We start from the raw sequence: 113,874 nt of genomic DNA, 5'->3' as shown, positions 1-113,874 counted from the left end.
TGTCCAGCTTGGGGTTGTCGAACTTGGGGATCGGCGACGGATCCATCACGTAGCGCTCGTCCACCGTCACCGGGTAGGCGTAGGCGGTAGCGATATGGCCGAAGGTGGCGATGTCCTCGTACAGCTTCACGTGCATCACGCCGTAGTCTTCCAGCGCGTGCATGGTGCGCGTCTCGCTCTCGGACGGTTCGATGAAACGCAGCGGCTCAGGGATAGGTACCTGATAGACCATGATCTGCCCGGCCGAAAGCGGCGTTTCCGGAATGCGGTGGCGGGTCTGGATCACGCTGGCCTCCACCGTGCGCTCGGTGGTGGCGACACCAGCGGTGCGGGCGAAGAAGCGGCGGATCGACACCGCATTGGTGGTGTCATCGGCGCCCTGGTCGATCACCTTGAGCACGTCATCCGCACCAAGAATGGCGGCTGTCAGCTGCATACCGCCGGTGCCCCAGCCATAGGGCAGCGGCATTTCGCGACCGCCGAAAGGCACCTGGTAGCCGGGGATCGCCACGGCCTTGAGCAGGCCACGGCGGATCATGCGTTTGGTCTGTTCGTCGAGGTAGGCGAAGTTGTAGGCCGACGCCACGCGGGCGCCACTTGCGGTGGAAGCGTTCATCAGCGGTTCTCCTCTGCCGACGCCTGGCGGCGCAGCTTGCGGATCAGTTCCAGTTCGGCCTGGAAGTCGACGTAATGCGGCAACTTGAGGTGCGAGACGAAGCCGGCAGCCTCGACGTTGTCGCAGTGCATCAGCACGAATTCCTCCTCCTGCGCCGGCCCCTGTACCTCTTCGCCGTACTCGCCGGCACGCAGCGCGCGGTCGACCAGGGCCATGCCCATGGCCTTGCGCTCGGCGTAACCGAAGGCCAGGCCATAGCCACGGGTGAACTGCGCCTGCTCGGCGCTTTCCCCGACGAACTGGTTGACCATCTCGCATTCGGTGATTTCGATATCGCCCAGCGGCACGGCGAAACCCAGTTCGGCAGGCGTCATCCATACCTCGACGGTGCCGATACGGATCTCCCCGGCGAACGGGTGGTTGCGACCGTAGCCGCGCTGGGTGGAATAGCCGAGCGCCAGGAGAAAGCCTTCGTCCCCCCGGGCCAATGCCTGCAGGCGCTCGGCGCGGCTGGCGGGAAAGGCCAGCGGCTCGCGGGTGATGTCAGGCACCGGTGCACCGTCGTCCTGCTCGCGGGCCATCAGGCCCTCGTCGGCAAGAAAGTCCAGCACCCGCGGACAGGGCTTGGGCTCGTCGGTAACGGCCACTTCCGGCGCCGGGTACTCGCCCTCGGCCAGCAAGGTGAAATCCAGCAGACGGTGGGTGTAGTCGAAGGTCGGGCCGAGCAGTTGGCCACCGGGCAAATCCTTGAAGGTGGCTGAAATGCGCCGCTCCAGTTGCATCTGCGTGCTGTCCAGCGGCTCGCTGACGCCGAAACGCGGCAACGTGGTGCGGTAGGCGCGCAGCAGGAAGATGGCCTCCATCAGGTCGCCAGCCGCCTGCTTGATCGCCAGCGCAGCCAGTTCCTCGTCGTACAGCGAACCCTCGCTCATGACGCGGGCCACGGCCAGCGGCAGTTGCTGACGCACCTGCTGTACGCCCAGCTCGTCGATGGCGGTATCGCCACGGCGACGGCTGGCCAGCAGTTGATGGGCATTGTCGATGGCGCGTTCGCCACCCTTGACGGCGACGTACATCAGGCAGCCTCCTCGGTTTCGATCAGCACGCGGGTGCTGCGTGGCAGGCCGATCACCTCGCCGCCTGCGGCGAAGAAACAATCCAGGCCACGGGGAAAGGCACTACGCGCCAGGCGCTGCTGCCAGAACGACGCCGGCAACGGCAGGTTGACGCTGCGCACGTCCTTGATGCCCGGCCCACGCCAACGCAGCGGGGCGCCGGCGTGCAGATCGGCGAGCTGAATCAGCAGCGTGCAGGACTGATCCGGGTAGCGTTCGCTGCCGTTGTCGAAGTCCGACAGATCGCTCAACTCGCGCTCATCCAGCAGGGCGAACAGGGCGATCTCGCGCTCGGCGACGATCGGACAACCACAGTGGAACGCCAGGTTGGCGCGAATCAGCGGCGTATCGAAGCGCGGCGCCAGCCACAGCGGCGTATCACTGTCGAGGAAGGCCAGGCACAGGCCATAGGTGGCCGGTGCCAGCTCACCCAATGCATGGGCGCGATCCATGGCGCGCGGCAATCCCGGTTCGGCCAGCGCACCGAGGGCCGCTCGGAAGCTGACCTGGGCATCCAGCACCGGATCGTCGAAGGCCGGTTGCAGCCAGTGCGAGCTGTGCGACGTAGTCATCAATCCTCTCCTCTGACCAGGGTGAAGAACTCCACCTGAGTGGTGGCGGTACGGGCGGCCCGGGCCAGGCGCTGCTCGCGCTGCTGACGGGCCAGGGGGTCGATCAGATCGCTGAGCCAGCGCGCCTGGTCGCTGCCCTGCAGGTGGGCATCGGCCAGCGCCGCCAGTTCGGCGCGGCGCTTGTCACGTCCGGCCAGGTAGCTGTAGCCGGTGCGGCCGTCAGCCAGGCGTACCACGCAGCGGGTGACGGTCATTTCGCCGAGGTTGAAGGCGCTGCCGTTGCCGCCCATGCGCCCACGCACCAGGGTCATGCCCACCTCGGGGGCACGGATCAGTTGATAGGCGCTGTCTTTCAACGCCGCCTCGTGGGCATCGAGCGCCTGGCCGGCACGGGCCAGCACGCCCATCCAGCGCTGACGCGCGGTGGTATTCGGGTCTTGGTGGTTCATGCGGGTCTCCATCAGGTCGCGACCTGGTACTGGAAGCGGTCGGCTCGGCTGCTGGATTGCGCCAGTTCCACGGCACGACCGGCGGGATCACGGGACAGCGTGAGCACGCTGAGCAGCGGCGCATGACGCGGCATCAGCAGGTGCGCAGCCTCCTCGCGGCTAGGCAGGCGTGCACCGATCAGGCTGAAGGTGCGCGCCAGCGGCAGGTCGCGCTCGCCCAGGTACTGGCGCAGCGAACCGCCCCGGTAGTCGGCCAGCAGCGGTGCCAGGCTGGCGCAGAAACGGTGACGGATCAGGCTCAGCGGCTGGCCGTCGAGCAGGCGCAGGGTGGCCAGTTCGACCAGTTCGCTGCCATCGGGCAGTTGCAGATGTCGGCACTCCTCGCTGCTGCCGCTGCGGCGCAGGCGCTCGAGCAGCTGCGCCTCGACGCGGTGGCCAAGCGCCGACAGCGACTGACTGAAGGCACTGCCCGCCTCCACCGGATACACCAGCGGCTTGGCCAGCACCTGGGTGCCCTTGCCCTGGCGGCGCAGCAGACGGCCTTCGAGCACCAGCTCGTCGACGGCGCGACGCAGGGTGTGGCGGTTGACGGAAAAGCGCGCGGCCAGTTGCATCTCGCCTGGCAGGTAGTCGCCTGGGCTCATGTGCTGCACGTCTTCACGCAACACGGCGGCCAGTTCGCGGTACAGCGGTTCGCTTTGTCTAGACAAGTTCATCGTTTGAAAAGGGCGCACGCAGGCGCCCTCCCTCTCCTTCAGATAAAGAGCTTGCGCAAGCGCTGGGACAGGATGTCGATGGCACTCACCACCAGGATGATCACGATCAGCAGCGCGCAGGTCTGGGCGAACTGGAAGCCACGAATCGCTTCCCAGAGGATCACGCCGATACCGCCGGCGCCGACCATGCCGACCACCGTGGCCGAACGCACGTTGGACTCGAAGCGGTACAGCGAGTAGGAAATCCACAGCGGCAGAACCTGCGGGATGACGCCGAAGATCACTTCCTGCAGAGCACTGGCACCGGTAGCGCGTACGCCTTCGACCGGGCCTGGGTCAATGGCCTCGACCGCCTCGGCGAAGAGCTTGGCCAGCACCCCGGTGGTGCTGATGAACAGCGCCAGCACGCCGGCGAAGGGGCCAAGTCCGACAGCGACGACGAAGAGCATGGCGAAGACCATTTCGTTGATCGAACGGCAGGCATCCATCACCCGGCGTACCGGCTGGTACACCCACCAGGGCACGATGTTCTCGGAACAGAGGATGCCCAGCGGAATGGCGCAAACGATGGCCAGCACCGTGCCCCAGAGGGCGATCTGTACGGTGGTCACCATCTCCTTGAGGTAGTGCTGCCAGTTGCTGAAATCCGGCGGGAAGAAGTCGGCAGCGAAGGTGGCCATGTTGCCGGCATCGCGCACCAGCGCCAGCGGGTTCATTTCCGCGCCCTGCCAGGACCAGGCGAGCACGGCGAGGAACAGGCCCCAGCCGATCAGTTGCAGCCAGCTGCGCTTGCCCTCGGCGACCGGGGTGGCGGTGGTCAGTGTGGTCATGGGTAACTCTCGCTCCTGTGGGAGGCGCTTCAGCGGCGAGCTTCTCGAGAACCGCCCCACTTTCGCGGGGCGGCTCCGAGGCTCAACCAGCGCTGGCGCCGTTTTGCTTCTCACGCTCGGCCATGCGCTGTTCCAGCTTGGCCAGCTCGGCGTCCAGCGACTTGAGTTGCGCCTGCTTGTCGGCGTCCTTGAGCGTGGCGTTGTTGGCCACTTCAGTGCGTTTCTTGAACAGTTCGAGCTGACGGATCGGCAGCAACTGATCGTTGTCGGACTGCTTGAACTGACCCCATTGCAGGCCTTCGAGCACCTTCTTCTCTTCTGGCTTGGCGCCGTAGCTCATGAAGAAGTCGCGCAGCTTGTCGCGGGTTTCCTGCGGCAGGTTCTTGCGCCAGACGATGGGGTCGGACGGAATCAGCGGCGAAGTCCAGATCACCTTGAGCTGTGCGGCCTTGTCCGGCGCGGTGACTTCCAGGCGCTCCATGCCCTCGCTGTTGAAGGTACCGACGTCGACCTGCTTGTTGGCCACCGACAGCGCGTTGACTTCATGGCTGCCGTTGAGCGAACGCTTGAAGATCTTGCCGGCATCGACGTTGTTCTGGGCGAACACGTAGTAGCCGGGCACCAGGTAACCGGAAGTGGAGTTCGGGTCACCGTTGGCGAAGGTCAGCGACTTGGCGTTCTTGAGCATGTCCTCGACCGAGTCGATCGGGCTGTCCTTGTGCGCTACCAGCAGGCTGTAGTAACCCTGCGCACCATTGGCCGCCACGGTCTGGGCGAAGATCTCACCACCAGCGCGATCCACTGCTTCCATTGCCGACTTGTTGCCGTACCAGGCCACATCGACCTTGTCGAAACGCATGCCCTGGATGATTCCGGCATAGTCCGGGGCGAAGAAGGCGTTGATCTTCACGCCGGTCTGCTTGCTCATGTCAGCGAGGAAGGGATCCCACATGGCCTTGAGGTTCTGCGAGGACTCGGTGGAAATGATGCCGAAGTTGAGTTCCTCGGTCGCATGAACCGAGCCCAGCAGGGAACCGGTGACGAGCGCAGAGGCAGCCAGCACCTGGCCGATGCGTTTGAACATGGAGCACACTCCTGTTGCGGGTTGGCGTTAGGGTTCGAATCTGAGGGACGTCAGGCCTTGGCCAGCGTCAGCGGACGCTCTACAGCCCGTGGGCGCTGCCCTTGCGGCAGCAGCAGGCTGATATCGAGATCGCCGCCGTAGAGGTCATTGAGGAAATCGGGGTTGAAGCCTTCGGTCGGGCCGTCGAAGTGAATGCGCCCGTTCTTGAGCGCCACAGCGCGCTGGCAATAGCGCACCGCGTAATCGACTTGATGCAGGGTCACCACCACCGTCTTGCCGTCGCGGCGGTTGATGTCGGCGAGAATCTCCATCACCTTGCGCGCCGACTCCGGGTCGAGCGAGGCGATCGGTTCGTCAGCGAGAATCACCTCGGCCTGCTGGCACAGCGCACGGGCGATGGCGACGCGCTGTTGCTGTCCGCCGGAAAGAGTCGAGGCACGTTGCGCAGCGAACTCGGCTAGTCCGACCCGCTCCAGCGCCTGCATGGCACGCTGTTTCTCTTCGACGCTGAACAGGCTGAAACTGCCGCGCCAGCGCGGCATGCGGCCCAGGCCACCGAGCAGCACGTTCTGCAGCACGCTTAGGCGGCCAACCAGGTTGAACTGCTGGAAGATGTAACCAATGTCGGCACGCTGCCGACGCACATCGCCATTCAAGCGGCCATCAGCCTGCACCTGACGCCCCAGTACCTCGATGCTGCCCGCGTCACCGCGTGCCAGACCTGCCAGATGCCGCAGCAACGTCGACTTGCCCGAGCCCGAAGCACCGATCAGCGCGACCATCTCGCCCGATTGCACCGACAGCGCCAGGTCGAACAGCGCCTGTTTACGGCCGAAGCTCTTGTTCAGTCGGTCGACTCGAATCGCTGCGCTCATATGCTGGCCCTCTACTATCATCAATGAACAGAGGGCAGCTCGACCGCCTTCTGGTGTAGACCAAGGTAGGCAGATCCTGTGTCAGAGCTGTGAAATGGTCGTTACGTTTGAGTGACTATCACTTGAATCTTTTGTGTGTAGTGGCGTCGAAACGGAGGGCTTAATGCTGAGTACTGCGCATTTCTGACAGCCGGTGCTGGCATAAAGCCTTTACCTGAAGCACAATGTGCCACGTATTTGGCGTCAAGGAACTGTTCAGATGACCCCAGGGTCATAACGACGCAGAACGCGATACCGGTTGAACGGCTAGTGCGAAAGACGGTCAAACCGGTGACAATCTTGAAACTGACTACCAGTATCGCTCCCTGAACTAACCGGTAATGTAAGCGCCCTATGAAACAGGCTATCTATTCCAGCCGCACGGCTGACAAATTCGTTGTTCGCTTGCCCGATGGCATGCGTGAGCGTATCGCTGATGTAGCACGCAACCATCACCGCAGCATGAATTCGGAAATCATCGCCCGCCTGGAGCAAAGCATGCTTCAGGAAGGCGCTCTGGATGACGATCTCAACATTCGCCTCGACAGCCCCGAGCTGAGTCTGCACGAACGCGAATTGCTGCAACGCTTTCGTCAGCTTTCACGCCGCCAGCAAAACGCGCTGGTTGCACTGATCGCTCACGACGTGGAAATGGCCGCCGAAGAGGCCTGAGGCGAGCCCTAAAGACAAGACCGGCCCCTGGCCGGTCTTTTCGTTGGCTGCATCAGGAGGCGACGTCCACCGCCGGCGCCATGGACAGCAGTGCCTTCAGGTGCCGCGTTTCATGTACGGGTGAGCGCCCGAACAGGCGCTTGAACTCGCGACTGAACTGCGACGGGCTCTCGTAACCCACCCACTGGGAAGCACTGAGCGCACTGGCGCCCTCCCGAATCATCAGCAGCCGTGCTTGGTGCAATCGCACGGCCTTGAGGTACTGCAACGGCGATGACGAGGTCACCGCCTTGAAGTGCACATGAAAGGCCGGCACGCTCATGCTGGCCATATCGGCCAGGGTCGGCACATCCAGATCTGCCTGGTAATCGCCGTGAATGCGCTGCAGCACACGGGCGATTCGCCCGAAGTGTCCGCCCTGAGCCAGACTTGCACGTAGCCCTGCCCCCTGCTCTCCCACCAGAACCCGAAAGACGATCTCGCGCATGATCGACGGCCCAAGCAAGCGCGCCTCCTCCGGCGAACTCAACGCCTCCAGCAGACGCCAGGTCGCATCCGCCAGCTTGGCGTCCACCGCTGTCGAGCAGAGCGGCTCCAACTCCGAGGGCAGCGAGCCAACCGACTCGTCCAACCCCATCGCCAACTCGGCCACCACGGGCTGGTCGATACGCAAGGCCAAGCCCAGCATGGGCTCCTGCTCGCTCGCCTCGGTCTCGATGGTGAACGGCAATGGCACCGATAGCACCAGATAATGCTGGGCGTCATACACGTACAGCTTGCCGCCATGCAGCCCCGTCTTTCGCCCCTGAATGACGATCACGATACTCGGCTCGTACAAAGCCGGGGTGCTGGGTAGCGCCCGATTGCTGCGCATGAAAGTCACGCCATCGAGACCGGATCGGGTATAGCCCTCCTCTGGCGCCAGGCGCTTCAACAATTCAACCATGCGCCGATGCGACGCTTCGGGAATCACACTCATCGTCGTCAATCATCCAGAACCCGATAGAGCCCACATTCTAGGACTCATTCAATAGAAACAGGCAATATCGAAAGAGTAACCAGACTTAGCGAACACCCCTGCTCCGCCTAGCATGGACTCGTCCCCAAGACATCCAAGCAGGAGTTCATATGAGCAAAGTCATACTCATCACCGGAGCCAGCAGCGGCATCGGGGAAGCCATTGCCATTCACCTGGCGAAACAGGGCCACAAGGTCGTGCTCGGCGCACGCCGCACCGAGCGCCTACAAAAGCTGACCGAAGAACTTCAGGCCGAAGGCCTCAGTGCAGCCTTCCGTGAACTGGACGTGACTCGTCTGGACGACATGCAGGCCTTCGTCGCCTTCGCCGAGGATCGCTACGGCCCGGCCGACGTGATCATCAACAACGCAGGTGTGATGCCCCTGTCACCGCTCAACGCGCTGAAAGTGGATGAGTGGAACCGCATGATCGACGTCAACATACGCGGCGTGCTGCATGGCATCGCGGCCGTTCTGCCAGGCATGGAAAGCCGTGGACGCGGCCAGGTGATCAATATTGCCTCCATCGGCGCTCATGCGGTGTCGCCCACCGCAGCGGTGTACTGCGCGACCAAATACGCCGTGTGGGCGATTTCCGAGGGACTGCGCCAGGAAAACGAGCGCATCCGCGTCACCACTGTCTGCCCGGGCGTGGTCGAGTCGGAACTTGCCGACAGCATCTCCGACACCAGTGCTCGCGAGGCGATGAAAGCCTTCCGCCGCGTTGCCATCACGCCTGATGCCATCGCCAGGGCCGTCGCCTATGCCATTGAGCAGCCTGATGACGTCGACGTCAGCGAGCTGATCGTGCGCCCAACCGCCAGCCCGTATTGATGGAGACCACCATGTCAGCGAAGACCACTGTTGCAGCGCTGCTGATCAGCGGCCTGCTGTCGCCAGAGATGGCCATGGCAAAAACGAAGAACCCACATCCCTACGTTGGGATGTGGATAACGGACGATGGTCACGTCCGCCATGAGCTACTTGCCAATGGGCGCTACGACGAGGCCCGTGGGAATAGGGAAAGTGCCTACCAAGGCAGCTACCGCCTCACCGGCAACCATATCGACTATGTCGATGACACGGGCTTCACCGCCGACGGTGAATTCATCGACGACGTGCTCTACCACGGCGGCATGGTGCTGCGCCGACAAAACCGCACCACTGACGAACAATGACGCCCCATCAGCCGAGGAAAAAGCCTATGAACATGCACAGAGTCGCCGCTGCGCTGCTGCTCAGCGCCTCGATCTGCCTACCAAGCTGGGCGAGTGACGGCACCGAAGCCAATTCAGCCCTGATCCAGAAGGCCTTCGATGACTGGCGCGCCGGCCAGGGCGGTATCTTTCAGTTGCTCGCCGACGATGCCGTCTGGGTCGTAGCCGGCAACAGCCCGGTCTCGGGAACCTACCGCACGCGCGAAGCCTTCATGGAGGATGCGGTCAAGCCCATTACCGACAAACTGGCGACCCCCATCGTGCCCACCGTTCGCCAGATCGTGGCACAGGGGCCCCATGTCGCCGTGTTTTGGGATGGCCAGGCGACTGCCAAGGACGGCAGCCGCTACGAGAACAGTTATTCCTGGCACATGCAGCTGGAGAACGGCCGGATCACACGCGTCACGGCCTTTCTCGATACCTGGCGCCTGGTCGAACTGATGAACTGACCCGACTTACAGCAGGAAGATCGACGCCAAGCCCAGGAAGATGAAGAAGCCACCGCTGTCGGTCATCGCGGTGATCATCACGCTGGCCCCCATGGCCGGGTCACGCCCCAGGCGCGCCAGGGTCATGGGGATCAACACCCCCATCAGTGCTGCCAGCAACAGGTTGAGCGTCATTGCCGCGGTCATCACCACGCCCAGCGACCAGCTGTCGTACAGGTAATAGGCCACCCCACCAATCACGCCACCCCAGAGGATGCCGTTGATCAGGGAAACACCCAGCTCCTTGCGCACCAGCCGCGCGGTGTTACCGGTACTGACCTGATCCAGCGCCATGGCGCGCACAATCATGGTGATGGTCTGGTTACCCGAGTTGCCACCGATGCCCGCAACGATGGGCATCAGCGCCGCCAGCGCCACCAGCTTCTCGATCGAGCCCTCGAACAGGCCGATCACACGCGACGCCAGGAAAGCAGTCACCAGGTTGATCGCCAACCAGGCCCAACGGTTGCGAACCGACTTCCACACCGAGGCGAAGATATCTTCCTCCTCGCGCAGACCCGCCATGTTCAGCACTTCGCTTTCGCTTTCTTCACGGATCAGGTCGACCATCTCGTCGATGGTCAGACGGCCGATCAGCTTGCCGTTCTTGTCCACCACCGGAGCGGAAATCAGGTCGTAACGCTCGAAAGCCTGGGCAGCATCGTAGCCGTCCTCATCCGGGTGGAAGCTCACCGGATCATCAGCCATGACCTCGCCGACTTGCTTCTCGGGGTCGTTGACCAGCAGGCGCTTGATCGGCAGCACGCCCTTGAGCACGCCGTCGTAGTCGACCACGAACAGCTTGTCGGTATGGCCTGGCAGCTCTTTCAGCCGACGCAGATACCGCAGCACTACTTCCAGGCTGACGTCTTCACGGATGGTGACCATCTCGAAGTCCATCAGCGCACCGACCTGATCCTCTTCGTACGACAGCACCGAACGCACACGCTCGCGCTGCTGCGCATCGAGCGATTCCATCAGCTCGTGGACGACGTCACGTGGCAACTCAGGGGCTAGGTCAGCAAGTTCGTCGGCATCCAGATCCTTGGCAGCCGCAAGAATCTCGTGATCGTCCATGTCGGCGATCAGCGTTTCACGCACCGAGTCGGAAACTTCCAGCAGGATGTCGCCGTCACGCTCGGCCTTGACCAACTGCCAAACGGTCAGACGCTCATCGAGCGGCAAGGCTTCGAGGATGTGGGCGATATCAGCGGGGTGCAGGTCTTCGAGCTTGCGCTGCAGCTCGGCGAGGTTCTGCCGGTGAACCAGGTTCTCGACCCGGTCATGATGCTGGCCTTCCTGACGATGGGTCAGGTCTTCGACCAGCTTGTGCCGATGCAGCAGTTCGACCACCTGGGCCAGGCGATCCTGCAGGCTCTCTTGCGGCTTTTTGGTTTCTACTTCAGTCATAGCGCGCTCCACCCCCAGTTGGCGGGCACGCCAAAGGGGATCAATCAGGTCTTACACGATTGTGCGATGGGAGTATTGAGTAACTACTGGGTAAGTCCATGGTGGTATTCCACAAGCCCCGGCGGGGCTGACGCGGCGAATGATAACACCGCAAAACAGCTTTGTACGTGACAAAAGCGTGGCAAGAACAATTGCTTGCGTCGCAAACTTCAATCTCGCATTAAACCTTGGCTATGCGACGCCAGCTATCGACGCCAGGACACCCTGGCGAGCGCGAAAAAACGGTCTAACCTGAACCCTGCAACGTCATGGAGGACGATTCATGCAAGGACGGCACTTCGCAGCGCTATTCGCCGCTGCGCTTCTCTACCCTATTCAAGACAGCTCGGCCGCCAGCGTGTTCCGCTGCGTGGACGCAGACGGCCATATCACCTTCACCCGCCATGGTTGCAACAGCGAGCAGGAACAACACCTGCAGGATGCACGCAATCACAGCCCCAGTAGCGGGAAAGCCATTCCCCTGGCCGACACCAGCCGCCGCACGAGTGGCACAACGACTAATCCTGGCGAACTGGTGATCGTCGGCCAGCAGGAAGACGGCTGCGGTAACCTGCTGACCAGCAGCGAGAGACGCCAGGCAATCATCCGCAAGGAAATCCGCCGCGGCATGAGCCGTGCCGATGTGGAAAGCAGCCTGGGCAAGCCGGACAGAGTCACGGCAAGCAACGGTCAGCAGCGCTATCACTACCGCGAAAAGCGCAAAGGCGGCAGCAGTCGCCAAGTCAGCTTCGACGAAGCCGGCTGCGTGAAAGGCAAATGACGGGCAAATAAAAAGGGCCTGCATCGCTGCAGGCCCTTTCGGTATGGCGGACTCAGGAGGATTCGAACCTCCGACCGCTCGGTTCGTAGCCGAGTACTCTATCCAGCTGAGCTATGAGTCCGTTTGGCGTTTTTAGACCAGATCACCGCTGGTTGCAACATCATGACCTTGCATTGCTGCAGTGCCACTCGATATGGCGGACTCAGGAGGATTCGAACCTCCGACCGCTCGGTTCGTAGCCGAGTACTCTATCCAGCTGAGCTATGAGTCCGTTTGGCGCTTTTAGACCAGATCACCACTGGTTGAAACAAAATGGCTTGCAGCGATGCAAGCCATTCAATATGGCGGACTCAGGAGGATTCGAACCTCCGACCGCTCGGTTCGTAGCCGAGTACTCTATCCAGCTGAGCTATGAGTCCGGTCGGTGCTTTTATACCAGATCACCTCTGGTTGATTCGCCAGCTCGGCTTTCGCCCAACTCGCTGAATAATGGCGGAGAAGGGGGGATTCGAACCCCCGACACCCTTTTGAGGTGTACTCCCTTAGCAGGGGAGCGCCTTCGGCCACTCGGCCACCTCTCCGCAACACGGGGCGCATGATAAACATGTTTTCCCCGTTTGCAAACCAAAATTTCGAGAAAAATTAGTGGCTTGGTTCGTCACCCTTCTCTTTCTGGATGCGCTGGTAGATTTCCTCACGGTGCACGGCAACCTCCTTGGGCGCGTTAACGCCAATGCGCACCTGATTACCTTTAACGCCCAACACGGTGACAGTCACATCATCACCGACCATCAGGGTCTCTCCGACCCGGCGAGTCAGAATCAGCATTCCTTTCTCCTCACGGATTACATTTCAGGACAACAGTCTGCAAAAAAGAAAATGGCGATGACCTACAGCGAAATCAAGCAGCGCTGAAAGCCTCACCCAAGTATTGACCAGCCAGCGTAGAAAGAAAGTCCCCGCGTGCCGATCAAAAAGACGAAAGGCGCGGAACCAGCCGCGCCTTTCGGGATAAGGGTATCACTCGCCCTGTCGGGACGGAGCATCGAGCTCGAAAGCAGTATGCAGAGCGCGAACCGCCAACTCCAGATACTTCTCTTCGATGACCACCGACACCTTGATTTCCGAAGTGGAGATCATCTGGATATTGATGCCCTCTTTGGCCAGCGCTTCGAACATGCGACTGGCAACGCCAGCATGCGAACGCATGCCGACGCCGACGATGGAGACCTTGGCGATGTTGGTGTCACCCACCACCTCACGCGCGCCCAGCTCGTCTGCGGTTTTCTGCAGCACGCCCAGGGCGTTGTTGTAGTCGTTGCGGTGCACGGTGAAGGTGAAGTCGGTGGTGTTATCGTGCGCCACGTTCTGCACGATCATGTCGACTTCGATATTGGCGGCACTGATCGGGCCGAGAATCTTGAAGGCGATGCCTGGGATATCCGGCACCCCACGGATGGTCAGCTTGGCTTCGTCGCGGTTGAAAGCGATGCCGGAAATGATCGGCTGTTCCATGGATTCCTCTTCATCAAGGGTAATGAGGGTGCCCGGCCCCTCCTGGAAGCTGTGCAGAACGCGCAGCGGGACGTTGTACTTGCCGGCGAACTCCACCGAGCGAATCTGCAGCACCTTGGAACCGAGGCTGGCCATTTCCAGCATCTCTTCGAAGGTGATCTTTTCCAGGCGCTGAGCCTTGGGCACAACGCGCGGATCGGTGGTGTAGACGCCATCGACATCGGTATAGATCTGGCACTCGTCGGCTTTCAGCGCCGCCGCCAGGGCTACGCCCGTGGTATCGGAGCCGCCACGACCGAGGGTGGTGATGCTGCCGTGCTCATCGACGCCCTGGAAACCGGCGACGACAACGACACGACCGGCCTTGAGCTCAGCGCGAATCTTCTGGTCATCGATCTGCAGAATGCGCGCCTTGTTATGCGCGCTATCGGTGAGGATGCGCACCTGGTTGCCGGTGTAAGACACCGCCGGCACGCCACGCTTGATCAGCGCCATGGCCAGCAGGGCAATGGTCACCTGCTCGCCGGTGGACACCATGACATCCAGCTCACGCGCAACCGGCTCGCCATCGGTGATCTGTTTGGCCAGATCGATCAGGCGGTTGGTCTCGCCGCTCATGGCGGAAACCACGACGACGATGTCGTCACCATTATCGCGGAACTTCTTCACCTTATCGGCCACCTGCGCAATGCGCTCGATGGTGCCGACGGAGGTGCCCCCAAACTTCTGTACGATCAAAGCCATTTCAAAAAGCCGCCTGATTCCTCGAAGGGCGCCCATTAAACCCGCATCGGGTCATACTGCCAAGGCCCGCCGGACGCACTGCGGACCCCGCTTTCTCGCTCGTTACGAAGCCTGCTCGACCAGGGTTGCGGCCAGCGCCAGCGCTTCATCCAGTTTGCTCGCGTCGACACCGCCACCCTGGGCCATGTCCGGGCGACCACCGCCCTTGCCACCCACGGCTGCCGCGGCCTGACGCATCAGGTCACCGGCCTTGACCTTGGCGGTCAGATCCTGGGTGACCCCGGCGACCAGCACCACCTTCTCGTCGAACACGCCGCCAAGCAGGATCACGGCGCTGCCCAGCTTGTTCTTCAGTTGGTCGACCAGCGCCAACAGCGCCTTGCCGTCCAGACCATCGAGACGCGTGGCCAGCACCTTGGTGCCCTTAACATCGATTGCGGAGCCAGCCAGATCGTTGCCTGCAGCGCTGGCGGCCTTGGCCTTGAGCTGCTCCAGCTCTTTTTCCAGCTGGCGGTTACGCTCGATCAGTGCCGAAAGCTTGTCCAGCACGTTGTCGCGGCTGCCCTTGACCAGCGAAGCGGCTTCCTTGAGCTGCTCCTCGGCACCGTTGAGCCAGGCCAACGCAGCGGCGCCGGTGACCGCTTCGATACGACGCACGCCAGCGGCAACGCCGCCCTCGCTGGTGATCTTGAACAGGCCGATGTCGCCGGTACGCGATACGTGGGTACCGCCGCACAGCTCGACGGAAAAGTCACCGCCCATGCTCAGCACACGCACATGATCGCCGTACTTCTCACCGAACAGCGCCATGGCACCCTTGGCCTTGGCGGTTTCGATGTCGGTTTCCTCGGTCTCGACCTCGGAGTTCTTGCGAATCTCGGCGTTGACGATGTCTTCCAGCTGCTTCAGTTGCTCGGGCTTGATCGCCTCGAAGTGGCTGAAGTCGAAGCGCAGGCGCTGACTGTCGACCAACGAGCCCTTCTGCTGCACGTGATCGCCCAGCACCTGGCGCAGCGCGGCATGCAGCAGGTGGGTCGCAGAGTGGTTCAGGGCAGTGGCCTGACGCACGCTGGCATCAGCCTCGGCCTTGACGCTGGCACCGACGTTCAGGCCGCCCTTGGCGACGACGCCATGGTGCAGGAAGGCGCCGCCAGCCTTGGTGGTGTCGCGCACATCGAAGCGCACGCCGGCCGCTTCCAGATAGCCGCAGTCGCCGATCTGGCCACCAGACTCGGCGTAGAACGGGGTCTGATCCAGCACCACCACGCCCTCCTCGCCTTCGGCGAGGCTGTCGACGGCGCTGCCAGCCTTGAACAGGGCAATCACCTTGCCTTCGCCACTGGTGCCTTGGTAGCCGAGGAAGCGGGTATCGCTGTCGACCTTGACCAGGGCGTTGTAATCCATGCCGAAGGCGCTGGCGGAACGGGCGCGTTCACGCTGCGCTTCCATTTCACGCTCGAAGCCGGCCTCGTCCACCGACAGCTCGCGCTCACGGGCGATGTCAGCGGTCAGATCGACCGGGAAACCATAGGTGTCATACAGCTTGAACACGACATCGCCAGGAATGACATCGCCTTTGAGCCCCAGCAGATCCTGCTCGAGAATCTTCAGGCCCTGCTCCAGGGTCTTGGCGAACTGCTCTTCCTCGGTCTTCAGCACGCGCTCGATGTGCGCTTGCTGCTGCTTGAGCTCAGGGAAGGCTTCGCCCATCTCGGCCACCAGGGCGGCGACGATCTGGTAGAAGAAGCTACCCTTGGCGCCCAGCTTGTTGCCGTGACGGCAGGCACGACGAATGATGCGGCGCAGCACATAGCCACGGCCTTCGTTGGACGGGGTGACGCCATCGGCAATCAGGAAGCTGCAAGAACGGATGTGGTCAGCCACCACTTTCAGCGAGGCTTCGCCAGCGTTGGCGCAGCCGATGGCCTTGGCGGAAGCGGCCAGCAGGTTCTGGAACAGATCGATCTCGTAGTTCGAGTTGACGTGCTGCAGAACGGCGCTGATGCGCTCCAGGCCCATGCCGGTGTCCACGCTCGGTGCCGGCAGCGGGTGCAGCACGCCGTCCGCAGTGCGGTTGAACTGCATGAACACGTTGTTCCAGATCTCGATGTAGCGGTCGCCATCCTCTTCAGGGCTGCCGGGTGGGCCGCCCCAGATGTGCTCGCCATGGTCGAAGAAGATCTCGGTGCATGGGCCGCACGGACCGGTATCGCCCATCGCCCAGAAGTTGTCCGACGCGTATGGCGCGCCCTTGTTGTCGCCGATGCGGATCATGCGCTCGGTGGGGATGCCGACTTCCTTCGTCCAGATGTCGTAGGCCTCGTCATCGGTGGCGTAGACGGTGACCCAGAGTTTTTCCTTGGGCAGGTTCAGCCACTTGTCGGAGGTCAAAAATTCCCAGGCGTAATGGATGGCATCACGCTTGAAATAGTCGCCGAAGCTGAAGTTGCCCAGCATTTCGAAGAAGGTGTGGTGACGCGCGGTGTAACCGACGTTTTCCAGGTCATTGTGCTTGCCGCCGGCACGTACGCACTTCTGGCTGGTGGTGGCGCGGGTATAGGCGCGCTTTTCCAGGCCCAGGAAGCAGTCCTTGAACTGGTTCATGCCTGCGTTGGTGAACAGCAGGGTTGGGTCGTTCGCCGGAATCAGCGAGCTGGAAGCGACACGGGTGTGCCCTTTTTCTTCGAAGAAGCTCAGGAAGGCTTCACGGATTTCTGCGCTTTTCATAGGGATATCCACGGAATCAGGCGGCCACGGCAAAAGCCGGCAAAGGGCCGCATTATATCGGGCCCACCGCGCGCGGCTAGTGCCTTGTTGATAGCAAGCGCCTATCGGGTGCTGCGGTTACGACTCAGAGCGGGCGAAAAACGGCAAAGGCCTCGATCACCCGCTCGATTTGCTCGGCGCTGACATCCAGATGAGTGACTAGACGCAAGCGTGGCGCGGCACTGACGGCGATGCCGTGTTCGGCCATGAAGGCCTTGATTTGCCCGGCACGCTCGCCGAGTTGCACATAGACCATATTGGTCTGCACCGGCTCGACGCTGTAGCCCAGCTCGCTCAGAGCTGCGCCTAGGCGTGCAGCATTGGCATGATCCTCGGCCAGGCGCTGAACCTGATGCTGCAGGGCATACAGCCCTGCCGCCGCCAGCACACCAGCCTGGCGCATGCCACCGCCGACCATCTTGCGCTGGCGGCGCGCCTTGCCGATCAGCGCAGCGCTGCCGCAGAGCACCGAGCCGACCGGTGCACCGAGGCCTTTGGACAGGCACACCGATACCGAATCGAAGTGCTGGGTGATCTCGCGCGCCCTCACACCAAGCTTGACCGCCGCGTTGTACAGGCGAGCGCCATCCAGGTGCAAGCTCAGGCCACGGCGAAGAGTGAGTTCGCGAGCAGCAGCCAGATACTCGAGCGGCAACACCTTGCCCTGCATGGTGTTTTCCAGGGCCAGCAGGCGGGTACGAGCGAAGTGGAAGTCGTCCTGCTTGATCGCCGCCTCGACCTTGGTCAGATCGAGCGAGCCGTCAACCTCACCGTCAATCGGCTGCGGCTGGATGGAACCGAGCACAGCCGCACCGCCGCCCTCGTACTTATAGGTATGCGCCTGCTGGCCGACGATGTACTCGTCACCCCGCTCGCAGTGCGCCATCAGCCCCAGCAGGTTGCTCATGGTGCCAGTAGGGACGAACAAGGCTGCCTCGAACCCCAGCTCCTTGGCCAGCCAGGTTTCCAAGCGATTGACGGTGGGGTCTTCGCCGTAGACATCGTCGCCCAGCTCGGCTGCCATCATGGCCTCGCGCATGGCAGCGGTGGGTTGGGTGACGGTGTCGCTACGCAGGTCGATCAGGGGCATGGCAGGCTTTCCCGGTTATTGGCGAAAAGCCCATGCTAAAGAGGTCGCTCGGGGGCTCACAAGATACAGTTGGGGCAAAATAGAGCGGAACGCCCAGCCGCTCCTACGCCGCACCTAGAAACGCCATGTCAACGGCGTAGCCCGGATGAAATCCGGGGAATAACCCAAGCAGATCATTTCCCGAATTACACGCAGGCTACGCCAGTCCGGAGCCATCGTCCGGGACGATCAAGATGCCGGCACGCAGACCGTTCCTGACCTTGGGGTTGGGGAAGATGATGCGCGCGCCCTGCTCTTCCACCACCCAACGGGTGTCGGCGATGTCTTCGGCGAGTAGGTAACCGGGCGCCAGCTCGGTGAAGTTCTCGATATCCGCAGGCAGGTGCAACTGGAAGCTGTCGCTGTGCTTGATGATCTCCCGCGAGACCGCGAACAGTTGCAAACCATCCAGAGTCGGCTCGCCAGCGATCACCTCGCGCCCCTCGATCAAGGCATGCAACGCGTTTTCCAGCAGATCGAGATTGACCAGTTCGTTCTGCCCGAAGGCGCGCGCCTTGCCCAGTTCCAGGGTGAAGGCCTCGGCACCGAGCTGCGCATAGGTGTAGGCGCTGAAGGTGATCGAGGACTTGCTCTGCAACAACACAGCCTCGATACCGGCGGCGCGCAAACGCTCCAGCTCGCGGCGGGAATGAGCACGCCCCTCCTGCCAGGGATAGAGGGCAAACTGCTCGATCTTCGAACCACGAATGGCAGTGTGCAGGTCGTAATGCAGGCGGGTGCGGCCTGTCTCCTTGCCAAAGAAGGTGGCGGTCAGATGCTCCAGATCGCAGGCGCGAATGGCCTCGAAACCACTGGTTTGCTCATGCCGACCACTGAACAGGCGATTGAGATCCTGCTCGATATAACGCTCACCGCGACGCATCGCCTCGGGGTTGCCGAACAGAAAGAGCATGCGCGCCGCCGGATGCAGCTCGTTGCGTGCAATGCCACGCAGCAGGCGGTCGAGCAGTTCGATCGGCGCAGTTTCGTTACCGTGGATACCGGCCGACAGCAGCAGGTCGAGACCGTTGTCACGCGCTGCCGGCGGAGTCACCTCCAGCGCGCCTTCGTCGAGCCAGCGCAGACGCGTGCCATCGGGCGTCAGTTGAATCTTCGCCGACGGCTCATGGCCGGCCAGGGTCAGTTCAAGCAGTTTGCCGAGGGCAAGCATCGAATACTCCTTGGTTCGCAGCACTTTCGTAGGGAGCGCCGCCCGGCCCACCCTACAAGGTTCAATCAGTGATTGCAGCCTGGGCCATGCACGTGATCGTCCTCATCTTCATCCTGCTCCACCGGCTCCATCTCCAGCTGCAGGCTGACCAGGTTGGTGGCCTGCGGGCGCAGCAGCAGGTTGGCGTACTCGGTATCGCCCTCTTCCACGTCGACGCCGATCAGCAACTGATCGCCAACGGCCTGTACCCACAGTTCCTTGCCCTGCCAAACCACGGCAAAACGGCTGCAGGACGTTTCCAGTTGGGTGCCGTCGTTATCTTCGAGAATCAGTTGCAGAGCGTCGCTCATAAAATCTCCGGAATGTGGATTAGGTCAGTTGGAAAGGATAGACCGAGCCCAGTTTAAGGATCTGCGTCAGTTCATCCAATGCCGTACGGCATTCGGTCAGCAAGTGCGGGTCAGCCAGATCGGCTTCGCTGAGGCGGTCGCGGTAATGTTTGTCGACCCAGGCCACCAGCGTGTCGTGTAGCGCGTCACTCATCACCACGCCCGGATTGACCGCCGCCAGCTCATATTCATTGAGCGCGACGCGCAAACGCAGGCAGGCAGGGCCACCGCCATTCTGCATGCTCTGCTTGAGGTCGAAGACGTGCACTTCGCGGATCGGCCCAGCACTGCTGGTCAGTTGCTCAAGGTAGCGCCAGACGCTCGGGTTGTTCCGGCACTCTTCCGGCACCACCAGCAGCATGCTGCCATCGTCGCGGGTCAGCAGTTGACTGTTGAACAGGTAGGAGCGCACCGCGTCCTGCACGCTCACGGCAGAACCCGGCACGCAGACAGCCTGGAAATTACCACCGCGACGGGCCAGCTTGTCGCCCAGTTCGGCCAACACCTTGTCGGTCTCGAGGAACGCGTCCTGGTGATAGAACAGCACCTCGCCATTGCCCACGGCGATCACGTCGTTATGGAACACGCCCTGATCGATCACCGCCGGATTCTGCTGGGCGTAGACCACGCCCGCCTCGCTCAGGCCATGCAGACGTGCAACCGCCTGGCTCGCCTCTAGAGTCTGCCGCGCCGGATAGCGCGCTGGGGCTGGGTAACGGGTGTCGAAGGCACTGCGGCCGTAAACGAAGAATTCCACTCCCGCGTCGCCATAGCCCTTGCAAAAACGCGTGTGGTTGGCCGCGCCCTCATCACCGAACTGCGCCACGGCCGGTAGTGCCGGATGATGGGCGAAGTGCCTGTGGTCGGCGAACATGGCCTGCAGCACGCGACTGGTGGTCGGGTGCTCGATGCTGCGATGGAACTTGCAGTTGAGGTTGGCCGCAGTGAAGTGCACACGACCATCGGCCGTATCGGCACTGGGGCTGACGGTGCAGGCATTGGCCGTCCACATGCTCGATGCCGAGCAACTCGCCACCAGCAGCGGCATGGCCTCGCGCGCGGCACGCTCGATCACTTCGGCATCGTTGCCAGTAAACCCCAGGCGACGCAGTGCGGCGACATCCGGACGCTCCTGCGGGGCCAGTACGCCCTGCTTGAAGCCCATGGAAATCAGCGCCTTCATCTTCGCCAGGCCTTGCTTGGCGGCCTCCTTGGGATTGGAGGCCGCCTGGCTGTTGCTCTGCGACGCCACGTTGCCGTAGGACAGCCCACCGTAGTTATGAGTCGGCCCGACCAGGCCATCGAAGTTCATCTCATAGGCGGCCATCACAGGGTCACTCCCGGGGTCAGGGTCGCGGGCAAGGTCAGGCTCTCGCTCTCCAGCGAGGCGACCGGGTAGGCGCAATAATCAGCAGCGTAATAGGCACTGGCGCGGTGGTTGCCAGAAGCGCCGATACCACCGAACGGCGCACTGCTGGCGGCGCCGGTAAGCTGCTTGTTCCAGTTGACGATGCCGGCGCGGCTGTGCAGCCAAAACTGCTCGTAACGCGCCCGCGAGTCGGACAACAGCCCGGCCGCCAGGCCATAGACCGTGGCATTGGCCTCATCGATGGCGGCCTCGAAGCTGGTGTAGCGAATCACCTGCAGCAGCGGCCCGAAGAACTCTTCGTCAACACGCTCGGCAACCGCCGTGACATCGAGGATGCCCGGCGTCAGCAGGGCGGCGTTCGCCTGCGGCTGGGCCATCGCCAGCAGCGCCGTCGCGCCCTTGGCCAGCAGATCCTGCTGTGCCTGCAGCAACTGCGCGGCGGCTTGCAGGGAAATCACCGAGCCCATGAATGGTGCGGGCTGCTCGTCGAAACGACCGACCTTGATCTGCCCGGCGACCTGCACCAGGCGCGCCAGCAGCGCATCCCCCCACTCCCCTTGCGGCACCAGCAGGCGGCGCGCACAGGTGCAACGCTGACCGGCACTGATGAAGGCGGATTGCACGATCGTATAGACGGCGGCATCGACATCGGCCACCTGGTCGACGATCAACGGATTATTGCCGCCCATCTCCAGCGCCAGGATCTTCTCCGGGCGACCGGCGAACTGCGCATGCAGCAGGTTGCCGGTGCGGCTAGAACCGGTGAAGAACAACCCGTCGATGCCAGGATGCCCGGCCAGCGCAACACCCGTCTCGCGACCGCCCTGCAGCAGATTGAGCACACCAGCTGGCAGGCCGGCATCGATCCAGCACTGCACGGCCAGCTCGGCCACCTTGGGCGTCAGCTCGCTGGGCTTGAAGACCACAGCATTACCCGCCAGGAGCGCTGGCACGATATGCCCGTTGGGCAGATGACCGGGAAAGTTGTAAGGGCCGAACACCGCGACCACGCCATGCGGCTTGTGCCGCAGCACAGCGGTGGCGTCGGCCAGCGGGCCGCTCTTCTCGCCGGTGCGTTCACGGTAGCTCTGGATGGAAATCGCCACCTTGCCAACCATGCTGTTCACTTCCGTGGCGGCTTCCCACAGCGGCTTGCCGGTCTCCTCACCAATGGCACGGGCGATGGTTTCAGCCTGATCCTTGAGGCGCACGGCAAAACGTTCGAGCACCGCGATACGGCTGTCCAGCGACTGCGCGGCCCAGGTGGCGAACGCAGTACGCGCTGCGGCCACGGCAGCATCGACCTGCACGGCATTGGCGCCACGGCCATGCCACACCACCGCCTGAGTAACCGGATCGAGAGACTCCAGGGGCTCGCCCTGGCCGGCCAGCCAGTGGCCCGCAATGTAATGAGTGCTCATTGTATTTTTCACTCCACGCATTCACAGCCGGCAGGCAACCGGCTCGCTACAGAAGACTTCAGGATTTCGCCGACAGCGCCACCGCGCGCACCTGATCACCCGCTGACAGGCGCAGGCGCTTGGCCGTCATCGGGTCGACCACCAGCGTGCCGGCTGCCAGTCGCGCCGGCGCGGCGGTGATGCGGCAATCCTGGCGCTTGCGGTTGTGCACCAGGAAAGGCTCGGCATCGTCGCCTGGGGTACCGATGGCCAACACCAGGTTTTGGCTGTGTTGCACGGCGCGGATCTTCGCGGTTTGTGCCTCGATGGCCGGGCCCGCATCGAAGATGTCGACATACCCCTGGTAGCTGAAACCCTCGGCCTTGAGCATCGCCAACGCCGGCTCGGTGTCCGGGTGCACGCGACCGATCACCGCTCGCGCATCTTCGGAGAGGAAGCAGGTGTAGAGCGGAAACTTGGGCATCAGTTCGGCGATGAAGGCCTTGTTGCCCACACCGGTCAGGTAGTCCGCCTGGGAGAACTCCATCTTGAAGAAGTGCCGGCCGAGGCTTTCCCAAAATGGTGAACGCCCGCGCTCGTCGGACATGCCGCGCATCTCGGCGATTACCTTGTCGCCAAACAGATCGCGGAACTCGGCGATGAACAGAAAGCGCGCCTTCGACAGCAGGCGGCCATTGAGGCCGGTGCGGTGATCGGCATGCAGGAACAGCGAGCACAGCTCGGAATTGCCGGTCAGGTCATTGGCCATGAACAGCGTCGGCACCTGGCGGTGGATGTTCAGCTCCTGCGAGGCGCTGACGGTCAGGCCGACCCGGTAGTTGTACCAGGGCTCACGCAGGCCGACAGCACCGGCCACGGCGGAAATACCGACGACCTTGCCGGCATCGTCCTCGAGCACGAACAGGTAATCGGCATCGGCGCGCTCGGCCTCGCCACGGAAAGTCTTCTCCGCCCAACCGACCCGGTGCGCCAGTCGCTCCTCATTGGCTGGCAGCGTGGTCAGGCCAGCGCCGGTGCTGCGAGCCAGGTCGATCAGGGCCGGCAAGTCGGCACTGCGCACGGGACGAACGATCATTGGATCCTCCGGATCAGCTATTGGCTTCAAGCGGCAAGCTAAAGGTTAAAAGACAAGCCGGCCTGCCGCTCTGGCTTGCTGCTTCGATTCAAATCGCGACCAGCCTGACGCTGGCACCCTCACCCACGCCCAATGCCTCGGCAGCTTCCTGGCTGAGGATCACGGGTTTGCCGGGCACCCAGTCAAGGTCGGCGACGATGGCGCGAAAATCCTGCAACTGACCGTTACTCACCAGATACTGACGTCCGCCTGTCTCGGCCTCACCGCTGGCGGCGATACGCACCGGTACCAGGCGGCTCTGCGCGATGCTGCGAATGCCCGACGTACGCGCATGCAGGGTCGGGCCACCATCGAAGATGTCGATGTAGTGGTCGGTCTCGAAGCCTTCACGCATGAGGATGTCGAAGGTGATCTGCGCGCGCGGATGCACCTGGCCCATGGCCTCCTGCGCTTCATCCGAAAGCAGCGGTACGTAGATCGGGTAATGCGGCATCAGCTCGGCGAGGAAGGTACGGCTCTTCAGCCCGCACAGACGCTCGGCCTCGGCGTAGGTCATGTCGAAGAAGTTGCGCCCCACGGCGTCCCAGAACGGCGAGTCGCCGTTCTCGTCGCTATGGCCGACTATCTCCACCACTACCGCGTCGGCGAAGCGCTCCGGGTGCCCGGCCATGAACAGCAGACGCCCGCGCGAATTGAGCTCGGCGAAGGCACTGCCAACCAGCGGACGCTCGACGTAAAAGCTGGTGAGCAGGCTGTTGCCGGTCAGGTCGTGACACAGCGACAACACGTGAATCTTGTTGTGGATCTTCAGCTCGCGCGAGTTGTGCACGAAGGTTTCATTGCGAAAACTGTAGAACGGCTCGGAATAACCGGCCGAAGCGACGATACCGGAGCAACCGACCAGGCGGCCGCTGGCGGTGTCTTCAAGGACGAAGAAGTAACTCTCCTCGCCATTGAAGCTGACCTCGGCAGAGAAAGACGCTTCCGACGCGGCGATCTTGTCGCCCAACCGGCCAGCATCGTCCGGCAACGACGTGACACCCACCGGGCTGTCCGCGGCCAGGCGCTGCACGTCGGCCAGGTCTGCCATTTGCGCGGGGCGCATCACCAGCATGGGGTCACTCCTCTAAACACGGAATCTGTAGGACTCGCAGCCAGGGTCGGGCGGACAACCGTGGGAGGCGCTTTAGCGGCGATTGTCGCGGCTAAAGCCCCTCCCACAGTAAGTCAGCAAGGACTCAGGCCGCCGTCAGCTTGCTCAGCGCGCGCTCGAAACGAGCCAGGCCTTCATCGATATCGGACTCTTCGACCACCAGGCTCGGGGCGAAACGCACCACGTCCGGGCCAGCCTGCAGAATCATCAGGCCTTCAGCCGTAGCGGCGTCGAGCACCTGCTTGGCCTTGCCCTTCCAGGCGTCATTGAGCACGCAACCGAGCAGCAGGCCCATACCGCGCACCTGCTCGAACAGGCCGTACTGCTTGCCGAGTGCTTCCAGACGAGCCTTGAACTGCTCGCTCTTGGCCTTCACACCCTCCAGGGTCTGACTGGTGTTGACGATATCCAGCACCGCCTCGCCAACTGCGCAGGCCAGCGGGTTGCCGCCGTAAGTGGTGCCGTGGGTACCCGGCGAGAAGTGCTTGGCCAGGTCAGTGGTGGTTAGCATCGCGGCGATGGGGAAACCACCGCCCAGGCTCTTGGCGCTGGAGAGAATGTCCGGCACCACGCCGTAGTTCATGTAGGCGAACAGTTCACCGGTACGGCCCATGCCACTTTGCACTTCATCGAATACCAGCAGCGCGTTGTGCGCATTGCACAACTCGCGAGCGCCTTGCAGATAAGCCTGATCGGCCGGCAGCACGCCGCCCTCGCCCTGGATCGGCTCCAGCACCACGGCACAGGTCTTGTCGGAAATCGCAGCTTTCAGCGCGTCCAGATCGTTGTACGGCACATGGGTGATGCCCTGGATCTTCGGCCCGAAGCCGTCGGAGTATTTCGGCTGGCCGCCCACGCTGACGGTGAACAGGGTACGGCCGTGGAAGCTGTTGGTCGCGGCGATGATCTCGTGCTTTTCCGGGCCGAAACGGTCATGGGCGACGCGACGGGCCAGCTTGAACGCGGCCTCGTTGGCCTCGGCGCCGGAGTTGCAGAAGAACACGCGCTCGGCGAAGGTCGCCTCGACCAGCTTCTTGCCCAAACGCAGGGTCGGCTCGTTGGTGAAGACGTTGGAGATGTGCCACAGGGTATTGGCCTGCTCGGTCAGCGCCGCGACCAACGCCGGATGGCAGTGGCCGAGCACGTTGACGGCGATGCCGCCGGCGAAGTCGATCAGCTCTCGACCGCTCTGATCCCAGACTCGCGAACCCAGACCGCGCACGGGGACGAAGGCAGCAGGGGCGTAGTTGGGAACCATGAACTGGTCGAAATCGGCGCGTTGCACCGCATCGTGCTGAACGGACATCAAAGCTCTCCTGATGAGAAATACCAGCCGCGGACAGGCGACAAAGCGCCCGAAACGACAGGGAATGCAAGGATTGTAGGGACTGAATCAGGGCCGGCATTGTCGCCATGCGACAACTTCTTACAGCGCCACCCCAGGTTTTCCGCGGGTTTTCGTCCAAGCGACAGAAAGCGTCGGAAAGGCGCAGTTTAATCGCAGATCACGGCTCGGAGCACGCCGCAGGAAAAAATCTCCGCAGGCTGACCGTACAGTATCGAAAGTCCTGCTCGCGTAGCCCGGATGAAATCCGGGGCTGGCACCAATTTCCCCGGATTTCATCCGGGCTACGACTAGCTTTTCTCCCCTCTCCCGCTTGCGGGGCGGAAGCGGAAAAAGCGAAGCACTGCTTCGCCCGCTGGAGCGCCCTGAGCTCTGCGAAGGGCTGGGGCGCGGTGCGGGGGCCGGGGAGAGGGCCTATCAATACCGCCGAGTCGACTGCACCACTCTCTCCCCAGCCCTCTCCCATTAATGGGAGAGGGAGCAGATTGTGCACCCACGATGCACAACGAAAACCGTCTCAGCCGCGCTCAATCGGCGTGGAGGTCAGCTCGAAGGGGCTATTGCTGCGCCGCTGGTTGCGGTCATCACGCGGCGTGGCGCCGAAGAAATTGCGGTAGGCACTGGAGAAGTGCGGCCCCGAGGAGAAACCGCAGGACAGACCGATCTGGATGATCGACTTGCTGGTCTGCATCAACAACTGGCGCGCCTTGTTCAGGCGCAGTTCCAGGTAGTACTGGCTGGGCACGCGATTGAGGTACTGCTTGAAGATGCGCTCCAACTGGCGACGCGACACGCACACGTGCTGAGCGATCTCGTCGGTGGTCAGCGGCTCCTCGATATTGGCCTCCATCAGCAGCACCGCCTGGGTCAGCTTCGGATGGCTGGAACCGAGGCGGTTCTGCAACGGAATGCGCTGACGCTCCCCGCCCTCACGAATGCGCTCGACCACCAGCTCTTCGCTCACCGCACCGGCCAGCTCGGCGCCGTGGTCGCGTGCCAGCACCGCCAGCAACAGGTCGAGCACTGCCAGGCCGCCACAAGCGGTCAGTCGATCACGATCCCAGTCGAACAGATGACTGGTGGCGATGACCTTGGGGAAGCGTTCGGAAAAATCGTCCTGCCAGCGCCAGTGCACCGCTGCGCGATAACCATCGAGCAAACCGAGCTGAGCCAGCGGATAAACCCCGGCAGACAGGCCGCCAATCACGCAACCGCTGCGCACCTGCTGCTTGAGCGCAGCGGCCAGGCCGGCGGAAACCTGCGCTGGCGGTGCATCGGCAAGCAGAAACAGCTTGTCCAGCCCATCCATGTGCCCTGCCCAGGGCTCGCCCGGCAGGCGCCAATCACCGGCGGCCAGCGGCTCGGCCTGAAGGAAGACCAGTTCGTACAGCACTTCCGGATGCACGCGCTGGGCAACACGCAACGCTTCCTCAGCCAGGGACAAGGTCAGAGGCTTGGTGCCGGGCCAGTAGAGAAAGCCGATTCGATGGGGGGTCATGAGTGCCTGTCAAACGTCCGCTGCGCACCAGTTCAGTGCGAAGTCTAGCTTCTTATTATTTGAGACTGCCGGAAAGGAACTGCTGCAGTCGCTCGGATTGCGGATTGGCCAACACTTCTTTGGGACAACCGCGCTCTTCCACCAGCCCCTTGTGCAGGAATACCAACTGGTTCGACACCTCGCGGGCGAACCCCATCTCGTGGGTCACCACCACCATGGTGCGGCCTTCGGTGGCCAGATCCTGCATGACCTTGAGCACTTCGCCGACCAGCTCCGGGTCAAGCGCCGAGGTCGGCTCGTCGAACAGCATCACCTCCGGCTCCATCGCCAGGGCGCGCGCGATGGCAACGCGCTGCTGCTCGCCACCGGACATGTGCGCCGGGTAGGCGTCCTTGCGATGTGCCACACCGACCTTGGCCAGGTAATGCTCGGCCTTGTCACGAGCCTCGGCCTTGCTCATGCCGAGCACGTGTACCGGCGCTTCCATGACGTTTTCCAGGGCGCTCATGTGCGACCACAGATTGAAGTGCTGGAACACCATCGCCAGACGCGAGCGCATGCGCTGCAGCTGCTTGGCATCGGCGGCACGCAGCGAACCGTCCTTGGCCGGCACCAGCTTCAGCTCTTCGTTGTTGAGCAGGATCTTGCCGGCATGCGGCTGCTCCAGCAGGTTCAGACAGCGCAGGAAGGTGCTCTTGCCCGAGCCGCTGGAGCCGATGATGCTGATCACGTCGCCAGCCTTGGCCGCCATCGACACGCCCTTGATCACCTCATGGCTGCCGTAACGTTTGTGCAGATCCTGAACTTCGAGTTTGTACATGTTCGGCTTCTCTTGAATCGTCATGGCATCAGGCCTTGCGCGGTGCCAGATAGGCCAGCCAGCGGCGCTCGGCCAGCTTGAACAGGCGCACCAGGATGAACGTCAGCGCCAGATAGAACAGACCGGCGGTGACGTAGGCTTCGAACGGCAGGTAATACTGCGAGCTGACGGTCTTGGCCGCGCCAGTGATGTCGATAAGGGTCACTACCGAAGCCAGGCTCGTCGTGTGCAGCATCATGATCACCTCATTGCTGTACTGCGGCAGCGCGCGGCGCAACGCCGAAGGCAACAGGATGCGCCGATACAGCTTGCCACGCGACATGCCCATGGCCTTGGCCGCCTCGATCTCGCCCGGCGGCGTGGCCTTGAGGCTGCCCGCCAGGATTTCAGCGGTGTAGGCACTGGTATTGATGGCGAAGGCCAGGCAGGCGCAGAAGGTGGCACTGGACAGGTAAGGCCACATGAAACTCTCGCGCACGGCCTCGAACTGAGCCAGGCCGTAGTACAGCAGGTACAACTGCACCAGCATCGGCGTGCCGCGGATCACATAGGTGTAGAGCCAGGCGGGGAAATTGATCAACGCTTGCCTGGATACCCGCATGATCGCCAGCGGCACCGCCAGCAGCAGGCCCACGGCCAGGGCGACGAGCAACAGCTTGAGGGTCACCAGCACACCACCGAAGTACAGCGGCAGGCTGTCGAGTACCACGTTGTAATCGAAAAGCATGGTGACTCCCTCAGAGCTCGGCGGCTTTCACGCCGACCGAATAGCGGCGCTCGAGATAGCGCAACACCAGCAGCGAAACGCTGGTGATCGCCAGGTACACGGCCGCCGCCAGGAGGATGTAGGTGAACGGCTCGCGCGTCGCATCACCGGCACTCTTGGCACGGGCCATCATATCCTGCAGGCCGACCAGGGAGATCAGCGCAGTGGCCTTGACCAGCACCAGCCAGTTGTTGGTGAGGCCGGGAATCGCCAGACGGATCATCTGCGGCACGAGGATGCGAAAGAACACCCGCAGCGGGCTCATGCCATAGGCCATGCCGGCCTCGCCCTGCCCCTTGGGGATGGCCATGAAGGCGCCGCGGAAGGTCTCCGACAGATAGGCACCGTAAATGAAGCCCAGCGTACCGACACCGGCCACGAATGGATTGATGTCGATGTAATCCTCATAGCCCAGCAGCGGAGCGATGCGGTTCACCAGATCCTGGCCGCCAAAGAAAATCAGCAGAATCAGCACCAGTTCGGGAATACCGCGAATCACCGTGGCGTAGGTCTCGCCCATCAGGGCCAGCCATTTCACCGGCGACAGACGAAACGCTGCGCCGAGCAGGCCAAGTGCGACAGCAACCGCCATCGACAGCAGCGCCAACTGCACGGTGAGCCAGACACCGTCGAGAATGGTCGAGCCGTAGCCTTGAAGCATGCGCCAATACCTCTCAGGCACCACGACGGCGCCGTATAGCACAAAGGAAATTGATGTCGCCCGAGCGACGCACAACGCCTGAACGCCAGCACAGGCGAACGGGCAGCCGATTTCTACAGGATTAGCCAAGAAAAAAGTGGCACAACCTCGGTAAAGGTTAGTGCCACTTCATCTGCCTCGGAGCGCTTACTCGCCGTAAACGTCGAAGTCGAAGTACTTGTCCTGTACTTCCTTGTACTTGCCGTTGGCGCGGATGGCCAGGATGGCAGCACTGATCTTGTCAGCCAGCGCCTTGTCGCCCTTGCGCACGGCGATGCCCTGGCCTTCGCCGAAGTACTTCACGTCGGTGAAATCCGGGCCTACGAAGGCGAAACCCTTGCCGCCGTCGGTTTTGAGGAAACCGTCATCGATGTTCACCGAGTCGGCCAGGGTGGCGTCCAGGCGGCCGGACTGCATGTCGAGGAAGATTTCGTTCTGCGAGCTGTAACGCACGATTTCAGCGCCAGCCGGGGCGAAGATGTCGGTGGCGTAACGGTCATAGACGGACGAGCGCTGCACGCCAACCTTCTTGCCTTTGAGGTCGACCAGCGGATCTTTCAGCTCGGTGCCGGCTTTCATCGCCAGCTTGGCCGGGGTGGCGTAGTACTTGCCGGTGAAGTCCACGGACTTCTTGCGATCTTCGGTGATCGACATCGACGACAGCACGGCGTCGAACTTGCGCACTTTCAGCGCCGGGATCAGGCCGTCGAACTCCTGCTCGATCCACTTGCACTCGACCTTCATCTCTTCGCACAGGGCGTTGCCGATGTCGTAGTCGAAGCCGGCGATCTGGCCATCGGGAGTCTTGAATGCGAAGGGCGGGTAAGCCGCCTCGATGCCAATGCGCAGCGGCTTCTCGGCCAGCGCCAGGGGCGACATCAGGGACAGCGCCAGGGCGCCGAGCAGTGCGATCTTCTTCATTCTTTGCTCCTTCGAATTGGGTATGGCATCGATGGCAGGGAGGGGCCCGGGCCTTTTATGGATTGTAGAAGGCGGTGCTGCGCTGTCGTGGTGGACGAGCGACAAAGGGGCCTTGGCTGGGTGAGCGGCATTCTAGCGGCAGGCAATGAGGCGATATTTCCTCAATGCGACAACTAATTACAGAAGCACTGGATGCGTCGGGCGCAGATATTGACAGCCCACAAAAGGAGTGATCAAGCAGAAAAGGGTAAACGGATATCTACAGCAATACTCAGGCCACAAATCACATAACACGCGAAACGCGGGCGTTAGAGCTACTTCGTAGTTTTCCATGGAGCCACTGACGGCACCTTATCAGGGCACAGACGTTCCCTAACCGCCCAATCGGGTGCGCGCTGTTACCGTGGCGCCATGCAAACCGTAGGGTGCGCCGCGCGCACAGCTACACCACTCCATGCAACAGCTGTCATTCCCGCGAAGGCGGGAACCCAGAAGTCACATGGTGTCTGGACTCCCGCCTTCGCGGGAGTGACGGTCAATAAATCCATGGATCAATCGCCCACACGCAAACTGAGACGCGCGGTCACGCGGTTTTCCTCCGCGCGATCCAGCCCAGCCTCCTCGACGCGCACGCCCTGCGCTTCCAGCGCTTCGATCCAACGCAGCAACTGAGCAAACGCCACCGGCTGCAGGTTGACCTGCACCGCGCCGTAGCCCTCAGTATCCAGGCGCTCGATCACCAGTCCCTGCTGCGCTGCGCTTGCCGTGACCACACCCTGCAAACGCGCCGGATCGAGGCTGGCACGCGGCTGCAGATCACGCCCCTGTACCTGCGGCGCACGGCTTTGCATGTAAGCATAAAGAGCCCGCTGCTCCTCGAACGCGGCGCGCGCTGCCTGCGCATGGCGTTGCGCTGGCTGCCACAACACCAGATAGAACAGCACCAGCAGCAGGAAGACGCTCAGCGCCATCAGTGCCAGGCGATCACGCGCTGGCAACGTCTGCCAGCGTTGCGCCAGCGGCGAGCGCTGCCAGTGCAGTTGCAGGCTTTCGGTCAACCCTGTTCTCGCCATGCCACTCATCCTCCTATCACCACGCGTGCGCTGACGCCTTCGGCTTCACGGCTGGCCGAGCCCATCTGTACCGACAGGCCAGACGCTTCCAGGCGCTCACGCAAGCGCTCCAGTTCGGCGAAGCCTGGCGCCTGCAATTGCAGCGACATATCGGCCCGGGTCGCGCTGTAGTCGAGCTGATTGACCTGCACCTGTGGTGCGCCCTCGGCATGCAGCGCTGCCGCTACCTCGGCCAGCAGACCCAGAACCGGACTGTCGCGACCAGCAGACTGCGCGAGATGTTGATCGAACTGCGCACGCAGGTTGATCAACTTGTTGTCCTGCGGAAACAGCTCGCGGTACAGGGCCTCGCTGGAAGCTGCATAGGCATCGGCCTCACGCTGCAGATACCAGCCCTGAGCCAGACTGAACCCCCACTGCAGAAAGAGACACAGCGCCAACACGCCGGCCAGCGGACGCCAGCGCCGCCAGCCATCACCACTCTGGCGCAAGGCGAACTCCCCCTGAGCCAGATCGGCACCACCGCCCTGACGCACCAGCCATTGATGCGCATCCTCCAGCAGATGCACCTCGTCAACCTGCTCCGGCAGTGCCTGACCAGCCGGCGCACTGACGATGCACGGCGATGGACAACGCCCCGCCAGCGCCGGCCAGTCCTCCGCCTGCAAGGCCAGACGCCAGGGCGCCTCGCCGCCAAGCAACCAACGCGAGTGCAGCCAGAGCAACTGACTGCCCTGGCGCGGCAACAGGTCGGCATCGACACGGATCGCCTTCGGCGGCTGCACCGCGAACAGCGCCAGGCACTCGCGCAACCAGTTGGCGCGCAGCGCATAGACGCGATGACGACCATCGGCCAGCTGTTCACCCAGCGCCAGGTGCATCAGCTCGACATCCTCAGCCAGCAGTTCCTCCACCGCGAACGGTAGCGCCTGGCGCATCCAGCGTGCCTTCTGCGTCGGCAGCAGCACGGCGCAGGCGGTGACCACCTCCACCGGCAATACCAGCTCCCAGTGCACAGGCAACTCAGCTAGAGCCTCGGCCAAACTCATGGCGCGACACTCATCAGGCGTGACCCGCTGCACGGGTAAATCCGCTGACAAGTCGTGACACGCCTCGGGCGGCAGGAATATCCATGTCGGGTTCATTCTTGTTCTTCCTCGATAGGACGTGGCGGCATGCCGCCCTGCCCCAGATCACGCGCCAGGACACTGACCTGGCCATCATTGCTGCGCTGCAACAGGCTGCGCAAGACCACCCGGCGTTCGCCCAGGCTCACTTCACTGAACACTTCGAAATACTGGCTGCCGACCGCCAGCCCTTGCACCACCTGCTCGCCCAGCCCCGCGAGTGCAGGCTGAGCAGCGAATGCGGCAGCACTGGGATAGCCTTCGGCACCGCGCCCGGCGATCAACGACACAGCCGCATCCGGACTCAATCCGTCGGACAGGCTGGAGAGCACCATCGCGCTGGCCGTGTTGACGTTGAGCAGCGCCTCGCCCGGCAAGGCGCTGACGAAGGGCTGCAGGCGGCGATAGTCGGCTTCCTCCATCTCCAGCAGCAGGCGCAGTTCGGACACGTCTGTGATCTCGCGATTGGCCGTGCGGTAAGGCGGCGTCGCCAACAGGTATTGGCCATCCTCGGCGCCATTGCCACCTTGTTGCTCGCTGTCGGTATCCAGCCAGTCCAGCAGGCGCTCGGCATAAGGCTTGTCTATCCCCAAGCGCAGCAACAGACGGCGCAAACGCAGCACCGCCAGCTCGTTGGGCCGGCCCTGACGCACCAGGCTGTTGAGGTTGAAACGACCGCTGGGGTCGACGATACGCACACGCAGCTCGCCGCCCTCATCCAGCGGGAACGGCGCCAGCGGCCGAGCCCAGGGCTCCAGCGGATGATCCACCGGCTGGCGCGGATCGCCCTGGCGCAGGTCGCGCTCGAGGATCGCCTTGGCCAGCGTCTCGCCCCCCAGCGCGTAATGCCAGGCCTGAGTCACGTGCAACTGGTTGGCGCTGCTGCGGATCGACAGTTGCTGGCGAGCGATCAAGCCGGCGCAGACCACCGTCACCACGGCGACCACCAGCAATACGGTAATCAGGGCCACCCCATTCTGCCGCCTCATGACTGCGGCACCTCATTCGAATCATCCGGCGGGGCACCATCACGGTTTTCCGCCGGCAGATCCGGCAAGCGCAGCAGGCGGCGCAATTCGCCATAACGCCGATGCTGCAGACGCAGCTCGATCGCGCGCGGCAAATCGGTGAGCAGCCCATCACCCGAGGCATTGGCCGGCGGCCAGTCGGGCTGCCACTGCCCCTCCTTGTCCAGAAAGCGCAGGCTCAATGACTCGACACCATCGAGCGCCTGCTGGATCTGCGGCGCGCTGTCCTGCGCGCGATCCAGCACACGCCAGTAACGCCGCTGCCACTGCTCGCCACTGAGCTGCCAGCGCACTCGCTGCACCTCGGCACGCGGCTGGCCGAGCGGGTTGCGCCAGCCGGCGCGGGTCAGCTCCAGCGTCGTGGCATCGGCCAGATCACCATGCAGCGCCGGTTGTGGATCGCCGAAACCATCGCGAATCGGCCGTACCGTCACCTGGCGCAGGTCACGCTCGAAAGCTGACAAGGCGCGCGTCAGTTCACGCAGCTGGCGTTCGTGTTCACGGGTGACGGCATCGGCGCTGAGCACGCTGTCGAGCATGCGGTAGGTGGCCAAGCCCAGCAGGGCGAAGATGACGATGGCGATCAGCAGCTCCAGCAGGGTGAAGCCGCGCTGAGCGCTCCCACACATCATGGCCCCCCCAGAAAACCGCTGAGGGTCACCAGTTGGCAGGGTGGGCTTTAGCCCACCAAGGCTGGCCGCTGTTGGTGGGCTGAAGCGGAGCACCGCCCGGCCCATCCTACGGGCTGGAGCGAGCGTCGCGAGCGAACGGATTCGCGAGCAGAGCTCGCTCCTACGCATCATGGCGCCCCCAGGAAACCGCTGAGGGTCACCAGCGCCCGCTCACGCAGATCACCGCTGACGCCGCGTTCTTCAGCGACAACCCACAGCGTCACTCGGCGCATGGCCGGTTCGCTGGTGGCCTGGATTTCGCTCTGCCACACCCAGCGGCGCCCGGCGAACTCCACCTGGCCCTGGTCGCGGCCATCGGCCGGTGGCGTATCGGCCAGTTGCAACTCCGTCAGGCGATTGTCGGCCACCCACATGGCCAGGGTCTTGTCTTCCAGTTGGCTGGCGGTACGGACACTGCGCGCGCTGGCAGTAAGCACGCTGGCGGCGACCAGAGCGAAGATGGCCAGGGCCACCAGTACCTCGAGCAGAGTAAAGCCGCGCGCCGACCTCATCCGGCACGTCCCGCGCCCAGTTCCTCGACACGCGGCAGGCCGAAGCCATCGCTGGACAATTGCAGGCGCAAGCCATCGCGACGACGTTCGGCCAGGCGCAGGCGAAACGGTGTCAGCTCGCCACTGGAGAGAATCAGCAACTGCGGCGCGGCGGCACTGGCCGTCACAGGTAGGCTAAGGGCCTCACCTTCGACCTCGAACTCCAGCATGGCCCATTCTGGCAGGCGATGGGCCTGGCGATCGAGGGCCTGCCACTCGGCACGCAGTGGGTCATAACGCAGGACTCGATAGCCTTCGCGGGTGAAACTCAGGCCGTACTCACGGTTATCCAGCACCGCTTCGTCGAGCAGCACGCCAATCAGCCCACTGAGGCGCTCGGCTTCGCTGCGCAGTTCGCGCCCGGGCCCGGCGATGCCGGTGCTGAACACCGCCAGACCGATCAGGCTGCCGAGAATCACCAGCACCACCAATAGCTCGATGAGGGTGAAGCCGCGCGTTTTTGCCGGCACGCCGATCATGCTCGGGTCAGAGATCCCAGTTACCGATATCGGCGTTCAGGTCGCTGCCGCCCTGCTTGCCGTCGGCGCCGAGCGAGTAGAGATCGAAGGCGCCCTTGGTGCCAGGGGCGAGGTATTGATAAGGGTTACCCCAGGGATCGATGGGCAGGCGCTTGAGGTAGCCGTCCTTGTTCCAGTTCTTCGCTGGCGGGTTGCCGCTCGGCTTGCTCACCAGCGCTTCCAGGCCCTGCTGGGTGCTGGGGTAGTTGTGGTTGTCGAGCTTGTACATATCCAGCGCCGCGCCGATGGCGCGGATGTCGTTCTGGGCGGCAGTGACCTTGGCCTGATCCGGCCGGCTCATCACCTGCGGCACTACCAGCGCCGCCAGAATGCCCAGAATCACCACTACCACCATGATTTCGATAAGTGTGAAACCCGCCTGCCTTCTAGCAGACCGTCGAAACACTACCTGCGTTGCCATTGCTGCGTTAAAAACAGGCTCGGACTGCTCATTTACAGCTCGTAAAGTCGAACGCGACTCCGACCGGATCCTCGCCTGTTTTTGCCTTGCACTGGCTTCCTCGCCTACGTGTTTCAACAGTCTGCTTTTCACCTAGCTACCCCACCATTTGGTTCAAAGAAAGAATCGGCAACAGGATGGCCAGCACGATCACCAGCACCACTGCCCCCATGAATACCAGCATGAACGGCTCGAACAGCCCGACCAGCAGGGCGATCTGCGCGCTGAGGTCGTTTTCCTGGTTCTTCGCCGTACGCGCCAACATCTGATCCAGCTCGCCCGAACGTTCGCCGCTGGCGATCATGTGCAGCATCATCGGCGGAAACTGCCCAGTGGCCTCCAGCGAGCGGGTCAGGCTGCCGCCTTCGCGCACCTTCTGCGCCGCCACCACGACCTCGCCACGGATCACTCGATTGCCGATCACCTCACCAGCAATCGCCAGTGCCTCCACCAGTGGTACGCCACTGCGGGTAAGGATGGCCAGGGTCGAGGCGAAACGCGCGCAATCGGTGGCGCGACCCAGTCGCCCAATCAGCGGCATGCGCAGCAGGAATCGATGCCAGCGTAGCTTGAATGCCTCGTCACGCAGGGCTGCACGCAAGGCGAAGACCGCCAGCGCCAGCGCCACCAACGCGACCAGGCCCCAGGCCTTGACCCAATCACTGAGGGCGATCAGCCCGCGCGTCAGCGCCGGCAGGGTCTGACCGGAATCGACGAAGACCTTGACCACGTCCGGCACCACGTAGCCGAGCAGAAAGCCGACGATCAGCAACGACGCGCACATCAGGATCACCGGATAGAGCAGCGCCAACTGCACCTTCTGCCGCGACTGCTGACGCTGCTCGGTGTAGTCGGCCAGTTGCTCCAGCACCGGGCCGAGGTGCCCGGCATGCTCGCCGGCCGCCACCGTGGCGCGGTACAGCTCGGGGAAGGCGGCGGGAAACTCCTTGAGGCTGCCGGCCAGGCTGTGGCCCTCCAGCACGCGAGCGCGCACCGCCAGCAACATGCCCTGGATACGCGAGTTGGTGGATTGCGCGGCGGCCGCACGCAGCGCCTCTTCGATGGGCAGCGCTGCCTGGATCAGCGTCGCCAACTGCCGCGTGACCAGCGCCAGATCACGCGCCGACAGGCCACGAGCAAAGCTAAGACGCGCTCCGCCACTGCCCTGCTCACGGCTGCGCGTGGCCTTGACCTCCAGCGGCGCCAGCTGGCGCTCGCGCAACAACTGACGCACCTGGCGCGCGCTGTCGGCCTCCAGCACGCCCTTCTGCTGACGGCCGCGCCCGTCGAGGGCGATATATTCAAAGGCCGCCATCGGCAAATCGCTCCAGTTGTCCCCATAGGAACGGTTGGGCGGCATTGCGCTTCAGCCGCGATTCACAACGACTCGCGGCTAAAACCGCTCCTACAAGAGCCGATGCCAACATCCCAATCGCCATCATTCCTCTCGCGTCACACGTAGCACTTCCTCGACCGTGGTCACCCCTTCCAGCACCTTGCGCCGACCATCGTCGCGGATGCTCGGCCCCAGCGTGCGAGCATGACGGGTCATGTCCTGTTCGGAAGCGCGGCTATGCACCAGGGAGCGCATGCTTTCGTCGAACACCACCAGCTCATAGATGCCGGTACGTCCACGGTAGCCCTGCTGATGACAATGCGCACAACCACGGGCGCGGTACAGGGTCGGTGGCGAACTGGCCGGCACGCCAAGCAACGCGCATTCGGCCGAATCGGCGGCATAGGGCTCCTTGCATGACGGGCACAGCACGCGCACCAGGCGCTGGGCCAGCACGCCGAGCAGTGATGACGACAGCAGGAAGGGCTCCACGCCCATGTCCACCAAACGGGTAATGGCTCCGATGGCGCTGTTGGTGTGCAGCGTGGACAGCACCAGGTGGCCGGTCAGCGAGGCCTGCACGGCGATCTCGGCGGTTTCCTTGTCGCGAATCTCGCCGACCATCACCACGTCCGGATCCTGGCGCAGGATGGCGCGCAGGCCGCGAGCGAAGGTCATATCCACCTTGGTGTTGACCTGGGTCTGACCGATACCTTCGAGGTGGTATTCGATGGGATCTTCGACGGTGAGGATGTTGCGCGTGTGATCGTTGAGGCTGACCAGGCTGGCGTACAGCGTGGTGGTCTTGCCCGAGCCGGTGGGCCCGGTGACCAGCAGAATGCCGTGCGGCTTGCGCACGGTTTCTTCCATCAGCGCGCGATCCTCGGCGCGCATGCCCAGATGCTGCAGCGACAACCGCCCGGCCTGTTTGTCGAGCAGTCGCAGCACCACCCGCTCGCCATTGGCCGACGGCAGCGTCGACACGCGAATGTCCACCTCGCGCCCTCCGACCTTGAGCGAAATGCGCCCGTCCTGCGGGATGCGTTTCTCGGCGATGTCCAGGCGCGCCATCACCTTCACTCGCGATACCAGCAGCGCCGCCAGCTCGCGCTTGGGCTCGAGCACCTCGCGCAGGATGCCGTCCACCCGAAAGCGCACGACAAGGCGCTTCTCGAAGGTTTCCAGGTGGATGTCAGAGGCGTTTTCCTTGATCGCTTCGCCGAGGATAGCGTTGATCAGGCGGATGATCGGCGCATCGTCCTCCTGCTCCAGCAGATCCTCGGTTTCCGGCACCTGGTCGGCCAGCGAGGCCAGATCGAGACTGCCACCGATGTCCTCGGCCAGCTGCATGGAGGCGGAGTCATGTTGATAGGCCGCGCCCAGTGCCTGGGCGAACGCCTGGGCATCTAGCACCTGCAGCGGCAGGCTGCGCCCGGCGAAACGCTGGGCCTCGGCCAACGCGGCCAGGTCACAGTCGACGCGATGGGCCAGACTGGTGCGCCCATCATGCGTGACGAACACCAGGCCGTGACGCTTGGCAAAGCTGAAGGGCAGGCGGCGCAGCGGGGTTTCGAGCAACGAAGCGTTCATGCGTGACCTTAGAACAGAACCTTATCCCGGTATTACAGCCTAACCTGGCCGTTTTGGCCCAATGGGCCACCTCTAGGACGGTCTTCTTGTATGTTTATGCAATTATCTTTAAGAACCTGTTCAGGATCTCGCGAGCTAGAGCCATACAATACCGATGGCGGCCCCGCAAAAACAGGCGAGGAGCGGTCGGAGTCGCGCTCGACTTTACGAGCTGTAAATGAGCATTCCGACCGGGCTGGCGTTCCAGCCTGTTTTTAACGCAGTAGGGCCGACGTGCAGCAGATCGTGAGCAGGTTCTAACACATTGCCAGGAACAGCACACCCACCCTATTTGGGGGATGCCAACCGCGCGCAGACTGCTATGATCAGCGCGCGACGCCCAGCACACATAAGAAGAATTAGAACGTCGTTTCCGGAGTGATGCTTTTGCCCATCTCGGCCCTTTCCCAGCGGCTCAAGGACAATGCCCCGAGCCTGATCGGCATGCTCGTGCTGATCGCCCTGAGCGTCAGCCTGGCCTGGCAGAGCGCCGAACTGTTGCGTCTGGTGCGCGGCCCAGTGGAACAGCCCCCCAGCCAAGCAGCCCCCGGCCTCGAACAACGCGCTCAGGCGCCCATCGCCCAGTTGTTCGGTACGCCCCGCCAGGCCGACAGTGGCCCACCGCCAGCCACCAATCTGCAGCTGACCTTGCTCGGCAGTTTCGTGCACAGCGACCCGCAGCGCTCCAGCGCGATGATTCAGCGCCAGGGTCAGAGCCCCCAGCGTTATGCCATCGGTACGGACGTGGACAACGGCGTGCGCCTCGATGCCGTCTACGCCGACCGCGTCGAACTGGTGCGCAACGGCCGCCGCGAAAGCCTTACCTTCCCCCGCTCGCAAAGCGGGCAATACAGCTATACCCCGCCGGTCGAAGCCGCAACGGAAGACCCGCTGCAGCAGTTCGATCAACTCGGCCAGGACAACCTCGAACAACTGCGCCAGCGCATGCAAGCGCTGCGCGAACAGATGGAAGCCTCTGGCACCCTGCCCGTGGAAACGCCCTCCGATCAGCCCATGGAAAGCGACTGAACCGATGCCTGTTCTCCGAAGCCGACTGACCCTCGCCCTCCTCGCCGCCAGCCTGGCCGTCGCACCACTGCCTCTGCTCGCGCAGATCCAACAGGCGCCGGCCAGCGCCAACCAGCAGGAAGAAAGCTGGACCATCAACCTCAAGGGCGCGGACATACGCGAGTTCATCGACCAGATCGCCAGCATCACCGGGCAGACCTTCGTCGTCGACCCTCGGGTGAAGGGCCAGGTCAACGTGGTATCGAGCACACCGCTGGGCCTGTCCGAGGTCTACCAGTTGTTCCTTTCGGTGATGGCCACCCATGGTTTCAGCGTACTGACCCAGGGCGACCAGGCGCGCATCGTGCCCAACGCCGAGGCCAAGGCCGAAGCCGACGCCGGCCGGCCCGCACCGGATCGCCTGGAAACCCGCCTGATCCAGGTGCAGCACGCGCCGGTTGCCGAGCTGATTCCGCTGATCCGTCCACTGGTGCCGCAATACGGCCACCTGGCAGCCGTCACCTCGTCCAACGCACTGATCATCAGTGACCGCAGCGCCAACATCGAACGCATCGAAGACCTGATGCGCCAGCTCGATCAGAGCGGCGCGCAGGACTTCAGCGTAGTCACCCTGCAACACGCCTGGGTGATGGACGCCGCCGAGGTGCTCAACACCGCCATCGCTCGCGGCCAGGCCAAGGGCACCAGCGCCACCCAGGTGGTGGCCGACGCGCGCACCAACCGCCTGATCCTGCTCGGCCCGCCGGATGCCCGTGCCAAACTGGCCGACCTCGCCCGCTCGCTGGACAGCCCCACCAGCCGCTCGGCCAACACCCGGGTAATTCGCCTGCGCCACAACAACGCCAAATCCCTGGCCGAAACCCTCGGGGAAATCTCCGAAGGCCTGAAGAACCAGCAAACTGGCGAAACCACCGGCAAGCAATCGAACATCCTCATCCGCGCCGACGAGAGCCTCAATGCCCTGGTGCTGCTGGCCGAGCCGGATCTGGTCGCCACCCTCGAGGACATCGTGCGCCAACTCGACGTGCCACGCGCCCAGGTGATGGTCGAGGCGGCCATCGTGGAGATTTCCGGCGACATCACCGACGCTGTCGGCGTGCAGTGGGCAGTGGACGCCCGTGGCAGCACCGGCGGCCTGGGCGGAGTGAATTTCGGCGGCACTGGTCTGTCGGTCGGCACCGTGCTGCAGATTCTGCAAAGCGGCGAAGTGCCGGAGAACACCACACTGCCCGACGGCGCCATCATCGGCGTCGGCAGCGATCGCTTCGGCGCGCTGATCACCGCACTGTCGGCCAACAGCAAGAGCAACCTGCTGTCCACACCGAGCCTGCTCACCCTGGACAACCAGAAGGCGGAAATCCTCGTCGGGCAGAACGTGCCCTTCCAGACCGGCTCCTACACCACCGACGCCTCGGGCGCCGGCAACCCCTTCACCACCATCGAGCGCAAGGACATCGGCGTCACCCTCAAGGTCACGCCAAGCATCAACGAAGGCGCCACCCTGCGCCTGGAGATCGAGCAGGAGATCTCCTCCATAGCCCCCAGTACCGGGCTCAACGCCCAGGCGGTCGACCTGGTGACCAACAAACGCTCGATCAAGAGCACCATCCTCGCCGATGACGGCCAGGTGATCGTGCTCGGCGGGCTGATTCAGGACGACGTCACCCAGGCCACCTCCAAGGTACCGCTGCTCGGTGACATTCCTCTGATTGGCGGCCTGTTCCGCTCCACCCGCGACTCGCACATCAAGCGCAACCTGATGGTCTTCCTGCGGCCCACCGTGGTACGCGACGGCGCCGGCTTGGCCGCGCTATCGGGCAAGAAGTACAGCGATATCCGCATCCTCGGCGACGGCACAAATGGCCGCCCCAGCATCCTGCCCAGCACCCCAGGCCAGCTGTTCGACGGCCAGGGCGCACCGGCAGTGGATCTACGAGAGTAACTTAGGGCGATTCATTCGTAGGGCGGGTGCAACCCGCCATTACCATCGCGGCGGGTTGCACTCACCCTACGTACAGAGATGTAGAGAGCCATAAACCGTGGGAGGCGCTTTAACGGCGACATTTTCGAAAGCAGTCGCGGCTAAAGCCCCTCCCACGGGGACGGAGACTCACCCCAACGGCGGCGTACGCGGCGGTACCTGACGCTTGTTGCCGGTCGACTCATACGCCGCTGCCAGTTGCAGCAACGCCGAATCATCGTAGGCACGCCCCGCGAAGGTCAGGCCCACCGGCATTCCGATATCGGCCATCACCCCCATCGGCACGGTGACGGTCGGCACGCCCTGGTGACGGATCGCCAGATTGCCGTTGGCCACCCACACGCCGTTGCTCCAGGCGATATCGGCGGAAGCCGGGTTCACATCGGCATCAGCTGGGCCCACGTCGGCCACGGTGGGGAACAGCACCGCATCCAGCCCCAACCGATCCATCCAGTCTTCCAGATCGATCTTGCGAATCTGCTCCAGGCCGCGCAGGCCGTCGGGCAGCGTAGCGATCTGATCCCAGGGCTTGATGCCACGCTTGGCCATGTTGACGTATTCGTCCATGCCCGCCGCCAGATCGCCCTCACGGTTCGGCAGCGTGCCGGGGTCGTGCGGGAAGATCTGCGGGCCATCCACGTCGGCCAGGCGATTGAGCTTGGGGTCGCCGTTGGCACGCAGGAAGTCATCGAAGGCCCAACCGCTCAGTTCCCACAGTTCGTCATGCAGGAACTCGGGCGTGACGATGCCGCGATTGAACACGGTCGGAGCGCCGGGGCGATCGCCCTCGCAGTTGGACACCAGCGGGAAGTCCACCTCCACTACTTCGGCACCGGCCGCTTCCAGCGCCTGGCGCGCGGCCTCCCACAGGGCGATCACCGTCGGCCGGGTGTGAATGCGCTGGCCGGTCGGCCCGCCGATACCCGGTGCTTCGCTGGTACCGGCCTCTTCGTCCTTGTTGATGAACATGCGCGGCACGCCCAGGCGCTTGCCGGCCAGTGCATCGGCCTTGGCCGCCAGTGCCAGGTAAGACTCGGGGCGTACTTCGGAGGCCCGCGGGATCGGCACCCAGGGCTGCAAACGCCACAGGTCACCACGGGAATCGGCATCGTCGGCCACGACCACGTCGAGCACTTCCAGCAGATCGGCCATGGTGCGGGCGTAAGGCACCACCACGTCCATGGTCGGCGTCAGCGGCCAGTTACCGCGTACCGAGATCACCCCACGCGACGGGGTGTAGGCGCACAGGCCGTTGTTGGAGGCCGGGCCGCGCCCGCTAGACCAGGTTTCCTCGGCCAGGCCGAAGGCGGAGAAGCTGGCAGCGGTTGCCGTACCGGCACCATTGGACGAGCCCGAGGCGAACGGCGCGGGCAGGTAATCGGCGTTGTAGGGGCTTTCGGCGCGGCCATAAACGCCACGCTGCATGCCGCCATTGGCCATCGGTGGCATGTTGGTCTTGCCCAGGCAGATGGCACCGGCCGCGCGCAGGCGCTCGACGGTGAAGGCATCGCGCTGCGCCACCAGATCCTTGAACGCCGGGCTGCCAGAGGCGGCCGTCAGCCCCTTGACCAGATAACTGTCCTTGGCGGTATAGGGAATCCCATCCAATGGCCCGAGGGTTTCGCCACGGGCGCGGCGCGCATCGGAGGCCTCGGCTTCCTTCAACGCGTCGGGGTTACGCACCACCACCGCGTTGAGCCGGGTCGGCGTATCCGGGCCATCGTAGGCGTCGATTCGCGCCAGGTAGGCCTTGACCAGCTCGACCGCCGTGGTGCGGCCGGACTCCAGCGCGGCGCGCAGCTCGGCAATGGAAACTTCGGTTACCTCGATCATGGTGTCATCACTCGCAAAGGACGGGCCGGTGTCATGGCCCCGGATACGAAACAGTAGCGGCGTGGCCGAACCCCACATGCAGGTTCGAACGCGAAAACAGACTCCCGATGATACATGCCGCCAAGGCTTCGCAGCAGCCCACAGCCGATGGCCAGGATGCACGCCAGCCCTTACAGTCTCACCCTGTACCAGGCGGCATTCATGACACGCAATTGAGCAGAACGAGATGACCCGCGAAGAACGCATCCAGCTGTGGTCGGCGCTGTCGGAGGTATTCGTCGACAACGAAGTCGACTACGCCGGCATTGCCCGCCAGCTCGCCAATTTCGACCGTACCACGGCGGAAGCTGCCTTCTACGAAGACGTTGCCCCGGCGTGCTACACCAACCTGCTCGCGCCCATCCCACCGATCTGGACAGGCTTCGACAGCGTCTGGCTCAGCGAAACCATCGAGCGTAACCAGGCCGCCCGACAACGCTGGCCGCTGCGGCGCCTGCGCGACCGCCTCTTCATCGCCTGCCTGCGCCGCACCCTGAGATCGGAATGGGCGAAGGTCGTGCGCGAGCTGGATCGCCTGTAAAGAACCGGCTACCTTCCCACTTCCCGCAGCCAGGCCAGCAATTCGGCCTGCAGGCTCTCAGGCGCCGGCGCATCGGGTGAGAGCAGGCAGTAGCGCGAACCGTCCTCGACGAAACCAAGCGGTGCGACCAACAACCCGCTGTCGATGTCGTCGCGCACCAGGTGCCATGGCCCGATGGCCACGCCCAGGCCGGCCACCGCAGCCTGCAGGCTGAAGTAGAAATGTTCGAAGGTCTGCGCAGGGCCATCGGCAGCGCTGGCACCAGCGGCATTCGCCCACTCCGCCCAGGCGCTCGGCCGAGTGCGCGTATGCAACAGCGGCGCATCCGAGCGCAGGCCGCTGGCAGTGAACCATTGCTCGACCTTGTCCGCCCGGCAGACCGGCCCGACCCGCTCGGCAAACAGCGTTTCGGCGTGATAGCCAGCCGGCCAGGGGAAGTCATCGCGGCGGATGGCCAGGTCGATCCCCGCCTCGAAGGAGAACGGCCCACCGCCCGCCAGCAGATGAATCTCCCGCTCCGGCTGACGCGCCTGAAACGCGCTCCAGCGCGGTATCAGCCAGCGCATCAACAGCGTCGGCTCACAGGACAACGCCAGCGGTCGCATCTGCCGGACACTGGCACGAAGCTCGCGCGTGGCCTGGCGCATCAGCCCCATTCCATCGCTCACCGCGCGCGCCAGCTTGCGTCCCGCGTCGTTGAGAAACACCCGACGATTGCGCCGCTCGAACAACTCGACGCCCAGGTCGTCTTCCAGCAAACGCACCGCCCGACTGACCGCGCCATGGGTCAGGTGCAGCTCCTGAGCGGCGCGGCTGAAGTTCTCGCAGCGCGCCGCCGCTTCGAAACAGCGCAGCGCCAGCAGCGAGGGCAAACGCGCATCACCCATCTGTGCGTTTAGCTCACCATCTATGTCAGAACTCATCGTTATTCATCGCTGTTGATCATCGGAATAATTGGCTAAGCCTCAACGAACGCAAGAGTACGCCATGACCGAATGGATAGCTGTAATCACCATTACCCTGCTTGCCGTGATCAGCCCCGGAGCGGATTTCGCCCTGGTCACCCGCAACAGCCTGCTGTTGTCGCGCCGTGCCGGTGTGCTAACGGCGCTGGGCATCGGCCTGGGTGTATTGATCCACGTTGGCTACACCCTGCTCGGCGTCGGTCTGCTGCTGCAGCAATCGACCTGGCTGTTCAACGCTCTCAAACTGGCCGGAGCGGCCTACCTGATCTACCTTGGCGTGAAGCTGCTGCTGAGCAAACCCGACAGCGCAGCAACCAACAGTCAGCAACCCCCGCCGGCAGACAGTGCCGCACTACGCACCGGCCTGCTGACCAACGCACTCAACCCGAAGACAGCGGTGTTCATCGTCAGCCTGTTCATGCAGGTGGTGCAGCCTGGCACGGGCCTGGCCACGCAACTGGGCTATGGCGCTTTCATCGCCCTGGCTCATATCGGCTGGTTCACGCTGGTCGCCCTGTGCTTTTCCACCGGCGCCGTGCGCGACCGACTGCTGGCCGCCAGGCTGTGGATCGACCGCCTGTTCGGTGGCCTGCTGATCGGCTTCGGCGCCCTGCTGGCGCTTGCCAGTCAGCACCGATAGCGCGGCAAGCCTTTGCTAGGCTGGCGGGTGCCCCCATCACCAGAGGACAAGAAGATGGATCGACACAGCGGCGGTTGCCTGTGCGGCCAGGTACGTTTCGAAACCCGCGGCCAGCCTTATCGGGTCGGCGTCTGCCACTGCCTGGACTGTCGCAAGCACCACGGCGCCCTCTTCCACACCTCGGCCATCTTCCCGCAGGAGGCGGTCACGATAGAGGGCGAGACTGGCCACTATGCCGGTCGCCATTTCTGCCCCCGTTGTGGCTCGCCAGTGTTCTCGCGCTCGGCGGATGAAATCGAAGTGAACGTCGGCTCGCTGGATGCACCGGATCAGTTCACGCCCACCTATGAGCTGTGGACGATCCGCCGTGAAGCCTGGCTGCCGCCCTTCCCCTTCGACCGCCACTACCAGCGCGACCGCGAAGGCAATACACGCTACGAGTAGAGAGTTCTTCTCAAACGCCAGCTTCGCGCCGGCATAACCAACCGTGCATCAGCCCCGCCTGGAAGAACTGCACGGGCGCCTCGAAGCCCGCCGCCTGGATGATGTCGGCCACCTGCTGCGTCGGCAGCACCGCCACATCACGGGCATAGGCTGCTCGCGCCCGCTCCAGCATCTGCGCATCGACGCCAGCCGATGACATCAGCGTCATCCAGCCAGGCAGCAGCATCTCGTAGGCTGGCGAGTGAATGTCCGATGCCAGGTCGGCATTGGCCAGCAGCCCTCCCGGTTTCAGGCGCTGCGCGATCTGGCGGAAGAAGCCAGTGCGTGCCGCCGGTTCAAGCAGGAACTGCGACACCAGAAAACAGGTAGCGCCGTCATAGGCCGGCCCCGCTGCCAGCGTATCGAGGTAGCCTTCGTGAAACTCGCAACGCTGCAGGAAGCCGCCCCGCTGCGCACGCTGGCGGCACACCTCCAGCATCGCCCCGGACGGGTCGAGCGCAGTGAAGCGCCAAGCGGGAAAGCGCTCGGCCAGATGCGCGATTTCCGCTCCCGTGCCAGCGCCCACGCAAAGAATCCGCGCATCGGCCGGCAGCCCTACGAACAGCGAGTCGAGCAGCCGATACAGCGCCTCGCGAATCGGCGCCATCCCCGCCCACTGCTTGTCATAACCAGCCGCCTGCTGGTCGAACAGCGCCTTGAGTTCCTCGTCACGCATGGCAAACCTCCGCCGAATGATCGTGCTCACGCTTTTCAGTATCCCAGAGCTGTCAAACCCTGCCGCGCCTCGCTCCAATCCAACTTTGTGGGCACTTTGCCAGAGCTTCGGGGGACTAACTGGCATGCCCCTTCCCGACGAGCCCGATATGCCAAGCCCGACCTTCGAACAGAAAACCTTCATCCTGCTGCTCGTCCTGGTGACGGTTGCCTTCTTCTGGATACTGCTGCCGTTCTACGGCGCCGTGTTCTGGGCCGTGGTGCTGGCCGTGGTGTTCGCGCCGCTGCAACAGCGTCTGACACGGCGTATCGGCGACAAACGCAACCTTGCCGCCCTGCTGACATTGATCATCTGCCTGCTGGTGGCGATTCTGCCGGTGATCTTCATCACATCGGCGGTAGTGGCCGAAGGCACCAGCCTCTATCAGAAGCTGGAGTCAGGTGAGCTGGATGCCGGCGCCTACGTCACCAGCATCATCCAGATGCTGCCCCCCTCGATGCAGGAACAACTCGACCGTGTCGGTATTTCCAACCTCGAAGGCTTGCGCGAACAGATCTCCAAAGGCGCCATGGCCGGCAGCCAATACCTGGCCACCAAGGTGTTCGCCATCGGCCAGGGCACCTTCGAGTTCTTCATCGGCTTCTTCGTGATGCTGTACCTGCTGTTCTTCCTGCTGCGCGACGGCAAGGATCTGGTACACAAAATCCGCGCGACCATTCCGCTGGCCGATAGCACCAAACGTCGCCTGCAGATCAAGTTCACCCGCGTGGTGCGTGCCACGGTGAAGGGCAACGTCGTGATCGCCGCGCTACAGGGTGCACTCGGCGGCCTGATTTTCTGGGTTCTGGGTATCTACAGCCCGCTGCTGTGGGGTGTACTGATGGCCTTTCTGTCACTGCTGCCAGCGGCCGGCGCCGGCATCGTCTGGGCGCCAGTTGCGGCTTACCTATTGCTCAGCGGTAGCCTTTGGCAAGGTATAACCCTTACCGTCTTCGGCGTGCTGGTAATCGGCCTGGTGGACAACATCCTGCGCCCCATCCTGGTCGGCAAGGACACCCGCATGCCCGACTACCTGATCCTGATTTCCACCCTCGGCGGCCTGGCCCTGCTGGGCCTCAACGGCTTCGTGATCGGGCCGCTGGTCGCGGCGCTGTTCGTGGCCAGCTGGAATCTGTTTGGGGCGAAGAAGAAGGTTCGGTTGCCGGAGTGAGGACTGCGAAAGGCCAGTGGATGCTGCCTACAGCGCCATATCTGCAGGCGCTGCACCCACTTGAACGCTGTGCCGGTAAAACCTGACACTCTAGAATCGAAAAAGTCTGAACGAGGTGCTGGTAAATATGATATGACCAGACTGTTAGTGACAACTAAAAGAGTGTACATATTTATGCTGCACGGGCTGGCATTCGTACAGCATAAATGAGAGTTACTCTTCTACAAGGCTAACTTCTAGCCATAGGGTCGTGAAGATAAAAGCTAACGCAGCTCCGACAACGTCGGCAATCCAAAAGCTAACTCCTGAGAAAACAATCGAATTGAATGGAAGTATTGCAAAGAAGAACAATAGGTTTGCTGCCAGCGTTACTGTCCGGTAATTTTCTGACTTGACTTTTGAGTGGCAGCGATTACATGTCGCCATGCCGTTGCTGTCGAAGTTCATGGAGTGCATAAATTTCCCGCAGTGCGGGCACTGTGATGTCAGTTTACTGATCATTTGGACACTGTTTCGCCTCTTCATCGTTGTCACAAATAGTTGAGCACACCACTGCAGTCACTGATGCTCTGCAAGCAACCCCTTGAGGTGTAAATGGCCCCCCGGCAAGGGCGCAAGGTAGGGTCGGAATCCTACACATGATTTGACAGTTTGGAGTACCCCTTGTGTCTCGACCATCCCCGTTACGCATTACACACTCTGCAGTCATGCACTTTGCTTCAGGGTTTGGCGGGGGCGGATTTAGAACACAGCGAGTTTGAAATCCCTTATATCGATCAAAGTAAATTTCCATGCTTGAGCCAACTCCGCATAACCCGCTTGGATCTGAATAGACGAGAGGGTTTCCATATACATAACTGTAGGTGTTGGGGCCATCAAATAGCCCAATCGGATCGCTTTCCACGTACCGCCCGGTTTCGGGGTCGTAATCCCTGAAGTAGTTGTAGTGCAGACCACTTTCTTGGTCATAGTACTGCCCTGGGAAACGCAGATTGATGGTCAGGCTGCCACTTGCAGCGCCAATACCAAAGGCATCAGATGCCCACGTCCATACAGGTTGCAGATTGGCGTTGGTAGCAACCCGCGGTGTGCCCAGATGATCGAAATGCAAAAAGAACGGCTCGCTCGAGGCAATTGCACCATTGGCACCATAGATGACGGTAATGCCGCCGAGCGGGAGGTTATCCAACCAGACGTAGAATTGACTGCTCTGCTGCTGGCCTGCGGTGTTGTAGAAGGTCTCCTCCAGCAACTGACCACTGGGGTCATAGAGGAAGGTCGTGGTACCGGTCGTGGTGATCTTGTGGGTACGCTGTCCCAAGGCGTTGTAACGGTACTCGGCAACCGTTACGCCACCACTTTTTACCCGTGCCAGCCGGTTCTGTTCGTCGTACTCCATCTGTCGGGCTGGGCGATCCTGAGTCAGGTTGCCTGCAGCATCGCTAATGACAGGAAAGCCCGCGATTTCGCTGAGGCGGTTACTACTGGTCGCGTAGTTGAGCGCTACAGTCGAGCCGGCCTGCGGGCTGCCATTAACGATCGGGGTCGAAGTTCTGCTGAGCCGGTTCCCTACAGCGTCATAGCTATAGCTCTGCTGCAGGTCTTCCTTATGCTCAGACGTGAGCCGATCCAGTGCGTCGTAGCTGTAGGTGAGATCTCCGAACAAGCTGCTTTGCAGTGATTCGATATTGCTGTTGGCGTCGTAACCGTAGGTGCTGGTCCAGGTAGCGACCTCTTGGTGAGTCAGCCTGTAGTCCTGGTCGTAGCTTCGCGACAGGCTCAGACCGTTGGCCCAAGTCAGGCTTTTGAGCGGACCAAACGGCAGGTATTCGATCTGGCTTGCAAGGGCATCAGGAGGATTGTCGCCAATTTGTAGCTGTACCTGGCTGACCTGCCCGGCACTGTTGCGGGCATAGAGGATGTTGAACCCCAGGGAGTAACTGATCTTGGCCAGTTGGTTGGCGCCATCGTATTCGTAGCCAAGCCCGCTATAGCGATCTGTGCCGGCCACTTCGACTGATCGCAGTTGCCCGGTCAGATTTCCGCGCGCGTCATAGTAATAACCCAGTACACCACTGGCATCCTGGATAGCGGTCAAACGGCCTACGCCATGGTTGCCATCGGCGGTCATGTCGTAGTGGTACTGGACGTTCAGGGCTGGAGTTGCCGGATATTGGCGCCCAGTCAGACGATTGAGTGCATCGTAGGTGTAGGTAGTGACTACGCCCCGAGCATCGGTCTTGCTGAGCACATTGCCCGCAGCATCGTGGGCATAGGTAGTGGTGCCGCTGTCCGGGCTGATCAGCCTAGTCAGGTTGCCCAGGCCGTCGTACTCGTATTGCGTCGTGATGCCGCGCGGATCCTGAACCTGAGTCAGGTTGTCCTGCGCGTCATAAGCCAGTTGGGTAACGCCATTGAGTGGATCGGTGCTCGAAACCAGGCGATCCAGTGCATCGAAGCTGCGGGTGGTGTTGTGCTGTTTGGGCGTTCGACTCAACGTGGAGTTGTCATTGAGGTCGTAGCCGTATTGGGAGGTCTGTCCTGCTGCTCCCACGCTACGCAGCAGGCGGCCCAGCTCGTCGTAAGCCCAGCTCTGCTGCAGGCTCAGATTGTTGCTGGCATCACGTAGCCGCTGGGCTGTGCGGTTACCCATGGGGTCATAGTCATATTCGATTTTTTCCCCACGGTTGTTGGTGATCGCGGTAAGGCGACGCGCAGCGCTCCAACTGTATTCCAACCAGCTTCCATCGCCACGCGTAACCTTGGTGATCTGCCCAATCGCATCGTGCTCGAAACTAGTGGTGCTGCCTGCCGTACTGACCGAGGCCAGCCAACCTTGGGGGCTATAGCCCAGCGATGTGGTTACCCCATTGGCATCCACCACCGTCTGGGGATTGCCGTAATTGTCGAAGTTAGACAGCTGGGTGATATGGCTCAGTGCATTGGTAACTGTCGTCAGGCGGCCCTGGGAGTCATAGGCGTAGGTGGTGATGTCGGAGACATCGGTACGAGGTCCGTTGGCCGTTTCGATCAGACCCTGGCTGTTGTAGGTGTAACTCCAGTTCCGCTCGGCGGCCTGCACACCCGCAGCACCGAGAGCAACAGCCAAAGCCAGCGATAGAAGGCTGCCGCAATACAAGGTTTTCATTGTTCAGTTCCTTCTGTGGTCAGCGTTGAGTGATGGACTGACTGGTCTGCCGCCCCTGGCTGTCATAGGTGTATTGGGTAATGCGATCAGGCTCCGTGATCGTCACCGGCAAGAACAACTCAGGGTGCCATGCGGTGGTAACAGTACGCGCCTGGGGCGTACCACTGGCTTCAGTGCGGGATACCTCAAGGCCACGAGAGTTGTACTCGTAGGTCGTACGGTTGCCCTTGTTGTCGATCCTGGTCTTGAGCAAGCCACGTTCATCATAAGTGAAGATCGAGTTGCTGCTTGAGCAATTTGGAGACGGCTCCCCCTCAATTGCCGTGATTCGCCTTACGCCGCCAAAATCAGCGAAGCGATAAACCGTCCTCTGACCTAAAGGATTGATGACGGTAGAACTGTCGTCGTTGCTATAGATAATCGATACCTTGTCCGCCCCGCTGGAATGCTCGCTGGAGGTCGCGCGCCCTTGCGGGTCATAAGTCCATGTCGAATACCTAACACCCCGTTCATCGGTAATACCTGTTAGAAGTTGAGAGCCATAGATCGATTCGTAGTGGTACTTGCGGCTCTGCAAATCTGAAGTTTGGGACGACCTGAAAGAAACTTCGCTCAAACGCATCAATGACACATCCCAATCAAAGTAAAACCTACTATCATCAACACTCGCAGAAACAACTCGCGCCTGATCCCTTTCCACGACCATCAATTCTTGAGTTTTTCCTTTGACCTTTATATTTCGCTGCGACTGCGTGTAATTCCTACCATTATATTGGTAACGAATGATGGTGGCCGGCGAATACGACAACTCTACAGTGCCCCGCCCAGGAAACGTTATACGAACCACTCGACCCGATGCATTAAAGAACGTCTGCTCGCCGCCGTGAGAATAATGCACCCACCCATCTGCAATCCTTTCCAAACGACTGAGTTCACTACCATTTATCGGTACACCCGTTTGCTTATCATAGCCAGCGGATCGTCCATCTGCGAATACAACAACAAGCGCACTACTGGTCTCATGAAGGGTAGTAGAGTAATTGTGGCGCCACTGCCTATCCAAACTGTTATAAACCAACTCCAGCTTCACGGGAAAAGGATCGCTCCCTTGATAGAAGGACTCTTGAGCGTATTTGTTACCACTCAGTATCGATATGGGGTTGCCTTTCTTGTCCTGTGGAGTGGCACAGCTAACAGGAGGACTCCCCTGACGGTTCCCCTGGTCAAAGAAACACGCCCCACTCTTGATGTCAGCCCCCTTACCCGATGAACAAGGCGTTCCCTTACGTATTGCCAATATAGCCCCCCCCGTCAATCCAGTGCGGAGGCTGTGGAACTTGCCATTCACAGGTACTGCATGCTTTGAGCTCTACATGACAAGTTGCAGAATCACCGCTGCTGCCCATTACATGATGAGTGAACCTTTTCTCCCCCCTATACCAGATACTGGCAACTGCCACTTGACAGGCAATTTCAGCATTTGGATAAGGCCCCTTAACATCCGGCGAATTTATGCCAATAAAGTCCCACCACCCATAGTCCGCCCACGCATGCACGGGTACGAAGAACACCGTAAACATCAGAATCAGCTGCAAATAAAAACCACAAAACAAACGACACGATTCCTTATCCCTCATACCCCTCCCCCAACCAAGCCTTGCCAAATGACATTAAAAACCCAAAAGAATTTAATATTAACCCGAGCACAACGCTAAAAACTAAGGCACTCTATACACTTACAAGTCATCACACAGAACACCCTCAAAAAAGTACAAATTTATTTTAAAATAATTAGCCACGATAAAACCGCACTACATTCTTAATCAAATGGTTTTCCAAACAAATACATGCCACGTCAGCGCGAAGTGACAGACTGACTGGTCTGCCGCCCCTGGTTGTCATAGGTGTATTGGGTAATGCGATCAGGCTCCGTGATCGTCACCGGCAAGAACAACTCAGGGTGCCATGCGGTGGTAACAGTACGCGCCTGGGGTGTACCACTGGCCTCAGTGCGGGATATCTCAAGACCACGGGTGTTGTAATCGTAAGTGGTTCGATTACCCTTGTTGTCGATCTTGGTCTTGAGCAAACCGCGAGTGTCATAAGTGAAGTTTGAATTGCTACTTGCACAATTTGGTGATGGTTCACCTAGGATTGATGTAACTCGCTTGACACCTACATCAATCCATCCACCGGCACTAGCTACAGTCAAAAAGGTGTAAGTAGTCTTTTTTCCCAAGGGATTGGTGACGGTGACACTCCCATCTTCCGAGTACTGGATATGCGTAGCGCCCCCTTCTAAAGAACTATCACTGAGAATAGGCCTCCGCTGCTCGTCATACCCCCACGTCACGTAACGGATACCGCGCTCATCCGTTATCCCTGTCAGCAATCCCTTGTGTGTATGCTCGTAATGCAGAAGCTGGGTTGACAGCACACCACCGATATTTCGGTTTATTTTGGTTATTTTATCCGTGTAATACTCGAACGTTATGATTCCTTGCGGACTATTGACACTCAGAAGATTCCCATTCCCTCCTCTGACGAAACTAATGGACTCGCCATGACGAGAGGTCACAGTAGTCGTCAGAGGATAATTGGTTTTTGTAATTACCAATTCATCATCTGGCCAAGCGGCCTTTTTGAGTTGCCCGTAGGCATCAAAGTAGAGCCTCTCACCTGTTTCGCGGTATAGCACCCACTCGCCTGTATTTTTTTGCAGAATATCAGCAGTCTCTTTTGCAACCATCCGACCGCTCGTGCCCGTAAACGCGATTATCCTACCATCCGACAAGGTCACATAAGTCCTCGCTTGAAACTCCGTCAAATGATCAGAGTAGCTATTAGACCAAGCCAACTTCGCACTATTATAATGCAAGGAAAATTCAAGGCGCCCTACGGAAGCCCGGTATGGAGTAATTTTTTCATATTTGTTTGCAGCAGAGAAATTTATAGGATTACCAGCATACACACCTGGCCCGGTATTACTCACCTTACAAGAGGCGTCTCCACCGCCGGCTTGTAAGCCAGCGCCAAGATCTACGCATATACCCAGATCAGCATCCAGAGTACGCCCAGGAAAGCAAGCCTCTCCATCTCGTAGAGCGTTAACCCGGTGTCCATCAATCGAGTTAGGAGGCTCTGGCGTATACCATTCTCCACATTGAGTTCCACTGCACTGGCTTAGCCGGACATAACAGTGCGCTGTGGTCTTGGATGGACTGGTAAAAACCACATCAACAAGTTCTTTCTTACCATTAAACCAAGTAGATGCAACAGCTGCGGCACATGCATAGTAAGGACTGGTAAAATTCCCTATACGCCCACCCAGCATGTATTGCCAACGAAACTCCGCCGCACCACTAAAAGAAGACACCACGAGCAATACGCTGCTGAAAAAAATCCGCCTCATTCTTCACTTTCTCCCTGCTATCAATTCTTTCAATTCCCTGCGCATTCGCAAATTTTTCAGGCATAGAACCTGACTGATCTCCTGACTATTCAGGGAGGTTTTCAGACCTATGAAGTACGCTTGCAAATACAGTTTTTCGAAGCCTATCCTGTCCATATGATGACTCTTGCCTTCCAAGTAGTGTATGCATCAGTGATGTGAGTCGGGAGAAGCAAGCCAAACGCTGCCGCACAAGGGCATAAGAAAAGCTGCCGGCAAGAGCATGCCTACCAATATCGATGTATTGATATTTAACAGCGATAGGCGGTATGGCATGAACAATAGCTTCACTCCCGAAGCGACACACTAATTCCCTTTATGGAGCACATACCGCGAAAGAATCATAGCAGCCTGATTCGAGCAGAAAGCAACGGCTACCATGAATGTGACACAGTTCCACTGACCACCCTTAGGAGTCATCTCGTTCGTACAAGCCGCCGCGATTACCCTTGAGGGAAGGTCTGAAACAGTCGTCATTCCCGCGAAAGCGGGACAGCGTCTTCACCGCTGAACAGAGCGAAAGAAAACCATCCATAGACCACAAAATGCCTGGACTCCCACCTTTGCTAGAGCGACTGAAAATAGCTTTTCAGGGTATTGATTCGCAACTACTCTATACCGGACTCGTACTACCGCGGCTGCTGAACCCGGTATTCACGAGGACACCATCATGGAAAGAACCCGCGCCTGGAGACGTTCACAGGCCCACAAAGATGCACCTCAAACGCTGCTGCGCTTGCCGTACCAGCGACCAGAGAAGAATTGGAAACTGATGTACACCCGAGCGGAAAAATTGCTCAGGGCACGCCAACTCGGCATCAGCTATCCCATTCGCACCACCCGCCAACTGCTGGATCAAGAGTGACCAAACTTCTTTTCATCTGCAGTCGCAATCAATGGCGTAGCCCCACGGCAGAAGCGGTCTGGCGCCGTCGGCCGGGCTTCGAAGCGCGCTCGGCCGGCACCAGCCCGAACGCCCGCAAACCCGTCGGCCCAGCGGATATCCGCTGGGCCGACGTTATCTTCGTCATGGAGCACAAGCACGCCAATCGCCTGCGTGCAGAATACGCCCGCCTGCTCGAACACAAGCGGCTGCACATTCTGGATATCCCCGATGACTACCGTTTCATGGATCCGGAACTGGTGGAGATGCTCGACGATATGGTGACTGCATACTTGGCCGAGCAGGATTGAAGCAATCGCCTCATCTGCACATCAGCATTGCGGTAATCCAAACTACCTTTTCTGCAACCGCAAATGCGGCAGTTCGTCCTAGCGCACATTCATCGTGGCGGTGATAAAAGACCGAGACATCAAGCTACGCGGAATCAGAGATGGAATTCACCGAGTACGGAAACCCCGCAGGCAAACCGGTCGTTTACTTCCACGGGGTGCCGGGCTCGCCATATGAGAGTTTCGTATTCGACGCACCCGCCCAAGCGCATAGCCTGCGCATTCTCTGTTTCGACCGCTTCGCCATCGCCCCTTCCATCACCGGCGGTGACTACTTCCTTCATATTGCGCAATCGATCAACGAGACGGTGCATGGTGCTCCCATCGACGTTATCGGTTTTTCCCTCGGCACTCATGTAGCGCTGGAGGTCAGTGCGCTTATGCAGAACCAAGTGCGCAGCCTGCATCTGGTTTCCGCAGTTGCTCCGATCGACGGAGGGGACTTTCTGGATGAAATGGCCGGCAAAGCCGTGTTCTCGATGGCCAAGCGCAACCCAGGTTTGTTCCAGTGGCTGGTGAAGTGGCAGGCACTGTTGGCAAAACGCGCACCGCAGATGCTGTTTCGCATGCTGTTCGCCAGCGCCCAGGGGCAGGATCGGAAGCTGGCGAAATCACCTGAGTTCAAAGCGCTTATCTGCCGGGTATTGCAGCAATGTTTTGCACAAGGCTCTTCCGGCTACACGCGGGATATTCAGCAGTATCTCCAGCCTTGGTCAGCCAGCGTCCTCACCAGCGAAGCAAATGTCTGCCTATGGCATGGCACAGAGGATAACTGGTCGCCTTTCGGCATGTCGGAGCATCTCGCCGGGCGCATCCCTGGCAATACGCGCATCGAGCGTATGGAGGAGCTCTCTCATTACTCTTGCCTATATGCCGCAGCTCCCAGGATTTGCGCACGAATAACCTAGGGGTGGCCTTGAATCTGGGACCTACTTCACGGGCGAGCTCTAGCGGTCCGGCCTCAATGATCGGGCCGCTTTCGGCCAAAAGTGGTCGTTCCTAGCCAGAAACAGCTGCTTGAAGGAGTCTACGAATCTATGGCCGATTCACTCTACATCTGTAAATGACCTAGCTCCGCCTCGTTGGCTCTGATAGCTTTTTGACATGGTCTACCATCAGGGAGGTAATACAGTGGACGTTCAGGCAGAGATTCGTACATGGCTGCTCAAGCAAAATGATTGGCTACAAGAGGCCGCTGACAGACTTCTGAAAAATGGAGAGCTGAGTCCGGCGGATATTGCTGCCCTGGTGGCCATCCTCAAGACTCCAGCAGGCCAAAAGCCTACCAAGCACCGCGGCTTCGTGGAATTGACCAACAATCCAAAGGTAGGAGATGAGCTGCGGTTGGTTCGAATCGCCGAGGTTGTCGGGATCGAGAACCTGGAGCCCCGTGCTCCACTTGAGTTTGGCAGCGCGAACCTCACCGTGATCTACGGCCACAACGGATCAGGTAAATCCAGCTATACCCGCATTCTCAAAAAGGTCTCGGGCAAGCCAAGGGCCGTTGACCTAAAAACCAACGTGTTCAAGGCGGCTCCGGCGCACAGCAAATGCCATATCACCTCTCAGCTCAACGGCGTAGAGAGCTTGCATGAGTGGAGCGTAGGAGGCGACGCCGTCGACACACTGCGAGGCATCGACATCTTCGACAGTGACGAGGCCAGTCATTATCTGACAGCTGAAAGCGCTGCGACCTATATCCCTCCCGTCCTTAGTCTCTTTGAGAAGCTTGCTTCCGCAGTCGAAATGGTTCGGCAGACTCTGGAGTCCGAGCAAGACAAACTGGTCAGCGTATTACCCGTGCTCCCACCGATTTACGGTACAACCCCCTCCCAAAAGCTGTACAGCGAGCTCGGCAAATTGTCCGTGGCTGAACTTGAAACGGCCTTGCATTGGGCCGCTGAAGATGAGCTTAGGCTTGTAGAGCTAGTGGAGCGCCTCAAGACCGAAGATCCCTCCGCGTTGGCACAACAGAAACGACGCACTAAGGTCGAGCTCCAAAAAATCATCAGTGCACTCCAGCAAGCGTCTACTGCTTTTGGAGTCGATAACATTCAGGCACTGCGCCTCCTCAGACAGGATGCGGTGTCCAAACGACAAATTGCTGTCGAGGGCGCCAAGGTAAAGTCAGCCGTGCTTGAAGGGGTGGGCACCGCCACATGGCGTGCGATGTGGGAGGCTGCCAGGCTCTATTCCGCAACGCCATATCCGGAAACTGCCTTTCCGGCGACTGCGGATGCACGGTGCGTGCTATGTCACCAAGAACTTTCTGAAGATGCGCAGCAGCGGTTGAAGGACTTTGAATCATTCGTGCATAGCAAGCTTGAATCAGATGCGAAGACCGCTGAAGCAAAGTACAAAGCGGGCCTTGATCAGCTGCCAGGCATCACAGCTGAACAAGATATACAGACCCAGTGCCAGGCTGCCGGCGTGACAGATGAGGCTTGGTGGAATTACCTCAATGGCTTCTGGCAGCAAGCGCTTTCAGCAAAAAACGCTCTGATTGCTCATGAAGTCGAGCAGCTTGCAACCCCAGTTCACGCAGTCGATGAAGCCATCATTAAGTTGACGGGTTATCGAGATGAACTGGAAGCGACCGCAGCTCAGTACGATCAGGATGCTCTGGGGTTTGATAGAGCGCAGGCGACCAATCAAAAGCTAGCGCTGGAAGCCAAGAAGTGGATTACAGAGCAAGCTGCGGCTATTCGTGTTGAGGTCGATCGACTGCGCCAGGTGAAAGACTATGAGTCCTGGAAAGGGTTGGCAGGCACCCGAACGATATCGATGAAATCAGCAGAGGTGACCCAAGCTGTCGTCACCGAGGCGTACGTTGAACGATTCAATCGGGAGCTCCTGGCACTCGGAGCAACCCGCATACAAGTTGAACTGGTCAAGACCAGAACTCGCAACGCCAAGGTACTGCATCAGCTCAAGCTCAAAGGTGCTCAAAACGGTCGTGCCATGCCCGACAGTGTCTTGAGTGACGGAGAGCGTCGCATCATTTCCCTTGCGGCATTTCTGGCCGATGTCTGTGATAAGCCGGGCGCGGCCCCTTTCCTATTTGATGATCCTATCTCCTCCCTCGACCATGATTTTGAATGGTTTGTGGCATGCCGCCTCGTTGAGCTTGCCAAAACCAGGCAGGTGATTGTGCTCACTCACCGATTGTCCCTTTACGGAATTCTGGAAGACTTGGCCCGAAAACAAGGCGATAAGTGGAAAGCAGATCACTATCAACCTATGTGTATCGAAGCCTACGCTGGTGTTGCTGGCCACCCGGCAGACCAGGACGTTTGGAACGCCAATACAAAAAAGGCCAACAACCTTTTGATCACCAAGCTGGATGCCGCGCGCAAGGCGGGTGAGACGGGTGGTGCTGCGGCCTACCGGATGCTCGCCCAAGGAATTTGCAGTGAGTTTCGCAAGTTGATTGAGCGGTCAGTTGAAGAGGATTTGCTTAACAAGGTCGTGCTCCGGCATCGGCGTAGCATTACCACCGATAACCGACTGCATGCTATTCAGGGCATCGAGCCACAGGACTGCAAACTGATTGATACGTTGATGACCAAATACAGCTGCTACGAGCACAGTCAATCTAGTGAAATACCCGTATTTATTCCGCATGAGCCAGAGCTGCGTCAGGACTTGGAAGCACTCAAGGCCTGGCGTGACGGTTTGACCAAGCGACGCGCTGAAGCGGCTTAGGCGTGGTCGCCTCAGTGGTCAAATGACTTATAAGGCGAAGCCTTTAATCTCCTTCGAGTCAATGGATAGGAATGCCATGCCAGCTCTGAATTTCAAGGAAATCGCTCCGGCTCACAAAGGCACGGAGCGTGATCAGTTTGAGCTGTTCGCACGTGATTTTCTGGAAGCGGAAGGCTTTTCCGTTGTCGTAGGCCCTGATCGAGGACAGGACGCGGGGCGGGATCTTATCGTGAGTGAAATCAGATTTGGTCCAGGAGGGCAGTCCGAGTACCGTTGGCTCGTCAGCTGCAAACACAAAGCGGGATCGGGCGAATCTGTCGGTCACAATGAAGACATCAATCTACGCGATCGACTGGGGACTCATCGCTGCAATGGCTTCATCGCCTTTTACTCGACCTTGGCCAGCAGTACCCTCGCGACACACCTAAAAGCCTTACCCCCCGAATACGGTCTTCTGGTATTCGACAACGAATTAATCGAAGCCAAGCTGCTCGACTCGCCAAAGGGGCGTGCGCTCGCTGCCAGGTATATGCCAGTGTCATTCCAACGCTGGGTACTTGCCTCTCAATACGCCGAGGCACCGGCCACAGCAAGTGCCATCAAGGATCGCTTCTTTCTCCGTGAGCCCCACTCGTCATTGGAAACCGCACTTTCGGAAGCCGCGGCCAGGGATGCCATGGTCTTCGTTGTCGTGTACGACGAACTTCACTCCACAAAAAGCGATTTGACCTATCGCTTGGGCTACTTCATGGGTTATGAGCTCACAAAGCGCCTTGTGGATGAGCATTTTGTAGCGGTGCTAGGTTCAAGCTCATTGCCTTCGCTGCAGGCCCTGATTCCCGACGATGATCCGCTGGAAGACTGCCGGCTGATCATCATGGACGCGACAAGGCGGGAGATCTACTCGGACACTGTCTACGCGAACAAGAAGGAAGCACTAAAGATAGTCCGATCTGCTATCCAGGACGGATCCAAGCTCAAGAGTAGCCTCAGCAATTAGTCAGTGATACACACCGTACTCACGAGGAATGAGGCCAATACCTCATAGTCAGAGGGGGCTTTGAGTAGATCCTGTGGGATCCGCTGCTCCAGCCCCAGTTTTGATTTGCTAAGCCATCGCTCTGCTTTGATCCCCGAACCAAACATGGGCTCCGCGTGCGAGTACGGCGAGCAATCGGAGCAAATGGATGCCGTTTTCGGGTGTGAGGCTTGCAGGCGGCACCCTGAGCCATCGCTGCAGCGTTCGCGCTGAAATGCCCATTGCCCGTATGACCAATTGGCGATTTTTCAGGAGATTAGTGTGCTGGGCAACCTGAATCAATTCGCAGAGTACCAAGTCGGTGGCGAACGCGTCAGACACCTCTGCTGCGCTCCAACTTTGCGTCGCTTGGTCAACCACTCGTTTAGTCAAAACTCCGAGTGCGAGGTCGGACACGAAGGACTCATTCATGTATTTCGTCCGTGCGCATATCCAGTAGAGGATTAGTGGCCCGCCTCGCGAGAAGGCGTGACCTAGCGTCATCACCAGGAAGCGGCTGGGGGACAGCCACAGAACCACCCAATATCCGCTTCGCCGTTGACTGGCTGCTTCTGGCCGATAGCAGCCCCTCACAAACTTGCCCTTCCATCTCCCCCACGCTACAGTCCGCCCGTCACGGTCAATCCCGTGACCGGGTGTAGGAACCCGTTTTGTCCGGGCGCGGTAGCGCCATAGTCGAGAGCAGGCGCTTTTTTTGTGCCTGCTGTTTTCTCGTGCATTTATGGCGGGCCGTGTGAGGCAGGCTTCGGCCTGGCCGGTTCCCTCGGACGCCGGTTTCCTACCCTTGCACGGTCCGCCACCCACGCCCGTAGGAAGGTTGGATGGCGGCTCCTTAAATCGTCCGAGGAGCATAAGGAAAATGCACTATCCCCCTTTTACCCAAGGGCTCCGCCCTGGGCTGCTGGCTGTCGTGCCGACTTCCAATTTGGAGGTGCTGCGTGACCAAGTCTGAATCCGTCGTTATCCCCTTCCCTTCACCACGTAATCCATTGCAGAGCTTTGTCGCGGACGAGTGTCCGTTGCAGGCAGCAGCCGAGTATCGGGCAGCGTTACTGGCCAAGCTGTTGCGGCGAATGCCGGAGCCGGAGTTGGCCAATAGCACCAGTGCGCTGCTGAGCGAGTTGATCGTGCTTTACCGCCGGGCCATCGCACAGGCATCCGGGAGGGCAGCCCATGATTGAACTGCAACGCTATCTCACCCACCTGCCCGCCCATGACGGACAACCGCCTGCCAACTTCGGCTGGAACGCAGATTGCCAGGCGAGCTTCGGCCACGGTGTGCAAACCGCGCAGTCCTGGCTGGACGACGCCAACAGCGGCTGGCTATGGGCCAATCTGTTGCTGGAGCGCCAGCTGTACCCGCCGGGTGCTCAGCGCCATGCCTTCGAGCTGGGCTTTCTCAGCCGCATCCACCAACGCTTGTGCTCGCCGCTAGGCGGTGAGCATCAGGCCAGGCGTACGGAGTTGAAGTTATAGGTTTGTGGCCTGCGTTTGAAATAGAGAAGGCCACTTGCTCGCACTCAGTGAGTGCCGAGCGAGTGGGCTTCGTTCTGTTTTGATCAGCCATAACGCCGCATCGCCAACGGCATGCACGCAAGCCTCTATGCCAGCCGTAAAGCCAACGCCAGCGAGATGGAAAGCAGCGCAACCAGATTGCCGAGGATAACGATCGACGCGACCTTTTCCGGTTCCTGGGCGTAGCGCTCGGCGAACATGAAGTTGAGCACCGCAGGCGGTAGCGCGCCGAAGATCAGCAGGATGTCCGTCTCGCGATCCGATAGGTCGAAGGCCAGGCAGAACAGGTAGGCGATCAGCATGCCGGTCAGCGGCGTGGCCACCGCGCCGACCGTGCCGATGCGCCATTGTGCGAATGGCGCGGTGTTCAGTCGCACACCAAGAGCGAACAGCATCAGGCCGGTGGACACGTCGGCGATGATCTTGATCGCGGACAGAAAAGGCGGCCACAGCGCGATGTCCGACAGGCTCACCAGCACGCCTGCGATCCCCGCGATGATCACCGGTTCGCGCAACAGGAGCCAGACCTTGGCGTTACGCCCTAGCCACCAGGTGGCAATGGCGAAATGCAGGATGTTCTCCACCAGGAACAGCACCACCGCCGCCGGCAGCACCTGCTCGCCGAAGGCGAACAACAGCAGCGGCAAGCCCATGTTGCCGGCGTTCTTGAACATCATCGGCGGTAGCAGGGTTTTCGGTGCATAACCCAGCCGGCTGGCGATGGGCCAGCCGAGCAGGCCGGAGCCGAGCACGATGACCAGGCCGCCGAGGGCGATCATCTGCACCTCGGCCAGGTCGACGGATTTGCCCGCCAGCGCGGAGAAGATCAACGCGGGCACGAAGATGCCCATGTTGACCTGGTTGGTCGCGAGCATGTCAGGACGATGCTTGCGGCCATACAGGTAGCCAACTGCAATGACCGTGAACACGGGGAAGACGATGCTCACGATCTGCACGAGCATGGGGCAACCTTAGCCGCTGGCGAGTGGGTGGTGCTGGGCGACTCAGCCCTGCGTGGGCGTACCGTTGAGGGCGTAGTAGCTGCGAATCACCTGGCTGTCGTCAGCCCGCCCCTCGCCGCGCCCGGAGGTGGCGAGGAATAGCTGATGCGCCACCGCAGCAATCGGCAACGCGGCCTGCGCGTCGCGCCCGGCTTCGAGGACGATGCCCAGATCCTTGACGAAGATGTCCACCGCACTGCTGACCTCAGGCTCAGCCTGCAACATGCGCGGGCCGCGATCCTTGAGCATCCAGCTCGATGCCGCTGAGCCGCCCATGATTTCCAGCAACACCGGTAGATCGACACCGACCTTGGCCGCCAGCGCAAAGGCTTCGGCCACCACAGCGATGTGCACGCCGCACAGCAGTTGGTTGACGGCTTTGACCGTGGCGCCCTGGCCGGCACGCTCGCCGACATGGAAGAGGCGTTGGCCGATGCCTTCGAACACTGGCTGCAGCGCCTCGAAGGTGGCACGTTCGCAGGCGGCCATGATGGTCAGCGAAGCAGCGATGGCGCCAGCGGTGCCGCCCGAGACTGGAGCATCGACGAAGCGGCGCCCCGCTGCGCTTACCCGCGCGGCGATGCGCTCGACCGCAGCGGGTGGACAGGTGGCCATCAGGCAGACGATGCCATTCTCGGCCAGCGCATCCAGCGCGCCGTTGTCGAACAGCACCTGCTCGGCCTGGGCGGCATTGACCACCATCAGGATCAGTACATCGGCGTCTTTGGCGGCAGAGGCTGCGTCCGCTGCCGGCTCCGCACCGGCCTGGGCGAGCGTGGCAAGCGCCACAGGGTTGAGATCGATACCGCGCACACGATGGCCGGCGGCGAGCAGGTTCTTGGCCATGGGCAGGCCCATCGAGCCAAGCCCGGCAAATGCAATTATGGTCATGGAGGTTCCTTGCCTTGCACGGCCCCTGCACACGCAGGGGCCGTACCAATCAGTAGAGGGTGAAGGCTGGTACGAAAGAGATCAGCCCGAGCACGGCGAATGCCACCAGGTAGAAGGGCCATAGCTCACGCACTACCGCGCCGACCCGCTCGCGCGAGATCGCCGCTGCGATGAACAGCGTGGTACCGACCGGCGGAGTGAAGAGGCCCATGCTCAGGTTCACCGCCATCATGATGCCGAGCTGGATCGGATCCAGGCCGATGGCGTTGCCGATGGCCACCAGGGTCGGGCCGAGCAGCAGGATCGCCGCTGGCAGGTCGAGAAACATCCCCACCGTCAGCATGATCAGGTTCAGCATCAGGATGACCATCCATGGCGACTGCAGGGTTTGCGCCGTCCATTCGGCCACTGCGGTCGGGATCGCTTCGACGGTCAGCACATAGCCCACCAGGTTGGAAGCGGCGATCACCAGCATCACCACGCCCGTCGTCACGGCTGTATGCACCAGCGCATCGTAGATGCGGCGCAGGGTCAGGTCGCGATAGACCAGCGTGCTCACCAGCAGACCGTAGAACACCGCCAGCGCGCTGACCTCGGTCGGCGTGGCGATACCGGTACGCAGCAGGATCACGATGAACGCCGGCATCCCCAACGCTGGGGCGGCTGCCAGGGTCGCACGCAGCACGCCTTTAAGCGTTACCTCATCGGTCAGGCGCTTGAAGCCGCGCAGACGGCCCGACAGGTAGCAGACGATCATGAAGCCAGCAGCGAGCATCAGACCAGGCAGGATGCCGGCGAGAAACAGCGAGGCAATCGACTGGTTGGATACCGTGGCGAACAGGATCAGCGGGATCGACGGCGGAATCAGGCAGGCGATGGTCGCCGACGAGGCCGTGGCCGCCGCGGCGAAAGCACCCGGATAGCCTTCGCGTTTCTGCCAGGGGATCAGCATCGAGCCGAGCGCCGAGGCTTCCGCCACCGCCGAGCCGGATACGCCACCGAACACCGTGGAGCCAACCACCGTCACCTGGCCCAGGCCACCGTGAAAACGGCCGACCAACATAGTGGCGAAGTGGATCAAGCGCTTGCCCAGCGTGCCGCCCATCATCAGGCTGCCCGAGAGCATGAAGAACGGAATCGCCAGCAGCGGGAAGCTCTGCGTCGGCTGGAAGATCTTCACCACCGCGGCCACGCTGGGCATTTCGCCGATGGTCACCGCCGCCAGGCCTGCGCTGATGATCAGCGCATAGCCCACCGGAAGGGCCAGTGCCATCAGGACACCGAAGACCAGAAGCATCATTAAGGTCATACACCCTCCTCGATCTGCTGGGCACGTACCGCTAGCGGGTCGCTTGCCCGCAACAGGTGAACGAGCGTGGTCAGCGCAGTGATGCCCAGCCCGACGAAGCCGACGATCAGCGACAGGTAGGCCCATTTCGCCGTGATGCCGGTCATTGGGTAGATTTCACTGCCGGTGATCTCGACGACGTCGAGCCCGACCCACGCCAGGTAAAGGAAGGCCACGGCAATCAGCACCTGATGTCCGGCCACCAGTAGCCGGTTGCCGACGCGCCCGATCATGCTCTGCAATGCGGTAACGGCGATGTGCTGGCCGCGTTGGGCAGCCAGGACGATGCCGCCCATGATCAGCCACGGGAACAGCAGGTTGGGGATCTCGGTGGGCCAACCCATGCTCTGGTTGGTGATGTAGCGCGCCACCACCTCAGCCATCAGGGACAGGAACATGACGACCATGGCGGTGAGTGCGACCACCGTGCTGATGGCCACGATGAGCGTGTCTACCCACTTCGCAGCCACGGTGATGACGCCCCCAGGCGCCGCAGCGCTGGAAGAAATATGCGCGGCCATGCTTACTTGCTCGCTTGCGAAACGATCAGCTCGACGAGCTCGGGGTACTGCTTCGACCACTTGTCGTAGACAGGCTGGGTCTTGGCAGCGAAGGCAGCCTGGTCGATCTCGTTGATCTGCACACCGGCCTCGGTGAGCTTGCTGCGCAGCTCGATATCGGCCGCCAGCGACATCTCGCGGTTGAGCTTGCCGGCTTCCACCGCCGCTTCCTTGATCGCCGCCTGATCGGCCTTGGACAGCCCTGCCCAGATCATCTTGCTGGCCAGCAGTGGCGTGGTCTCGTATTTGTGCCCGGTCAGCGAGATGTACTTCTGCACCTCGTGCAGCTTGGACGAGTAGACGTTCATCAGCGGGTTCTCCTGACCGTCAAAGACGCCCTGCTGCAGTGCGATGTACAGCTCGGAGAAGGCCAGCGGGCCCGGGTTGGCACCCAGCGCCTTGAAGATGTCGAGGGTCATGGTGTCAGGCGGGGTACGCACCTTGATGCCCTGCAGGTCTTCGGGTTTGACGATGGGGCGCTTGTTGTTGCTGGTGTGGCGGATGCCGTTGTCCCACAGCGCCAATACCACCAGCCCTTTCTTGTTGGCGGCCTCGTCGAGTTTGGCGCCGACCGGGCCGTCGACCACCTGGTAGGCATGTTCGAGATCGCGGAACAGGAACGGCAGGCCGACCACGTTGAACTCCGGCACCACGCCGGCGGTGCTGCCCTGGGAGTTGGTGCTGAAGGCCAGCGAGCCCAGACGCATGTTGGTCAGGGACTCGACGTCGTCGCCGAATTGCGCGCTGCCGCCCACCTCGACCTTGACCCGGCCCTCGGTCTTCTCGGCAACCAGTTCGGCGAATTTCTGCGAGGCCACCGACTTCGGGTTGCCCGGTGCGGCGTTATGGGAGAGGCGCAGCACTTGCTGAGCCCAGCTGGTGGAGGCAGTAGCCAGTGCGAAGGTCGCCGCGATTGCGATCAGTGTCTTCTTCATGAGCTTAACCCTACTTTTCTTATTGATATTGTCTGTATTAAGTACTGCACATTACTCGTGCAGGCCCTCTTTTGGCCTGCACGTAAACAACCGGTGTGATCCTCAGCCGTGGATGAGCATGCCTCCGTTGACGTCAATCACGGCGCCGGTGATGTAGGCCGACAGGTTCGAGGCCAGGAACAGGTAGGCACCGGCCACTTCCTCGGCGTTGCCCAGGCGGTTGAGCGGGATGCTGGCGGCGATCTCGGCCTTCTGCTGATCGCTGAGCTTGCCAGCGCTGATATCGGTCTGGATCAGCCCAGGGGTGACGCAGTTGACGCGAATGTTGCTCGGGCCGAACTCGCGCGCCATGGCCTTGGCCAGGCCCAGCACACCGGCTTTGGCCGCCGAGTAATGCGGGCCGCCGAGGATACCGCCGCCGCGCTGGGCCGATACCGAGGACATGCAGGCAATCGCGCCGCCGCCCTGCGCCTGCATGTGCGGGATGACCGCCTGGGACAGGTAGAGCACGCCGCGCAGGTTGACGTCGAGGATGCGATCCCAGCTCGCCGGATCGATCTCCAGGGTCTTCACCGGCTGGGTGATGCCGGCGTTGTTGATCAGCACATCGATCTGGCCGAAGTCAGCGATGGCGCGCTCGGTGGCCTTGAAGCAGGCGTCCTTGTCCGCGACGTTGCAGGCGTAGCCGCGATGCTCGGGGCCGATGGCGGCAGCGGCCTCGATGGCAGCCCCTTCATCCAGATCGAGAATCGCCACCTTGGCGCCGTGGCTGGCGAACAGGCGCGCGGTGGCCAGGCCGATACCGCGTGCCGAGGCCGCGCCCGAGATCATGGCGACCTTGCCAGCGAGAAGAAGAGCGTTGTTCATGCAAAAGATCCTTGCAGTAGCGCCGGCAAGCGGCGCGTGGAAATGTGGGTCAGCGTGGCGCCGCGTTCAGCCGAGCCAGCCCTTGATGGTGGCCGACATCACCTCGGTGGAAATCCCGTAGCGGTCGTGCAGGGTCGGCAGCGCGCCGGCGTCGAGGAAGGCATCGGGCAGCGCGATCTGGCGAAATTGCGGGGTCACACCAGCCGTCAGCAGCGCGGTCGCGACGGCTTCGCCAAGGCCACCAATCGAGCTGTGGTTCTCGGCCACGACCACCAGACGCCCGGAGCGGCCGGCCTCACGCAGGATGGTCGTGACATCCAGCGGCTTGATGGTCGGCACGTGCAGCACGCCGACGTCGACCTTGTCCGCCTCCAGTGCCTTGGCCACTTCCAGTGCGCGCATGGTCAGAATCCCGGTCGAGATCACCAGCACATCACGGCCGTCGCGCAGCATCTTGGCCTTGCCCAGTTCGAAGCTGTAGCCGTATTCGTCGAGCACCAGCGGCACGTTGCCACGCAGCAGGCGCATATACACCGGGCCTTTGTGATCGGCGATCTGCGCCACGGCCTGTTCGGTATCGAGCGCATCGCAGGGGTCGACGATGGTCATGCCTGGGATGCCACGCATCAGCGCGATATCCTCGGTGGCCTGGTGGCTGGGGCCGTAGCCGGTGGTGAGGCCGGGCAGCGCGCAGCACAGTTTGACGTTGAGGTTTTCCTCGGCGATCACCTGGTGCACGAAGTCATAGGCGCGACGGGTGCCGAATACCGCGTAGGTGGTGGCGAACGGCACGAAGCCTTCCTTGGCCATGCCCCCCGCGGCGGCCATCAGCAGTTGCTCGGCCATGCCCATCTGGAAGAAGCGATCCGGGTAAGCCTGGCCGAACAGGTGCAGGTCTGTGTACTTGGCCAGGTCAGCGGTCAGGCCAACGATCTCGGGGCGGTTGGCGGCCAGCTCGACCAGGGCCTTGCCGAACGGAGCTGACTGTACGCGCTGCCCTTCGGAGGCAATCGAGGCGATCATCGCCGAGGTGGTCAGGCGTGGTTTCTTGGCGGTGGTGCTCATTGCGTGGCTCCCTGGGCTTGGTCAAGAACATCGAGGGCTTGCTGCCACTCGGCCTGGTCGACGCGAATGAAGTGGTTCTTCTCGCGGGCTTCGAGGAACGGCACGCCCTTGCCCATCAGGGTGTCGAAGAGGATCACGCGAGGCTTGGCTTCGGTGAGATTGCGCGCAGCGTCGAAGGCGGCGATCACGGCGGCGAGGTCATTGCCGTCCACGCGCTGCACGTGCCAGCCGAAGGCTGCCCACTTGTCGGCCAGCGGCTCGAAGCCCAGCACCTTGGTCGAGGGGCCATCGGCCTGCTGGTTGTTGATGTCGACCAGGCAGATCAGGTTGCCCAGGCCGTGGTGGGCCGCGCTCATCGCCGCTTCCCAGGTCGAGCCTTCGTCCAGCTCGCCATCGGACATCGAGTTGTAGACGAACGCCGGGTTGCCCTTCAGGCGCAGGCCGAGTGCCATGCCCACGGCAATCGGCAGGCCCTGGCCGAGCGAGCCGCCGGACATTTCCATGCCTGGCGTGTAGGTCGCCATGCCCGACATCGGTAGGCGGCTGTCATCGCTGCCGTAGGTTTCCAGTTCTTCTTCGGGGATGACCTTCGCCTCGATCAGCGCTGCGTAGAAGGCGATGGCGTAGTGACCGTGGGACAGCAGGAAGCGGTCGCGACCTTCCCAGGTCGGGTCTTCGGGGCGCAGGTTCAGCGCATGGCAGTAAGCGGTCGCCAGCACATCGGCATAGCCCAGTGCCTGGCCGACGTAGCCCTGGCCCTGCACCTCGCCCATCTGTAGCGCAAAGCGGCGGATGCGGTAGGCACCCTCGGCAACGCTGGCGTGAACTAAGGAATTATTGTTCTGCACGCAGTTCTCCTTGATATGTCCCGACGCCTGCTGCTGCCGGGCCTCATTCGTCTCGGTTGGAGCGTGAATCTCCAGGCCTGCCAAGCGCCTCAACTGCACGCTTGGCGAGTGAGAGAAAGCCTATGCCCTTGCTTTTTTGAGCTCAAACGAATAGTTAAGGCAGATAGGTGAACTGAACTCATGTGAAAAAGCCATGCAAAACCGGGTATCGCTCAAGGCCATTCAGGCGTTCGAGGCTGCGGCGCGGCTATCTTCCTTCGCACTCGCGGCGGAGGAGCTGTTCGTCACGCCGTCGGCGATAAGCCATCAGATCAAGTTGCTCGAAGAGCAATTCGGCGTTCGTCTGTTCCACCGCGTTCACCGTGCGGTGGTGCTGACCGATGCTGGCCGCTTCTACGCCGAGGAGGTCTCGGCGGCCTTCGCCAAGATCGATCTGGCGACCCGCGAGCTGGGGCGAACTGCGAAAAGCGACATCCTCACCGTGCACTCGACGCCCAGTTTTGCGACCCAGTGGCTGATGCCGCGGCTGGCCCGTTTCAGCGCCCTGGAACCCGATATCGACGTGCGGTTGAACTCGTCCTATCCACCACCTGCCGACCTGCTGACCCAGGGCGTGGACATCGACATCCGCTACGGCATGAAGCGGCTGCAGCCTGCCGGCACCATGGTGCTGCCCTTCCCCGCCGAGACCATCGTGCCGCTCTGCGCGCCCGCGCTTGCGAATGGGCCGCAGGCGATCCGCGCCCCCGAGGATTTGCGCCATCACACCCTGATTCACAGCGAGGTGTGCCTGGTCAGCTGGCGCGACTGGATGCGCCAGCATCGCAAGGTTCCCCTGGATATCTCGCGCGGGCCGCGCTTCGACCGCTCGTTCATGGCCATCAGCGCCGCCGTCGACGGCCTGGGCATCTGCCTCGAAAGCCTGCTGCTCGCGCAGCGTGAGCTGGCCAGCGGGCAGTTGATTGCACCGCTTGGCATGACCGGGCCCAAGGTGCAGGGCTACACCTTTAACCTGCTGCGCTCACGGGCGGAGCTGCCGAAGATACGCAGCTTTCAGGACTGGCTGTTTGCCGAACTGGAAGGCCGCGGTCACTAACACCAGAACCCTCGCCCATCGACCAATCAATTCGAACTTCTGCGCTTCACATGTCTCAACCCTGATGCATGCCGCGTTCGTCAACGCGGCCACTCACTGCGTCCATGCGGCGCATCCGGGAGGTATTCATGAGTTCGAATCTGCAAGGCAAGAAAGTGCTGTTCATCACCGCCAACAGCGGCATCGAGCGCGATGAACTGCTCGAACCGATGCAGTCGCTGAAGGATCAGGGCGCCAGCGTGACCCACGCCAGCATCAAGGGTGGCGCAGCCGAGACCTGGATCAAGGACAGCGAGAAGGACGTTACCGTGCAGTCCGACACCCCGCTCAAGGGGCTCAGCGCTGCGAACTACGACCTGCTGGTGATCCCCGGCGGTACGGTGAATGCCGACACCCTGCGCCAGGACGAAGACGCGCAGCGTCTGGTGCAGGAATTTCGTGACGCCGGCAAGACGGTCGCAGCGATCTGCCACGGCCCCTGGCTGCTGATCGATGCCGGCGTGGCGCCGGGCAAGGTGATGACCTCTTACGCCAGCGTACGACTGGATCTGGCCAACGCCGGCGCAAGCTGGGTGGACGCCGAGGTGCAGGTCTGCCCTGGGCAGAACTGGACGCTGATCACCTCGCGCACCCCGGACGATATTCCGGCCTTCAACGCGGCGATCAGCCAGGCGCTGTTGGCCGCATGAACGCAGCTGATGCGCGCCGCCCAGCGTGAGCACCCGACGACCGGCAGCCTGCGCAGGCGAAAATGTTAAACGGGTCGAATTCCGCGGGATGGCGGGTCGATAGAACTTGCCTGCCTTGCTAGGGTCTTTTTACCCGCCACTCACCGACTACGAAGGGAACTCGTATGGCCAAGCCTGCTGCCCGTCTTTCCGACCCCACCAGTTGCCCCGTGCCGGGCCACGGCGTAAACCCCGTCGCGGCCGGCTCGGGCGATGTGCTGTTCGACAGCCTGCCCGCCGCCCGCCAGGGTGATCCAAGCGCCTGCGGCAGCCCGCTGGTTGGTGCACTCGCTTCTACCGTGCTGATCAATGGCCGTCCGGCCGCGACCGTCGGCAGCGTCGGAGCCCATGGCAATACGGTGATCGCCGGCTCTGGCAGCGTGCTGATCGGAGATAGTCACGCGGCTGCGCCCTTCGTTGCGCCAGCGCCGCTGGATATCGCCATGTCCTACGCCCGCAGCTTCGCCATCACCGATAGCGAAACCGGCGCACCGCTGGCCAATCGCAGCTTCGCCGCCACGGTCAATGGTCGACAGCAATACGGCACCACCGATGCCGCTGGCATCGCCACGGTGCGGGCCAACAGCGAGAGCGATCAGATCTCCATCCACGTGTACTTCCAGTCCCCTGCTCGCCAGTTGACCGAATTCCAGGAGGGCGCCTGAGATGGGAGGCACGGCATTCGAAACCACGGCACCGGCGCAACAGGTGCAGCCGGGCCAACCGCAGGCACCGGTGGCGATTACCGTCAACGACCGTGCGGCGACGCGCGAAGCGATCATCCGCAAGGTGCGTGAGATGAACCACCAATTCATCGAGCGCTCGCAATGGGGTGCGGTGAAAGGTCGGGCCGAGGATAGCGACTGGGACTACAGCATGGTCGCCCTTCACCACGCCGGCCGCAGTTATGCCTGCAGCAGCGGCGCCGATCAGATGCTGGAAACCCAGAGCAAGCACATGGGCCAGGGCTATGACGACATCGGCTATCACTACGGCGTCGATTGCTCGGGCATCGTTTACGAAGGCCGCGACATTCGCCTGAAAGGTTCGAACGTGAGCAACTTCAACACTGGCGTGATCGGCATCGTGATGCTCAACAACCTGACCACGGCCGAGGAAGGCGGTGGCATCGTCGCCATCGGCCGACAATTGCAGGAATCCTTCGGCTACAACACCACCAATGCCATTCCTGCAGCGCAGCGCCAGGGGGTGCTCGACTTGCTCGCCGCGCTGAGAAGCGTGTTCGAAATCCGCCATTTCGGCGGTCATCGCGAGTATCCCAAGCAGCAGAACGACGGCAAGGTCTGCCCCGGCAACGTCGGCATGGAGCTGGTGCAGCAGATCCGTACCGGCAGTGGTTTGCAGGTGCCGCCCAGCTCATGAAGACCCTTGCCGCCGTGCTCGCCATCGCCCTGCTCGCCATCGTCTTCGTGGGGTACTACGACGCCCTGGACGATGCCGATATCAACCGGGTGTTCTTCATCAAGAAGGCGCCCACCTTGCAGGTCGAGTTTCGCAACCTGTTCGCCAATGACGCCGACGACAAGCCGCTGGAACGCCTGACGCCCGAGGAGCGCGACGAGGTGATCGCCTACTGCCGTTATCGTCTGGGCATCACCACTGAGCTGAACAGCCAGGCCGAGCTGGAGCGCTGCAAGCCGCGCTGATCAGTTGTCAGTGGTGCTCGATGCGATTGCGCCCGCCGCGCTTGGCGCAGTACAGGGCGATATCGCTGCGCGACAACGCGGCCTCGACGCTGGCGTCGCTGGCATTGAGCGATGAGATACCGACGCTGACGGCCAGGTAGATCTGTTCACCGGCATGCAGGATCGGCGCCTTGGCCAGTTCGCTCTGGATGCGGGTAGCGAAGTGCATGGCCTTGTCCAGATTCGCCTCGCTGAGCACCACGGCGAACTCCTCACCGCCCAGGCGCCCGGCCGTATCGCTCTTGCGCAACTGGCTGCAGAGAATCGCCGCGAAGTGGCGCAGGGCCTGATCGCCGACATTGTGCCCCCAACGATCGTTGATGGCCTTGAAGTAGTCCAGGTCGAACATCAGGATCGCCGCGCTCTGCTCGGAGCTGCGCTGCAAGCGCGCGAGCTCGGCTTCGAGCTGACGCATGAAGTGCCGGCGGTTGGCGAGCTGGGTCAGGAAATCGGTGGTGGCGAAGGCCTGCAACTCGGCCTCGATCTGCTTGCGTGCGGTCACGTCGGTCATGAAGCCGTGCCAGATGACGCTGCCGTCTTCTTCGCGACGCGGGCAAGCCTCTCCCTGGCACCAGGCGATGTCACGCCCCGGCACCTGCACGCGGAACTCCAGGTGCCAAGGCGTCAGTTGGACGGCTGAAAGCTGGAAGGAGTCGATGAATGCCGCCCGATCATCCGGATGGACGATGGCCGTCAGCGCCTGTGCGTCCTGCATCAGCTGTAGGGCGCTGAGGCCGCAGATGGCCTGAGCGCCGGCGCTGACATAGGTGAAGGCGAAGCTGCCATCGGTCTGCAGACGAAACTGGAAGACGATGCCGGGGATTTCATTGGTCAGGTCGGTCATCAGGGCAGCGGTCTGCTGTACTTGCTCGGACAGACGCCGCATGGCGGTGATATCGGTAGTGGTGCCGACCATACGCAGCGGTTTGCCGTGGTTGTCGCGCTCGACCACCTTGCCGCGGCTGCATACCCATTTGTACTGGCCATCACGGCAACGCAGGCGGTGCTCGACCTCATAGGCGTCAGTGTGCTGATCCAGGTGTGCCTGAATGGCCGCGCGGACGTAGTCGAGATCGGCCGGGTGTACGCGGGTGTAGCTCTCCTCGATGCGGTTGCCAATTTCATGGTCGGCATAGCCCAACAACGCCTTCCAGCTGCTGGAGTAGTGAATCTCGCCGGTGCTGACATCACGATCCCAGATGCCGGTGCCGCTGCCGGCGATGGCCAGCGCCATGCGTCGCTCGCTGTCGCGCAGGGCGGCGATTTCATGGTGTTGTCGGGTTTCGTCAATCTCCCGCGCCAGCAGGTCGAGCGCCAGGGCGGCGAAATCCTGCAGGGCTTCGCGCTGGTGAGCATCGAGTTCGCGCGGTTGCTCGCCGAGCAAATACAGGGCGCCGAGCCTGTCGCCCTCTTGCGTCAGCAATGGCCAGGTTACCCTGGAGCGCATGCCAGGCAGATGATGAGCGCCGTCGTTGGCCACATCATCTGCCTCGATGATCTGCGCCAATTGCTCATCACTCAGACCAGAACTGGCCCAGATACGTCGCGCACTCCCTACGCTGAAAACCAGCATCACGGCCGAGTCGAAATACCGACCGACCAGACGCACGAACCCGTCGAGCCGCTCATCGTTGACGCCGGCGGGCGCATAGACCGAACACAGGGGCTGCATATCAATTCTGCTTGGGTAGAAACGCGGAAATCGCCTGATATTGATACGCCATTAGTGGGCCGGCGTCTAATCGTTCGTGATCACCGTGGGTGTGTTTCGTCAGGACATGAAACGTCGATCAATCTCGGCTGGAGTTGTCGAGATATCGAACGATTTCTGCCAGTGCCTGGCGCCCCTCGGGAATCGGCAGGATTGGCCAGACGTGAATCATCCCCGCACCCACCACGGAATCCACTTGCACACCGGCGGCACGGCAGCGCTCGGCGAACAGCAGCTCGTCGTGATGCGCGATATCGCGCGTGCCAGCAAAGATCAGCAGCGGGGGCAAACCACCGAGATCGCCCTCGATGGGGCTGACGCGAGGGTGATCCACACCCAGCTCACCGGCATACAAACGCCCTGCCTCGCGCAGGCCGACGGCAGCCAGCATAGGGTCACCCTGCTCGCTGCCCGCGATGGCAGCGTGCTGCATGCGCACATCGACCCAGGGACAGATCAGCACCAGCCTGTTCGGCAGGGCAATGCCCTGCCCACGCAGCGCATCGCAGAGTGCGAGCGCCAGACCGCCGCCTGCCGAGTCGCCCATGACCCCGAGCGCCGTCAGTCGCTCCTGGGCACACAGTTGCTGGTAGATCTGCACGACGGTCGCAACGGTGCGCTGGCAGTCGCTCTCCGGCGCCAGTGGATAGAGCGGCACACTGATCGTATGGCCCGAGAGCTCGACCAGTTCGCGCAGAAAGCGCCAGTGATGCCGGGTAATCGGCCGCACGTACGCTCCGCCATGCAGGTAGAGCAGGTGTTGGCCGTTTGCGGTTGGGCTACGAGGCGCCAGACGATAGACCGGCACGCCAGCCAGGCGCTGTTCACGGATGTCTAGACATCGCCTCATGCCGGCCGACGGCTGCGCCGGCCCTGCTTGCCTGACCTGGCGAATGCCATCGAGCAGCGCCTGCACCGAGCTGTAGATACGTTTGCGGCGGGTCACCCGCAAGAAGGCAATCACCAGTTGGTTGCGAAGACTGGGCATGGGTCGGCTCGGTGCATTGTTGTTTGCGCTGATCTTACTGGATAGCGAACGCGGCAGAGTGTTGGCTAACCGACAGTCACCGGTTGAGGGCTCTGCCCTGCGCATTCAGGAGAGCTTGTCGTGCTGTAGGCGCTGGTCAGTCGAAATAATATTGTTATGATATAACATCTTTAACGATATCGATCTGACCATGTCCGCTCGCGCCTCGTAACCCCGAACCCCGCACTCAAGAAATCGCCACATCCGTGAAGTCCTCGCCGCTCACGCACGACCTACCAGGAATACCCATGAAAGCTACCTCGGCCTCTCTCGCCGTTCTCACTGCCCTGATCACGCCCGACCTGCACGCCGCATCCGGCAACTCCACCGTCTCGCTCGGCGAGGTGTACATCACGCCCGATCAGGGCGGCACGTTGCGCACCGACAGCATCCTCACCTCGGTCGACATCATGGGCAGCGACAAGATCGAAGATAAGAACGTGATGAACAGCTGGGAACTGGTGGGTCAGATGCCCGGCATCCAGCTGACCGAAACGCGCATGGGCGCCGAGTCCGGCAAGGTGACCTTCCGCGCCTTCAACGGAGAGGGTTACATCAACGGCATCAAGACACTGATCGACGGCGTGCCGAGCAACGTCAACAGCGGCAATCAGCGCTTCATCGACATGGTCTTCCCGCTGGAGCTGGATTACATCGAGGTGGTGCGGGGTACCAACGACCCGCGCTACGGCCTGCACAACATTGGCGGCAACATCAATTTCGTCACCCGCCAGGGCGGCAACTACACCGACGGTCGCGTGACCTACGGCAGCTTCAATACCCGCGAATTCCAGCTGGCAGTCGGTCACGAGGAAGGCAACTTCGCGCAGAACTACTTCATGGCCAAGCAGGACTCCGACGGTTTCCGCGACCACAGCGACTCCAACAAGTATTCCCTCGGCGGCAAATGGTTCGTCACCGATGACGAGCAGACCATGAAGCTCGGCGTGATCGCCCGCCTCTACCACCATCAGGCAGAGGAAGCCGGTTTCCTCACCGCGCGGGAGCTGGCCGCCAGTCGCAAACAGTCGCCGACGAAGAACGCCAACGACGGTGACGACCGCGACATGAAACACCTCAGCGCGCATGCCGACTTCCAGCTCAGCGATGACCTGAACCTGAGCAACAAGCTGTACTACAACAGCTACGACGATGACCGTACCGTGACCTTCACCAGCTACCCGGTCGGCAACGCGCCGCGCCAGCGTCGCCAGTGGCAGGAACGCCAGACCGGCGTGCTGAGCAACCTGACCTGGCGTGCCCACGACATGCTCACCCTCGACGGTGGCATCAACTACGAACAGCAGCACAACGAATACCGCCGCTACCGCTACAACTTCGGAATTCCCACCGATTTCGACACACCACCAGCGCGCACGCAGAACGACGACCGATACACGCTGTACAACACCGGCGTCTATGCCCAGGCGATCATCCAACCCATCGAGCAGTTGAAGATCATCCCGGCTTACCGGGTGGACAAGTTCTCCGGCAACACCGAGCTGATGGGTGGCGAGAAAGCCGAACTGCAGGACTACGGCTGGATCAAGCAGCCCAAGCTCAGCGTGGTCTACAGCGTCACGCCGGATGTGAACGTCTATGCCAACTGGGGCCGTACCTTCCAGATCCTCACCGGCTCCACTGCACCGGCCTACATGACGGCCGGCCAGGCTTCGTACCGGCCTTCGATCAACACCGGCAAGGAGGTGGGCGTGAAGTTCAAGCCGTTCACCGGCTCCGAGGCACGCATCGCCGTCTGGCAACAGGACGCCACCGACGAAGTGGCCAACATGCCGAGCACCGGCACCACCGTCGGCCTGGGTGAAACCCGCCGACGCGGCATAGACATGCAGCTCACTGCGCAGTTGAACGACCAGTGGACGCTGTGGGGCTCGCACGCCATTCAGGAGGCCAAGGTGGTCAGCGCCTTTACCGCAGGCGGGCAGTCGCTGTCCGGCAAGGAGGTGTTCTCTACGCCGCGCTACATCAGCAATGCAGGGGTCGATTATCAGTTCAACGACGCCTGGCGCTTCGGCCTGTCAGCCCGTGCACAGGGCGACTACTACATCGACGAGTTGAACGAACAAGGCAAGTACGGCGGCTTCGCGGTGCTGGATGCCAACGTGCGTTATCAGCTGTCGGCCACCACCAGCCTCGACCTGCAGCTGAAGAACCTGACGGATCGCGATTACGAATACGTGTGGTTCGACAATTTCTTCTGGGCCGCTGGCGACGAACAACCGATGTTCTCACCCGCACCGGGTCGCTCTGCGTACCTGTCGGTGAACATGAAGCTGTAATGCCATGCGCAGCCGTTGCCGGACTCGATGTGCAGATCGCCAGCACGTGATTGGCGCGCTGCACTCGCAACGCCGACAAACAAAAAGGCCAGGGCTAAACCCTGGCCTTTCACGCGCGAGCCATGCCTGGATTAACCGAGGGCATGGCAGCGATACAGGATCACGCCTGGTTGATCGGGTTCTCCGGGTACCAGACGTCCTGCAGCGGGCTGAGCTCGAACTTCTCCAGCTCGTCACGGCCTTTCAGCCAGGCCTCGACGGCAGTGCGCTGCTCTTCGTTGACCGAGCCACGCTTGGCCAGGCAGACCAGACCGAAGTCTTCGCCACCGACGTAATCCAGGCCATTGCCAGCGATGGCTTGATCGAGGAACTGATCGACGAAATCGTCGAGGGTCTTGTCGCTCAGGTCGGCCTTGAAGTTCAGGGTCAGCTCGAAGCCCAGCTCCTGGAATTCATCGACACAGAGCTTCTTGCGCAGACGGCGGGAACGGTTGGTCGCCATGAAACAATCCTCAAAGGTGATAACGCGCGGCACTCTAGCAGATCGGCCGAGTTGTCGCTCGCTGTCCGGCCGCCTTGCGGCATAATGACGGCAACTTTCTTCAGCCACAGACGGTCGTTAGCTACAGCTGCACTGTCTGATCCACCCTTTGTTGTAACCGCCCGAGCGCGCAAGGTTTTCCAACATGATCCAGCGGTTTCGCCAACTGGCGCTGAGCGCCCTGCTACTTCCCCTCGCCCTCTCCTGCCATGCCGCCAATGGCGCCCTGCCTGCCAAGGTCGAGCAGGCGCTGAAGGCCAACAAGATTTCCAACAACTCCCTCTCGGTGATGACCGTGCCCCTGGGCGGCCAGGGCGGTGGTCTGCAATTCAACGCCGATGTGTCGGTCAACCCGGCTTCCACCATGAAGCTGGTGACCACCTACGCAGCACTGGAGCTGCTCGGCCCCAACCACCAGTGGAAGACCGAGTTCTACGCCGACGGCCCGGTGAAGGACGGTGTGCTGCACGGCAACCTCTACCTCAAGGGCGGTGGCGACCCCAAGCTGAACATGGAAAAGCTCTGGCTGCTGCTGCGCGACCTGCGCATCAACGGCGTACGCCAGGTTCAGGGCGATCTGGTGCTCGACCGCAGCTTCTTCGTCGCGCCGCAGTTGCCGGCGTTCAACGATGACGGCGGCGATGCCAACAAGCCTTTCCTGGTCACGCCCGACTCCTTGCTGGTCAATCTCAAGGCGCAGCGTTTCATCACCCGCGCCGAGGGTGGCAAGGTCTCCATCGCCATGGATCCGCCGATCGCCACGATACGCATCGACAATCAGGTGCGCCTGCTCAAGGCCGGCACCTGCCCGGCCTGGCCCGATGTGCGCTACAACGCCGTGGAGCAGTTCGACGGCACCACGTTGATCGTCACCGGTCAACTGGCCGAAGGCTGCACCGCGCAGACCTACCTGTCGCTGCTCGACCACCCCAGCTACGCCGCCGGCGCGGTACGCGGCATCTGGCAGGAACTGGGCGGCAAGATACTCGGCAAGGATCGCCTCGCCCAACTGCCCGAAGATGCTCGCCTGCTGGTACGCGCCTTCTCGCCGGACGTGGTGGAGATCGTCCGTGACATCAACAAGTACAGCAACAACACCATGGCCCGGCAGTTGTTTCTCAGCATCGGCGCGCAGTTCCGCACCGAGGCCGACCAGGACGACGCCACGGCCGCGCAACGGGTGATTCGCAGCTGGTTGGCGCGCAAGGGCATCACCGCACCGCATCTGGTGCTGGAAAACGGCTCCGGTCTTTCACGCGCCGAGCGCATCAGCGCACGGGAAATGGCCGCCATCCTCCAGGCAGCCTGGCGCAGCCCCTACGCCGCGGAATTTCGCAGCTCGATGCCACTGGTAGCAATGGATGGCACCATGCGCAGGCGCCTGCTGCGTACGCCGCTGGTGGGCGAGGCGCACATCAAGACCGGCACCCTGAACAACGTACGCGCCATTGCCGGCTACAGCCGCGACCGTAACGGCCAGGACTGGGCCGTGGTCGCCATCCTCAACGACCCGAAACCCTGGGGCGCTACCTCGATTCTCGATCAGGTGCTGCTCGACACCTACAGCCAGCCCAAGCGCTGACAAGCACGTAGCCCGGATGCAATCCGAGGGCCTTTTATCCTGGCCCCGGATTGCATCCGGGCTACGCAATCAACGGGCGGTCAGACGCCAGGCGCGGTGGATCTTCGAGTTACGCGCGAAGTCCGGGTCGAGGGTCTGTGCACTGATTTCCTCCACCTGATAGCGCGCCGCCAAGCCCTCGTCGAGCTGGAACTTGCGGAAGTTGTTGGAGAAGTACAGCACGCCGCCACGGGCCAGACGCGCCATGGCCAGGTCGATCAGTTCGACGTGGTCGCGCTGCACATCGAATACCCCTTCCATACGCTTGGAGTTGGAGAAGGTTGGCGGGTCGATGAAGATCAGGTCGTACTCACCACGATCCTCAGCCAGCCAGGCCATCACATCACCCTGCTCCAGACGGTTCTTGTCGGAAAAACCATTGAGCGACAGGTTACGTCGCGCCCAATCGAGATAGGTCTTCGACAGATCGACACTGGTGGTGCTGCGTGCGCCGCCCTTGGCCGCATGCACAGTGGCCGTGGCGGTGTAGCAGAACAGGTTGAGAAAGCGCTTGCCAGCCGCCTCGCGCTGGATACGCAGGCGCAACGGACGATGGTCGAGGAACAGGCCGGTGTCGAGGTAGTCGGTGAGGTTGACCAGCAGCTTGGCGCCGCCTTCGCTCACCTCCATGAACTCGCCCTGACTGGCCTGGCGCTGGTACTGCTTGGTGCCGGCCTGGCGCTCACGGCGCTTGATCACCACGCGGTTCTGCGCCACGCCCAGCGCCTGGGGAATGGCCGCCAAGGCGTCGAGCAGTCGTGCCTGGGCCTTTTCCGGATCGATGGACTTGGGTGCGGCATACTCCTGCACATGCACCCAATCGCGGTACAGGTCGATCGCCAGGGCATATTCCGGCATGTCGGCATCGTACAGGCGGTAGCACTCGACGCCTTCGCGGCGCGCCCATTTGCCCAGTTGCTTGAGGTTCTTCTGCAGGCGATTGGCGAACATCTGCCCACCTTCGGAGAGCAGAACCTGCGTCGGCGCCTCAGCCGGCGTCTGCTCATCCTCGACACGACCACGCCGGTCGCTGGTGACGAACTGCTCGACCTGCACCTTGATCAGCAGCAGCTTGCACGGCAATGCGCCGTTCCAGAAGGCGTACTGCTTATGGCTGCGCAGCCCCATGCGCTTGCCCAGCTCCGGCGCACCAGTGAACACTGCCGCTTCCCAGCCCAGACATGCCTGGCGCAAACGCTCGCCCAGGTTCTGGTAGAGATACAGCAGGCTGGCCTCATCACCCAGACGCTCGCCGTAGGGCGGGTTGCTGATCACCAGGCCTTTCTGATTCTGATCCGGACGCGGCTCGAAGCTACCCACCTCGCCCTGGTAGATCTTCACCCAGTCGGATAGACCGGCACGCTCGACGTTGTTGCGCCCAGGCTGGATCAAACGCGGGTCAGCTTCGTAGCCGCGAATCCACAGCGGCGGCTTGGCCAGACCGGCGGCGGCGCGCTGCTCGGCCTCGGTATGCAGCTTCTTCCACAACGCCGGCACGTGCCCCAGCCAGTTGCTGAAGCCCCAGCGTTCACGCTTGAGGTTGGGGGCAATGTCGGCGGCCATCAGCGCCGCCTCGATGAGGAAGGTGCCCACGCCACACATAGGGTCGGCCAGAGCGCCACCTTCGGCAGCGATGCGCGGCCAGCCTGCGCGGATCAGCACGGCGGCTGCCAGGTTTTCCTTCAGAGGTGCAGCGCCCTGCTGCAAGCGATAACCGCGCTGGTGCAGGCTATGCCCGGAGAGATCCAGCGAGAGAATCGCCTCACCGCGATCCAGACGCAGGTGCACGCGCAGATCCGGGTTGAGCTTGTCGATGCTCGGGCGCTCACCGCTCGCCGTGCGCAGACGGTCGACGATGGCATCCTTGACCTTCAGAGCACCGAAGTGCGTGTTGTCGATGCCCGAGCCGTTGCCACTGAACTCGACCGCCAGGCTGCCGGATGGCTCCAGATGATCGCGCCAGTCGACTGCCTGCACACCATCATAGAGATCGTCGGCATTGGCCATGGAGAAGCGCGACAGCACCAGCAGCACACGGTTGGCCAAACGCGACCACAGGCACAGGCGATAGGCGGTTTCCAGCTCGGCCTGGCCACGCACGGCAGCGGTCTGCTCGCGCGCCTCTTCCAGCCCCAGCGACCTGGCCTCCTCCAGCAACAGGGTTTCGAGCCCCTTGGGGCAGGTCAGTACGATTTCATAACGCTCGGACATGGAGTATCCAGTGCCAATGGCATTCGGGGAGGCGCGCTTCAGGCAGCGCCTCGACTTAAAAATAAGTGACAAAGTGTCACAGCGCGACCCTTCGTCGGAATAAGCAGCAGTCTCATTTGCAATGGCAATCTGACCAAGCGACCTGCCATAGCCAGGCCTCACGCTGCCTGCCAAAAGATGCCTGGACGTTTGACCAGGCTCGTTATGGCTTCACCTACACTTCGGTTAAGCCCTTATGACAAATTGATCATTCACAGGCCCCGGTGCATTCGTTAGAACTCTACCCAGGCTTTCGTTGCAACGGCGAAAGCGCAGGAGGTTCGCCACGCCGGCAGTGAACCTCCGCAGGCAGAAACTCTCTGCCAGGCCTTGCTACAAGGCCAACGGGACATAACAGTCAACAGTGAGGGCAACACCCTATGAGAAGACTTAAGCGTGATCCGTTAGAAAGAGCTTTTTTGCGCGGCTATCAGTACGGCATCAATGGTAAATCCCGCGAACTATGCCCCTTTACCCTACCTTCGGTTCGTCAGGCCTGGCTCAATGGCTGGCGTGAGGGCCGTGGCGACAACTGGGATGGGCTGACCGGCACTGCCGGTATTCATCGCCTCAACGAACTTCACGCTGTCGGCTGATCAGGATCACACCCGACTTCACCATGCCGACCCCCTCCGGGCGGCGGGCGCAAGCCCAAGGGCTCCTTCGGGAGCCCTATTTATTTGTCTACTTACGCAGGGCGGCGATGGCATCCACCGCTTCGCGAATCAGCGCCGGCCCTTTGTAGATGAACCCCGAATAAATCTGTACCAGGCTCGCACCTGCTGCGATCTTCTCCGCAGCGTGCCTGCCCTCGGTGATACCGCCGACGGCAATGATCGGCAAACGTCCGCTCAACTCTCCCGCCAGCACCTTGACGATATGCGTGCTCTTGTCGCGCACCGGCGCGCCAGACAGACCACCGGACTCGTCGGCATGCGCCAGCCCCTCGACGCCCTCACGGCTGAGCGTGGTGTTGGTGGCGATGACCGCATCCATGTCAGCGCCCAGCAGCGCTGCAGCCACCAGAGCGGTTTCCTCGTCGCTCATGTCCGGCGCGATCTTGATCGCCAACGGTACACGCCGGCCATGCTCCTGGGTCAGATCTTCCTGGCGGCGGCGTAGCGCTTCGAGCAGCTCCTTGAGCGAATCACCGAACTGCAGACTGCGCAGCCCAGGCGTATTGGGCGAACTGACGTTGACCGTGACATAACTGGCATGGGCATACACCTTGTCCAGGCAGGTCAGATAATCGTCCACCGCTCGCTCGACCGGCGTATCGAAGTTCTTGCCGATATTGATACCCAGCACGCCCTTGAATTTCGCCGCCTGCACACGCGCCAACAGGTGGTCGACGCCCAGATTGTTGAACCCCATGCGGTTGATCACCGCCTCGGCATCCGGCAAACGGAACAGGCGTGGCTTGGGGTTACCTGGCTGAGGACGCGGCGTGACGGTACCGATCTCGACGAAACCGAAACCGAGCTGAGCAAAGCCCTCGATGGCATCGCCATTCTTGTCCAAACCGGCGGCAAGGCCGACGGGATTGGGAAACTCCAGGCCCATGACCGACACTGGCAAACTGGCCGGCGCCTTGGTCAGCAAACCATTGAGCCCCAGGCGGCCGCCCGCACCGATCAGATCGATGGACAGCTCGTGAGAGGTTTCCGGGGAGAGTTTGAACAGCAGCTCGCGGGCCAGGGAGTACATGGGCAGGCTCAGCTCGACAGATAAAGGATGGGCAGACCGCCGATTATAGCCGCGCGCACGCACTGGACGCGAGGCAAGCGCGCCAGATCAAGCCAAAGGGCGTAAGCTCAAAAGTTCGCCCGAGCTGCTGAACTCCAGCATGAAGGAACCATAGATGCCCGCATGAGTCAGATAGGGCCGCAGGTGATGGGCCGGTAAACTGACGCGGCGGCCGTCGCGACTTTGCGCAATAATCCTGTTGGCATGACCCCGATAGATGGCCTGCAACCGTTCGGCCGATAACGCAATATCCAGCACCAAGCTGGGCATGGAGGCACCCTCGCAAATGAATGCGGCTATTTTGCCACAACCCCGTACAGCCACCGTCGCACACCCGACTGTATGGGCAATAGCCGCCAGTGTCTGCCACACTGCATTAGACGCTTCAGGAGCGATCAGCCGGCCATGAGCCTGTCCGAGCCTTCCACCCTCAGCACTCGCCTGACCGCCCTGGCACAACGCCTGGGGCTGATCGGACGCGGCTCGCGACAAATTTTTTCCAGGGCCAGCACCTTGCGTCTGCCCTTCAAGGCTCTGCCGACACCTGGCGACAGCATCTGCTGGCACGAAACCCCACAACTGCAACGGCTGCTCAACCTGCCCCGCGGCGCCCTCTCCGGCCCCGTTCAAGAGGACAAGGCCCAGGCACACTCCGCTCTGACTCAGGTGGTAGAGGCACAGACCCAGCAGCTGCAATCCTTCGACCTGCGCATGATCGATGGCTTTGCCTGCAGCACCGCGACACCGGGTTACGCCAGCTTCGAGGACTATGCGGCCAGCGAACACTGCAAGCAGATCCGCATCATCAGCTACAAGGACTTCCTCAAGACCATCAGCCTGCCGTTGCCGCGCTTCCTCGCTGGCGACTCGATCGAACTGCGCCAGGCTAATTGGCGCGGTACTCGCACCTTCTGGGCAGGGGAACAACAGGGCGAAGCCTTCGCCAGCGCCATCGCTTACGCACGCATGCGCGGGCTGGAAGTGCTACTGCCAGCCAATCTGGTTCGCTACAGCCTCAATACCGCGGGATTGGACAATCTGCAGAGGCGCTACCACGTGCTCGCCATGCCAGGTGAAGCCTGGAGCGACCCGAGCTTCATGGGCCTGTTGCTGGACAATGGTCTGCCCTACGCTCGCCTGTCACTGCTGAAGACCACAGGCTCTCCCGAGTTTCTTCTGCTACCCAAAGAACACCTGGAAGCGACTGCATTGGGCGAAGGCCTACGTCTGGCAGGAGCGCCTGACGTATTGAGCTATCTGCACGATCTGAATCGCTGACCTTGCCAGACACCCGCTCTGATGGGCTGGCTAACGCTAACTTCAGACTGGCACCACCTCTTGCTGTAGCCACCTCTCGAAAGCGCAAGTCTGCGAACAGCCTTGCCTGGCCGCGTAGTAGACCAGCTTCAGATGACGATCCTCGTCGATGGTCAGCGTGATGTGCTCGAACGTCACCTTGCCGAGCGCGGCAATGTGCAGATCACGCACGCCCTGGCAGGAACCCTGTATGTCCTGCTGCCGCCAGCAGTCCCTGAAGTCTGGTGAGGCCCTCTCCAGCTCCTTGACCAGGGCAGCGATATCCGCCGCCTGCGTGGCCCGCACGAAGTCGCGACGGAAGCTGGAAAGTATCTGCCGTGCCTGCTCTTCCCAGGGGGTGAACAGCTCGCGCATAGCCGGATAGGTGAACAGCATCCACAGTAAATTGCGGCGCTCCGCCGGCAGCGCAGAAAAACCGAACACACGATCGGCCGCAGCATTCCAGGCCAGCACGTCCCAGCGAAGATTGAGCACGTAGGCCGGACTCGCAGGCAGGTCACCCATCAGCCGATGAATCAGCGCCGGTACCGTGCACCAGGTCTTGCCCGGCTCGGCTGGCAGGCGCTGATGGGCGAGCAGGAACAGATGGCGCCGCTCGGAGGTATCCAGCTTGAGCGCCCTCGAGAGGTTGTCGAGAAAGGTCGCAGACACACTGATATCCCGCCCTTGTTCGAGCCAGGTGTACCAGGACAAGCCCACCCCGGCCAAAGCCGCGACTTCCTCTCGACGCAGCCCAGGCGTGCGCCGTCGGTTACCGGCGGGCAGCCCCACCTCCTGCGGTGAAATACGTTCGCGGCGGCTACGCAGGAATTCGGCCAGCTCCGTGCGCGTGCGTTCGGCTGTGCGCGGCGTGCTCATCCGATCACCTCTAGTAATAGAATAAATTGTCAAATTGTACCCCTCATAAATCCGAGGAGAATACCCCCGACTGGCTGCGCGCGCCCAAACCAGGACTCTCACGTGGTGAGAAACCACGCAGAGGCGCATTAGCCATTCACCAAGGAGAAACGGATGTATCAAGCACCTCTTCGGGAATCACAGAAGCCATTGCAGGGCCCATCTCCCATCCACCTCATCGCTCTGGGAGCCTTCGCTCTCGGTATGGCTTCCTATGTCACGGCCGGGCTGATTCCGATGATCGAAGCCTCGTTCGCCGTGTCCGTAGCGGTGGCCGCCCAACTGGTGACCGCCTTTACCCTGGCTTATGGCCTGGGCTCACCACTTCTCGTCGCCTTGACACCGGCACATCGCCAGCGCGCCGGCCTGCTGCTAGCACTGGGGGTGTTCGTCATCGCCAACGCAGCCAGTACGCTGGCCGAGAACTTTGCCGTACTACTGGCCTGGCGCGCCATCGCCGGTATCGGCGCTGGCGTCTACCTGGCCATGGGCATCGCGGCCTCGACCGCCCTTTCCACCGAGCAACACCGCGGCAAGGCCATCGCCATCATCATGGGTGGCATGGCCAGCGGCGTGGTACTGGGTGTACCACTGGGCCTGCTGACAGCCGAGCGGTTGGGCTGGCAGGCAGCACTGTGGTTGGTCACCCTGCTCGGAGCGGTGGCATTACTCGGCCTGCTGCTGAGGCTTCCGGCGCTACCGGCGGACAGCGCCACCACACTGAGAAAGAAACTGGCGATCCTGGGCAATGGCCATGTCCTGATCATCCTGCTGGTGTCGCTGCTGGCGGCAATCGCCAGCCTAGGCATGTACACCTTCATCGCTGTACTGCTGGCCGACCCGGCCTATGGCGCTGTGCGCTCGGTCACGCCCTATCTGTGGGTCTGGGGTATCGGCGGGGTGCTGGGCAGCTTTCTGATCGGCCCACTGGTGGATCGCATCAAAGGGCCACTGCTGACCTTCGCCATCATGCTGATCCTCGCGGTGTCGCTGTTCGTGCTGCCGCTGGCAGCGGCCCTCGACACCTGGCTGGTGATGCTACCCATAGCCCTGTGGGGCTCGGTCGGCTGGGCTTTGCAGGTACCGCAGAACAACGAACTGATCCTGGCGCGCGAGACCCAGGGCGACGGTAACCTGGCCATAGCCCTGAACGAGTCAGCGCTCTACCTAGGCAGCGCCATCGGCGCCGCTGCCGGCGGCTTCGTGTTGCTGTTGCAAACGCCAACCTGGATCCTGGCCGCCAGCGCCGGCGGAGTCGCCACCCTGGGTGCTCTGCTGCAGATCGTCAACCTGCGTCGCCGAATACGCTACAACAGCAATCTCGCCCCCGATAGCTGAGTCATGGAGCCCCCCTTTACGGCAGCATCGCTGCCGTAAAGGGGGGTACTGCCACAAGCCCGCAGGCCGGAGAGCCACAGAATAGGAAAGGTGAGCTTCGCCCGCAGGCGAGACTGTTCGAGCACGCCCCATGGATGGCACACACGAACAAAGGGCTTCTGAAGAGGGGGGAGCGGCAGATGGCATTAATGCCAAGAACAGCTGTATGCCAGCACCGAACAGAAGGCTAATCCCAGTCGCCACGCCCGCTCAGCAAGCGACCAATCATCTCCATGGAATGACCACGGTAGGCAAGAAAACGGCCTTGTTGCGCGCGTTCACGGGCATCCGCCGGCAGCTGTCCGGCAAATTTGCGCTGCCAGGTTTCACGCAGTTGTTCGAACCAGTCGATGCCACTGTCACGCAGTGCCTGCTCGATATCGCTACGCACCAAGCCACGCTGCCCCAGTTCCTCACGGATACGTTGCGGGCCATAACCGGCGCGCGCGCGGTAGGCGATGAAGCTTTCCAGATAACGGGCCTCGGAAAGCAGCCCCTCCTCCGCCAATCGCTGCAAGGCAGCTTCGATCAACTCGTCAGGAGCGCCACGCTTGCGTAGCTTGCGCGTCAACTCCACCCGCCCATGCTCGCGCCGCGCCAGCAGATCCATGGCCGCCCGCCTGACGGCGAGCGGGTTATCCAGCACAACGGTCATTACAGAAGAACTTAGAAATCGACTTCGGCATCAGCCAGATCGGCAGCCGGAGCCTTGGCCGGAGCACTGCTGACCAGCAGCTTCTCGCGAATCAGACCTTCGATCTCGCGCGCCACTTCCTGGTTGTCCTCCAGGAATTTGGCCGCATTGGCCTTGCCCTGACCGATCTTGTTGCCCTTGTAGCTGTACCAGGCGCCCGACTTCTCGACCAGGCCCTGCTGCACGCCGAGATCGATGATCTCGCCATTACGGTAGATACCTTTGCCGTAAAGGATCTGGAACTCGGCCTGACGGAAAGGTGGAGCGACCTTGTTCTTGACGATCTTCACGCGGGTTTCGCTACCCACCACTTCCTCGCCTTCCTTCACCGCACCAGTACGACGGATGTCCAGACGAACCGAGGAGTAGAACTTCAGTGCGTTACCACCAGTGGTGGTTTCCGGGCTGCCGAACATCACGCCGATCTTCATGCGGATCTGGTTGATGAAGATCACCAGGCAGTTGGCATTCTTGATGTTGCCGGTGATCTTGCGCAGCGCCTGGCTCATCAGGCGAGCCTGCAGGCCAACGTGCATGTCGCCCATTTCACCTTCGATTTCCGCCTTGGGCACCAGGGCCGCCACGGAGTCGACGATGATCACGTCGATGGCGTTGGAGCGCACCAGCATGTCGGTGATTTCCAGAGCCTGTTCACCGGTATCCGGCTGCGACACCAGCAGGTCATCGACGTTGACACCGAGCTTGCCGGCATAGTCCGGATCCAGGGCGTGCTCGGCATCGACGAACGCACAGGTCGCGCCCAGCTTCTGCGCTTCGGCGATCACCGACAGGGTCAGCGTGGTCTTACCGGATGATTCCGGACCGTAGATCTCGACGATACGACCTTTCGGCAGACCGCCAATGCCCAGGGCGATATCCAGCCCCAGCGAGCCAGTGGAAATGGCCGGAATGGCCTGACGCTCATGGTCACCCATGCGCATGACCGCGCCTTTGCCGAACTGCTTCTCGATCTGACCCAGGGCAGCCGCCAAAGCGCGCTTCTTGTTCTCGTCCATTACCATCCTCACGTATTAACAAGGGCCTCGAGGGCCGCCTACAACTGTATAAGTAGCCAGTATTATTCCACAGGGCAAGTCGCCCGCCTACCCCATAACCGGATTTTCCTCCGCGAGCAGGCGCAGAAGCCCCGCCAGAGCGGTCTCGACCGTTTGTCGGCGTACCTGATCGCGGTTGCCCGCGAACTGCTTGCGTACGCTGAAAAAGCGCTCACCATCGCCCCAGGCCAACCAGACGGTACCTACCGGTTTCTCCACAGAACCGCCATCCGGCCCGGCTACCCCGCTGACAGCCACCGCATAGCGCGCGCCACTATTGGCCTGCGCACCACGCACCATCGCCTCGACCACTTCGCGGCTGACGGCGCCTACGCTCCTGAACAACTCGACCGGCACTGCCAATTGCTTGCTCTTTTGCGTATTCGAATAAGTGACATAGCCGGCTTCGAACCAGGCCGAACTACCGGGAATGCGCGTAATGGCCTCGGCGATACCCCCTCCCGTGCACGACTCGGCCGTAGTGACCTGAGCCCCTTGCGCTTTCAACGCCTTACCCAGTTGTTCAGCCAATTCGCTGATCCTGTCCATGCCCGCTCCTCCATCATTGAACTGCAAACCCTACACAGCTTGCGCAACCGGTGGAAACCACAAACTTCGTCTACTGTTATTTCTTGCAATGGAACAAGAGGAGACACTGGCATGTGGTTGTCACGGAGTAAGGAGCACAAGGACGCGCCAAGCGAGGGAGCAGCAGAGCTGCAAGCCATTCGCCAATCCATGGCGATGATCGAATTCACCCCTGATGGCATCATCCTCAACGCCAATGACGCCTTCCTCTCCGTGGTGCAATACCGCCTGGAGGAGATCGTCGGCCAGCACCATCGTCTGTTCTGTCCTCGCAACCTGAGTGAGAGCCCCGCCTACCAGCAGTTCTGGCAGCGCCTGCGCCAGGGCGAACATTTCAGCGACCGATTTCCCCGGCTGACGCGAGACGGCAAGGAGGTCTGGCTCGAAGCCACCTACATGCCGATACGTGACGCTCAGGGTGTGGTGATCAAAGTGATGAAAATCGCCACCGACATCACCCGCCAGGTGGCGGCCGAACACATGCACGAGAGCTACATCAAGGCCATCGATCGCTCGATGGCAGTGATCGAATTCAACCTCGAAGGTGAGGTGGTGAGTGCCAATCAGAACTTCCTCAACCTGATGGGCTATCGCCGCGAAGAGGTGATTGGCCAACATCACCGCGTCTTCTGCCTGGCAGAGGACAGCCGCAGCGATGACTATCGGCAGTTCTGGGCACGCCTGAACAAGGGCGAGTTCATGTCCGACCGTTTTTGCCGGGTGACCAAACAAGGCCAGCAGGTCTGGCTGCGCGCCACCTACAACCCACTATACGACGCCAACGGTCGACTCTATGGCGTGGTGAAGTTCGCCAGTGACATCACCGCTCAAGTGGAACGACGCGATTCGGAAGCTGCGGCTGCCCAACTCGCCCATGACATCGCAAAGGAAACCGACGTATCTGCCGATCATGGCACCCGCACCGTGGCGCAAACGGTAGCCGTGGTCACCGACATTGCTAGTGAACTGGCCAATGTGGCCGAACAGATAGAGGGCCTGAACAAGCAGTCCGAACAGATTACCAGCATCGTTCAAGTCATTCGCAGCATCGCCGACCAGACCAACCTGCTGGCGCTCAACGCAGCGATCGAGGCTGCGCGCGCGGGTGAGCAAGGTCGCGGGTTCGCGGTCGTCGCCGACGAGGTTCGCCAGCTTGCCTCACGCACCAGCCAGGCCACCCAAGAAATCAATGGTGTGGTTCAGCAAAACCAGAGTCTCGCGCGCAACGCAGTCTCCAGCATGGCAACGACCCAGGAACGGGCACGCCAGAGCGTCGATCTGGCCAACCAGGCCGGCGAGGTAATTCGTGAGATTCGCAGCGAATCGCAGCGCGTGGTCGAAGCCGTGGCCCAGTTCTCGGTGACCTTCACCGACTGAAGAGGTAATCGCGTCAGATTCGCAGCCCACGTGAGGGGCGAAGTATGGGAAAATTCCCGGCTTCGTCACACCTACCGCACGTAAGGCCCGGCATGACCGATCTCTCCGCACACACCCCGATGATGCAGCAGTACTGGAAGCTGAAGAACCAGCACCCGGATCAGTTGATGTTCTATCGCATGGGTGACTTCTACGAGATTTTCTACGAAGACGCGAAGAAGGCAGCCAAGCTGCTCGATATCACCCTGACCGCACGCGGCCAGTCGGCCGGCCAATCGATCCCCATGTGCGGCATTCCTTTCCATTCGCTCGAAGGCTACCTGGCCAAGCTGGTCAAGCTCGGCGAATCGGTGGTGATCTGCGAACAGATCGGCGACCCGGCCACCAGCAAGGGGCCGGTCGAGCGTCAGGTAGTGCGCATCATCACTCCCGGCACCATCAGCGATGAAGCCTTGCTCGATGAGCACCGCGACAACCTGCTGGCCGCCGTGCTTGGCGATGAACGCCTGTTCGGCCTGGCTGTGCTGGACATCACCAGCGGTCGCTTCAGCGTGCAGGAGATCAAGGGCTGGGAAAACCTGCTGGCCGAACTGGAACGACTGAGCCCCGCCGAGCTGCTGATCCCCGACGACTGGCCGCAGGGCCTGCCAGCCGAGAAGCGCAAAGGCTCGCGCCGTCGCGCGCCTTGGGATTTCGACCGCGACAGCGCGTTCAAGAGCCTGTGCCAGCAATTCAGCACCCAGGATCTGAAAGGCTTCGGCTGCGAGAACCTGACCCTGGCCATTGGCGCCGCCGGCTGCTTGCTGGCCTACGCCAAGGAAACCCAGCGCACCGCCCTGCCCCACCTGCGCAGCCTGCGTCACGAGCGCCTGGACGACACGGTGATCCTCGACGGTGCCAGTCGCCGCAACCTGGAGCTGGACATCAACCTCGCAGGTGGTCGCGACAATACCCTGCAATCGGTGATGGATCGTTGCCAGACTGCCATGGCCAGCCGCTTGCTGGGCCGTTGGCTGAATCGCCCGCTGCGTGATCGTGCCGTACTGGAGGCACGCCAGGACGCAATTGCGCGCCTGCTCGATGGCTACCGTTTCGAAACGCTGCAGCCACAGCTCAAGGAAATCGGCGATCTGGAACGCATCCTCGCTCGTATCGGTCTGCGCAACGCCCGCCCACGCGATCTGGCCCGTCTGCGCGACGCACTGGCGGCACTGCCCGAACTGCAGCAGGCGATGACCACGCTGGACACCCCGCATCTGCAGCAGCTGGCTTTGAGCATTGCTACCTACCCGGAACTGGCCGACCTGCTGGCCCGCGCCATCATCGACAATCCGCCAGCGGTGATCCGCGACGGCGGCGTGCTGAAGACAGGTTACGACGCCGAGCTGGACGAACTGCAGGCGATGAGCGAGAACGCCGGCCAGTTCCTCATGGATCTGGAAACACGTGAGAAAGCCCGCACCGGCCTGGCCAACCTCAAGGTCGGCTACAACCGCGTGCACGGCTACTTCATCGAGCTGCCGACCAAGCAGGCCGAATCGGCCCCGGCGGACTACATCCGCCGACAGACGCTCAAAGGCGCCGAGCGCTTCATCACCCCTGAGCTGAAAGAGTTCGAGGACAAGGCGCTGTCGGCCAAGAGCCGAGCCCTGGCCCGCGAAAAGATGCTCTATGACGAGTTGCTGGAGCGCCTGATCGGTCACCTGGCACCACTGCAGGACAGCGCCGCAGCCCTGGCCGAACTGGACGTACTGAGCAACCTGGCCGAGCGCGCGCTGAACCTCGACCTGAACCGCCCACGCTTCGTCGACGAGCCGTGCATGCGCATCGACCAGGGACGTCACCCGGTAGTCGAGCAGGTATTGACCACGCCATTCGTGGCCAACGATCTGGATCTCGATGACAGCCGACGCATGCTGATCATCACCGGCCCGAACATGGGTGGTAAATCGACTTACATGCGCCAGACCGCACTGATCGTGCTACTGGCCCATATCGGCAGCTTCGTACCGGCAGCAGCCTGCGAGCTGTCACTGGTCGACCGTATCTTCACCCGCATCGGCTCGAGCGACGATCTCGCCGGCGGCCGTTCGACCTTCATGGTGGAGATGAGCGAAACCGCCAACATCCTGCACAACGCCAGCGAACGCAGCCTGGTGCTGATGGACGAGGTCGGTCGCGGCACCAGCACCTTCGACGGTCTGTCACTGGCCTGGTCGGCCGCCGAACACCTGGCGCGCCTGCGTGCCTTCACCCTGTTCGCCACCCATTACTTCGAGCTGACCGTACTGCCGGAAAGCGAGCCCGTGGTCGCCAACGTGCACCTTTCGGCCACCGAGCACAACGAACGCATCGTCTTTCTCCACCACGTTCAACCAGGGCCGGCGAGCCAGAGCTACGGCCTGGCCGTGGCACAACTGGCCGGCGTTCCCGGCACGGTAATCAGCCGCGCCCGCGAACACCTGGCGCGCCTGGAAACCACCAGCCTGCCGCATGATCTGCCACGCCAGGCGCCCGGAAACAACTCGACGCCGATGCAGAGCGACCTGTTCGCCAGCGTGCCGCACCCGCTGCTGGAAGAATTGGGCAAGATCAATCCGGATGATCTGACACCGCGTAAAGCGCTCGAACTGTTATATAGCTGGAAAACACGCATCTAACGCTGCCGCGCGCAAACTGCTAGAATCGCGCGCAATTTTACGACCGCCCCGGTTTACAGCCTGAGCCGCGGCCACTTACAAAGCGCCTGGCAGCCCTTCGCAGAAAGGGCCCAGGCCGCCGCCCGAGGAGAGAATCAGACATGACCTTCGTCGTCACCGACAACTGCATCAAGTGCAAATACACCGACTGCGTGGAAGTCTGCCCGGTGGATTGCTTTTACGAAGGCCCGAACTTTCTGGTCATCCATCCGGACGAGTGCATCGACTGCGCCCTGTGCGAGCCAGAATGCCCGGCCCAGGCAATCTTCTCCGAAGACGAAGTGCCCGACGGCATGCAGGAGTTCATCGAGCTGAACGCCGAACTGGCAGAAGTCTGGCCAAACATCACCGAAAGGAAAGATGCCCTGCCGGACGCCGAAGAGTGGGATGGCGTGAAGGACAAGCTGCAACACCTGGAGCGCTGAGTTCGCCCAGAAACACGAAGACCCGCCATGTGCGGGTCTTTTACTTTCCATGGAGCAAGATCGCCGCACAGGTCAGCGAGGCTGATCATCCTGAATTGCAGGCAAAAAAAGGGGCGGCTTGCGCCGCCCACTTTTATTCCCTAGTCCCTTTGTTTCCCAACCCATCGTCCTGATGAATCGCCTCTTGCGATGTTCCTGATCATCGTCCTGATAATCTGTGCTTGTCCCTGAGCACGTGGGTGATAGTAGCCTCTACAACTGCTAGTACAACCGGACTGAATGCCCACGAATACGCTAAAGCATCCCCATCAATAAAATTAAAATCATTTAAAAACAAATAGTTAAGTAAATACCAACTGAACAATCAAAAAATACCGTCGCCTGAACAGCACAAACACTCACAGCAGTTGTAAGCGATGACTTACGTGGCCGCACAGAAAAAACCCGGCCGAAGCCGGGTTCATGATCAGAGCCGCCTGCTACTGAAAGAGCGCATCACTGGAGAGACCATTCTTCTCGAGAATCTCACGCAGACGCTTGAGTGCTTCGACCTGAATCTGCCGCACCCGCTCACGCGTCAAGCCAATCTCCTGGCCCACTTCTTCCAAGGTGCAGCTCTCATGACCGCGCAAACCAAAGCGGCGCACGACGACTTCGCGCTGCTTGTCGGTCAGATCCGACAACCACTGATCGATGCTCTGTGACAGGTCGTCATCCTGCAACAACTCACAGGGGTCGGTCGGCCGGTCATCGGTCAGCGTATCGAGCAACGTCTTGTCCGAGTCCGGACCGAGAGAGACATCCACCGAGGACACTCGCTCATTGAGACCGAGCATGCGCTTGACCTCGCCTACCGGTTTTTCCAGCAGGTTGGCAATCTCTTCCGCAGAAGGCTCATGATCGAGCTTCTGGGTCAGTTCGCGAGCTGCACGCAGGTATACGTTCAACTCTTTGACCACATGAATTGGCAGACGAATGGTGCGCGTCTGGTTCATGATGGCGCGTTCGATGGTCTGGCGAATCCACCAGGTTGCATAAGTCGAAAACCGGAACCCCCGCTCCGGATCGAATTTTTCCACGGCGCGAATCAAGCCCAGGTTGCCCTCCTCGATCAGATCGAGCAGAGAAAGACCGCGATTGACGTAGCGCCGAGCAATCTTCACCACCAGGCGCAGGTTGCTTTCGATCATGCGCTTGCGCCCGGCAGGGTCACCCTTCTGCGCCAGACGCGCGAAGTGCACTTCCTCTTCGGGAGTAAGCAGGGGAGAAAAGCCGATTTCGTTGAGGTACAGCTGAGTGGCGTCTAGCGCCCGGGTGTAGTCGATGTACTTGTGTTGCTTGGAGGGGGTGGCGTGCTTGGCCTTGGTACGCGCGACGGGCGTTTCCACCTCATCACTCTGATCCTCGCCCAAAACGATGCCTGGCTCCATGAGGAGCAGCTCATCGTCGACGTCAAACTCCGGCGCTTCTTTTTTGATGAGAGCCATTGTTGTTGTCCCTAGCTGAGTTCGACAACAGACTCTGGCGGAACCATCCTGGCCATACCTGAGCCCGTCCCTCCTACGGCTGGACGAACTGGCGGCGGATCAACGACGTGGCAGGTATTGCAGTGGATCGACAGGTTTTCCTTGGCGGCGAATCTCGAAATGCAATTTCACTCGATCCGCACCTGTAGACCCCATTTCAGCAATGGTTTGCCCGGCCTTGACCTGCTGCCCCTCCCGTACCAACAGCCTGCGGTTATGTCCGTAGGCACTTACGTAGGTGTCGCTGTGCTTGATGATGATCAATTCGCCGTAGCCCCGCAAACCACTCCCGGCGTACACCACTGACCCATCAGACGCAGCTAAAACAGGCTGTCCTAATTCCCCGGCGATATCAATGCCTTTATTCAAACTACCGTTTGAGGAAAATCGACTGATTACCGTGCCCTGTGCAGGCCAGCCCCAACCGCTGGAGGAACGTACCACCGGAGTGACCGGCGTCGTCGCTGGCGTCGTGGCCACGGGGGGCCTGGCAGGCTGGGTGGATGGCTGTGCAGCCGGGCCTGAGCTCACCGGAGGACGGCTCGGTACCGGCTGAGTGATAACAGGAGTGGTCACGCGCGGCGAGGTTACCGCAACCGGCTGAGAAGAGGTCGTACGGTTATTGTCGAAGCGAATGGTCTGCCCGACACGAATCAGGTAAGGCTCACGCAGGCCATTATGGGCAGCCAGGGCCTTCCAATCCCACCCGAAGCGAAAGGCAATCGAATACAGGGTATCGCCGCGCTGCACCACGTACTGGCCACTGCGCACCGGCTGGCGCTGCATCACCGGAGCATTGCCCCGGTTCTGCCCACGGTCGACCACCTGCACCCCACCAGGCGGTGAACTGGCACAACCGACCAGCAGCATGCCCAGCGCCAACAGCAGCACAGGCGCTACAGCATGCAGATGGTTCGATGCCTGCCTAGCCGTACGAATCACCCAACGCTCCTTTTCAGTTCCATGGCCATTTCAGGATACCGGCTGTTCGACCAGCGTGGCGTGTCTACGTGCCATCCATTCCAGCAACAAAACCAGCCCTATAGCGCTGACGGCCAGGAAAATGGCCAGCCCCAGCTGGTGTGCCTCCCCCGTGATCTCGAAGAAACGATGAGGCAGCAGGTTCTCCTGCAGCAGCGGGTAGGACTCGCCGTGGCGGTTGGTCTGCCAGGTCAGCGTCTGCTTCCAGGGCCAGACCTTGACCAGCGAGCCCAGCATCAATCCGGCCAGAAATGCCATGGTCAGATCACGCAGTCTGGCCAACAACCAGGTCAGCAGACGGGAGAAGGCCAACAACCCCAACAGGCAGCCGGCACTGAAGACCGCCAACACTGGGAGGTCGAAATTCTTCACCGCTCCCAATACCACCGGATACAGGCCCAGCAATACCAGAATGAAACTGCCGGAAATGCCAGGCAGCAGCATCGCACTGATGGCAATGGCACCGGCGATGAACAAAATCAGTGGGTCGGCAGCCAGTTGCAGCGGCGCCGCCAGGGTAATGAACAGTGCCAGCACCAGACCAAGAACGGCAGCGACTAGGCGATCAGCACTCCAGACAGCGACCTCGCGGCCAACCAGATAGACCGAAACCACCACCAGACCAAAAAAGAACGACCAGAGCAGAACCGGATGCGCCACCATCAGGTGGCTGATGACCTTGGCCAGAGTAAAGATGCTGGTCAGGATGCCAAGCACCAGCACCAGCAGGAACGTCGCGTCGCAACGCTGCCAGGACTCGACGATACGACCGCGCAAGAACAGCAGCAGCGCATTGGGAATCGCTGAAAAGGCCGCGAGAAGTCGGTGGTAGATACCAGTGATCAGCGCGACCGTGCCCCCCGAAAAGCCCGGCACCACATCCACGGCGCCCATGGCCAGACCTTTGCAGTACAACATCAGGTTATGTTTCATCGTCCCTGGTAAAACCTCACAACAATGGACCATTGAGCAGCGGCACGAAGCGCACCGCATCGAGCACATGGCGAGAGAAGCCATTCTCTTCGCGCACGATCAGCAATAACTGCTGTACATCGCCAGTACCGACTGGAATCACCATACGACCGCCCGGTGCCAGTTGATCGAGCAGCGCCTGCGGCACGTCAGCCGCCGCCGCCGTGACGATGATGCCGTTGTACGGCCCGAGCGCATTCCAGCCCTCCCAGCCGTCGCCCCAGCGGAAGACCACATTGCGCAACTTGAGTTCGGCCAGGCGCTCCTTGGCGCGCTCCTGCAGCACCTGAATGCGCTCCACCGAGAACACCCGCTCCACCAGTTGGGCCAGCACGGCGGTCTGGTAACCGGAGCCGGTACCGATCTCCAGCACCTTGTCGAGCGGGCCGGCGGCCAGCAACAACTCGGTCATACGCCCAACCATGTAGGGCTGCGAGATGGTCTGGTTGTGCCCGATGGGCAGTGCGGTGTCTTCGTATGCGCGGTGCGCCAGCGCCTCGTCGACGAACAGATGCCGCGGCGTACGCCGTATCACTTCGAGAACCCGGGCATTCGACAGGCCTTCTTCATAAAGGCGCTGAATCAAACGCTCGCGGGTGCGTTGCGAGGTCATACCAATCCCGTGGCGTTGTAGATCGTCCTGTCCGCGCATCAGAAGATGCCCTCCAACCAGCCATCCATAGTTTCGAGGGCTTCATTGAACGTGCGATCTAGCCGTAACGGCGTGATCGATACATACCCCTGCATCACGGCATGGAAATCAGTGCCCTGGCTGCCGTCCTCGACATCGCCAGCTGCTGCAATCCAGTACCCCTCCTTACCACGCGGGTTGACCACCTTGACCGGCGCCGCAGCGCGGGCGCGATGCCCCAAACGGGTCAGTTGCACACCACGGATGTGCTCCAACGGCAGGTTCGGCACGTTGACGTTGAGCACGGTGCGCGGCGGCAACTCGAGACGCTCGTGCGCCTCGACCAACTTGCGGGCGAAATAAGCCGCAGTAGGCAGGTTGTCGGGAAGACGCGACAGCAGCGAAAAGGCGAAAGCGGGTTTGGCCAGGAAACGCCCCTCCAGCGCCGCGGCGACGGTGCCGGAATAGAGCACGTCATCGCCTAGGTTGGCGCCCAGGTTGATGCCAGACACGACCATATCCGGCACCTGCTCGAGCAGACCGTTGAGCCCCAGGTGCACGCAATCGGTCGGCGTGCCATTGAGACTGATATAGGCGTTGGCCAAAGTCACCGGGTGCAGCGGACGATCCAGGGTCAGCGCGCTGCTGGCGCCACTCCTGTCTTCGGCGGGAGCGATCACCACACACTCGGCATAGTCAGCCAGCGCCTGGTGCAACGCGGCGATCCCGGGGGCATTCACCCCGTCGTCGTTGGAAATCAGAATTCGCATGGAGTATCCGTCTGCCCTGCTGGCACCAGATCGACGAGTTCGCGCACCACAACGGTGGCGAAACACCCGGCCGGCAGGACGAATGCAAGTTGCAGAATATCGGGTTCCGGATAATGCCACGTAAGGCTCTGGATGGGGAGGCGCAGAATGCGCCGTTCGTGCGCCATGCCCGCCTTGGACAGCCAATTGGCCAGATTCTGCTCGGAGCCAGCCGTCTCCTGCTCGAGGTTCTGCACGTCACCGCCAGTTGGTGAATCCCCATCGCCCCACAGCGGGCCGGTGGGATGCAGATCGAGAATGGCCAGGCGCGGGTCAACGCACTCGGCCTCACCCGCCATGAAGAAGCTGCGGCTGGCGGTGAAAGCCAGCAGATCACCGACCTGCGCCTGGTTCCAGAGGCCATCCGCAACACGTTTGGCCAACACCCGGTTGAACAGGTAGCTACGCGCCGAGGAAAGCAGGCGCGAGCGCAGGTTGCGTTGCACCGGCAGCTCTTGCCGAGAGGCAAAATCGCGCGCCTGCTCGACATTGCCACCGTCAAAACCGAAGCGTTGCAGACCGAAGTAGTTCGGCACGCCCTGCTCGTCAACGCGCTGCAGACGCTGCTCCAGCGCCTCACGATCCGCCTCCAGGGCAGTCAGGCGCAGGGTGAAACCATTGGCCGCATGGGCGCCGCGTTGCAACTTGCGGTTGTGCCGCTGACTGCTGAGGACGGCCAGGTCATCGCCCTGCGCGGCCGACAGATCGGGATCGGCCTTGCCCGGCAGGTGCAGGCTGAACCACTGCCGGGTCAGCGCCTGACGATCCTTGAGCCCGGCGTAGCTGACAGCCTTGAGCGGTAAGCCGGCAGCGCGGGCGATACGCCGGGCGGCCTCCTCGGTATTCAGACCGCGCTTTTCCACCCACAACCAGAGGTGCTCGCCCTGACCGCTGAGCGGGATATCCAGCACTTCGTCGACCTGGAAATCCTCGGCCGTGGCCTTGAGCACGGCGCGCCCACAGGCTTCGCCATGGGCACGCGGCCCAAGCAGTTGCAGCTCGTTCATGCCTTGACCAGCAGGGCCACGGCGTGCACCGCGATACCTTCCTCGCGCCCGGTGAAGCCGAGCTTTTCGGTGGTGGTGGCCTTGACGTTGACTTGATCCAGCTCGATGCCCAGATCCTCGGCGATACGCTCGCGCATGCTCTGGATATGCGGCGCCATCTTCGGCGCCTGAGCGATGATGGTGGCATCGACATTACCCACCATGTAGCCCTTGGCGCGTACCAGCCCCATGACATGACGCAGCAGCACACGGCTGTCCGCGCCCTTGAAGGTCGGATCGGTATCGGGGAAGTGCTTGCCGATATCGCCCAGCGCCACCGCGCCAAGCAAGGCATCGCTCAGGGCATGCAGCAGTACGTCACCATCGGAATGGGCAACGAGACCGAATTTATGGGGAATCTGCACGCCACCGAGGGTGATGAAATCGCCTTCGCCGAAGCGGTGTACGTCATAACCATGACCGATACGCATGAAGCAGCATCCTGAAAAAACCTCGATTCTACCCCAAAGCACCCCGACAGAGACGGCTCGACCCGCCATCCGCTCGCGATGAACAGACGGGAGTTCACCACTGCCAGAGAACCTTCTCACCGTATTCAGCGGGATCTAGAGCTCGGCTGCGAGCCTGCTGCTCTTGATCCGCCTTCGAGCCTTTACATAGAATAATAATTCTTCTCAATTAAACGGTCTGCTGAATGTCCAGTCCCACTCCCGAACTCCGGGAACAGCTCAGCAGCATCTATCGAGAACATCATCGGTGGCTACTTGGCTGGCTACGCCCACGCGTTGATTGCCGAGAATTGGCTGCAGATCTCGTGCAAGACGTTTTCGTCCGCATACTGACGGCAGACAACGCCGTCGAACGCCTTGACACCATCAGAGAACCCAAAGGTTATTTAGCGACCATCGCCAGGCGCCTGTTAATCGATCACTTCCGCCGCGCCCGCCTGGAACGCGCCTGGTTACAGGCACTGGCCGAACAGCCGCAAGCCGAGATGATCAGCGAAGAGTCACGCGCTATTCTTTTGGAAACCCTCTGCGAACTGGACGCCATGCTGGCTGGACTAGGCCCCAAGGTGCGTAAAGCCTTCCTTTTGTCGCAGATCGACGGACTACCCTACAAGGTCATCGCCCAGCAGTTGGACATTTCTCTGGCGACAGTCAACCGCTACATCGCCAAGGCAATGCAACACTGCATCCTGTATGCCCTGCAGGCGGATCTATCGTGAGTGTCATCGACCCCCACCAGCGCGCAGCACTACAACAGGCCACTGAGTGGTACACCCTGCTGCAATGCGAAACGGCAGTAACTGCTGACCAGCATGCCTGGCAGCAGTGGCTGCAGGAGGCACCAGTCAATCAATGGGCCTGGCAACAGATCGAACGCTTTCAACAACGATTGCAATGTGTACCCAGCGCTCTTGCCAGCCGCACGCTTGATCTGGCGGGGCAGGCGCCGTCGATCACCCGGCGCGGCATGCTCAAGGGTTTCGCCCTTCTCGCCGGCAGCAGCGCTCTCGGCTGGAGCGGTTACCAGCAAAGGCACACCAGCCCCTGGCTAGCCGACTACCGCAGCGCCGTAGGTGAACGCCTGCCGGTGAAGTTGGCCGATGGCGGGCAACTGCTGCTCAACACTGACAGCGCTCTGGACGTGCAATACGACCCACGGCAGCGACTGGTGCGTCTGCGCCAGGGCGAAGTGATGATCAGCACCGCCCAGGATGTCGCGCAGCGTCCCTTCTACGTGCAGACCCCACAAGGCCTGATTCAGGCGCTGGGCACCCGTTTCTCGGTACGCCTGGAGGACGGGCGCAGTGAGGTCGCGGTCTATGAACATCAGGTGCGCATAACCCCCGCACAGGGCCTGGCAAGTCTGCTGAGCGCTGGCCAGCAAAGCAGTTTCAGTAATCTGACCATGCTGCCAGGGCAGCCACTGGACAATAGCCAGGGAGCCTGGAGCAATGGCCTGCTGATCGCCAACGACCAACGCCTGGACAACTTTCTGGCCGAACTCGGCCGCTATCGACATGGCTGGTTGCATTGTGACCCGGCCATCGCTCACCTGCGCATCAGTGGCACATTCGCCCTCAATGATACCGATCAGGCCCTGCGCGCTCTGGTCAGTACCCTTCCAGTGAAAGTCGAGCGGCGTACACGCTACTGGCTAACCCTCACAGGTCGCTGATCAATCTGTCGGTTATCCCTCGACTCAACACCCGCCGCCATCGAGCCTATCCGTGGCCCGTGGTAGAGCGAAGCGAGAACCACGAACCTTCTTCAGGATCGTGCCGAGGTCACTTCCTGACAACACGTGGCTCAGACTCAGCCTACAAAGCCACGCCATAGCAGTATGCAAGCGAACCACACCTCCGCCACGACAAGCACCGGTTGCTGCCGTCATTGCCGGTCAATCGCCAACCTCGTTTTCGGTGGCAAAAAATATTTTCATGAAGATGATATTTATTCTCCTTCTCGTTCGACTCATGGGCAACGGGACTGATAGCCCGCCTGCCAACAGATGAGTGCACACTGACATGAAAACACCCTTTCCGGCCCGCCCGCTGTCGGCCGGCATCCGTCGCGCCCTGCTCTGCTCGGTCTTGCTCGTGCCGATGGGCATGACTGGCATCGCTATTGCCGAGACCTCACCGCTGCGCGAATACCAGATTGGCCAAGGCGATCTCGGCCAGGCTCTGACTCGCTTCGCCGCAGAGGCAGGTGTCGTATTGTCATTTGATCCTGAACTGACTCGCGGTCTCAGCACCAAGGGTTTGCAAGGCCACCATGGGATCAACGATGGCCTGCGACAGCTACTCGAAGGAAGCGGATTACATGTCGTGCAACAGAGCGATGAGCGCTACTCAATCATCGCCAACACAACAGACTCCAGCGCACTCGAACTGGAGTCTGTTGTGGTCGTCAGCAACCAACTAGGAACCATCACCGAAGGCACTGGCTCATACACGCCAGGCACTATCGCCACAGCCACGCGCCTGGTACTGACGCCGAGACAAACGCCGCAATCGATATCCGTGGTAACGCGACAGGTGATGGACGACTTCGGACTGAGCGCCATCGATGACGTGATGCGCCATACTCCCGGCATCACCGTCTCGACTTACGATACCGAACGTACCAACTACTACTCGCGCGGCTTCTCCATCATCAACTTCCAGTACGATGGAATTCCAACACTGCGCGATGCTCAGTATTCGGCGGGGCAGACCCTCACCGACATGGCCATTTACGACCGCGTAGAGATACTCAAGGGTGCGACCGGCCTCCTTACTGGCGCCGGCGGGCCTGGCGGCACCATCAACCTGATTCGCAAAAAACCGACCCACGACTTCAAGAGCAGCATCGAACTAGGTGCCGGCTCATGGGACAACTACCGCTCACAACTCGACGTCAGCGGCCCACTGAGCGAAACCGGTAACGTGCGCGGGCGCGCCGTTGCCGCCTATCAAGACAAACATTCTTTCCTCGACCATTACTCGCGCAAGACGAGTGTTTTCTACGGCATTCTTGAGTTCGATCTTGATGAAGACACCCTGCTGAGCGTAGGTGCCGACTACCAGAACAGTGATCCGCAGGGTTCAAGCTGGACTGGCACCCGCACCATCTTCGATGCAACAGGCAACAAACTGAATCTTCCGCGCTCATTCAACAACGGTCCGAAATGGGGCTCATGGGAACAATACAGCCGAACCGCATTCGCCACTCTGGAGCACACGTTCGATAACGGCTGGATCGCCAAAGGCCAGTACAACCACCAGATCAACGGCTATGACGCACCGCTGGGCTACATCTCGCAGGACTCCGCCACCGCCAGCTCCATCTATGCGCGCAAATACGTCGGCGACACCACCAGTGACAGCCTCGATGTCTACGCTTCTGGCCCCTTTGAACTGCTCGGTCGTGAACACGAACTGGTGATTGGCCAATCTCTGTCCATCTCCAAATGGAAAGCCAAGGACTACAACGCCACCACTTATTTCGATAACGACTACGACTTCTACAATTGGCATGGCCAAGCCATCGAACCGCTATGGACAGCGACCAAGATCAACGACGAGACCACACGCCAGAACGGAACCTATATAGCGGGTCGCTTCAGTCTGATGGATGAACTGCACCTGCTAGTCGGATCCCGCATCGCCAACTATCAGGTCACGGGCACCAGCGACACCCAAGAAAGCGGTAAGGTCGTACCCTATGCCGGCCTGACCTATGACCTCAATGATCACTTCACGGCCTACACCAGCTACACCGAGATTTTCCAACCACAAACCCAGTACCGAGACCGAACCCGCGCAATGCTTGAGCCCAACGAAGGCAAGAACTACGAGCTTGGCCTCAAGGGTGAGTTCTTCGGCGGCCGCCTCAATACCAGCATCGCCTACTTCGAAGTGCATGAGGAAAATCGCCCAGTAGCCGACACTCTCTGGAACTCACAGCCAGGCGTTGACTACTCCTATGTCGGCACCAAGACCAAGACCAAAGGCTACGAAGCAGAAATTTCTGGCGAACTCACTCCAGGCTGGCAACTGCAAGCAGGCTATACCCACAAGATCGCCCGGAATGATGACAAGCAAAAAGTCGCCACCTGGGAGCCACAAGATCAGCTCAGTTTCTATACCACCTACAAGTTCAAAGGCGACCTTGACAGGCTCACCCTCGGGGGCGGTGCACGCTGGCAGAGTGCAGGCTGGCAGACCGTCAACAACTGGGGCTACCCCGGTGGAGGACGGCATGAGAAGTTCACGCAGGATCCCTACTGGTTGGTGGATCTGATGGCGCGCTATCAGCTCACGGACAACCTGTCGGCAACCGTCAATATCAACAACCTGTTCGACAAGAACTACTACACCAATATCGGCTTCTACGACTCTGCCTATCCTGGCGACCCGCGCAACTTCATGCTCACCACACGCCGGGACTTCTGAAACCAAAAGAGAGGGCGCCATTGGCGCCCTCTCTTTAATGAGTGTGTCGAATGCTGCAGCCAGGCTTGCGTCCCAGCCGTTCAACGCTAGCGATGCAGCGCTGCCGCGTGGTGGCGCAGGTGATCATCGATGAAACTGGCGATGAAGTAGTAGCTGTGGTCATAGCCTGGCTGCATACGCAGCGTCAGCGGATGACCGGCAGCCTTGGCAGCCGCCTGCAATGCCTGTGGCTTGAGCTGCCCGTCAAGGAAATCATCACGATCCCCCTGGTCGACCAGAATCGGCAACTTTTCGCTGGCCTCGGCAATCAGCACGCTGGCATCCCACTCACGCCAGCGCGAGCGCTCCTCGCCCAGGTACAGCGAGAAGGCCTTCTCACCCCAGGGGCAGTTCATCGGATTGCTGATCGGCGAGAACGCCGACACCGACTGGTAACGACCCGGATTCTTCAGCGCGCAGATCAGCGCACCGTGGCCGCCCATGGAATGGCCGGCGATACCGCGCTTGGCCGATACCGGGAAATTGGCCTCGATCAACGCCGGCAGCTCCTGCACCACGTAGTCGTACATGCGGTAGTGACGGGCGAAGGGCTCCTGAGTGGCATTGAGGTAGAAACCAGCGCCGAGACCGAAGTCATAGGCGCCATTGGCGTCGTCGGCCACGCCCTCACCACGCGGGCTGGTGTCAGGCGCGACGATGATCAGCCCGAGTTCGGCGGCCAGGCGCTGGGCGCCGGCCTTCTGCATGAAGTTCTCGTCGGTGCAGGTCAGGCCACTCAGCCAGTACAGCACCGGCAGCTTGGCGCCCTGCTCGGCCTGCGGCGGCAGGTAGACGGCGAACACCATATCGCAGTTGAGACTGCTGGAGCGGTGGCGATAGCGCTTGTGCCAGCCACCGAAGCTCTTGTTGCTGGAAACGATTTCGAGGGTCATGACCACTCCGTAGGGTGCGCCGTGCGCACCAGGGATTAGCGGTGCGCATGGCGCACCCTACGAAAGAACCCGCACGGCCATCAGCCGTGCGGTGTTTCATCAGTAATGGATAACGGTGCGGATGCTCTTGCCTTCGTGCATCAGGTGGAAGGCTTCGTTGATCTCGTCCAGGCCCATGGTGTGGGTGATGAAGGTATCCAGCGGGATTTCGCCGCTCTGCGACTTCTCCACGTAGCTCGGCAGCTCGGTGCGGCCTTTCACGCCACCAAAAGCCGACCCACGCCAGACGCGACCGGTCACCAGTTGGAACGGACGGGTGCTGATCTCCTGGCCAGCGCCGGCCACGCCGATGATCACACTCTCGCCCCAGCCCTTGTGGGCGCATTCCAGCGCCGCACGCATCAGTTGCACATTGCCGACGCACTCGAAGCTGTAGTCCACACCGCCGTCGGTCATCTCGACGATCACGTCCTGGATCGGCTTATCATGGTCTTTCGGGTTGACGAAGTCGGTCGCTCCCAGCTCGCGGGCTACATCGAACTTGGCCGGGTTGATATCGATGGCGATGATGCGCGAGGCCTTGGCCATCTTGGCACCAATGATCGCGGCCAGACCGATGCCACCCAAACCGAAGATGGCCACGGTAGCGCCCTCCTCCACCTTGGCGGTGTTGAGCACGGCGCCGATACCGGTGGTCACGCCGCAGCCGAGCAGGCAGACCTTCTCCAACGGTGCCTCTTTCGGGATCTTGGCCAGGGAGATTTCCGGCAGCACGGTGTACTCGGAGAAGGTCGAGCAGCCCATATAGTGATAGATCGGCTGACCGTTGTAGCTGAAGCGCGTGGTGCCGTCCGGCATCAGGCCCTTGCCCTGGGTAGCACGCACCTTCTGGCACAGGTTGGTCTTGCCGGAGAGGCAGAATTTGCACTCGCGGCATTCGGCGGTGTACAGCGGGATCACATGGTCGCCGACCTGCAGGGAGGTGACGCCCTCGCCCACGGCCTCGACGATACCGCCACCTTCATGGCCGAGAATCGACGGGAACACGCCCTCGGAATCGGCACCAGACAGGGTGTAGGCGTCGGTGTGGCACACGCCGGTGGCGACGATGCGTACCAGAACTTCACCGGCCTTGGGCGGCTCGACGTCCACTTCGACGATTTTCAGGGGCTCGTTCGGGGCGAAGGCAACGGCGGCACGGGACTTGATCATGACAGCTCTCCAAGGGAGTCGTGGACAATGGCCGGCAGTCTAGTTCAAGGCTCACACGAGATAATCGATAGAAGAGCAAAACATTATTGCTGTACAGGGATAATATGCAGCCCTCGATGAGATCAGTAAGCGAGATACCCCATGAATCGCTGGGAAGGCCTGGACGAGTTCGTCGCCGTCGCCGAATGCGGCCAGTTCAGCGCTGCCGCTGAACGCCTGGGCCTGTCCACCTCTCAGGTCAGCCGCCAGGTCGCACGCCTGGAAGACCGCCTGCAGAGCAGGCTGTTCTACCGCAGCACGCGCCGCGTGGCCCTGACCGAAGCCGGCCAGCTGTTCCTGCAGCATTGCCAGCGCCTGCAGGATGCACGCGAAGAAGCCCTGCGAGCGGTTGGCGACCTCGGCGCAGAACCCAAGGGGCTGCTGCGCATGACCTGTGCCGTAGCCTACGGCGAGCGCTTCATCGTGCCGCTGGTCAATGACTTCATGGCACTGCATCCGCAGTTGCGCGTCGAGATCGAGCTGTCCAACCGCCAGCTCGACTTGCTGCACGACGGCCTGGATCTGGCCATCCGTCTGGGGCGCCTGCAGGACTCGCGCCTGATGGCTGCACGCCTGGCGCCCCGCGAGATGTACCTGTGCGCAGCACCCGAGTACCTGCAACGTTATGGTCGCCCCCATTCGCTGTCGGAACTGGCACGCCACAACTGCCTGATCGGCAGCAGCGAGACCTGGGGCTTCGCCGAAAACGGCCGAGAGACCCAGGTTCGGGTACAGGGCAACTGGCGCTGCAACAGCGGCCAGGCCGTGCTGGATGCTGCGCTACGTGGTTTCGGCCTGTGCCAGTTGCCCGACTACTACGTCCTCGAACACCTGCGCAGCGGGCGCCTGACCTCCCTGCTGGAACAACACCGACCACCCAACACGGCCGTCTGGGCGCTGTATCCGCAACAGCGCCATCTGTCGCCGAAGGTTCGTCAGTTGATCGATGCACTGCGCAAGGGCCTGAGTCAGCGCGCCGAATACAGCGTTCCTCTCTGACTCTCTGCAACAACCTTGTCGCTGACCTGAACGGTCATGGAATGTCACAAGCCGAGGCGAAACTTGAGCGAGGAGACCGCGTCACAACCCATGCACCCCGTCCACACGGGGCCTCACGAACTCAGCTACATGAGGACATGGTTATGCAGGTTCTGGTCAACAGTGGTAAGCACGTCACCTCCTCGATGGCCTTCAAGGACGACATTCGCGGTCGCGTCCGCGACAAGCTCCAGCGCTACGAGGATCACCTCACCCGCATCGAAATTCATCTTTCCGACGAGAACGCGCTCAAAAATGGCCCGCAGGACAAGCGCTGCAAGGTCGAGGCACGGATGAAGGGACGCGATCCGCTGACAGTCTCCCACGATGCCAGCGAACTGCAGCAAGCCATCGACGGCGCCATGAACAAGCTGACCAACGCACTGGATCGCAACCTGGGCAAAGATGCCAAGCGCTGGACGCACTGATGCCGCAGGTCGCTCAGCGGCTTTCGCGCCAGATACGTTGTAGATAATGCAGATCTTCCGGGCGGGTGACCTTGAGGTTGTCCGCCCGGCCTTCGATGAGTCGGGGCGACTGCCCTGCCCATTCCATGGCCGAGGCTTCATCGGTCACTGCCACGCCTTTTCCCAGCGCTTGCACCAGTGCCTCGCGCAGGGCGCCGAGACGGAACATCTGCGGCGTGTAGGCTTGCCAGATCACGCTACGATCCACGGTCTCGACCACTCGGCCATCGCGCCCGGCACGCTTGAGGGTATCGCGCGCCGGCACCGCCAACAAACCGCCCACCGGATCATCGGCCAGGCTGTCCAGCAGGCGATCCAGATCCTCAGCAGTGAGGTTGGGACGCGCGGCGTCGTGTACCAGCACCCAGTCATCGCTATCGGCACCGCCAACCAGTAACGACTCCAGCCCGGCCAACACCGAGTCGGCGCGCTCACGTCCGCCAGGAGCCCGGCGGATGCGCGGATCACGCGCCAGTGGCAGCTGCGGCCAGAACGGGTCATCCACGGCAATGCACACCACCGCACCCAACAGGCCGGGATGCTCGAGAAAACAATGCAGGGTGTGTTCGAGAATGCAGCGGCCGGCGATCTGCAGGTACTGCTTGGGCCGGTCAGCGGCCATGCGCGCACCGACGCCAGCAGCTGGAATCACCAGCCAGAATTTCGTGGTCATTCGGTCAGCAGATAGAGGGTTTCACCCTCTTTGAGCATACCCAGTTCCTGACGCGCACGCTCTTCCACGGTTTCCATGCCGCGCTTGAGTTCCATCACCTCGGCCTCGAGGATGCGGTTGCGCTCCAGCAAACGTTCGTTCTCACCCTGCTGCTCGGCGATCTGCTGCTGCAGGCGATTCACCTGGGCAAGACTGCCCTCGCCGATCCACAGGCGATACTGCAGTCCGGCCAGCAACAGGATCAGCACGATGAACAGCCAATACGGACTACGCATGGAGCGACTCGCAGATTGAGTAATCGGCATGGTAGGGGCTGCGTTCATGCTTGAAAAGAAGCCGGCTGATAAGTGACATGGGGTTTCTGTACCTGCATCCGTGCAATGGTTCCCAGAGATCGACGAAGCGTCCACGAAAAAGGCCATGTCAGCAACGGCGCAGCGTTTGTAGGAGCGGATTTATCCGCGAATTTTCGCGACTGGAGCGCAATGCCGCCTAGCCGCTCTTACAGCATGCAGCGCCAACGCTGGGATAACCACGAAAAAGGGCGACTTGCGTCGCCCTTTTCTACCACGCAGTGCTTAGCCGCGGAACTCGGCACGGCCCTTATAGGGTGCCTTGCCTGCCAGTTGCTCTTCGATGCGCAGCAGCTGGTTGTACTTGGAAACGCGGTCGGAACGGCACAGCGAACCAGTCTTGATCTGACCAGCGGCAGTACCCACGGCCAGGTCGGCGATGGTGCTGTCTTCGGTTTCGCCGCTGCGGTGCGAGATCACGGCAGTGAAGCCGGCGGCCTTGGCCATCTGGATGGCTTCCAGGGTCTCGGTCAGCGAGCCGATCTGGTTGAACTTGATCAGGATCGAGTTGCCGATCTTCTCGTCGATACCGCGCTTGAGGATCTTGGTGTTGGTAACGAACAGGTCGTCGCCAACCAGCTGTACCTTGGCGCCGATCTTGTCGGTCAGCACTTTCCAGCCAGCCCAGTCGGACTCGTCCATGCCATCTTCGATGGAGATGATCGGGTAACGCTCGGTCAGACCGGCCAGGTAGTCGGCGAAGCCTTCAGCGCTGAACACCTTACCTTCACCTTCGAGGTCGTACTGGCCATCCTTGAAGAATTCGCTGGAGGCGCAGTCCAGGGCCAGGGTCACGTCGTCGCCCAGCTTGTAGCCGGCGTTGGCCACGGCTTCGGCGATAGCGGCCAGAGCGTCTTCGTTGGAGGCCAGGTTCGGCGCGAAGCCACCTTCGTCACCAACGGCAGTGTTCAGGCCACGGGCCTTGAGCACGGCTTTGAGGTGGTGGAAGATCTCGGCGCCCATGCGCAGGGCATCGGCAAAGTTCTTGGCGCCAACCGGCTGTACCATGAACTCTTGAATGTCGACGTTGTTATCGGCGTGCTCGCCACCGTTGATGATATTCATCATCGGCACCGGCATGGAGTAGACGCCCGGGGTGCCGTTCAGATCGGCGATGTGCGCGTACAGCGGCACGCCCTTGGCCTGGGCAGCAGCCTTGGCGGCAGCAAGGGACACGGCGAGAATGGCGTTGGCGCCCAGCTTGGCCTTGTTCTCGGTGCCGTCGAGCTCGATCATCGCGTGATCCAGCGCTTTCTGGTCGGCCGCGTCCTTGCCCAGCAGCAGGTCACGGATCGGGCCGTTGATGTTGGCGACGGCCTTCAGCACGCCCTTGCCCAGGTAGCGGCTCTTGTCGCCGTCACGCAGCTCCAGCGCTTCGCGCGAGCCGGTGGAGGCGCCGGACGGAGCGCAAGCGCTGCCGACGATACCGCCTTCCAGAATTACATCCGCTTCCACGGTGGGGTTGCCGCGGGAGTCGAGAACCTCACGACCCTTGATGTCGACGATCTTTGCCATTCTTGATAACGCTCCAAAGGTTGACGATAAGACGGCAGCAGCAGGCTGCACTGGGCCGTCGCTGCCCGAGGGCAGATCGACGGCTCACTCTGACTCACGGGTCAGGGGGATTTTTCTCGGGCGGCACTTTACCGGATTACGGCCGGCTCAGGCAGTCTCGATTGGCGGAAAACTCTTCACCAGATCGTCCAGCTGCTTGAGCTGGGCGAGGAAAGGTTCCAGCTTGTTCAGACGCAGGGCGCACGGACCGTCGCACTTGGCGTTTTCCGGATCCGGATGCGCTTCGAGGAACAGACCGGCCAGGCCCTGGCTCATACCGGCCTTGGCCAGGTCGGTGACCTGGGCACGGCGACCACCAGCCGAATCCGAGCGACCACCTGGCATCTGCAGGGCGTGGGTCACATCGAAGAACACCGGGTATTCGAACTGCTTCATGATGCCGAAGCCGAGCATGTCCACCACCAGGTTGTTGTAACCGAAGGAGGAACCACGCTCGCAGAGGATCAACTGATCGTTACCAGCCTCTTCGCACTTGCGCAGGATGTGCTTCATCTCCTGCGGCGCGAGGAACTGCGCCTTCTTGATGTTGATCACCGCACCGGTCTTGGCCATGGCCACCACCAGATCGGTCTGCCGCGACAGGAAGGCCGGTAGCTGGATGATGTCGCACACCTCGGCGACGGCCGCCGCCTGATACGGCTCGTGGACGTCGGTGATCACCGGTACGCCGAAGGTCTTCTTCACTTCCTCGAAAATCTTCATGCCCTCTTCCAGGCCAGGGCCACGGAAAGAGGTCACGGAGGAGCGGTTGGCCTTGTCGAAACTGGCCTTGAACACGTAGGGGATGCCGAGCTTCTCGGTCACCCGTACGTATTCCTCGCAAGCCTGCATGGCCAGGTCGCGCGACTCGAGCACGTTGATTCCGCCGAACAGCACGAAAGGCTTGTCGTTGGCGATCTCGATATCGCGAACCTTGATGATCTTCTGAGCCATGCCTTAAGCCTTCTTCGCTTTCTGCGCCAGGGCAGCGTTGACGAAACCACTGAACAGCGGGTGGCCGTCACGCGGCGTGGAGGTGAACTCCGGGTGGAACTGGCAAGCGACGAACCACGGATGATCCGGTGCCTCAACCACTTCGACCAGTGCACCGTCGCCAGAACGACCGGTGACCTTCAGGCCAGCCTCGGTCAGCTTCGGCAGCAGGTTATTGTTTACCTCATAGCGGTGACGGTGACGCTCAACGATCACGTCCTTGCCATAGCAGTCATGTACCAGAGAACCGGGTTGCAGCTGGCAATCCTGGGCCCCAAGGCGCATGGTGCCGCCCAGGTCGGAGCTTTCACTGCGCTGCTCGGTAGCGCCGGTCGCGTCCTGCCATTCGGTGATCAGACCGACCACCGGATGCGTGCTGGCCATGTCGAATTCGGAGGAGTTGGCGTCAGTCCAGCCCACGACGTTACGGGCGTACTCGATCACCGCGACCTGCATGCCGAGGCAGATACCCAGGTAGGGGATCTTGTT

Annotated in this window: 109 protein-coding genes and 4 tRNA genes (2 of these 113 only partly in view); 36 read left to right on the top strand and 77 right to left on the bottom strand. The window is 61.5% G+C overall.

Annotated features, from left to right (window positions below; all coding sequences use genetic code 11):
* The 8 genes from C7A17_RS20060 to phnC all read right to left on the bottom strand — a co-directional run.
* Positions 1-616 carry the 5' portion of an alpha-D-ribose 1-methylphosphonate 5-phosphate C-P-lyase PhnJ gene (locus tag C7A17_RS20060; RefSeq protein WP_106739675.1) on the bottom strand. Its footprint begins 254 nt before the window's first position, so only the first 616 of its 870 coding nucleotides appear in the window; it begins with the start codon at positions 614-616; the stop codon falls past the left edge of the window.
* Positions 616-1,692: a carbon-phosphorus lyase complex subunit gene (locus C7A17_RS20055; RefSeq protein ID WP_106739674.1), complete on the bottom strand. Its 1,077-nt coding sequence runs from the start codon at positions 1,690-1,692 to the stop codon at positions 616-618. The genes C7A17_RS20060 and C7A17_RS20055 overlap by 1 nt, the downstream gene beginning before the upstream one ends.
* Entirely contained in the window at positions 1,692-2,303 is a 612-nt protein-coding gene (gene phnH, locus C7A17_RS20050) for a phosphonate C-P lyase system protein PhnH (RefSeq protein WP_106739673.1), read from the bottom strand. The genes C7A17_RS20055 and phnH overlap by 1 nt, the downstream gene beginning before the upstream one ends.
* Entirely contained in the window at positions 2,303-2,752 is a 450-nt protein-coding gene (gene phnG / locus C7A17_RS20045) for a phosphonate C-P lyase system protein PhnG (RefSeq protein ID WP_106739672.1), read from the bottom strand. Before phnG ends, phnH begins: the two co-directional genes overlap by 1 nt.
* A gap of 11 nt (positions 2,753-2,763) precedes the next feature.
* On the bottom strand, positions 2,764-3,486 hold the full coding sequence (gene phnF / locus C7A17_RS20040) for a phosphonate metabolism transcriptional regulator PhnF (protein WP_106739671.1): 723 nt from the start codon (positions 3,484-3,486) through the stop codon (positions 2,764-2,766).
* A gap of 20 nt (positions 3,487-3,506) precedes the next feature.
* Positions 3,507-4,298, bottom strand: coding sequence for a phosphonate ABC transporter, permease protein PhnE (gene phnE / locus C7A17_RS20035; protein ID WP_106739670.1), 792 nt, complete (start codon positions 4,296-4,298; stop codon positions 3,507-3,509).
* Between the two features lie 82 nt (positions 4,299-4,380).
* A complete protein-coding gene (phnD, locus tag C7A17_RS20030; protein ID WP_106739669.1) occupies positions 4,381-5,382 on the bottom strand; it encodes a phosphonate ABC transporter substrate-binding protein in 1,002 nt (333 codons plus the stop codon).
* 50 nt (positions 5,383-5,432) lie between these two features.
* Positions 5,433-6,257 carry a phosphonate ABC transporter ATP-binding protein gene (gene phnC, locus C7A17_RS20025; RefSeq protein ID WP_106739668.1) on the bottom strand — a complete coding sequence of 275 codons (825 nt, stop codon included), beginning with the start codon at positions 6,255-6,257 and terminating at the stop codon, positions 5,433-5,435.
* Between the two features lie 393 nt (positions 6,258-6,650).
* Here phnC and C7A17_RS20020 point away from each other — a divergent pair, with 393 nt between their 5' ends.
* A complete protein-coding gene (locus C7A17_RS20020; RefSeq protein WP_106739667.1) occupies positions 6,651-6,968 on the top strand; it encodes an Arc family DNA-binding protein in 318 nt (105 codons plus the stop codon).
* Positions 6,969-7,020: 52 nt separating this feature from the next.
* Here C7A17_RS20020 and C7A17_RS20015 read toward each other — a convergent pair whose 3' ends face one another.
* A complete protein-coding gene (locus tag C7A17_RS20015; protein WP_106743059.1) occupies positions 7,021-7,914 on the bottom strand; it encodes an AraC family transcriptional regulator in 894 nt (297 codons plus the stop codon).
* Between the two features lie 182 nt (positions 7,915-8,096).
* Here C7A17_RS20015 and C7A17_RS20010 point away from each other — a divergent pair, with 182 nt between their 5' ends.
* From C7A17_RS20010 to C7A17_RS20000, 3 genes are all read left to right on the top strand, one after another.
* A complete protein-coding gene (locus tag C7A17_RS20010; protein ID WP_106739666.1) occupies positions 8,097-8,819 on the top strand; it encodes an SDR family oxidoreductase in 723 nt (240 codons plus the stop codon).
* A gap of 68 nt (positions 8,820-8,887) precedes the next feature.
* Entirely contained in the window at positions 8,888-9,163 is a 276-nt protein-coding gene (locus C7A17_RS20005; RefSeq protein WP_234035967.1) for an Atu4866 domain-containing protein, read from the top strand.
* A 26-nt stretch (positions 9,164-9,189) separates the two neighbouring features.
* Positions 9,190-9,651 (top strand): nuclear transport factor 2 family protein, encoded by a 462-nt coding sequence (locus tag C7A17_RS20000; RefSeq protein ID WP_106739664.1) that lies wholly within the window; start codon positions 9,190-9,192, stop codon positions 9,649-9,651.
* Between the two features lie 6 nt (positions 9,652-9,657).
* Here C7A17_RS20000 and mgtE read toward each other — a convergent pair whose 3' ends face one another.
* A complete protein-coding gene (mgtE, locus tag C7A17_RS19995) occupies positions 9,658-11,100 on the bottom strand; it encodes a magnesium transporter (protein ID WP_106739663.1) in 1,443 nt (480 codons plus the stop codon).
* Between the two features lie 322 nt (positions 11,101-11,422).
* Between mgtE and C7A17_RS19990 the strand changes: the two genes are divergently transcribed.
* Positions 11,423-11,920, top strand: coding sequence for a DUF4124 domain-containing protein (locus tag C7A17_RS19990; protein ID WP_106739662.1), 498 nt, complete (start codon positions 11,423-11,425; stop codon positions 11,918-11,920).
* A 44-nt stretch (positions 11,921-11,964) separates the two neighbouring features.
* Here the strand turns inward: C7A17_RS19990 and C7A17_RS19985 are convergent.
* From C7A17_RS19985 to gspE, 29 genes are all read right to left on the bottom strand, one after another.
* Positions 11,965-12,041 (bottom strand) — tRNA-Arg (locus C7A17_RS19985).
* 73 nt (positions 12,042-12,114) lie between these two features.
* A tRNA-Arg gene (locus tag C7A17_RS19980) sits at positions 12,115-12,191 on the bottom strand.
* 71 nt (positions 12,192-12,262) lie between these two features.
* Positions 12,263-12,339 (bottom strand) — tRNA-Arg (locus tag C7A17_RS19975).
* A gap of 71 nt (positions 12,340-12,410) precedes the next feature.
* Positions 12,411-12,501: transfer RNA gene (locus C7A17_RS19970), tRNA-Ser, on the bottom strand.
* A 61-nt stretch (positions 12,502-12,562) separates the two neighbouring features.
* Positions 12,563-12,748, bottom strand: a complete 186-nt coding sequence (gene csrA, locus C7A17_RS19965; protein WP_003244478.1) for a carbon storage regulator CsrA — start codon at positions 12,746-12,748, stop codon at positions 12,563-12,565.
* 192 nt (positions 12,749-12,940) lie between these two features.
* Positions 12,941-14,179: an aspartate kinase gene (locus C7A17_RS19960; RefSeq protein ID WP_106739661.1), complete on the bottom strand. Its 1,239-nt coding sequence runs from the start codon at positions 14,177-14,179 to the stop codon at positions 12,941-12,943.
* Positions 14,180-14,281: 102 nt separating this feature from the next.
* On the bottom strand, positions 14,282-16,906 hold the full coding sequence (gene alaS / locus C7A17_RS19955; protein WP_106739660.1) for an alanine--tRNA ligase: 2,625 nt from the start codon (positions 16,904-16,906) through the stop codon (positions 14,282-14,284).
* Between the two features lie 124 nt (positions 16,907-17,030).
* Positions 17,031-18,035, bottom strand: a complete 1,005-nt coding sequence (ltaE, locus tag C7A17_RS19950; protein WP_106739659.1) for a low-specificity L-threonine aldolase — start codon at positions 18,033-18,035, stop codon at positions 17,031-17,033.
* A gap of 196 nt (positions 18,036-18,231) precedes the next feature.
* Positions 18,232-19,245, bottom strand: a complete 1,014-nt coding sequence (gene astE / locus C7A17_RS19945) for a succinylglutamate desuccinylase (protein ID WP_106739658.1) — start codon at positions 19,243-19,245, stop codon at positions 18,232-18,234.
* A 65-nt stretch (positions 19,246-19,310) separates the two neighbouring features.
* Positions 19,311-19,595: a topoisomerase II gene (locus tag C7A17_RS19940; RefSeq protein ID WP_106739657.1), complete on the bottom strand. Its 285-nt coding sequence runs from the start codon at positions 19,593-19,595 to the stop codon at positions 19,311-19,313.
* Between the two features lie 19 nt (positions 19,596-19,614).
* A complete protein-coding gene (astB, locus tag C7A17_RS19935) occupies positions 19,615-20,961 on the bottom strand; it encodes an N-succinylarginine dihydrolase (RefSeq protein ID WP_106739656.1) in 1,347 nt (448 codons plus the stop codon).
* Positions 20,961-22,424, bottom strand: coding sequence for a succinylglutamate-semialdehyde dehydrogenase (gene astD, locus C7A17_RS19930; protein ID WP_106739655.1), 1,464 nt, complete (start codon positions 22,422-22,424; stop codon positions 20,961-20,963). The genes astB and astD overlap by 1 nt, the downstream gene beginning before the upstream one ends.
* A gap of 58 nt (positions 22,425-22,482) precedes the next feature.
* Positions 22,483-23,499, bottom strand: a complete 1,017-nt coding sequence (astA, locus tag C7A17_RS19925; RefSeq protein ID WP_106739654.1) for an arginine N-succinyltransferase — start codon at positions 23,497-23,499, stop codon at positions 22,483-22,485.
* A gap of 88 nt (positions 23,500-23,587) precedes the next feature.
* Complete coding sequence (gene aruF, locus C7A17_RS19920; RefSeq protein WP_106739653.1) at positions 23,588-24,613, bottom strand: arginine/ornithine succinyltransferase subunit alpha; 1,026 nt, start codon at positions 24,611-24,613, stop codon at positions 23,588-23,590.
* A 124-nt stretch (positions 24,614-24,737) separates the two neighbouring features.
* Positions 24,738-25,958, bottom strand: coding sequence for an aspartate aminotransferase family protein (locus C7A17_RS19915; RefSeq protein ID WP_106739652.1), 1,221 nt, complete (start codon positions 25,956-25,958; stop codon positions 24,738-24,740).
* 556 nt (positions 25,959-26,514) lie between these two features.
* Positions 26,515-27,495 (bottom strand): transcriptional regulator ArgR, encoded by a 981-nt coding sequence (gene argR, locus C7A17_RS19910; RefSeq protein WP_106739651.1) that lies wholly within the window; start codon positions 27,493-27,495, stop codon positions 26,515-26,517.
* A 55-nt stretch (positions 27,496-27,550) separates the two neighbouring features.
* Positions 27,551-28,315, bottom strand: a complete 765-nt coding sequence (locus C7A17_RS19905; protein ID WP_017677551.1) for an ABC transporter ATP-binding protein — start codon at positions 28,313-28,315, stop codon at positions 27,551-27,553.
* A gap of 28 nt (positions 28,316-28,343) precedes the next feature.
* On the bottom strand, positions 28,344-29,042 hold the full coding sequence (locus C7A17_RS19900) for an ABC transporter permease (protein ID WP_106739650.1): 699 nt from the start codon (positions 29,040-29,042) through the stop codon (positions 28,344-28,346).
* Positions 29,043-29,052: 10 nt separating this feature from the next.
* Positions 29,053-29,742, bottom strand: a complete 690-nt coding sequence (locus tag C7A17_RS19895; protein WP_106739649.1) for an ABC transporter permease — start codon at positions 29,740-29,742, stop codon at positions 29,053-29,055.
* A gap of 186 nt (positions 29,743-29,928) precedes the next feature.
* The gene (locus C7A17_RS19890) at positions 29,929-30,702 is read right to left on the bottom strand and encodes an ABC transporter substrate-binding protein (RefSeq protein WP_106739648.1); all 774 of its coding nucleotides are present in this window, start codon (positions 30,700-30,702) and stop codon (positions 29,929-29,931) included.
* 551 nt (positions 30,703-31,253) lie between these two features.
* The gene (locus C7A17_RS19885) at positions 31,254-31,775 is read right to left on the bottom strand and encodes a type II secretion system protein M (protein ID WP_106739647.1); all 522 of its coding nucleotides are present in this window, start codon (positions 31,773-31,775) and stop codon (positions 31,254-31,256) included.
* Between the two features lie 5 nt (positions 31,776-31,780).
* Positions 31,781-32,920 (bottom strand): type II secretion system protein GspL, encoded by a 1,140-nt coding sequence (gene gspL, locus C7A17_RS19880; RefSeq protein WP_106739646.1) that lies wholly within the window; start codon positions 32,918-32,920, stop codon positions 31,781-31,783.
* Positions 32,917-33,891, bottom strand: a complete 975-nt coding sequence (gspK, locus tag C7A17_RS19875; protein ID WP_106739645.1) for a type II secretion system minor pseudopilin GspK — start codon at positions 33,889-33,891, stop codon at positions 32,917-32,919. Before gspK ends, gspL begins: the two co-directional genes overlap by 4 nt.
* Positions 33,888-34,562, bottom strand: coding sequence for a type II secretion system minor pseudopilin GspJ (gspJ, locus tag C7A17_RS19870; protein WP_106739644.1), 675 nt, complete (start codon positions 34,560-34,562; stop codon positions 33,888-33,890). The genes gspK and gspJ overlap by 4 nt, the downstream gene beginning before the upstream one ends.
* Before the next feature lie 167 nt (positions 34,563-34,729).
* Positions 34,730-35,113, bottom strand: coding sequence for a type II secretion system minor pseudopilin GspI (gene gspI, locus C7A17_RS19865; RefSeq protein WP_106739643.1), 384 nt, complete (start codon positions 35,111-35,113; stop codon positions 34,730-34,732).
* The gene (gspH, locus tag C7A17_RS19860; protein WP_106739642.1) at positions 35,110-35,631 is read right to left on the bottom strand and encodes a type II secretion system minor pseudopilin GspH; all 522 of its coding nucleotides are present in this window, start codon (positions 35,629-35,631) and stop codon (positions 35,110-35,112) included. Before gspH ends, gspI begins: the two co-directional genes overlap by 4 nt.
* A 7-nt stretch (positions 35,632-35,638) precedes the next feature.
* Positions 35,639-36,091, bottom strand: coding sequence for a type II secretion system major pseudopilin GspG (gene gspG, locus C7A17_RS19855; protein ID WP_106739641.1), 453 nt, complete (start codon positions 36,089-36,091; stop codon positions 35,639-35,641).
* Between the two features lie 136 nt (positions 36,092-36,227).
* Positions 36,228-37,445: a GspF family T2SS innner membrane protein variant XcpS gene (gene xcpS / locus C7A17_RS19850; protein ID WP_106739640.1), complete on the bottom strand. Its 1,218-nt coding sequence runs from the start codon at positions 37,443-37,445 to the stop codon at positions 36,228-36,230.
* A 123-nt stretch (positions 37,446-37,568) separates the two neighbouring features.
* Positions 37,569-39,056, bottom strand: a complete 1,488-nt coding sequence (gspE, locus tag C7A17_RS19845; RefSeq protein ID WP_106739639.1) for a type II secretion system ATPase GspE — start codon at positions 39,054-39,056, stop codon at positions 37,569-37,571.
* Positions 39,057-39,476: 420 nt separating this feature from the next.
* Here gspE and C7A17_RS19840 point away from each other — a divergent pair, with 420 nt between their 5' ends.
* Positions 39,477-40,124, top strand: a complete 648-nt coding sequence (locus tag C7A17_RS19840) for a type II secretion system protein N (protein WP_234035824.1) — start codon at positions 39,477-39,479, stop codon at positions 40,122-40,124.
* A gap of 4 nt (positions 40,125-40,128) precedes the next feature.
* Positions 40,129-42,066 carry a type II secretion system secretin GspD gene (gene gspD / locus C7A17_RS19835; RefSeq protein WP_106739638.1) on the top strand — a complete coding sequence of 646 codons (1,938 nt, stop codon included), beginning with the start codon at positions 40,129-40,131 and terminating at the stop codon, positions 42,064-42,066.
* A 168-nt stretch (positions 42,067-42,234) separates the two neighbouring features.
* On the opposite strand, the gene C7A17_RS19830 is transcribed toward gspD, so the two are convergent.
* On the bottom strand, positions 42,235-43,938 hold the full coding sequence (locus tag C7A17_RS19830) for an amidase (RefSeq protein WP_106743054.1): 1,704 nt from the start codon (positions 43,936-43,938) through the stop codon (positions 42,235-42,237).
* A gap of 226 nt (positions 43,939-44,164) precedes the next feature.
* Between C7A17_RS19830 and C7A17_RS19825 the strand changes: the two genes are divergently transcribed.
* A complete protein-coding gene (locus C7A17_RS19825) occupies positions 44,165-44,518 on the top strand; it encodes a DUF7079 family protein (RefSeq protein ID WP_106739637.1) in 354 nt (117 codons plus the stop codon).
* A gap of 8 nt (positions 44,519-44,526) precedes the next feature.
* On the opposite strand, the gene C7A17_RS19820 is transcribed toward C7A17_RS19825, so the two are convergent.
* Entirely contained in the window at positions 44,527-45,441 is a 915-nt protein-coding gene (locus C7A17_RS19820) for a LysR family transcriptional regulator (RefSeq protein WP_106739636.1), read from the bottom strand.
* Positions 45,442-45,505: 64 nt separating this feature from the next.
* Here C7A17_RS19820 and C7A17_RS19815 point away from each other — a divergent pair, with 64 nt between their 5' ends.
* Both C7A17_RS19815 and C7A17_RS19810 read left to right on the top strand, forming a co-directional pair.
* Positions 45,506-46,123 (top strand): LysE family translocator, encoded by a 618-nt coding sequence (locus tag C7A17_RS19815; protein WP_106739635.1) that lies wholly within the window; start codon positions 45,506-45,508, stop codon positions 46,121-46,123.
* Positions 46,124-46,177: 54 nt separating this feature from the next.
* Positions 46,178-46,567, top strand: a complete 390-nt coding sequence (locus C7A17_RS19810; RefSeq protein WP_106739634.1) for a GFA family protein — start codon at positions 46,178-46,180, stop codon at positions 46,565-46,567.
* Positions 46,568-46,577: 10 nt separating this feature from the next.
* On the opposite strand, the gene C7A17_RS19805 is transcribed toward C7A17_RS19810, so the two are convergent.
* Positions 46,578-47,282: a class I SAM-dependent methyltransferase gene (locus C7A17_RS19805; protein WP_106739633.1), complete on the bottom strand. Its 705-nt coding sequence runs from the start codon at positions 47,280-47,282 to the stop codon at positions 46,578-46,580.
* A 148-nt stretch (positions 47,283-47,430) separates the two neighbouring features.
* Here C7A17_RS19805 and C7A17_RS19800 point away from each other — a divergent pair, with 148 nt between their 5' ends.
* Entirely contained in the window at positions 47,431-48,492 is a 1,062-nt protein-coding gene (locus tag C7A17_RS19800) for an AI-2E family transporter (RefSeq protein WP_106739632.1), read from the top strand.
* 490 nt (positions 48,493-48,982) lie between these two features.
* Here the strand turns inward: C7A17_RS19800 and C7A17_RS19795 are convergent, their stop codons facing one another.
* The 3 genes from C7A17_RS19795 to C7A17_RS26825 form a co-directional block, all read right to left on the bottom strand.
* Complete coding sequence (locus tag C7A17_RS19795) at positions 48,983-51,640, bottom strand: RHS repeat-associated core domain-containing protein (RefSeq protein ID WP_106739631.1); 2,658 nt, start codon at positions 51,638-51,640, stop codon at positions 48,983-48,985.
* A gap of 19 nt (positions 51,641-51,659) precedes the next feature.
* On the bottom strand, positions 51,660-52,988 hold the full coding sequence (locus C7A17_RS26830; protein ID WP_234035823.1) for a DUF6531 domain-containing protein: 1,329 nt from the start codon (positions 52,986-52,988) through the stop codon (positions 51,660-51,662).
* Positions 52,989-53,495: 507 nt separating this feature from the next.
* Entirely contained in the window at positions 53,496-55,052 is a 1,557-nt protein-coding gene (locus C7A17_RS26825) for an RHS repeat domain-containing protein (RefSeq protein ID WP_158704688.1), read from the bottom strand.
* A gap of 709 nt (positions 55,053-55,761) precedes the next feature.
* Between C7A17_RS26825 and C7A17_RS19780 the strand changes: the two genes are divergently transcribed.
* The 7 genes from C7A17_RS19780 (at position 55,762) to C7A17_RS19745 (ending at position 62,544) form a co-directional block, all read left to right on the top strand.
* Positions 55,762-55,956: a hypothetical protein gene (locus C7A17_RS19780; RefSeq protein ID WP_106739628.1), complete on the top strand. Its 195-nt coding sequence runs from the start codon at positions 55,762-55,764 to the stop codon at positions 55,954-55,956.
* Complete coding sequence (locus C7A17_RS19775) at positions 55,953-56,285, top strand: low molecular weight protein tyrosine phosphatase family protein (RefSeq protein ID WP_106739627.1); 333 nt, start codon at positions 55,953-55,955, stop codon at positions 56,283-56,285. Before C7A17_RS19780 ends, C7A17_RS19775 begins: the two co-directional genes overlap by 4 nt.
* Before the next feature lie 140 nt (positions 56,286-56,425).
* A complete protein-coding gene (locus tag C7A17_RS19770) occupies positions 56,426-57,232 on the top strand; it encodes an alpha/beta fold hydrolase (protein ID WP_106739626.1) in 807 nt (268 codons plus the stop codon).
* Between the two features lie 223 nt (positions 57,233-57,455).
* On the top strand, positions 57,456-60,029 hold the full coding sequence (locus C7A17_RS19765) for an AAA family ATPase (protein WP_106739625.1): 2,574 nt from the start codon (positions 57,456-57,458) through the stop codon (positions 60,027-60,029).
* A 76-nt stretch (positions 60,030-60,105) separates the two neighbouring features.
* Positions 60,106-61,029 carry a restriction endonuclease gene (locus C7A17_RS19760; RefSeq protein ID WP_158704687.1) on the top strand — a complete coding sequence of 308 codons (924 nt, stop codon included), beginning with the start codon at positions 60,106-60,108 and terminating at the stop codon, positions 61,027-61,029.
* A 977-nt stretch (positions 61,030-62,006) separates the two neighbouring features.
* Positions 62,007-62,249: a hypothetical protein gene (locus C7A17_RS19750; protein WP_106739622.1), complete on the top strand. Its 243-nt coding sequence runs from the start codon at positions 62,007-62,009 to the stop codon at positions 62,247-62,249.
* On the top strand, positions 62,242-62,544 hold the full coding sequence (locus C7A17_RS19745) for a LasR-specific antiactivator QslA (RefSeq protein WP_106739621.1): 303 nt from the start codon (positions 62,242-62,244) through the stop codon (positions 62,542-62,544). The genes C7A17_RS19750 and C7A17_RS19745 overlap by 8 nt, the downstream gene beginning before the upstream one ends.
* Positions 62,545-62,669: 125 nt before the next feature.
* On the opposite strand, the gene C7A17_RS19740 is transcribed toward C7A17_RS19745, so the two are convergent.
* The 8 genes from C7A17_RS19740 to C7A17_RS19705 all read right to left on the bottom strand — a co-directional run bounded on the left by C7A17_RS19740 (position 62,670) and on the right by C7A17_RS19705 (position 70,098).
* Positions 62,670-63,545 (bottom strand): AEC family transporter, encoded by an 876-nt coding sequence (locus tag C7A17_RS19740; RefSeq protein WP_106739620.1) that lies wholly within the window; start codon positions 63,543-63,545, stop codon positions 62,670-62,672.
* A 42-nt stretch (positions 63,546-63,587) separates the two neighbouring features.
* Positions 63,588-64,475, bottom strand: a complete 888-nt coding sequence (locus C7A17_RS19735; RefSeq protein ID WP_106739619.1) for an NAD(P)-dependent oxidoreductase — start codon at positions 64,473-64,475, stop codon at positions 63,588-63,590.
* A 49-nt stretch (positions 64,476-64,524) separates the two neighbouring features.
* Positions 64,525-65,784, bottom strand: a complete 1,260-nt coding sequence (locus C7A17_RS19730) for a TRAP transporter large permease (RefSeq protein ID WP_106739618.1) — start codon at positions 65,782-65,784, stop codon at positions 64,525-64,527.
* Positions 65,781-66,344 (bottom strand): TRAP transporter small permease, encoded by a 564-nt coding sequence (locus C7A17_RS19725; RefSeq protein ID WP_106739617.1) that lies wholly within the window; start codon positions 66,342-66,344, stop codon positions 65,781-65,783. The genes C7A17_RS19730 and C7A17_RS19725 overlap by 4 nt, the downstream gene beginning before the upstream one ends.
* 2 nt (positions 66,345-66,346) lie before the next feature.
* Entirely contained in the window at positions 66,347-67,318 is a 972-nt protein-coding gene (locus C7A17_RS19720) for a TRAP transporter substrate-binding protein (RefSeq protein WP_106739616.1), read from the bottom strand.
* A 102-nt stretch (positions 67,319-67,420) separates the two neighbouring features.
* The gene (locus tag C7A17_RS19715; RefSeq protein ID WP_106739615.1) at positions 67,421-68,185 is read right to left on the bottom strand and encodes an SDR family NAD(P)-dependent oxidoreductase; all 765 of its coding nucleotides are present in this window, start codon (positions 68,183-68,185) and stop codon (positions 67,421-67,423) included.
* A 66-nt stretch (positions 68,186-68,251) separates the two neighbouring features.
* The gene (locus C7A17_RS19710; protein WP_106739614.1) at positions 68,252-69,250 is read right to left on the bottom strand and encodes a transketolase family protein; all 999 of its coding nucleotides are present in this window, start codon (positions 69,248-69,250) and stop codon (positions 68,252-68,254) included.
* Entirely contained in the window at positions 69,247-70,098 is an 852-nt protein-coding gene (locus C7A17_RS19705; protein WP_106739613.1) for a transketolase, read from the bottom strand. Before C7A17_RS19705 ends, C7A17_RS19710 begins: the two co-directional genes overlap by 4 nt.
* A gap of 193 nt (positions 70,099-70,291) precedes the next feature.
* On the opposite strand from C7A17_RS19705, the gene gcvA reads away from it, so the two are divergent.
* The 5 genes from gcvA (at position 70,292) to C7A17_RS19680 (ending at position 73,589) form a co-directional block, all read left to right on the top strand.
* Positions 70,292-71,194 carry a transcriptional regulator GcvA gene (gene gcvA / locus C7A17_RS19700; protein WP_106739612.1) on the top strand — a complete coding sequence of 301 codons (903 nt, stop codon included), beginning with the start codon at positions 70,292-70,294 and terminating at the stop codon, positions 71,192-71,194.
* Positions 71,195-71,322: 128 nt separating this feature from the next.
* Positions 71,323-71,883 carry a type 1 glutamine amidotransferase domain-containing protein gene (locus C7A17_RS19695; RefSeq protein WP_106739611.1) on the top strand — a complete coding sequence of 187 codons (561 nt, stop codon included), beginning with the start codon at positions 71,323-71,325 and terminating at the stop codon, positions 71,881-71,883.
* A gap of 164 nt (positions 71,884-72,047) precedes the next feature.
* Positions 72,048-72,587 (top strand): PAAR domain-containing protein, encoded by a 540-nt coding sequence (locus C7A17_RS19690; protein ID WP_106739610.1) that lies wholly within the window; start codon positions 72,048-72,050, stop codon positions 72,585-72,587.
* A 1-nt stretch (position 72,588) separates the two neighbouring features.
* On the top strand, positions 72,589-73,305 hold the full coding sequence (locus C7A17_RS19685; protein WP_106739609.1) for a peptidoglycan recognition protein family protein: 717 nt from the start codon (positions 72,589-72,591) through the stop codon (positions 73,303-73,305).
* Complete coding sequence (locus tag C7A17_RS19680) at positions 73,302-73,589, top strand: hypothetical protein (protein ID WP_106739608.1); 288 nt, start codon at positions 73,302-73,304, stop codon at positions 73,587-73,589. Before C7A17_RS19685 ends, C7A17_RS19680 begins: the two co-directional genes overlap by 4 nt.
* Before the next feature lie 7 nt (positions 73,590-73,596).
* Here the strand turns inward: C7A17_RS19680 and C7A17_RS19675 are convergent, their stop codons facing one another.
* Positions 73,597-75,300, bottom strand: a complete 1,704-nt coding sequence (locus tag C7A17_RS19675) for a sensor domain-containing diguanylate cyclase (protein ID WP_106739607.1) — start codon at positions 75,298-75,300, stop codon at positions 73,597-73,599.
* A gap of 118 nt (positions 75,301-75,418) precedes the next feature.
* On the bottom strand, positions 75,419-76,327 hold the full coding sequence (locus C7A17_RS19670) for an alpha/beta hydrolase (RefSeq protein WP_234035822.1): 909 nt from the start codon (positions 76,325-76,327) through the stop codon (positions 75,419-75,421).
* Positions 76,328-76,614: 287 nt separating this feature from the next.
* Here C7A17_RS19670 and C7A17_RS19665 point away from each other — a divergent pair, with 287 nt between their 5' ends.
* Positions 76,615-78,666, top strand: coding sequence for a TonB-dependent receptor (locus tag C7A17_RS19665; RefSeq protein ID WP_106739606.1), 2,052 nt, complete (start codon positions 76,615-76,617; stop codon positions 78,664-78,666).
* A 160-nt stretch (positions 78,667-78,826) separates the two neighbouring features.
* On the opposite strand, the gene C7A17_RS19660 is transcribed toward C7A17_RS19665, so the two are convergent.
* Positions 78,827-79,168, bottom strand: coding sequence for a YggL family protein (locus C7A17_RS19660; RefSeq protein WP_106739605.1), 342 nt, complete (start codon positions 79,166-79,168; stop codon positions 78,827-78,829).
* A gap of 184 nt (positions 79,169-79,352) precedes the next feature.
* On the opposite strand from C7A17_RS19660, the gene dacB reads away from it, so the two are divergent.
* The gene (gene dacB / locus C7A17_RS19655; RefSeq protein WP_106739604.1) at positions 79,353-80,789 is read left to right on the top strand and encodes a D-alanyl-D-alanine carboxypeptidase/D-alanyl-D-alanine endopeptidase; all 1,437 of its coding nucleotides are present in this window, start codon (positions 79,353-79,355) and stop codon (positions 80,787-80,789) included.
* 69 nt (positions 80,790-80,858) lie between these two features.
* Here the strand turns inward: dacB and rlmKL are convergent, their stop codons facing one another.
* Positions 80,859-83,039, bottom strand: coding sequence for a bifunctional 23S rRNA (guanine(2069)-N(7))-methyltransferase RlmK/23S rRNA (guanine(2445)-N(2))-methyltransferase RlmL (rlmKL, locus tag C7A17_RS19650; protein ID WP_106739603.1), 2,181 nt, complete (start codon positions 83,037-83,039; stop codon positions 80,859-80,861).
* Positions 83,040-83,458: 419 nt separating this feature from the next.
* On the opposite strand from rlmKL, the gene rmf reads away from it, so the two are divergent.
* Positions 83,459-83,674, top strand: coding sequence for a ribosome modulation factor (rmf, locus tag C7A17_RS19645; protein WP_003244273.1), 216 nt, complete (start codon positions 83,459-83,461; stop codon positions 83,672-83,674).
* Positions 83,675-83,762: 88 nt separating this feature from the next.
* Here the strand turns inward: rmf and C7A17_RS19640 are convergent, their stop codons facing one another.
* Both C7A17_RS19640 and C7A17_RS19635 read right to left on the bottom strand, forming a co-directional pair.
* On the bottom strand, positions 83,763-84,785 hold the full coding sequence (locus C7A17_RS19640; protein WP_106739602.1) for a quinone-dependent dihydroorotate dehydrogenase: 1,023 nt from the start codon (positions 84,783-84,785) through the stop codon (positions 83,763-83,765).
* Between the two features lie 87 nt (positions 84,786-84,872).
* The gene (locus C7A17_RS19635; RefSeq protein WP_106739601.1) at positions 84,873-85,094 is read right to left on the bottom strand and encodes a DUF2835 domain-containing protein; all 222 of its coding nucleotides are present in this window, start codon (positions 85,092-85,094) and stop codon (positions 84,873-84,875) included.
* Between the two features lie 135 nt (positions 85,095-85,229).
* Between C7A17_RS19635 and C7A17_RS19630 the strand changes: the two genes are divergently transcribed.
* On the top strand, positions 85,230-86,102 hold the full coding sequence (locus tag C7A17_RS19630) for a DUF6685 family protein (RefSeq protein WP_106739600.1): 873 nt from the start codon (positions 85,230-85,232) through the stop codon (positions 86,100-86,102).
* A gap of 42 nt (positions 86,103-86,144) precedes the next feature.
* Here the strand turns inward: C7A17_RS19630 and C7A17_RS19625 are convergent, their stop codons facing one another.
* Positions 86,145-86,999, bottom strand: coding sequence for a helix-turn-helix transcriptional regulator (locus C7A17_RS19625; RefSeq protein WP_106739599.1), 855 nt, complete (start codon positions 86,997-86,999; stop codon positions 86,145-86,147).
* A 153-nt stretch (positions 87,000-87,152) separates the two neighbouring features.
* Here C7A17_RS19625 and C7A17_RS19620 point away from each other — a divergent pair, with 153 nt between their 5' ends.
* Positions 87,153-88,376: an MFS transporter gene (locus tag C7A17_RS19620; protein ID WP_106739598.1), complete on the top strand. Its 1,224-nt coding sequence runs from the start codon at positions 87,153-87,155 to the stop codon at positions 88,374-88,376.
* Between the two features lie 226 nt (positions 88,377-88,602).
* Here C7A17_RS19620 and recX read toward each other — a convergent pair whose 3' ends face one another.
* The 3 genes from recX to C7A17_RS19605 form a co-directional block, all read right to left on the bottom strand.
* Entirely contained in the window at positions 88,603-89,070 is a 468-nt protein-coding gene (recX, locus tag C7A17_RS19615) for a recombination regulator RecX (protein WP_106739597.1), read from the bottom strand.
* A gap of 11 nt (positions 89,071-89,081) precedes the next feature.
* A complete protein-coding gene (gene recA / locus C7A17_RS19610) occupies positions 89,082-90,125 on the bottom strand; it encodes a recombinase RecA (RefSeq protein ID WP_106739596.1) in 1,044 nt (347 codons plus the stop codon).
* Positions 90,126-90,212: 87 nt separating this feature from the next.
* Positions 90,213-90,713 carry a CinA family protein gene (locus C7A17_RS19605; protein WP_106739595.1) on the bottom strand — a complete coding sequence of 167 codons (501 nt, stop codon included), beginning with the start codon at positions 90,711-90,713 and terminating at the stop codon, positions 90,213-90,215.
* 111 nt (positions 90,714-90,824) lie between these two features.
* Between C7A17_RS19605 and C7A17_RS19600 the strand changes: the two genes are divergently transcribed.
* The 3 genes from C7A17_RS19600 to fdxA all read left to right on the top strand — a co-directional run bounded on the left by C7A17_RS19600 (position 90,825) and on the right by fdxA (position 95,253).
* Complete coding sequence (locus C7A17_RS19600) at positions 90,825-92,129, top strand: methyl-accepting chemotaxis protein (protein ID WP_106739594.1); 1,305 nt, start codon at positions 90,825-90,827, stop codon at positions 92,127-92,129.
* 92 nt (positions 92,130-92,221) lie between these two features.
* Complete coding sequence (gene mutS, locus C7A17_RS19595; protein WP_106739593.1) at positions 92,222-94,789, top strand: DNA mismatch repair protein MutS; 2,568 nt, start codon at positions 92,222-92,224, stop codon at positions 94,787-94,789.
* Between the two features lie 140 nt (positions 94,790-94,929).
* The gene (gene fdxA, locus C7A17_RS19590; protein WP_106739592.1) at positions 94,930-95,253 is read left to right on the top strand and encodes a ferredoxin FdxA; all 324 of its coding nucleotides are present in this window, start codon (positions 94,930-94,932) and stop codon (positions 95,251-95,253) included.
* A 479-nt stretch (positions 95,254-95,732) separates the two neighbouring features.
* On the opposite strand, the gene rpoS is transcribed toward fdxA, so the two are convergent.
* The 7 genes from rpoS to ispF form a co-directional block, all read right to left on the bottom strand.
* Complete coding sequence (gene rpoS, locus C7A17_RS19585; protein WP_106739591.1) at positions 95,733-96,740, bottom strand: RNA polymerase sigma factor RpoS; 1,008 nt, start codon at positions 96,738-96,740, stop codon at positions 95,733-95,735.
* Between the two features lie 99 nt (positions 96,741-96,839).
* The gene (locus tag C7A17_RS19580; protein WP_106743049.1) at positions 96,840-97,649 is read right to left on the bottom strand and encodes a peptidoglycan DD-metalloendopeptidase family protein; all 810 of its coding nucleotides are present in this window, start codon (positions 97,647-97,649) and stop codon (positions 96,840-96,842) included.
* Between the two features lie 102 nt (positions 97,650-97,751).
* Positions 97,752-98,693 carry a DUF368 domain-containing protein gene (locus C7A17_RS19575; RefSeq protein WP_106739590.1) on the bottom strand — a complete coding sequence of 314 codons (942 nt, stop codon included), beginning with the start codon at positions 98,691-98,693 and terminating at the stop codon, positions 97,752-97,754.
* A gap of 16 nt (positions 98,694-98,709) precedes the next feature.
* Positions 98,710-99,384 carry a protein-L-isoaspartate(D-aspartate) O-methyltransferase gene (locus C7A17_RS19570; protein WP_106739589.1) on the bottom strand — a complete coding sequence of 225 codons (675 nt, stop codon included), beginning with the start codon at positions 99,382-99,384 and terminating at the stop codon, positions 98,710-98,712.
* Positions 99,384-100,133 carry a 5'/3'-nucleotidase SurE gene (gene surE / locus C7A17_RS19565; RefSeq protein WP_106739588.1) on the bottom strand — a complete coding sequence of 250 codons (750 nt, stop codon included), beginning with the start codon at positions 100,131-100,133 and terminating at the stop codon, positions 99,384-99,386. The genes C7A17_RS19570 and surE overlap by 1 nt, the downstream gene beginning before the upstream one ends.
* Positions 100,121-101,179 (bottom strand): tRNA pseudouridine(13) synthase TruD, encoded by a 1,059-nt coding sequence (gene truD, locus C7A17_RS19560; protein ID WP_106739587.1) that lies wholly within the window; start codon positions 101,177-101,179, stop codon positions 100,121-100,123. Before truD ends, surE begins: the two co-directional genes overlap by 13 nt.
* Entirely contained in the window at positions 101,176-101,649 is a 474-nt protein-coding gene (gene ispF, locus C7A17_RS19555) for a 2-C-methyl-D-erythritol 2,4-cyclodiphosphate synthase (protein WP_106739586.1), read from the bottom strand. The genes truD and ispF overlap by 4 nt, the downstream gene beginning before the upstream one ends.
* 224 nt (positions 101,650-101,873) lie before the next feature.
* Between ispF and C7A17_RS19550 the strand changes: the two genes are divergently transcribed.
* The 3 genes from C7A17_RS19550 (at position 101,874) to C7A17_RS19540 (ending at position 106,124) form a co-directional block, all read left to right on the top strand.
* Positions 101,874-102,407 (top strand): sigma-70 family RNA polymerase sigma factor, encoded by a 534-nt coding sequence (locus C7A17_RS19550; protein WP_106739585.1) that lies wholly within the window; start codon positions 101,874-101,876, stop codon positions 102,405-102,407.
* Positions 102,404-103,363 carry a FecR domain-containing protein gene (locus C7A17_RS19545; protein ID WP_106739584.1) on the top strand — a complete coding sequence of 320 codons (960 nt, stop codon included), beginning with the start codon at positions 102,404-102,406 and terminating at the stop codon, positions 103,361-103,363. The genes C7A17_RS19550 and C7A17_RS19545 overlap by 4 nt, the downstream gene beginning before the upstream one ends.
* A 349-nt stretch (positions 103,364-103,712) precedes the next feature.
* Positions 103,713-106,124 (top strand): TonB-dependent siderophore receptor, encoded by a 2,412-nt coding sequence (locus tag C7A17_RS19540; protein ID WP_106739583.1) that lies wholly within the window; start codon positions 103,713-103,715, stop codon positions 106,122-106,124.
* An 86-nt stretch (positions 106,125-106,210) separates the two neighbouring features.
* On the opposite strand, the gene fghA is transcribed toward C7A17_RS19540, so the two are convergent.
* A complete protein-coding gene (gene fghA, locus C7A17_RS19535; protein ID WP_106739582.1) occupies positions 106,211-107,056 on the bottom strand; it encodes an S-formylglutathione hydrolase in 846 nt (281 codons plus the stop codon).
* A 99-nt stretch (positions 107,057-107,155) separates the two neighbouring features.
* Complete coding sequence (locus tag C7A17_RS19530; protein ID WP_106739581.1) at positions 107,156-108,268, bottom strand: S-(hydroxymethyl)glutathione dehydrogenase/class III alcohol dehydrogenase; 1,113 nt, start codon at positions 108,266-108,268, stop codon at positions 107,156-107,158.
* A 141-nt stretch (positions 108,269-108,409) separates the two neighbouring features.
* Here C7A17_RS19530 and C7A17_RS19525 point away from each other — a divergent pair, with 141 nt between their 5' ends.
* Positions 108,410-109,306, top strand: coding sequence for a LysR family transcriptional regulator (locus tag C7A17_RS19525; RefSeq protein WP_106739580.1), 897 nt, complete (start codon positions 108,410-108,412; stop codon positions 109,304-109,306).
* A 143-nt stretch (positions 109,307-109,449) separates the two neighbouring features.
* On the top strand, positions 109,450-109,773 hold the full coding sequence (locus C7A17_RS19520; protein WP_106739579.1) for an HPF/RaiA family ribosome-associated protein: 324 nt from the start codon (positions 109,450-109,452) through the stop codon (positions 109,771-109,773).
* Positions 109,774-109,786: 13 nt separating this feature from the next.
* Here C7A17_RS19520 and ispD read toward each other — a convergent pair whose 3' ends face one another.
* From ispD to C7A17_RS19495, 5 genes are all read right to left on the bottom strand, one after another.
* Positions 109,787-110,485, bottom strand: coding sequence for a 2-C-methyl-D-erythritol 4-phosphate cytidylyltransferase (gene ispD, locus C7A17_RS19515; protein WP_106739578.1), 699 nt, complete (start codon positions 110,483-110,485; stop codon positions 109,787-109,789).
* A complete protein-coding gene (gene ftsB / locus C7A17_RS19510; RefSeq protein ID WP_106739577.1) occupies positions 110,482-110,760 on the bottom strand; it encodes a cell division protein FtsB in 279 nt (92 codons plus the stop codon). Before ftsB ends, ispD begins: the two co-directional genes overlap by 4 nt.
* A 303-nt stretch (positions 110,761-111,063) precedes the next feature.
* The gene (eno, locus tag C7A17_RS19505) at positions 111,064-112,353 is read right to left on the bottom strand and encodes a phosphopyruvate hydratase (protein WP_106739576.1); all 1,290 of its coding nucleotides are present in this window, start codon (positions 112,351-112,353) and stop codon (positions 111,064-111,066) included.
* A 147-nt stretch (positions 112,354-112,500) separates the two neighbouring features.
* On the bottom strand, positions 112,501-113,346 hold the full coding sequence (kdsA, locus tag C7A17_RS19500) for a 3-deoxy-8-phosphooctulonate synthase (protein ID WP_106739575.1): 846 nt from the start codon (positions 113,344-113,346) through the stop codon (positions 112,501-112,503).
* A gap of 3 nt (positions 113,347-113,349) precedes the next feature.
* Positions 113,350-113,874 carry the 3' end of a CTP synthase gene (locus C7A17_RS19495; RefSeq protein WP_106739574.1) on the bottom strand. Its footprint extends 1,107 nt past the window's final position, so 525 of the gene's 1,632 nt are visible here — the last part of the coding sequence; its start codon lies beyond the right edge, outside the window — the gene reads right to left on this strand; its stop codon occupies positions 113,350-113,352.

Source organism: Pseudomonas mendocina (genome assembly GCF_003008615.1).
Classification (GTDB): Bacteria; Pseudomonadota; Gammaproteobacteria; order Pseudomonadales; family Pseudomonadaceae; genus Aquipseudomonas; species Aquipseudomonas mendocina_C.
This window is presented reverse-complemented; position numbering and strand designations above follow the sequence as displayed.

Coding starts and splice junctions, on each gene's coding strand:
- C7A17_RS20055 (WP_106739674.1), bottom strand. CDS start 1,692: ATGTACGTCGCCGTCAAGGGTGGCGAACGCGCCATCGACAATGCCCAT.
- phnH (WP_106739673.1), bottom strand. CDS start 2,303: ATGACTACGTCGCACAGCTCGCACTGGCTGCAACCGGCCTTCGACGAT.
- phnG (WP_106739672.1), bottom strand. CDS start 2,752: ATGAACCACCAAGACCCGAATACCACCGCGCGTCAGCGCTGGATGGGC.
- phnE (WP_106739670.1), bottom strand. CDS start 4,298: ATGACCACACTGACCACCGCCACCCCGGTCGCCGAGGGCAAGCGCAGC.
- phnD (WP_106739669.1), bottom strand. CDS start 5,382: ATGTTCAAACGCATCGGCCAGGTGCTGGCTGCCTCTGCGCTCGTCACC.
- phnC (WP_106739668.1), bottom strand. CDS start 6,257: ATGAGCGCAGCGATTCGAGTCGACCGACTGAACAAGAGCTTCGGCCGT.
- C7A17_RS20020 (WP_106739667.1), top strand. CDS start 6,651: ATGAAACAGGCTATCTATTCCAGCCGCACGGCTGACAAATTCGTTGTT.
- C7A17_RS20015 (WP_106743059.1), bottom strand. CDS start 7,914: ATGGTTGAATTGTTGAAGCGCCTGGCGCCAGAGGAGGGCTATACCCGA.
- C7A17_RS20010 (WP_106739666.1), top strand. CDS start 8,097: ATGAGCAAAGTCATACTCATCACCGGAGCCAGCAGCGGCATCGGGGAA.
- C7A17_RS20005 (WP_234035967.1), top strand. CDS start 8,888: ATGGCCATGGCAAAAACGAAGAACCCACATCCCTACGTTGGGATGTGG.
- C7A17_RS20000 (WP_106739664.1), top strand. CDS start 9,190: ATGAACATGCACAGAGTCGCCGCTGCGCTGCTGCTCAGCGCCTCGATC.
- mgtE (WP_106739663.1), bottom strand. CDS start 11,100: ATGACTGAAGTAGAAACCAAAAAGCCGCAAGAGAGCCTGCAGGATCGC.
- C7A17_RS19990 (WP_106739662.1), top strand. CDS start 11,423: ATGCAAGGACGGCACTTCGCAGCGCTATTCGCCGCTGCGCTTCTCTAC.
- csrA (WP_003244478.1), bottom strand. CDS start 12,748: ATGCTGATTCTGACTCGCCGGGTCGGAGAGACCCTGATGGTCGGTGAT.
- C7A17_RS19960 (WP_106739661.1), bottom strand. CDS start 14,179: ATGGCTTTGATCGTACAGAAGTTTGGGGGCACCTCCGTCGGCACCATC.
- alaS (WP_106739660.1), bottom strand. CDS start 16,906: ATGAAAAGCGCAGAAATCCGTGAAGCCTTCCTGAGCTTCTTCGAAGAA.
- ltaE (WP_106739659.1), bottom strand. CDS start 18,035: ATGCCCCTGATCGACCTGCGTAGCGACACCGTCACCCAACCCACCGCT.
- astE (WP_106739658.1), bottom strand. CDS start 19,245: ATGCTTGCCCTCGGCAAACTGCTTGAACTGACCCTGGCCGGCCATGAG.
- C7A17_RS19940 (WP_106739657.1), bottom strand. CDS start 19,595: ATGAGCGACGCTCTGCAACTGATTCTCGAAGATAACGACGGCACCCAA.
- astB (WP_106739656.1), bottom strand. CDS start 20,961: ATGGCCGCCTATGAGATGAACTTCGATGGCCTGGTCGGGCCGACTCAT.
- astD (WP_106739655.1), bottom strand. CDS start 22,424: ATGAGCACTCATTACATTGCGGGCCACTGGCTGGCCGGCCAGGGCGAG.
- astA (WP_106739654.1), bottom strand. CDS start 23,499: ATGATCGTTCGTCCCGTGCGCAGTGCCGACTTGCCGGCCCTGATCGAC.
- aruF (WP_106739653.1), bottom strand. CDS start 24,613: ATGCTGGTGATGCGCCCCGCGCAAATGGCAGACCTGGCCGACGTGCAG.
- C7A17_RS19915 (WP_106739652.1), bottom strand. CDS start 25,958: ATGTCCGTTCAGCACGATGCGGTGCAACGCGCCGATTTCGACCAGTTC.
- argR (WP_106739651.1), bottom strand. CDS start 27,495: ATGACCCCCCATCGAATCGGCTTTCTCTACTGGCCCGGCACCAAGCCT.
- C7A17_RS19905 (WP_017677551.1), bottom strand. CDS start 28,315: ATGTACAAACTCGAAGTTCAGGATCTGCACAAACGTTACGGCAGCCAT.
- C7A17_RS19900 (WP_106739650.1), bottom strand. CDS start 29,042: ATGCTTTTCGATTACAACGTGGTACTCGACAGCCTGCCGCTGTACTTC.
- C7A17_RS19895 (WP_106739649.1), bottom strand. CDS start 29,742: ATGCTTCAAGGCTACGGCTCGACCATTCTCGACGGTGTCTGGCTCACC.
- C7A17_RS19890 (WP_106739648.1), bottom strand. CDS start 30,702: ATGAAGAAGATCGCACTGCTCGGCGCCCTGGCGCTGTCCCTGATGTCG.
- C7A17_RS19885 (WP_106739647.1), bottom strand. CDS start 31,775: ATGGCGAGAACAGGGTTGACCGAAAGCCTGCAACTGCACTGGCAGCGC.
- gspL (WP_106739646.1), bottom strand. CDS start 32,920: ATGAACCCGACATGGATATTCCTGCCGCCCGAGGCGTGTCACGACTTG.
- gspK (WP_106739645.1), bottom strand. CDS start 33,891: ATGAGGCGGCAGAATGGGGTGGCCCTGATTACCGTATTGCTGGTGGTC.
- gspJ (WP_106739644.1), bottom strand. CDS start 34,562: ATGATGTGTGGGAGCGCTCAGCGCGGCTTCACCCTGCTGGAGCTGCTG.
- gspI (WP_106739643.1), bottom strand. CDS start 35,113: ATGAGGTCGGCGCGCGGCTTTACTCTGCTCGAGGTACTGGTGGCCCTG.
- gspH (WP_106739642.1), bottom strand. CDS start 35,631: ATGATCGGCGTGCCGGCAAAAACGCGCGGCTTCACCCTCATCGAGCTA.
- gspG (WP_106739641.1), bottom strand. CDS start 36,091: ATGGCAACGCAGGTAGTGTTTCGACGGTCTGCTAGAAGGCAGGCGGGT.
- xcpS (WP_106739640.1), bottom strand. CDS start 37,445: ATGGCGGCCTTTGAATATATCGCCCTCGACGGGCGCGGCCGTCAGCAG.
- gspE (WP_106739639.1), bottom strand. CDS start 39,056: ATGAACGCTTCGTTGCTCGAAACCCCGCTGCGCCGCCTGCCCTTCAGC.
- C7A17_RS19840 (WP_234035824.1), top strand. CDS start 39,477: ATGCTTTTGCCCATCTCGGCCCTTTCCCAGCGGCTCAAGGACAATGCC.
- gspD (WP_106739638.1), top strand. CDS start 40,129: ATGCCTGTTCTCCGAAGCCGACTGACCCTCGCCCTCCTCGCCGCCAGC.
- C7A17_RS19830 (WP_106743054.1), bottom strand. CDS start 43,938: ATGATCGAGGTAACCGAAGTTTCCATTGCCGAGCTGCGCGCCGCGCTG.
- C7A17_RS19825 (WP_106739637.1), top strand. CDS start 44,165: ATGACCCGCGAAGAACGCATCCAGCTGTGGTCGGCGCTGTCGGAGGTA.
- C7A17_RS19820 (WP_106739636.1), bottom strand. CDS start 45,441: ATGAGTTCTGACATAGATGGTGAGCTAAACGCACAGATGGGTGATGCG.
- C7A17_RS19815 (WP_106739635.1), top strand. CDS start 45,506: ATGACCGAATGGATAGCTGTAATCACCATTACCCTGCTTGCCGTGATC.
- C7A17_RS19810 (WP_106739634.1), top strand. CDS start 46,178: ATGGATCGACACAGCGGCGGTTGCCTGTGCGGCCAGGTACGTTTCGAA.
- C7A17_RS19805 (WP_106739633.1), bottom strand. CDS start 47,282: ATGCGTGACGAGGAACTCAAGGCGCTGTTCGACCAGCAGGCGGCTGGT.
- C7A17_RS19800 (WP_106739632.1), top strand. CDS start 47,431: ATGCCAAGCCCGACCTTCGAACAGAAAACCTTCATCCTGCTGCTCGTC.
- C7A17_RS19795 (WP_106739631.1), bottom strand. CDS start 51,640: ATGAAAACCTTGTATTGCGGCAGCCTTCTATCGCTGGCTTTGGCTGTT.
- C7A17_RS26825 (WP_158704688.1), bottom strand. CDS start 55,052: ATGAGGCGGATTTTTTTCAGCAGCGTATTGCTCGTGGTGTCTTCTTTT.
- C7A17_RS19780 (WP_106739628.1), top strand. CDS start 55,762: ATGGAAAGAACCCGCGCCTGGAGACGTTCACAGGCCCACAAAGATGCA.
- C7A17_RS19770 (WP_106739626.1), top strand. CDS start 56,426: ATGGAATTCACCGAGTACGGAAACCCCGCAGGCAAACCGGTCGTTTAC.
- C7A17_RS19760 (WP_158704687.1), top strand. CDS start 60,106: ATGCCAGCTCTGAATTTCAAGGAAATCGCTCCGGCTCACAAAGGCACG.
- C7A17_RS19745 (WP_106739621.1), top strand. CDS start 62,242: ATGATTGAACTGCAACGCTATCTCACCCACCTGCCCGCCCATGACGGA.
- C7A17_RS19740 (WP_106739620.1), bottom strand. CDS start 63,545: ATGCTCGTGCAGATCGTGAGCATCGTCTTCCCCGTGTTCACGGTCATT.
- C7A17_RS19735 (WP_106739619.1), bottom strand. CDS start 64,475: ATGACCATAATTGCATTTGCCGGGCTTGGCTCGATGGGCCTGCCCATG.
- C7A17_RS19730 (WP_106739618.1), bottom strand. CDS start 65,784: ATGACCTTAATGATGCTTCTGGTCTTCGGTGTCCTGATGGCACTGGCC.
- C7A17_RS19725 (WP_106739617.1), bottom strand. CDS start 66,344: ATGGCCGCGCATATTTCTTCCAGCGCTGCGGCGCCTGGGGGCGTCATC.
- C7A17_RS19720 (WP_106739616.1), bottom strand. CDS start 67,318: ATGAAGAAGACACTGATCGCAATCGCGGCGACCTTCGCACTGGCTACT.
- C7A17_RS19715 (WP_106739615.1), bottom strand. CDS start 68,185: ATGAACAACGCTCTTCTTCTCGCTGGCAAGGTCGCCATGATCTCGGGC.
- C7A17_RS19710 (WP_106739614.1), bottom strand. CDS start 69,250: ATGAGCACCACCGCCAAGAAACCACGCCTGACCACCTCGGCGATGATC.
- gcvA (WP_106739612.1), top strand. CDS start 70,292: ATGCAAAACCGGGTATCGCTCAAGGCCATTCAGGCGTTCGAGGCTGCG.
- C7A17_RS19695 (WP_106739611.1), top strand. CDS start 71,323: ATGAGTTCGAATCTGCAAGGCAAGAAAGTGCTGTTCATCACCGCCAAC.
- C7A17_RS19690 (WP_106739610.1), top strand. CDS start 72,048: ATGGCCAAGCCTGCTGCCCGTCTTTCCGACCCCACCAGTTGCCCCGTG.
- C7A17_RS19685 (WP_106739609.1), top strand. CDS start 72,589: ATGGGAGGCACGGCATTCGAAACCACGGCACCGGCGCAACAGGTGCAG.
- C7A17_RS19680 (WP_106739608.1), top strand. CDS start 73,302: ATGAAGACCCTTGCCGCCGTGCTCGCCATCGCCCTGCTCGCCATCGTC.
- C7A17_RS19675 (WP_106739607.1), bottom strand. CDS start 75,300: ATGCAGCCCCTGTGTTCGGTCTATGCGCCCGCCGGCGTCAACGATGAG.
- C7A17_RS19670 (WP_234035822.1), bottom strand. CDS start 76,327: ATGCCCAGTCTTCGCAACCAACTGGTGATTGCCTTCTTGCGGGTGACC.
- C7A17_RS19665 (WP_106739606.1), top strand. CDS start 76,615: ATGAAAGCTACCTCGGCCTCTCTCGCCGTTCTCACTGCCCTGATCACG.
- C7A17_RS19660 (WP_106739605.1), bottom strand. CDS start 79,168: ATGGCGACCAACCGTTCCCGCCGTCTGCGCAAGAAGCTCTGTGTCGAT.
- dacB (WP_106739604.1), top strand. CDS start 79,353: ATGATCCAGCGGTTTCGCCAACTGGCGCTGAGCGCCCTGCTACTTCCC.
- rlmKL (WP_106739603.1), bottom strand. CDS start 83,039: ATGTCCGAGCGTTATGAAATCGTACTGACCTGCCCCAAGGGGCTCGAA.
- rmf (WP_003244273.1), top strand. CDS start 83,459: ATGAGAAGACTTAAGCGTGATCCGTTAGAAAGAGCTTTTTTGCGCGGC.
- C7A17_RS19640 (WP_106739602.1), bottom strand. CDS start 84,785: ATGTACTCCCTGGCCCGCGAGCTGCTGTTCAAACTCTCCCCGGAAACC.
- C7A17_RS19635 (WP_106739601.1), bottom strand. CDS start 85,094: ATGCCCAGCTTGGTGCTGGATATTGCGTTATCGGCCGAACGGTTGCAG.
- C7A17_RS19630 (WP_106739600.1), top strand. CDS start 85,230: ATGAGCCTGTCCGAGCCTTCCACCCTCAGCACTCGCCTGACCGCCCTG.
- C7A17_RS19625 (WP_106739599.1), bottom strand. CDS start 86,999: ATGAGCACGCCGCGCACAGCCGAACGCACGCGCACGGAGCTGGCCGAA.
- C7A17_RS19620 (WP_106739598.1), top strand. CDS start 87,153: ATGTATCAAGCACCTCTTCGGGAATCACAGAAGCCATTGCAGGGCCCA.
- recX (WP_106739597.1), bottom strand. CDS start 89,070: ATGACCGTTGTGCTGGATAACCCGCTCGCCGTCAGGCGGGCGGCCATG.
- recA (WP_106739596.1), bottom strand. CDS start 90,125: ATGGACGAGAACAAGAAGCGCGCTTTGGCGGCTGCCCTGGGTCAGATC.
- C7A17_RS19605 (WP_106739595.1), bottom strand. CDS start 90,713: ATGGACAGGATCAGCGAATTGGCTGAACAACTGGGTAAGGCGTTGAAA.
- C7A17_RS19600 (WP_106739594.1), top strand. CDS start 90,825: ATGTGGTTGTCACGGAGTAAGGAGCACAAGGACGCGCCAAGCGAGGGA.
- mutS (WP_106739593.1), top strand. CDS start 92,222: ATGACCGATCTCTCCGCACACACCCCGATGATGCAGCAGTACTGGAAG.
- fdxA (WP_106739592.1), top strand. CDS start 94,930: ATGACCTTCGTCGTCACCGACAACTGCATCAAGTGCAAATACACCGAC.
- rpoS (WP_106739591.1), bottom strand. CDS start 96,740: ATGGCTCTCATCAAAAAAGAAGCGCCGGAGTTTGACGTCGACGATGAG.
- C7A17_RS19580 (WP_106743049.1), bottom strand. CDS start 97,649: ATGCTGCTGGTCGGTTGTGCCAGTTCACCGCCTGGTGGGGTGCAGGTG.
- C7A17_RS19575 (WP_106739590.1), bottom strand. CDS start 98,693: ATGAAACATAACCTGATGTTGTACTGCAAAGGTCTGGCCATGGGCGCC.
- C7A17_RS19570 (WP_106739589.1), bottom strand. CDS start 99,384: ATGCGCGGACAGGACGATCTACAACGCCACGGGATTGGTATGACCTCG.
- surE (WP_106739588.1), bottom strand. CDS start 100,133: ATGCGAATTCTGATTTCCAACGACGACGGGGTGAATGCCCCCGGGATC.
- truD (WP_106739587.1), bottom strand. CDS start 101,179: ATGAACGAGCTGCAACTGCTTGGGCCGCGTGCCCATGGCGAAGCCTGT.
- ispF (WP_106739586.1), bottom strand. CDS start 101,649: ATGCGTATCGGTCATGGTTATGACGTACACCGCTTCGGCGAAGGCGAT.
- C7A17_RS19550 (WP_106739585.1), top strand. CDS start 101,874: ATGTCCAGTCCCACTCCCGAACTCCGGGAACAGCTCAGCAGCATCTAT.
- C7A17_RS19540 (WP_106739583.1), top strand. CDS start 103,713: ATGAAAACACCCTTTCCGGCCCGCCCGCTGTCGGCCGGCATCCGTCGC.
- fghA (WP_106739582.1), bottom strand. CDS start 107,056: ATGACCCTCGAAATCGTTTCCAGCAACAAGAGCTTCGGTGGCTGGCAC.
- C7A17_RS19530 (WP_106739581.1), bottom strand. CDS start 108,268: ATGATCAAGTCCCGTGCCGCCGTTGCCTTCGCCCCGAACGAGCCCCTG.
- C7A17_RS19525 (WP_106739580.1), top strand. CDS start 108,410: ATGAATCGCTGGGAAGGCCTGGACGAGTTCGTCGCCGTCGCCGAATGC.
- C7A17_RS19520 (WP_106739579.1), top strand. CDS start 109,450: ATGCAGGTTCTGGTCAACAGTGGTAAGCACGTCACCTCCTCGATGGCC.
- ispD (WP_106739578.1), bottom strand. CDS start 110,485: ATGACCACGAAATTCTGGCTGGTGATTCCAGCTGCTGGCGTCGGTGCG.
- ftsB (WP_106739577.1), bottom strand. CDS start 110,760: ATGCGTAGTCCGTATTGGCTGTTCATCGTGCTGATCCTGTTGCTGGCC.
- eno (WP_106739576.1), bottom strand. CDS start 112,353: ATGGCAAAGATCGTCGACATCAAGGGTCGTGAGGTTCTCGACTCCCGC.
- kdsA (WP_106739575.1), bottom strand. CDS start 113,346: ATGGCTCAGAAGATCATCAAGGTTCGCGATATCGAGATCGCCAACGAC.